The organism is Pseudoclavibacter sp. JAI123 (genome assembly GCF_013409665.1).
Classification (GTDB): domain Bacteria; phylum Actinomycetota; class Actinomycetes; order Actinomycetales; family Microbacteriaceae; genus Pseudoclavibacter.
Map to the genome: position 1 here is coordinate 57,083 of NZ_JACCCM010000003.1, position 111,376 is coordinate 168,458.

The window sequence follows — 111,376 nt, forward strand, 5'->3', positions numbered from 1 at the left end:
ACCCTGCCGCGGCCCGTGCGCCCACCTTCCTGCGCGTAGTCCCACGACGCCTGGATGTCGTCAGGTTCGCGGATCACCGACTGGCCCTTCCCCGACGACGACATGACCGGCTTCACGACACAGGGCAAGCCGACCGCTTCGATGGCGTCCGCGAACTCGGCGAACGTGTCCGCGAAACGGTACGGCGACGTCGCGAGGTCCACCTCCTCGGCGGCCAGCCTGCGGATGCCCTCGCGGTCCATCGTGAGCTGCGTCGCCCGCGCTGTCGGCACGACGCGTGTGCGCCCCTCAGCCTCGATCTCGGCGAGCACCTGCGTCGCGATCGCCTCCACCTCGGGGATCACGATGTCCGGATGCTCGAGCGCGAGCACAGCGCGCAGCGCCACCGGGTCGAGCATGTCGACGACGTGGCTGCGGTGCGCGACCTGCATCGCGGGGGCGTTCGCGTATCGGTCCACCGCGATGACCTCGACGCCGAGGCGCTGCAGCTCGAGCGCGACCTCCTTGCCGAGCTCGCCGGCGCCGAGCAGCAGCGCGCGCGTCGAAGCGGGGGTGAGCGGGGTGCCGAGGGTGCCATCCGTCATGCACGCATTCTCCCACCCCCGTGTTTCCGGCGGGCGAGTCGCGCTCTCCGAACGCGTGAGACGAGCGTCTAACCGGCCGGCGAGGCGCGCTGCCACGCGGCCCACAGTCGGGCGTATTCACCGCCACGGCGAACCAGCTCGTCGTGAGCGCCCTCCTCGACCACCTTCCCGGCCCGGAGGACCACGATCCTGTCGGCGACGCGTGCCTGCGACAGGCGGTGCGCAACGACAACCGAGGTGCGGCCGCGGGTCGCCGCCGTGAGCGCGGCGTCGAGGCCAAGCGGGTCGTCGCCTCCGCCCTCCGCGGTCGCCTCGTCGAGCACCAGGATCGCAGGATCGCGCAGCAGCACTCGGGCGAGAGCGAGCTGCTGGGCGGCGGCACCGTCGAGCGCGAGGCCGGATGCGCCCACGCGGGTCTCGAGGCCCTCGTCGAGCTCGAGGAGCCACTCGGCCCCGACAGTGCGCACCGCGTCCGCGAGCTGCTGGCCGCTCGCCGCCGGTGCGCTGAAGCGCAGGTTCTCGGCGATCGTCGCCGCGAACACGTGGATCTCCTGCGTCACGAGCATCACGCTCGCGTCGCGCTCGCGGGCCGCCGCGGGCCGCCCACCCACGAGGACCGAACCGCCCGTCGGGTCGAACGCGCCGACGATGAGCTGCGCGAGCGTGCTCTTGCCCGACCCGCTCTCACCGACGAGCGCGACCCGCTCACCCGGCGCGACAGTCAGGGTGACGTCAGAGAGCTGCATCCGCTCGCCGTCGTAGCTGAAATCGACCGCATCGACTGCGATGGCGGGCATCGCAGGTAGCGGCGACTGCGTTGCTGGTGCCAGTTCGACGAAGGGTGCAGGCGCCACGTCACCCTGACTGTCGCTCCCACGGTGCCGGCCGGCCCCGACGACTCCCACGAGCCGCGCGAGACCGACACCGGCGAGCTGCAGCTCGTCGATGCTCGACAGCAGCGACCCGATGGGGCCAAAGAGCGCGAGGAAGTAGAGGGCAGCAGCGGTCGCGCCGCCGATCGAGACGGCACCCGCCTGCACGAGCCAGAAGCTGACGATCAGGATCGCCGCGACGCCCAGGTACTCGCCCACGTTCAGGCGCCCGAAGAAGGTCGTGCGGATGCGCGCCGCCTCGTACTGGAGGTCGATCGACCGCAGGCTGCGCGCATCCACCTCGGCGAGCTGAAGCGCTTGGCGGCGGTGCGCGCGAATCGTGTCGGCCCCGCTGACGCCCTCGATGATGACCTGTCCGCGCTCGGCCTCAGCGACCCGCATCTCCGCATACACGGGCCGGGAACGACGGATGAAGGACCACGTCGCGAGCACCTGCACGGGCACGGCCACCAGCGCGGCGAACCCGAGCCACGGGTTGATGGCGGCGATGCCAGCCAGCGACAGCACGATCATGAACGACGACTGCGTGACCGCAGGCAGCACGCCGGATGCGGCCTCGGTCACGGACTCGACGTCGCCGGTCACGCGCGACACGATGTCCGACGAGTCGGAGCTCTCGGCCTGGCTCGCGCGCATCCCGAGCACGACGCTTAGGGCGTCCTCGCGGAGGGAGCTCACGAGCTCCTGCACCACCGCGACGAGCAGGCGGATGCCCGCGTAGGCGAGCAGCGCTGAGACCGCCGTGACGACGAGCAGCAGCACGCCGGGCGTGACGAGCGCGGCCACGCCGGCGCCTCCTGTGACGAGGTCGACGAGCCAGCCCAGGAGACGCGGAACGAGCAGCGTCGACGATGACCCGCCGAGGAGCAGCAGCACGACAGCGGCGATCCGCGTCCGGGATGCGCGCAGCAGGGCGGCGACGGCGTGCGCCGTCTCGCGGCCCGTCGCGATGGGCAGGAGGGCAGGCGTGCGCACTGTTGGCGCCGTCTTCGTGGTCATCGGCGGGCCAGTTCCTCGTCGGCGTGCGCTTCGTGGGCTGCGTTCCCCGCCCCGCCGCCAACTTCGCCGCCAACCTCGACAACCCGGTCGCAGGCGGCGAGCAGCAGGGGGCTGCGGGTGACGAGCAGCGTCGTGACCGGATGCGCGCGGAGCGATTCGGCGACACGCGCCTCGGTCGCCGGGTCCAGCGCGGAGGCGGGTTCGTCGAGCACCAGAATGCGAGCGTCACTCGCGAAGGCGCGGGCGAGCAGGACTCGCTGGCGCTGCCCGCCCGAGAGGCGACGGCCGCGTTCGCCGAGCTGCCGGTTCCACCCGAGGGCGGAGACCTCCGTGAGAGCCGCGCGCTCTGCCGCTGCTTCTCGGCGTGAGCTGGAGTTCGTCGCACGCTCGCCCGCCGCCGCGAATGCCCCAGCCGTGGTCCCTCGCGCTGGCACTTCTGCCAATCTCTCCGTCTCCTCCGCTCCAAGAAGCAGGTTCTCTTCGAGCGTCGCCGAGAAGACGGTGGCGTCGTGGGGTGGCGCGAAGACGAGGCGGCGGTAGGCGTCGGGGCCGATCGTGCGGGCGTCCAATCCCGCGACCGTCACCTCGCCGGCCTCGAGCGGAACCCGGAAGGCGAGTGTCGCCGCGAGGTCGCGTGCGGCCGCTGGCGTGGAGGGCTTGATGCCGACGAGCGCCCCTGGGGCCACGTCGATGACGCCCCCGTCCGGTGCTTGCCACGAGAACGACGCGGGGGAGTCGGCGCTCGCGCGCACCGCATCCACGAGCCCGGCCCCGCCGGAGTGCGTGTCTTCGATCGGCACAGCGTGCTCCTCGCCGAGCACCGCGACGACTCGGACCGCCGACGCGCGCTTGTGCAGCCAGTTGGAGGCGAAGGTGCCCACGTGCGCGAGCGAGCCCTGCAAGTACTGGCCGAGCCCGACGACGGCGACGAGCTCGCCGAGCGTGATCTGCCCCATCGAGGCGAGTGCCGCCGCCGAGAACGCCAGGACCGCCAGGAACGCGCCGGACGCGACGCCGCTGACCGCGAGGTACCGCTGGATGCCGCGGTTCGCGGCGATCGCGCCGGTCTTCGCCTCCGCGCTCGCGTCCAGGTACCGACGTGTGGCCTCCGGCTGGGCGCGGATGCCGCGGATGATGCGGAGCCCCGCGACGAGGTCCGTCGCGACGTCGCTGGCGGCGCTCGCCGATGCCTGCTCTCGGGCGCCCCGCGCCTCGATGGGCTTCGACGCCGCGTGCATGCCGACGAGGATCAGCAGCGACGCGATGAGCACCCCGACGCCGAGCGGCACCGAGATGGCGAGGAGCGCGGCGGAAGATACGAGGATGGCCGCCGCGCTTGCCCCCTGCTGCACAACCGACCACGAGACGCCCGCGACTCTGTAGCTGTCGGAGGTCGTGATCTGCAGCAGCTCACCGGGGCTGCGGCGGCTCGTGACGCCGTTCGGATGCAGGACCCGCGTCAGCAGCGACCGCCGGAGCTCCAGCTCGCCGTGGCCGTAGATGCGCACCATGAGACGCGCCGCCCAGCGGTAGGAGAAGGAGAGCACGAGGAAGTTCGCGAGCAGCACGCCGAGCCACAGCGCGAGCTGGGCGGCGTCGTCGGTGACGATGGCGCGGTCGATGATGACGCCGACGATGACCGGCACCAGCGCCTCGGCGGCTTCGTGCACGACGTAGCCGAGCGTTGCGAGCGTGAGTCGCCAGCTGCGCCCCGACGCGAACAGCGCGTCTCGCATGACGGATGCGGGGGTCGGGGCTCGGGGGTTCTCACGGGGCACCCGTCGATAGTAAGGCTCACCTAAGTCCAGCTAGCGATGCGTTCGGCCAACTTCTGTTGCGTTTCGGACAACCAGGAGATCCACCGTGTTCCAGGCGCTCGAATTCAGCCAAGGGCCTGCGACCGTCGAGGTCAGGCCCGTTGGCATCCCCGCACCGTTCCTCCTCACGACGGCCGTGCTCACCGGCCCGAACCTCGGGGACCGGGAGCCGCACGTGCATCCCGAGGGCATGATCATGTGGCCGTCGCGCGGCAGCGTCGTGGTGCTCGTCGAGGGCGCCCTGCGCACGCTCGCCGTCGGGCAGGGCATCTGGGTGCCACCCTTCACGCCGCACACGATGGAGGTCGACGCCTCATCCACCGGATGCTGCACCTACTTTACGAACGACGTCGCCCCGGACTGGCCGTCGGTCGGCACCGTGCAGCTGAGCGCCGCCTTCCGGGAGCTGCTGCTGCACCTCGCCGAGTCGCCCATGGAGACCGACCAGCGCCTGCGCGCGCAGACCGTCGTCATCGAACTGCTCCCAGAAGCGACGAGCTACGTCGAGACGGTTCCCGTGCCCCGCGACGAGCGCCTCGCCCCGCTCGTGCGCCGCGTGCTGAGCGACCCCGCCGACGACCGTGGCGTCGAGGCGTGGGCGTGGCAGCTGTCGCTCAGCGTCCGCACGATCGCCCGCATCTTCGCGTCGGAGGTCGGCATGACCTTCTCGCACTGGCGCACCATGGTGCGAATGGCCGCGGCCGCGCGGATGCTCGCCGACGACGTCCCCGTCGGCACCGTCGCGGGGCGGGTCGGGTACGCCACAACGAGCGCCTTCAGTGCCGCCTTCCGTCGCGCCATGGGCTCGAAGCCAAGCGACTGGCGGCCGTAGCCCCGCGGCCAGCAAGGTGAGGCGTGAGGCGTGAGGCGTGAGGCGTGAGGCGTGAGGCGTGAGGCTTCAGGCTTCAGGCGTCAGGCGTCAGCGTCAGGCGTCAGCGTCAGCGTCAGGCGCGCGGCGCTCGGGGCCGGGCAGGAAGTGCATCTGCTCGAAGCGCCCGTACTTCACGACGAGGGCCTCGACGAGGTCGCGCTGGTCCTCGTCGTCGATGCGGATCTGCGTGTGCCCGTTGTAGAGGAGCAGGTCGTGGGCGTTGGAGAAGATGAGCCGCTCCCAGCGGCTCGACCAGAGTCGTCGCCCGCGTTCGTCGAACGCGACGATGTCATCGTCGGTGAGCGTCATCATGGCGACGCCGTCGCTGCCGCGCACGATGAGGCCGACCGGGAACTCGGTCTTCTCGTACTCCTCGAAGTACACGTTGAAGCCCACGAGGGCGAGCGGATACACCGAGCGCAGCTCCCGAGAGACGCGGGAGACGCGCACCTGCCGCACCTCCGGGATCTTCTCGGCGGCTTCAGTCGGAGCGTTGTCCCCGCTGGCAGCTGCGCCTGCGGTGTCGGCGTCTTCCGGCTGGGTGCGGTTGCCGTTGTCGGTGTCGTCCGCGGCTGGCTTCGGCGCGACCGGTTCCGGCTCGACCGGAATGGCGACGATGCTGCCGGGGGTGTGGCTTTCGCACCAGAGCTCCCACAGGCGCTGCTCGCTTGCCGGGAACGAACCCGTTGAGGTCGCGTAGGGCTGGTCTTTGCCGATGACGCGGTGCGTGTACTGCCAGACGGGCAGGCGGCGCGGCCGGGGGCGGATGCTGAGGTCCCCGAACACCACGATCGTGGCGATCGCGATCACGGCGAGCACGAAGATGACGAGCAGCCCCCCGACCAGCTCACCTTGATTCACTCTCGAAGCGTAGCGCGGCGCGCGGGTGGCCCGCGGCCAGATGCGGTGGCAGGAACGCGACGCCGAGTGACCGCGGAACGATACGCCACGTCCGTAGGCTCGGTGTGTTCTGAGGTAACCCTTACTTCTCGCGTCTGCACTCTGTCGAATGGAGCCACCTTGACCTCGACTGTCACCCGCCGCTCGTCCGCCCCGACCCGACCCTCGACGCACCGTTCCGTGCACCGTCGCTGGACCGGGGCTCTCGCCGCCGCCACCGTCGGGGTGCTCGCGCTCGCGGGATGCGCATCCGGCGACGCTGCGGTAGCCGACGGAGTGATGGCGACGCCAGCGGAGGAGGGCGCCCTGCCAGTGACGATGACCCACGCCTTCGGCGAGACGACGATCACGGAGGCCCCCGAGCGCGTCGTGACCGTCGGCTGGGCGACGCAGGATGTCGTCGCCGCCTTCGGCACTGTCCCCGTCGGGATCCCCGAGACCTGGGGCGGCGATGAAGAGGGCTACTCGCCGTGGTTCCGCGCCGAGGTCGAAGAGCTCGGCGGCACGATGCCCGAGATCCTCAACTACAGCGACGCCGGGGACCTCGACTTCGAACAGGTGCTCGCGCTCGAACCCGATGTCATCCTCGCCCCGCACTCCGGCCTCACCGAGGTCGAGTACAACCGCCTCACCGAGATCGCCCCCACCGTCGCGTACCCCGAGAAGCCGTGGGCTTCCGAGTCGTGGCAGTCGCTTGTCGAGATCGTCGGCGACAGCCTCGGGCAGCCCGCGAAAGCCGACGAGATCATTGCGGAGACCCAGGGTCAGCTCGACGCCGTGAAGGAGGAGAACCCCAAGTTCGCGGACACGACCTTCGCGTACGGCCTCACCCTCAGCGACGGTGGGACGGAAGCCGGTATCTACATTCCGACCGACCTGCGCGTGCAGTTCCTCACCGACCTCGGCCTGCAGAACACGCCAGCCATGGACACCGTCCTCGGCACCGTCGAGGGCGACAACTGGTACGGCGCCGTCAGCCTCGAAGAGCTCGACACCATCCCCGCCGACCTCTTCGTCGCCTGGTCCAACAGCCCGGAAGAGCTCGAGTACACGCTGAACCACCCCACGTTCAGCTGTGGGAGCCCATCGCCACCGGCCACTACCTGTTCCTTGAGAGCGAGCCGCTTGCCATGGCCACCAACGCGCCGACGCCCCTCTCCATCCCGTGGGCCCTCGACGAGTTCGTCCCCATGCTCAACTCGGCGATCGACGGCAACGGAGTGGGCGGCGCAGAATGACCTATCGCACCGCGTCCGAAACCGAGGCGAGCGACTACGTCGAGCGCATCCACCGTGCTGTCGTCACCGGTGTCAGGCAGCTCGGACCCGGGATGATCCGGGTCACGCTCGGCGGCGACGACCTGCACGACTACCCCACGACGGGGATCGGCGACGAGTACGTGCGCCTCTTCTTCCCGGACGAGGCGCACCTCGAACCTCGCCTGCCGTTCGTCTCCGGCCGCGGCTGGGACTACGAAGAGGGCGTCGAGCCAGCGCAGATGCGCACGTACACGATCCGCGACCACCGGCCGGGCGAGATCGACATCGACTTCGTGATCCACGAGGGTGGCATCGCGAGCACGTGGGTGCTCGGCGCGAAGCCGGGCTACGTGCTCGGCATCAACCCGCCGCGCGACCTCTACGCGCTTCCAGAGGGCGTCACGAAGCAGGTGCTGATCTGCGACGAGCCCGCCCTCCCCGCCGCCTTGCGGGTGGCGGAGCTGACGCCGGACGTCGAGACGGAGATCGTCTGCGAGATCCGGGATGCGGGCTACGAGCTGTTCCCGTCGGTCGACCTCAAGGCGGCGAACTGGGTGCGCGGCTCCGGCAACGGCCACCGCCCGAGCCGCCTCGTCGAGACCGTCAAGCGCCTCGACATCCCGAACGGCGGCAGCGTCTACGTGTGGGTCGCGGGTGAGACGCGCGTGACCCGCGAGGTGCGCAGCCACCTCCGCCACACGCTTGGCCTGCCCGGCTCCTCGTACAAGGTCGTCGGCTACTGGACCTACGAGGTCGAAGCCTGGACGGCGAAGTGGGAGGCGCTCGACGAGTCGATCAAGCAGCAGATCATGGACCTCTACGGAGAGAACGAGGACGGCAAGCCCGAGATGGACGAGGAAGCCCGCATCGACGAGGTCTTCCGCATCTACGCCTCGGTTGGGCTCTAGCCGCGTCGTGGTCGCAGTCAGCACTGCAGGGCCGCGGGCAGCAGGGCCTCGTCCAAGCTCGGGCGCCCGCGGCAGCCGCCCGGATTCCCGCGGTAGCGGCCTGGATGCTCGCGGCAGCGGCCTGGCGAGCAGTAACGCGAAGCGCACCCTGGCCCTGGTCATCGCCCTCGTGGTGCTGGCCGGAACGGTCGCGCTGAGCATCTTCGTGGGCGCCCGCGCCATCTCGCCCGAGGTCGTCTGGGAGAGCATCCTCGGTTCGCGGGCGACGGAGGAGCACATCATGGTGCTCGACCTGCGCATCCCCCGCACCGTCGTGGGGCTCGTCGTTGGTCCCGCGCTCGGCCTGTGCGGCGCCCTCATCCAGGCGTTCACCCGCAACCCGCTCGCCGACCCCGGCATCCTCGGCGTCAACGCCGGGGCGAGCTTCGTCGTGACGCTCGCGGTCGGCATCTTCGGCTTCACCGCGCCCGGCCAGTACGTGTGGTTCGCCCTCCTCGGCGCGTTCCTCGCGACCATGCTCGTCTACGCCATGGGATCCGTCGGCGGCGGCACGGCGACACCCTTGACCCTCACCCTGGCGGGGGTCGCGATCAGCGCCGTGCTGGGCGGTTTCACCACGGCGATCGTGCTGAAGAACATCGACGCCCTCAACGTGACCCGCTTCTGGGGCGTCGGGTCGATCGGCGGCAGGTCCATGGACGTGCTCCTCACCTGCCTGCCCCTCATCCTCATCGGCGTGGTGCTCGCGCTGTTCTGCGCGCGCTCCCTCAACGCCCTGTCTCTCGGCGACGAGCTCGCCGCCTCGCTCGGGGTGCGCATCCGCTCGACCAGGGTGCTCGTCGTCATCGCCGTGACGCTGCTCGCCGGCACGGCCGTCGCCATCGCGGGCCCCATCGGCTTCGTCGGCCTCATGGTGCCGCACGTCGTGCGCTGGTTCGTCGGCCCCGACCAGCGCTGGATCCTCGTCATGTCGATCGTCATATCCCCGATCCTGCTGCTGGCCGCCGACATTCTCGGTCGCATCGTGCTGCCCTCCGGCGAACTGCGGGTCGGGCTCGTGACGGCCATCATCGGCGCGCCCGTGCTCATCGGGCTCGTGCGCCGCAAGAAGGTGAGCGGGCTGTGACCGCGACGCGCGAGGAGAAGCCAGGAACCGCATCCGCGCCGAACCCCACAAGCGCTGCGCTCGGCGGAGCCCGCCGACCGACGAGTGGCCCAGCCACTGGTGGCATCAACTTCGGCGGCCGCACCTACGCCCTCCGCTTCGGCCCGTTCTCGAACCTGCACCGCCGCCGCGCCGTCATCGTGTGCGGCGCGATCGTCGTCGCCATCCTGGCCCTCGGCGTCGTCTCGCTCGGCTACGGCACGCTGGCCCTCTCGCCCGGCGAGGTGCTGGCGGCGCTCTTCGACGCGGACGCAGCGCGCGCGCACCGGCTCGTCGTGTTCGAGTGGCGCCTCCCGCGGTTCCTGTTCGCCGTGCTCGCGGGCCTCGCGCTCGGCGCGAGCGGCGCGATCTTCCAGTCGATCACCCGCAACCCGCTCGGCTCGCCCGACATCATCGGCTTCTCGACTGGCTCCTACACGGGCGCCATCATCGTGATGCTGTGGATCGGCTCGACCTCCTACTACGCGATCGGGGCGGGCGCTCTGCTGGGCGGGGCCGCCGTCGCGTTGGCTGTCTACCTGCTCGCGTATAGGAAGGGACTGCGGCCGTTCCGCCTCATCATCGTGGGCATCGGGGCGAGCGCCATGCTCGCCTCCGTGAACTCGCTCATGATGATGAGGGTCAGCCAGGAGGAGGCGATGCTCGCCGCCGTCTGGGGGTCCGGGTCGCTCAGCGCGCTCGGCTACGCGCAGCTGCTGCCAGCCACGCTCATCTTCGTTGCGCTGATCATCGGATGCGCGTTTCTCGGCCGCCCGCTCGCGGCCCTCGAGGTGGGTGACGACGCGGCGCTCTCGCTCGGGGTGCACGCGAACCGGACGCGAGCGTTCTCGACGCTCATCGGCGTCGCCCTCACGGCGCTGGTCACCGCCGCGGCCGGCCCCATCGCGTTCATCTCCCTCGCCGCGCCGCAGATCGCGCGGCGCCTCACGAACGGCGCGAGCCTGCAGCTCCTCCCGTCCGCGCTGGTCGGCGCGCTCCTCCTGGTGGCAGCCGACCTGGTCGCGCAGATGGTCGACCTCCCCGTCGGCGTGCTCACCGTGTGCGTCGGCGGCATCTACCTCGCCTGGCTGCTCGTCCACGAGCAGACCACGAAGAAGGGACGTCAGTGATGACGATCAAAGCTCACACCGTTCCGGACACCACCCAGGCGAAGCCGGCCGCATCCGCTGCGAGCACAGTCGGTGCTGCCAGCGCTGCGGGTGTCTCCAGTGCTGCCGGCACCGCCGACCTGCGGGCCCGTTCCGTGCATGTCGGCTATGACGACCAGCCCATCATCGAGGGCCTCGACTTCGAGGTGCCCGCGCACTCGTTCACGGTCATCATCGGCCCGAACGCATGCGGCAAGTCGACGCTGCTGAAGGCCCTCGCGCGCTTGCTCAAGCCGAGCGACGGCAGCGTGCTGCTCGACGGCGCCGACATCTTCACCCTCAAGACGAAGGACGTCGCCAAACGCCTCGGGCTGCTGCCGCAGACGTCGCTCGCTCCGGAGGGCATCCGCGTCGCCGACCTCGTCGCGCGCGGCCGGTTCCCGCACCAGGGCATGTTCGACCGCTGGTCGGCGGCCGACGAGCGAGCCGTGACCGAGGCGATGGCCGCGACGAGGGTGGATGCGCTGTCGTCGAGCTTCGTCGACGAGCTGTCCGGTGGACAGCGGCAGCGCGTGTGGGTTGCCATGGCGCTCGCGCAGGAGGCGCCCGTGCTGCTGCTCGACGAGCCGACGACGTTCCTCGACATCTCCCACCAGTACGAGCTGCTCGAGCTGTTCCGCCGGCTCCGCGGCGAGGGGCGCACGATCGTCGCCGTGCTGCACGACCTCAACCAGGCGGCCCGCTTCGCGACGCACCTCGTGGTCATGCGCGACGGCGAGATCGTCGCGCAGGGCAAACCAGGCGAGGTGCTCACGGCGGAGCTCGTCGAGGACGTCTTCTCGCTGCCCTGCCGCATCATCGACGACCCCGAGACGGGCACGCCGCTCGTGATTCCCCGCGAAGGGGTGTGGGCGGAGTAGGGGCAGGTCTGTCTGCTCTCCTTCTCCCGTTCTCCTCTGCCGTTCTCATCTGTTCCGCTGTTGCTCTGCGCCTAGCCTGCGCAGTGCCGCCCTCTGCAGACCTGGGCCTCACGCATCCACTCCGCGCAAGTTGGCTGCAGAAGCCCCAGGTCTGAGCCCGGCCCTCTGCAGAACTTGGGGTTGCGCATCCGCGTGGTGGGGAGTGGATGCGTAAGCCCCAGGTCTGTCATGCGCGGGAGAGCGCGGTGGCGCGGAAAGGCGGCGGGAGAGAGGGGAGGGGGTGCCACGGGGTGGCGCCGTTGGCCCTCTCCGAAGAAGAGTGGCGCCACCACGTGGTCATCGTGTGGTTGCCGCCGCCACAAGGAGGCGCAGCGGCGGCAACCCGATCAGGGGATCGAGGCCTGCTTACAGCCCCTGCGCGAGGCGGTAGTAGGCCTGGTTCCAGCGCACTTCCTTGCTGAACTCGCGCAGGGTGGTGTCGGCGTCGATGCGCAGCAGCTCGGTCTTCGCGATGGTCGCGAAGTCCTCGAACACGTCGATGCCGACGGCCGTCGACATGACCGTGTGGTGCGCGGCGCCTGCCGTCAGCCAGGCCGCGGCCGACACCTCGAACGACGGCTCCGGCTTCCACACGGCGCGGCCGACGGGCAGCTTCGGCAGGGGAGCGGTGGGCTCCACGACCTCGACGACGTTCGCAACGAGGCGGAACCGGTCGCGCATGTCGCTGAGCGCCACGACCACCGCGGGGCCGGGGTCGGCCGTGAAGACGAGGCGCACAGGGTCGTCCTTGCCGCCGATGCCAAGCGGATGCACCTCGAGGGTCGGCTTGGCCGTCGTCAGCGAGGGGCTCACCTCGAGCATGTGCGCGCCCAGGATGAGCTCGCTGCCCTCCGTGAGGTCGTACGTGTAGTCCTCCATGAGGCTCGCGCCACCGGGCAGGCCGGCGCCCATGACGTTCGCGGCCCGCACGAGGATGGCCGTCTTCCAGTCGCCCTCGGCACCGAAGCCGTAGCCCTCCGCCATGAGTCGCTGAACGGCGAGGCCCGGGAGCTGCTTGAGCTCGCCGAGGTCCTCGAAGCTCGTCGTGAACGCGCTGAAGCCGCCAGCCTCGAGGAACGAGCGCAGGCCAAGCTCGATGGCCGCGCCGTCGCGCAGCGACTGGTGGCGCTCCGCGCCGAGACGCAGCTCGGGGGCGACGTCGTACAGCTCCTCGTACTCGGCGACCAGCGCATCCACCGCCGCGTCATCAACCGTGGCGACGGCGTCGGCGAGCTCGTTGACGCCCCACGTGTTGACCTGCACGCCGAAGCGCAGCTCGGCCTCCGTCTTGTCGCCCTCCGTGACGGCGACGAAGCGCATGTTGTCGCCGAAGCGGGCGAGCTTCATGGTGCGCACCGCCTGCCAGGCCGCCGCGGCGCGGGACCAGCTGTCGATCTGCCGCGTCACGCTGGCGCTCGACGCGTGGCCGACGACCGTCTTGCGGGGGATGCCGAGGCGCGTCTGGATGTACCCGAACTCGCGGTCGCCGTGCGCCGCCTGGTTGAGGTTCATGAAGTCGAAGTCGATGTCGGCCCATGGCAGCTCCACGTTGGCCTGCGTGTGCAGGTGCAGGAGGGGTTTCGCGAGCGCGTCGAGGCCCTGGATCCACATCTTCGCGGGGCTGAAGGTGTGCATCCACGCGACGATGCCGATGACGTTGTCGTTCGAGTTGACCTCGAGGGCCGCGCGGCGGATGGCGTCGGAGTCGGTGAGCACCGGCTTCCAGACGATCTTCACGGGCGTGTTCGACGACTCGTTGAGAGTCTCGACGATGGCCTGCGACTGCTCGGCGACCTGACGCAGCGTCTCCTCGCCGTAGAGGCCCTGGCTGCCGGTGAAGAACCAGATCTCAGCCGTGTCGAAGGAAGTGGTGAGTGCGCTCAACTGAGGGCTCCTGTCGGGTCTTGTCCGTAGACGTTCTGGTAGCGGTCGAAGAGCGAGTCGACGGCCTGCTGGGGGATGGGGTGCGGGCTGCCGAGCTGGCGGGAGATGTGCACGGTGCGAGCGACGTCCTCCACCATGACGGCGGCCTTCACGGCGTCGCGGGCGTCCTTGCCGATCGTGAACGGGCCGTGGTTCTTCATGAGCACGGCCCGCGAGCGGTGCCCGCGCAGCGTCTCGACGATGCCCCGCCCGATCGAGTCGTCGCCGATGATCGCGAACGGGCCGACGGGGATCTCCCCGCCGAACTCATCCGCCATGGCCGTGATGACGCAGGGGATGGGCTCGCCGCGTGCCGCCCACGCGACCGCGTAGTCAGAATGCGTGTGCACGACCCCGCCCACCTCAGGCATGTTGCGGTACACGTACGCGTGCGCCGCCGTGTCGCTCGAGGGGGAGCGCTCCGAGCCTGGCGTGCCCGGGACGACCTGCCCGTCGAGGGTGCAGAGGATCATGTTGTCGGCGGCCAGGTCGTCGTAGCTGACGCCGGACGGCTTGATGACGAACAGGTCCGTGCCCGGCACCCGGCCGGAGATGTTGCCGCCCGTCCAGACGACGAGCCCGTAGCGCACGAGCTCGTCGTGCAGGGCGGCGACCTCGGCGCGGATGGTGTCGATGCTCGCCTGCACCTCGGCTGTGATGGTCTGGGTCTGGATGCTCACGCGCTGACCTCCTCGTGGATCGCGAGAGCGGATGCGGGCGCCGCTTCGGGCGACGCGGGAGCGGATGCCGGGGCAGCGGATGCGTCGGCGAGCGCCTCGCGGCGGCGTCGCTTGAGGCGCTTCATGACCTGGTTCGCGCCCCGCCCGAAGTGGTCGTGCAGCAGGTCGTACTCGGCGTACAGCTCGTTGTAGGCGGCCACGGCGTCGGGGTTGGGCGTGTACCTGGCGCGCGTCACCCGGCCCATGGCGGCCGCCGCTGCGCGCGCATCCGGGTACGCACCCGCGGCGATCGCGGCGTGGATGGCTGAGCCGAGTGCCGGGCCCTGCGCGCTGTCGATCGTGGAGATCGGCATGCCGAGGATGTCGCTGTAGGTCTGCATGAGGAACGCGTTCTTGAGCAGGCCGCCTGCCGCGATGAACTCGGTGACGGGTACTCCGGAGGCGTTGAAGGTCTCGACGATCTTGCGCGTCCCGAACGCGGTCGACTCGAGCAGCGCACGGTAGACGTCCTCCGCCTTCGTCGCGAGGGTCGCGCCGACGAGCAGGCCGGAGAGCTCGTGGTCGACGAGCACGGAGCGGTTGCCGCTGTGCCAGTCGAGGGCGACGAGGCCGTGCGCGCCAACCGGCTGCGTGGCCGCGAGGTTCGTGAGGTGCTCGTGCACCGAGATGCCGAGTTCGGCCGCTGCCCGCTCGTAGCGCGCGGGCACCTGATTCTCGACGTACCAGGCGAAGATGTCGCCGACGCCCGATTGGCCAGCTTCGTAGCCGTAGAACCCCGCGACGATGCCGCCGTCCACGACCCCGCACATCCCTGGCACCTCGGCGAGGGTGTCCGAGCTCATGACGTGGCAGGTGGAGGTGCCCATGATGGCGACCATCTGGCCGGGCTCGGTCGCCGCGGCGGCGGGGGCGGTGACGTGGGCGTCGACGTTGCCGACCGCGACCGCGATGCCCTCTGGCAGGCCGGTCCAGGCTGCGGCCTCCGCCGAGAGCGTGCCGGCGGCGTCGCCGAGCTGGCCGATCTCGTGCGCGAGCTTGTCGTCCGCGAAGCCCGCGAAGTCGGGGTTGAGGGCGGTGAGGAACTCGCGGCTCGGGTACTCGCCGTCCTGCAGGATGCCCTTGTAGCCGGCGGTGCAGGCGTTGCGGATGTAGGTGCCCGTCAGCTGCCAGACGATCCAGTCGGCCGCCTCGACCCAGTAATCCATGGCGGCGTACACCTCGGGGTCCTCCTCGAGGAGCTGGAGGCCCTTCGCGAACTCCCACTCGCTCGAGATGAGGCCGCCGTACCGGGCGAGCCACGTCTCACCACGGAGTGCGGCGAGCTCGTTGATGCGGTCGGCGTGGGGCTGCGCGGCGTGGTGCTTCCACAGCTTCACGTAGGCGTGGGGGCGCGTCTCGAAGCCAGCGACCTCGTTGAGGGGCGTGCCGTCGGCGAGTGTCGGCACCATCGTGCAGGCCGTGAAGTCGGTGCCGATGCCGATGACATCCGCCGGGTTGATGCCCGCGTCGGAGATGGCGGCGGGCACGGCGACCTTGAGCACGTCGACGTAGTCGCTCGGCACCTGCAGCGCCCACTCGGGAGGGAGCTTCTCCCCGGTTGCCGGCAGCTGCTCATCGACCACGGCATGCGGGTAGGGCAGCTCGCCGACGCCGAGCTCGGCGCCGTCCCGCACACGAACGACGACGGCACGGCCCGAGAGGGTGCCGTAGTCGACGCCGATGACGTAGGTGTCGTGCTCGCCTGGCCCTGCGTGGGCTGTGTCGTTGGCGCGCGATTCCGAGTTCGTCGCATGGCTCATCCTGGCGGTCTCCTTTGGCTCGACCGGACGTAATGTGATCGATCACACCACGGAGGAGCCGGGATGCGCAAGCCCGAGCCTGTCGGCGAGGCCCGAGCGTGGGTGCGCTGAATCCGGAGTTATACCCGGCGCGTGGAGGCGCGCACGATGAGCTCAGGCAGCACGTCCGCAGCCCCCTGTGCGCCGTCGAGGAGGCGCGCGACGCATTGGGCTCCCGTCGCGGCGAAGTGCTGGCGCACGGTGGTCAGCGGGGGCCAGAAGTGCGCGGCCTCGGGGATGTCGTCGAACCCCACGACGCTGAGCTGCTCCGGCACGGAGACTCCGGCGTCATGCGCGGCGTGGAGCACTCCGAGGGCAGTCTGGTCGTTTGCGCAGAAGACGGCCGTCGCGTTCGACTCGAAGATGGTGGCGGCAGCGGCGTAGCCGGCTTCCGGGGACCAGTCCCGAGCGTCGACGTGCCGGGGCGTCAGTCCGCGAGACTCCATCTCGAGGCGGAAGCCCCGGAGGCGGGACGTGGCATCGATCCAGTCGCCGGGGCCGGCCAGGTGCACCACGTCGACGTGGCCCAGGTCGAGCAGGTGCGCGGTCGCGACCCGCGCGCCTTCGAGCTGATCCTCGGCCAGATCGACGCCCCCATCGCTCGTCCAGGTCTGCAGGGTCACGAACGGGATGCCCGAGGTCATGTTGCCGAGCACCTCGAGCAAGGGGGTCTGCGGCGCGACGGCGACGATGCCCTCGACGTTGAGGCTCGCCAGGTTTCCCAGCGCCTCCTCGATCGACGCGACATCGAGGCCGTCCGTCTGCTCGACGATCGTCGTGTATCCGCGCGTTCGTGCGGCCTCGGTGATGGCGATGATGCTCGAGGACGGGCCGTACTCGCCGCTGGCGGTCGAGAGGACGCCGAGTGTCCGGCTCCGCTTCGAGGAAAGTGCCCTCGCGGCGAGGTTGGGGCGGTAGTTGAGCTCGCCCATCGCGGTGAGAACTTTCTGCCTGGTCGCGGGCCGCACGCTCGAGTGGTCGTTCAGCACTCTCGAGACGGTCTGGTGCGAGACTCCCGCCGCCCGGGCCACGTCGAACACGCTGGCAGCCCGCTTCGGTTTCGTCGCATCCACAGGTCCGCTCGTCATTCGGCAATTATGCCCGCACGCGCGACGCTGCGCCGCCCGAATAACAATTCAGGTTGACGGTTGCGTCCGCTGGATGTGATCGATAACATTCCCGACAGATGCGAGGAAGCATTCAACTGCGCAGCGTCACGACCGGCCACGGCACGAGTGAACTGCTCTCAACGAGGAGAGACCAGCGTGAACAAGACAACCATCAGGACCATCGCCGGAATCGCGATGGCAGGGGCACTCACCCTGAGCATGGCGGCCTGCTCCGGCGGATCGGGTGACGCCCCCGCCGGGAGCGACGGCGAGCTCATCACCGTCGGCTTCGTCGCCGTCGGACCGGAAGGCGGATGGCGCACAGCGAACGAGCAGAACATCCAGGACTCGTTCTCGACCGAGAACGGCTTCGAGCTCAAATACGCCCCCGCCACCAACGGAGACCAGAACTCCCAGATCACCGCCTTCACCTCCTTCATCGACGAAGGCGTCGACGCCATCCTGCTCTCGGCAACCGAAGCAACAGGCTGGGAGAGCGTCCTCGAACGGGCCCAGGAAGCCGAGATCCCCGTCGTGCTCCTGGACCGCGGAATCGAGCCGAACGACGAGGCGCTCTACACGAGCCACATCGCCCCGGACAACGTGGGAATCAGCTCGGCTGCCGCCGAATGGGCGAACGGCCAGTTCGCGGACGGCGGCAACTACGTCGTGCTCGAGGGCCCTCCCGGCCTCTCCGTGGTCAACGACCGCAACAAGGGCTGGGACGAGAGCATCGACTCGAACCTGACGAAGCTCGAGAGCCAGTCGGCCAACTGGTCGACGGAAGAGGCGAAGAGCGTCTTCGAGACGATCCTCAAGTCGAACAGCAATGACGTGCAGCTCGTCTTCGCCCAGAACGACGAGATGGGCCTCGGCGCCGCCCTCGCCGTCGAGGAAGCCGGCCTCAAGCCGGGCACCGACGTCAAGATCATCACGATCGACGGCACCAAGGCTGCACTGGAAGCGCTTGCCGCCGGCCGCCTCTCGTTCGTCGCCGAGTACAACCCGCTCTTCGGAGACGTCGCCGTCGACGTCGTCAAGGCCGCAGTCGCCGGAGAGACCGTCGAGAAGAACATCGTCGTCGAGAGCGTCACCTTCGACTCCCCGGACGCAGCCACGGCCGCGCTCCCAGACCGCAAGTACTGACTCGAATCACGTTCATCGGTGCGCCACCGCTCTCTCGGCGGCGCACCGATGAACCCCACCCCCGACACTCGACGCCGGCCACCGGCAGAACGCTAGGCGATCATGGCAGCGAATCAGCCAATCGTTGAGATGAGCGGCATCTCAATCGAGTTCCCAGGAGTCAAAGCACTCCAAGACGTCAACTTCCGGCTCTACCCCGGCGAAGTGCACACGCTCATGGGCGAGAACGGCGCAGGCAAGTCCACGCTCATCAAGGCCCTCACCGGCGTCTACAAGATCGACGCCGGCACCATCCGCATCGCCGGTGACGAGCGGCAGCTCAAGGGCACGGCGGACGCGCAGGCCGCGGGCATCTCCACCGTCTATCAGGAAGTCAATCTCTGCGACAACCTCTCCATCGGCGAGAACGTGATGCTCGGACACGAGATCCGAGGGCCCCTCGGGATCAACTGGCGCAAGACGAACGCCGCGGCCCGAGAGGCACTCGGCGCGCTCGGCCTCGACCACCTCGACCCGAAGCGGTCACTCTCCAGCATCTCGCTCGCGATGCAACAGCTCGTCGCGATCAGCCGGGCCATGGTCATCAAGTCGAAGGTGCTGATCCTCGACGAACCCACGTCCAGCCTCGACGCACAGGAGGTCGAGGGCCTGTTCGCCGTCATCCGCCAGCTTCGCGAGCAGGGGGTCGCGATTCTGTTCGTCTCCCACTTCCTCGACCAGGTCTACGCGATCAGCGACCGGCTGACCGTGCTCCGCAACGGCCAGTTCGTGGGCGAGTACGCCACCGCCGAGCTCAGCAGAGGCGACCTCATCTCCAAGATGATCGGCAAGGAGTTCTCCACCCTCGAGTCGCTCGGGGCGAACCGACGCGTCGACGCTCGAGATTCCGCAGACATTCCCCTCTACCGGGCGCAGGGCGTCGGCAGGAAGGGATCGATCGACCCCGTCGACATCGAAGTGCACCGCGGTGAAGTCGTCGGCTTCGCGGGGCTCCTCGGCTCCGGACGCACCGAGCTCGGGCGCCTGATCTATGGTGCCGACAAGCCGGACTCCGGATCAGCGCAGCTCAACGGGAATGACGTCGAGGTGCACTCTCCTTCTGCAGCGCTGCGGAAGCACATCGCCTTCTCCACCGAGAACCGGCGGGATGAAGGCATCGTCGGCGACCTCACGGTGCGCGAGAACCTGATCCTCGCCGTCCAAGCGCGGCGAGGCTGGGCACGGCCCCTCTCCCGCCGCGAGCAGAACGAGCTCTGCGCGAAGTACCTCACCGAACTCAACGTGCGCCCCGCTGACCCGGAGCGCGCCATCCGCAACCTCTCCGGTGGCAACCAGCAGAAGGTGCTCCTCGGGCGCTGGCTCGCCACGAAGCCCGAGCTGCTCATCCTGGACGAGCCGACCCGCGGCATCGACGTGGGAGCCAAAGCCGAGATTCAGGAGACCATCGCGCAACTCGCCGAAGACGGCATGTCGGTCATCTTCATCTCGTCGGAGCTCGACGAGGTGGTCAGGCTCAGCGAGCGGATCGTCGTCCTCAAAGACCACCGGAAGATCGCGGAAATCGCGAACGGGCCGGACGTCACCGCCGACCTCATCGTCCAGACCATCGCCGCCGACGGAGTGGAGGGCATCGACCCGGTCATTCCAGACACGCCTGACGCCCCGACCACACCACCCGCATCCGCCAACGCCGAGGGAGCACGCGCATGAGCCAGTCCACGGCCCCGCACACCACGTCGCCCGCGGGCCCCTCGCCCCAGGATCCTCGGCGGGCACCGGACGCCATCCAGGCGGCACGAGGCGCATTCCGGCAGCCCTACATCTGGGCCGTCGTCGCACTCGTCCTCCTCATCGTCATCAACCTGATCAAGGACCCGGGCTACCTCGGCGTCTCCGTCAATCAGGCCACCGGTGACCTCAACGGCAACCTCATCGACATCCTCCGCGCCAGTGCCCCGGTCATGATGATCGCCGTCGGCATGACCCTCGTGATCGCCACTCGCGGCATCGATCTCTCCGTCGGCTCTGTCATGGCCGTGGCCGGCGCCGTCTCGATGGAGTTCATGGCATCCGCCCAGAACTCGTTCGGCTCGGCGCTCACCGCCATCGCCCTCGCGCTGCTCATCAGCGCACTCCTCGGCACCGTCAACGGACTGCTCGTCTCGGTGGTCGGCCTGCAGCCCTTCATCACGACGCTCATCATGATGCTCGCGGGGCGCGGGCTCGCCAAGGTCATCACGGCCGGCCAGAACACGTCAGCCACCAACGACTCGTTCCGCTGGATCGCGAACGGCACCATCGCCGGATTCCCCGTGATTTTCCTGCTCGCCGTCGGCATCGTCGTCCTCGTCGCACTGCTCGTGCGACGCACCGCGCTCGGCCTCATGATCGAGTCCATCGGCATCAACCCGAAGGCGTCCCGCATGGCGGGCATCCGCCCAATCGGACTCCTGTTCTTCGTCTACATCTCGAGCGCAATCCTCGCGGGAGTCGCGGGCATCCTCAGCACGGCCACCGTCATGACGGTCGAGGTCGCCAAGACCGGATCCGCGTCGGAAATGGATGCGATCCTCGCCGTCGTCATCGGCGGGACCTCGCTGGCCGGCGGCAAGTTCTCCCTCACCGGCAGCGTCATCGGCGCGCTCCTCATCGCCACGCTCGACAAGACCGTCGTCTTCCTCTCGATCCCATCCTCGGCGACACCGGCCTTCAAGGCCATCGTCATCGTCATCGTCTGCCTGCTGCAGTCGCAGCGCGTCCGCGACTTCTTCAAGCGACGACGAGCGCAGACCCCCACCGGGCCCGCGAGTCCCGCACCAGCACCAGAGGCGGTTGCCGCATGACCACCATCGTCGAACAGACCACCGAAGTCACCCGGCTCGCGAAGTTCAAGCCGAACCTCGACTCCCTCCCGACACTCGCCGCCGTCGTCATCTTCGTCGGCATGCTCGCCTACGGGGAGCTCGCCTACGGCGGCATCCTGCAGTTCAGCACGCTCTCCAACCTCCTCATCAACAACGCCTACCTGATCGTGCTCGCCATCGGCCTGACGTTCGTCATCCTGACCGGCGGCATCGACCTGTCCGTCGGCGCGGTCATCGCCGTCAGCAGCCTCATCGGGGTCATGCTCTCGAGCGCTGGACTGCCCGCGATCCTCGTGATCGTGCTGATGATCGGCATCGGCTCCCTCTTCGGCCTCGCCTCCGGAATCCTCATCCACTACTTCCGAGTGCAACCGTTCATCGCGACGCTCGCCATGATGTTCCTCGCCAGAGGACTCGCCTCGATGCTCAGCACCGAACCACAGCGACTCGCCGACGACTCGCCCATCCGCGGCCTCTCCGCCGAGATCAAGATCATCGATGGCCCGAAGATCAACGACCTCGTCGTCACCCCGGCCGTCATCATCGCGGTCGCCATCATCGCGGTCGCCTTCTTCGTCCTGCACCGCACCCGCTTCGGGAGGACCGTCTACGCCATGGGAGGCTCGGAGCAGTCCGCGCTCCTCATGGGCCTCCCGGTCGCACGAACGAAGGTCGCGATCTACGTCATCAGCGGAACCCTCGCGGGCATCGCCGCCGTGCTCTACACGTCGAAGCTCGGCATCGCGCAGAACATCACGGGCGTCGGCTGGGAGCTGGACGCGATCGCCGCAGTCATCATCGGCGGCACGCTGCTGACCGGTGGCGGCGGGTTCGTGCTCGGCTCGGTCGTCGGCGCCCTCGTGCTCGGGCTCATGAACGTCCTCATCACTCGCGACGGCAGCATTCCCCCGGAAGCGACGACCATCATCACGGGTGGCATCCTGCTCGTGTTCGTGCTGCTGCAGCGGGCCGTGACCTCCAGGAAACGCAGATCTCAGTAGGGGGTCGCCCGTCCAGCCTGGGTACTGCCGAACCGGGGCGCATGCGGCCTGGCGGGCCTCCATCCGCGGGCCTAAGCTCAAGCCATGAACGGCATCACGGCGGGGAACGCGCGCGTCTTCGCGGCCGCCGTCGCCGTCGCGGGCCTCCTCGCTCTGAGCGCCTGCTCGGCGAGCCCGGCCCTCACCATCGGGGCGGATGCACCCCCGTCCGTCAGCGAGACGGCGCCGGTCGAGACGGGCCCTGGCGTCATCGGCGAGCAGTTCACCCCTGTGGTCGTCTCCGCGCTCGCCGACCCGATCCCCGTGCTCGGAACCGACGAGCGCATCCACCTCGCCTACGAGCTGCAGCTCACCAACGGGTCGCCGTCCAAGGTCAAGATCACGGGAGTCGAGGCGAGCGCGAGCGGCACAGCGCTGCAGGAGCTCGAGGGCGACGACCTCGACGATGTGATGCGCGTCGCCGGCACCACCGACGGCGGCGGGCTCGAGCTCGGCCCCGGCCAGAACGCGACCGTGTGGATGGACGCCACCGTCGCATCCGACGCCGACGTCCCCGACCGCATCGAGCACACCGTCACCGTCGAGATGCCCAAAGCCCAGCCGCCCCTCTACGAGAAGACCATTCAGCAGACCACGCAGGCCGTGAGCGTCGACAAGCGCGACCTCGCCGTCATCGGCCCACCCCTCACCGGCGACAACTGGCTCGACGCCAACGGCTGCTGCGGACTCACCGCGCACCGCGGCGCCGTCAGCCCCATCAACGGCACCTACTGGGCGCCAGAACGGTGGGCCATCGACTACGTCAAGCTCACCCCCACCATGAAGCTCTCCGACGACGGCGCCCGCGACAACGCACGCAGCTACCCCGGCTACGGGCAGAACGTCATCGCCGTCGCCGACGGCCCCATCGTCGCCATCACCACCGACCGTCCCGAACAGGAACCCGGCACCGCGCCCGGCCCAACCCTCACCCTCGACGAATACGGCGGCAACTACGTCGTGCAGGACATCGGCGGGGGCACCTACGCCTTCTACGCGCACCTCAAGACCGGGAACCCCTTCGACCTCCAAGTCGGGCAGCAGCTCACCCGCGGCGACCGCCTCGGCCTGCTCGGCAACACCGGCAACACCGACGCCCCGCACCTCCACTTCCACCTCATGGACTCCCCGAACCCACTCGCCTCCAACGGGCTGCCGTTCGTCTTCGACACGTTCACGCTCGACGGGCAGGTCACCTCGCAGGCCGCCCTCGACGCCGGCGAGCAGGGCAAGGCCTACAAGGTCGACGAAGCGAACGCGGGAGATCGAAGCGGCCAGGTGCCGCTCACCGGGGACCTCATGACCTACCCCGGCGGGTAGCGCGGGCGAGGGGGCGCTTCCTCTCTGACGGCTTCCTCCGTCCGTGATCGCTGCCAGTCGATGTGCCCCTATGGGCTGGCGAAAAGGGCCATCTCTCTGGCAGCGATCGTGCTGGCTCGCGCCGCCGCGCCTCGCGGATGCTCCCAGGATGCGAGGCGTACCGTCGTTGCGTGAGCGTGCACATCCGCAGCATCGGCACCGCAGTGCCCCCGACCGAGCTGCCGCAGACCCAGGCCCGTGACCTGTTCGCAGGTCAGCCGGGCATCAACCGCCTCGGTGCCCGCCTCATCGGCGCAGCCTTCGACGGCTCGGCGATCGACCGCAGGCACACGGTCGTGGATGCGCTCGCGGGCGGAGAGGACTCGGCGCTCGTCGCCGACGGCCAGGTCCTCGACGCGTCCACCGGCGCTCGCAACCAGCTCTACGCGGAGCGTGTCCCCGATCTGCTGCTCGGCGCCGCCCGCGCCGCACTCGACGGCAGCGGCCTCGACGCGGGCGACATCACGCATGTCGTCACCGTCTCCTGCACCGGCTTCTACGCGCCCGGCCCCGACTACGAGATCGTGCGCGGCCTCGGCCTGTCTCCTCGCGTGCAGCGCTTCCACCTCGGCTTCATGGGCTGCTACGGCGCCTTCCCGGCACTCCGGGCAGCGGATGCATTCGCCCGCGCCGACCCGAACGCGGTTGTGCTCATCGTGTGCGTCGAGTTGTGCACCATCCACCTGACGAGCTCCAACGACCCCGAGCAGATCGTCGCGACCTCCGTCTTCGCCGACGGGGCCGCTGCCGCGCTCGTGACCGCGCGTCCCGCGCCGGCCGGCGCGAGCATCCTGACCATCGACGCCCTCGAGAGCACCATCACCGACGAGGGCGAGTCGGAGATGGCGTGGACCATCGGCGACAGCGGGTTCCGCATGCGCCTCTCCGGGTACGTGCCAAGCATCATCGGCGCCTCCATCGGCGACGTCGTCGAGCCGCTTCTCGCGCCGACCGTGCCGTCGGAGACGCCGCTGTGGGCGATCCACCCCGGCGGGCGGAGCATCCTCGACAAGGTCGAGCAGTCGCTCGGGCTCACCGAGGCGCAGCTCGCCCCGTCGCGCGGCGTGCTGCGCGACTACGGCAACATGTCGAGCGCGACCGTGCTGTTCATCCTCGAGCGACTCCTCGCCGACGGTGCCGACGACACCTACCTCGAAGGGGCCGGCGAGGCGCTCTGCGCGATGGCGTTCGGACCCGGTCTGACGGTCGAGGTCGGGCGGTTCACGCGGATGCGCGCGTGAGCGTCGCGACCTGGGCAGCGGCCGGCCGCGGTGCGATCCGCGACGTTTCCTTCGCCGCAGTCGCGCAGACCGGGCCTGGGCTGTGAGGCCTCCCACGCTCCCGTCGCTTCGTCCCCTGCCGCGCGACACGACCTCGCTCGAGCTCATGGACGACCCCGACTGCGACCGGGACCGCCTCTTCGCGACATATGCCCAGTTCCGCGCAGTGAACGCGCTCGTCGCAGGGTGGCGGCGCGTGTACCTGCGGGACGTGCGGCCCGTGCTCGACCGGCGGCGCGCATCCAGGCTGCTGGACATCGGCTTCGGGGGCGGCGATATCCCGCTCGCCCTCGCCCGGTGGGCGGCGCGCGACGGGCTCCGGCTCGAGGTCACCGCCATCGACCCGGACGAGCGGGCGCACGAGTTCGTCGAGACGCGCGGGCTCACGCGGCGCGGCGTCGACTTCCGGGCGGCGTCGAGCGGCGAGCTCGTGGCGGCGGGGGAGCGGTTCGACATCGTCACGTCCAACCACCTGCTGCACCACCTCGACTCGGACACGCTCAACAGCCTGCTCGCCGACAGCGCGGCCCTCGCCCCGCTCGCCCTGCACAGCGACATCGAGCGCGGGCGCCTCGCGCTCGCGGCGTTCGACGTCGCGACGAAACCCCTCGACCGCGGGTCGTTTGTGCACTACGACGGGACGCTGTCCATCCGCCGCAGCTACACGGCCCCCGAGCTGCGAGACGCCGTCCCGGAAGGCTGGCTCGTGCGACGCCAGTTCCCGTACCGGCTGCTCCTGACCCGAGACGAGACGCTCACGCCGCAACGGTGAGCGGATGCTCGTCCCGCGCTGAGCTCCTGGTTCCGGCTTCTTGCACCGGCTCCAGCCTTCGCTTCAGGCCGCCGGTGTAGTTTCGGCGTCGTGAATGTGCCCCCGCTGCTGGTCGCTGCGACGACGAGCTACGCCGCCAACTGCGCGCTCGGCGCCGGGGTGGCGACCGGGGTCGTGCGGACTGGACGCTCGCACTGGATCCACCACGCTCTCTACATCTGCACGTCCGCGCTGACACTCGCCGCAGGCGTCGCGCTGCTCACGAGCCGCGACGAGAGCCGCCGCCGCGCCGGAAAGCTGCTGCTGCCGACCGCGGTGCCGCTCGCCGCGATCCCCTTCGCTGGCACCCACTCGCGGCGCCACCCGTCGCTCGCCCTCACCGCCGCACCCTTCTACGCGCTCGCGGTGCGCGCATCCACGCGCCGCTGACACCTGCAAGCCAGACAACCCTTCTTGGCCTTGTCCTGGCGATCGCTGCCAGCCGAATCGCCCTTCAAGGCGAGTGCTCGAGGGCCATTTCCCTGGCAGTGATCGCTCGGAATACGTTTCAGGCGGATACGACAGACTCAGCGCATGGAATTCCTCGACGTTCTGCGACGCCGCAAAACCACGAACGGCCCCTTCCTTCCCGATCCCGTCAGCGAGGAGCACCAGCGCCTCCTCATGGAGGTCGCCGGACGCGCACCCTCGCAGCTCAACAGCCAGCCATGGCGGTTCGTCGTCGTCGAGGCGCGCGAGACGATCGAGGCGATCGCGAGCATCAGTGGCGAGAGCATGACGACCGCCATGAGCAACGGCACCTTCTTCGAGCGCTACAAGCCGTACTTCCGCTTCAGCAAGGAGGAGATGGAGCAGCGGCGCGACGGGATGCTGTTCGACAAGCTCCCCGCACCGCTGCGGCCGTTCACGAGCCAGGTCTTCACGAAGCGCGGGCAGTTCCTCATGAACTCCCTGCGCGTGCCCAACACGCTCGGCGAGGAGAACCGGAAGCTCGTCGCCGGATCCCCACTCCTCCTCGGCGTCATGCTCGACCGTTCCGAGTACCGGCCGGGGGAGCTGTCGTCGTTCTACTCGGTGTTCAGCATGGGCGCGGCCATGGAGAACATCTGGCTCACCACCGGCGAGATCGGCATGGGCATCCAGTTCGTGTCGTTCCCCATGGAAGTGCCCGGCCAGTGGGACAAGATCGTCGACCTCCTGAAGGTGCCGGACGAGTTCGAGCTCATGGCCGTCTACCGCCTCGGCTACCTCCCCAAAGAGCAGCGCCGCCCCGCCATCGACTGGTCGTCGCACCAGCGCAAGCTGCCCTCGCAGTACGTCTTCCGCGACACCTGCGAGACCCCACAGCAGGGATGGGACGAGGCCGAGCCTCCATCTGGCAGGTAGCTCGGCCAGGCCACGAACCCGCCGCAACTCCGTTTCGGGATGGGAACCTCGCTTCGTTGTGGGGAACTTCCCGCAACGAAGTGAGGTTCCCATCCTGAAATCGGGGGCTGAGCGTGAGCGAGCGGATGCGCGGGGTCAGGCCAGCGCGTCTGTCACCTCGCGGAGTCAGTCCGCGCTTGAGTGCTCGAGCGCGGTCCGGGCGACTTCGCCGGAGAGCACGAGCTCGGCCACAGCTTCCATCTCGGGGCTGAGGAAGCGGTCGGGGCCAGCGCCGGCGGAGACGGTGGCGACGAGATCACGGACGGCTGCGGTCGCGCGGCCGGGCTCGAGCGGGGCTCGCAGCTCCAGTGCCCTCGCGCCGGTGAGCACCTCGATGGCGAGCACCCGCCCGAGTCCGTCGACGGCGCGGCGCAGCTTCCGCGCCGCGGCCCACCCCATCGACACGTGGTCCTCCTGCATCGCCGACGACGGGATCGAGTCGACGGATGCCGGCACCGCCAGCCGCTTCAGCTCAGACACGATGCCTGCAGCCGCGTACTGCGCGATCATGAGGCCGGAGTCGACGCCGACTTCGTGTGCGAGGAACGGCGGCAGCCCGCGGTTGCGGGCCGGGTCGAGGGCGCGGTCGGTGCGCCGCTCGGAGATGCTCGCCACGTCGGCGACCGCGATCGCGAGGAAGTCGAGCACGTACGCGACCGGCGCCCCGTGGAAGTTGCCGTTCGACGCGACCCGACCATCCACCGTCACGACGGGGTTGTCGACGGCGGATGCGAGCTCACGCGAGGCGATCAGCGCCGCGTGTGCGACCGTGTCGCGGGCCGCGCCGTGCACCTGCGGGGAGCAGCGCAGTGAGTAGGCGTCCTGCACTCGGCCGTCGTCCGCGCCGCGGTGGCTCACGATGATGGGGGAGCCAGCGAGGAAACGCCGCAGATTCACGGCCGAGTCGCCCTGCCCGAGCTGAGGGCGCAGGGCCTGCAGATCAGCGGCGAAGACGGCGTCGGTCGCGAACTGGCTCTCGACCGACATCGCCGCCGCGACGTCCGCCGTCGTGAGCAGCATCTCGATGTCGTGGATGGCGAGCAGCAGCATCCCGAGCATCCCGTCCGTGCCGTTGATGAGCGCGAGCCCCTCCTTCTCGCGGAGCACGAGCGGTTCGATGCCCGCCGCGAGGAGCGCATCCCGGGCATACACCTCGGTGCCGGATGCGTCACGCACCGTCCCCTCGCCCGTCGCGGCGAGCGCCAGGTGAGAGAGCGGGGCAAGGTCGCCGGAGCAGCCAAGCGAGCCGTACTCGCGCACGATCGGCGTGATGCCAGCGTTGAGCATCGCCGCATACGTCTCGACCACGACGGGCCGCACGCCGGTCCGCCCCGTCGCGAGGGTCTGCAGGCGGAGCAGCTGCAGCGCGCGGATCACCTCGCGCTCCACCTCAGGGCCGGTGCCGGCCGCGTGCGACCGCACGAGGCTCGCCTGCAGCTGCACGCGCCGCTCGGGCGCGATGAACGTCGTCGCCAGCGCGCCGAAGCCCGTCGAGATGCCGTAGTGCGGGTTCGGATCGTCGGCGAGGCGCTCGATGAGCTCGCGAGAGTGGGCGACCTCGGCAAGCGCCGACGGTGCAACCTCGACGCGAGCGCCGTGACGCGCGACCGCGACGACCTCGGCAGGCTCGAGCGGGCGCACGCCGAGGACGACGGTCTCGGAGCTGACCGTGCTGCCGACGTCGTCGCGCGGCTCCTTGTGACCGGTGGCGGGTGCTGCTGTGCTCATGTGTCGATTCCACTCCACCCGTTGCGCAATGTCTGCGCGGAGAGGACACTCAGTGTCTGTGATCTCAGACGATTGGCTCGGCGGCGGCGGCGACCGGAGACCTGCCGCGCAGTTGGCGGTCGGCTCGGTGTCCAACATGAGTGCAATATCCGCCATCTGGGGGCTCTTCGCGCTGTTCTGGCCGCTTTCTGCACTGATGTTGGACAGGTCTGCAGCGACGGCCACCGCGACGGGCGCCCCCAGGCCGATGTCCCGTCGTCGCCTGGCAGAGGCAACCGCGTGACCGAGGCCAGCGGCGAAGCATCCGCCCGCGTCCAGGTGCCGGCGGCCGATCAGACCCTCGCGATCCTCAGCTTCCTGAGCCACCAGCGTGGCCCCGTCGCGGCGAGCACCATCGCGACGCAGCTCGGCATTCCGCGTTCGACCGTCTACCACCTGCTGACGACGCTCCTCGAGCGGCGCTTCGTCGTGCACCTCCGCGGTGAGCGCCGTTGGGGTCTCGGCACGGCCGCGTTCGAGCTCGCCGGCGGATACGCACGGCAGGAGCCCCTCGCCCGAGTCGGCCATCCGGTGGTCGCGGACCTCGTCGACCAGGTGGGGGAGAGCGCGCACCTCGCCGTGATGAGCGGCCGCGACGTGCTCTACATCGTCGACGAGCGTGCGCCGCGCCGCCCGGTGCTCGTCGCCGACGTCGGCGTACGGCTGCCGGCGCACCTCACCGCATCCGGTCGCGCGATGCTGGCCGCGATGCCGCAGAAGCAGGTGCGAGCGCTGTACCCGGATGCTGCGTCGTTCGCAGACCGCACGGGCCGCGGCCCGAGAACCCCCCGTGAGCTGCGGGTGATCCTGGACGGCATCCGCAGCGGGGCGTTCGCGTCAGAGAACGGCGAGGTGTCCGTTGGGATGCGCTCTGTCGGGATGCCCGTGCTCGACCACGCGGGTTGGCCCGCAGCGGCGCTCGCCGTCACGTGGTCCGAGGAGCGCCCGCAGGACGAGGCCCGCCTGCGGGCGCTGCTCGAGGGAGCCGCGGGAGAGATCAGGCGCCGTATCCATGGCTGATAGGCGGCCCGACAGTTCAGCTCAGCTGAGGTGCGGCGGGTTGCTGGTGTCGGGTTCGTAGTCGGTGGTTCCGAGCGGATGCCGTCTGCGCTGCCTGGCGCCCTTGATCATCGTGACGGCGCCGTAGCCGCCGGCGAATCCTCCCACCCAGGTGAGCGCGTGCAGGTAGGCGGGGCCGCCCATGAGGTCGGCGACGAGGGCGATCACGCCGAGCGCGAGCCCCGCGACGAGGTATCCGAGGGCAAGGCCTTCTTGTCGAGTCATGTCCTTCTCCTTATGACAGGCAAGCGAATGGGCTCACGGTGACGGTGTCGACCGCGTCGGTTGCGAGCGAGTATCCCTGCGGGAGCGTGAAGGTCGCCCCAAGCGTGCTGACGTCGCTGTCGTTGACGGTGAAGGTGACGACGACGTCATCCCCCACGGCGACGGGGGCGGGGAGCGTGACCGTGCCGAATCCCTGGAGCGGGTAGACCTGGCGGTTGGCGCGCACCTCGATCGACGTCGACGGTGCGCCGCCGTCGACAGCGAAGACGGTGCCGGTTGGGAAGCCCGCCGTGCCGGTCGTGGAGAAGCGAGCCGCCGGCGTGATCGTCTCGATCTGGCATTCGGCCTCGCCAGTGGAGGCGATCTGGGTTGTCGCGGATGCGCTCGCGGAAGGTGTCAGCGCGGCAACTGCGATGACGGGGGTCGTCCAGGCGGCGGCGAGGATGGAGCGCCGTTCGATGGCAGGCATGGGGGTCCTTTGAGAGGGGTGGGGGAGGTTGCCTGCGTTGGCTGGTGGCCAGCAGCGAACGGGAATGCTGGAGCCGAGTGCGAACGTCGGTGTCGCTGAGAGTAGGGCTCTTTTTTCGGGACGCCGCGACCCTTGTGCGGTGCTTCTCTTTTGCGCTAGGCGCACCCAGGAAGGCCGGCGCGTTCTGCGGGGGTGTGAGGATGGGCGCATGGCTCGCATCCTCATCACCGGTTCCACTGACGGTCTTGGCCGCGCGACGGCCGAGGCGCTGCTCGACCAGGGGCACGAGGTGATCGTGCACGCGCGCAACCCGGGGCGAGCAGACGCGGTCGCTGCGCTGGTTCGGCGAGGCGCGGACGTCGTCGTCGCTGACCTCGCCGACCGCGAGGCGGTGCTGGATGCCACGCGCGAGCTGAACGACGGCGCGGCCATCGACGCGGTCATTCACAATGCCGGAGTCCTCTCGGGCCCAAGCCTCCTACCGGTCAACGTGGTCGCGCCCTACCTCTTCACCGCGCTGCTGAGCACCCCGACCCGGCACGTCTACCTGAGTAGCAGCATGCACCGAGACGGCAGAGCGACGCTCGACGGGCTCGACTGGACGGGTGAATCAGTGTCTGCCAGCTACTCCGACACGAAGCTGCTCGTCGCGGCCTTCTCAGCCGCGGTCGCGGAGCGATGGGCTCCTCGCGTGCTCGCGAACTCCGTCGACCCCGGCTGGGTGGCGACGAAGATGGGCGGTGCCGGGGCGCCAGACGACTTCGACCTGGGGCATGAGACGCAGGAGCGCCTCGCGGTCGACCCCGATCTGCAGGTCACGGGCGGCTACTGGCATCACGGCGCGCAGCAGCAGCCCGCGAGCGGGGTGCGCGACCCGGAGTTCCGTGCATGCCTCCTCGAGGAGCTCGCATCCGTCACCGGCGTCGCGCTCACTGAACGCTGACGCGCACCCCGGCCTGACGGGCACTCTGCCTGCCGCGCACGCGCGCACGAACGCGGGCCCCGCGCATCCACCAGGAAAGGAGGACCTGGTGGATGCGCGGGGCCCGCGCAGATCTCGGTCGTGCGGATCTCACGTCGCCGCTGGAGACACGGCGACGTCGCTCGGTGCGCTCTAGCCGCGGCCCTGCACGGCGTACGGGTTGAGGATGGCCTCTTCCGTGCCGGGGAGGATGCCTTCTTCGGTGGCGGTGGGGTGGCCAGCGTCTGGCGGGAACGACTCGGTCATGGAGAGCGGCATGGCGCCGTTGCGGTAGAGGTTGTTGGAACCTGTGGACGGCTTCCAGTCGTTGGGCTCCCAGTCGGGCACGTAGTTGCGGTAGCCGCCGGTGTTGACCTCGATGCGCATGCCGCTGGGGTCGCGGAGGTAGAGGAAGCTCTGCTCGCCGATGCCGTGGATGGAGGGACCGTACTCGATGGGGACGTTGTTCTCCATGAGCACGTCGGCGCCCTGGAGGAGCTCCTCGCGGGTGTCGACCCAGTACGCGTAGTGGTTGATGCGGCCGGGGCGCGACGAGCTGTCGAGGACAACCCCGAGGTCGTGCGACTTCTCGTTCGTGGTGAGCACGGAGAAGACGGTGACGGGGTGGTCGTCGAGCACCGTGTAGGCCATGATGCGGAAGCCGAGGACCTCGTTGTACCACTTCGCGAAGCCGCGCACGTCGGAGGCGGCGACGGTGACGTGGTCGAGCTGGCGGGGGCCGACGGCGTGCTTCGAGCGCTTCTCGGGGCGGTCGGGGAAGACGGAGGCGTGCTCGGCGTCTGCCTGGTACTTCTCGACGTCCCAGTAGAGCTCCATGGTGTGGCCGTATGGCCCGGTGAAGGTGTACGACTTGCCGTGGCCGACGCTGCGCTCAGCCCACTGGCCCTGCACGCCCGCTGCTTCGACGCGCTTGGCGGCCTCGTCGAGTGCTTCGGCGCTGGAGGTGCGCCATCCCATGATGTTGAGGGCGGCTTCGGGGCCCTCGGCGATGACGAGGCTGTACGTGTAGTAGTCGCCCCACGAGCGCAGGTAGACCTTGCCGTCTTCGCGTGCGACGACGCGCAGGCCGAACTCTTCTTCGTAGAACTTCACCGAGGCCGCGACGTCTGGCGTTGCGATCTCGATGTGCGAGAGGTGGGAGAGCAGTTTGATCATCGTCGATCCTTTTCGTCTGGTGCAGTGTGTCTGTGGCGGTTCTCGGCCGCGGTGTGCGCGTGCCGTCTTGGGCACATGACAACTTTCGTCTCGAACCCACATATCAGGGAAGCTGAACTTCATGATGCCGAGCATCATCGATGTGGATGTTCTGCTCGCGGCTACCATTGCGGCATGTCCGGTGGCGGTGGTGACGAGCGCAGTGTCGCGCAGAAGCTGTTCGCGATCGCCGAGGCGTTCTCCGCGCGGGAGGAGCTGACGCTCACGCAGATCGCGGCGGCGGCGAACCTGCCGGTGTCGACGGCGCACCGCATGCTCGCATCCTGGACCGAGTGGGGTGGCCTCGAGCGCACGGATGCCGGCGCCTACCGCGTGGGCATCAAGCTGTGGCGCCTCGGCGCGCGGCGCACGACTGCGGAGCGGCTCCGCGCGATCGCCCGGCCATACTTGGAGGACCTCCTCGAGTCAACGGAGGAGAACGTGCACATCGCGGTGCGGGATGGTCTCGGTGCGGTGTACCTCGAACGCATCTCGAGCCCGAACGCGGTGCGCGTCATCTCCGACGTCGGCGCGCGTCTGCCCCTGCACGCCACGGGGGTCGGGCTCGTGCTGCTCGCTCACGCGCCCATCGAGCTCTTCGACGAGGTGGTCGCGTCGAAGCCGCGCCAGTACCTGCCGAACACGATGACCGACCCGAAGGCGCTGCGACGTCGGCTCGCGGAGATCCGCGCGACGGGTCTGTCGAGGTCGGTCGAGGAGATGACGCCGGGGGCTTTCTCGATGGCCGCCCCGGTGGTGGATGCGCACGGCGAGGTCGTCGCGGCGGTCTCGATCATCGCGCACGTCGAGCGCCTCGCGGAGCCGCAGTTCGCGCTCGGGGTGCGGATGGCGGCGCGCGGGATCTCGGGTGCACTGGGGCGTTGATCGTCCCGCCGCTGGGTGCCGGTGATTGAGGGAGGGGAGGAGTCCCCTTGAGCGACGCGGTAAATGTAGCTAGGCTAACTACATGACTTCCGCGACCCCCACCACCACGCCCGAGAAGTCCACCGCGCTGTCGTCCTCGGACACGTACTGGGACTCCTACAAGCAGCGGACGCTACCCAAGGAGTTCCTCGCCCTCTGCGCGATCGGGGCGACGCTCAGCGTCGGCTTCCTCGCCGCGGTCTCCGCCTTCCTCTGAGCCCGGACTGGTTCCGCGCCGATGACTGACGTCTCGAACAACCGCGAAAACCGCTCGACGACGCGCGAGCATCCGTCACCCACTCCAGGCGATGACGCCTCGGAAGCCGTCGACGAACTGCGTCGCGCGGAAGCGCGCCTCGGCCGCCGGCGCCAGGCCACCGGCGAGCTGAGTGAAACCCACCGGTCTGCGATGAGGTTCATTCTCGAGCGCACCAGCGACGGCATCACGACCAGCCCCAGCGCCCTGGCGGAGTACCTTGACGTCACGAGTGCGTCGGCCACGATGCTCGTCCAGCGCCTCACTGAAGCTGGCCTCATCCGCACCATGCCTGACCCGGATGACCGTCGACGCAAGATGATCGTCCCGGTCGACACCGACCTCGATGCCGATGAGATCGACCCGGTCACCGGCCAGATCCGTCACCTCTCAGAAGACCTCTCGCCGCAGGAGGCGAAGCTCGTCTCGCTGTATCTCGACCGGGTCACCGCGGTCGTGGATGGGGAATCCTCGAACGGCTGACGGCGACCTGCTCGAGATGGGCAACCATCGCGCTCGTCCGGTGCCCGCCGTCGAGAGAAGCCGACGGCGGGCATCCGGGCTAGCTGGGCCCCTGGACGAGCTCGCGGCTAGCTCGTCGCAGCCGCGTCTTCGAGCACCCAGCCAGGGCGCACGTAGTGGCACGTGTAGCCGCCCGGGTGCTTGCGGAGGTAGTCCTGGTGTTCTTCCTCCGCATCCCAGAATTCGCCGGCCGCTTCGACCTTCGTGACGACCTTGCCGGGCCAGCGACCCGATGCGTCGATGTCAGCGATCGTCTCGCGCGCCACTCGCTCCTGCTCGGGGGTGAGCGTCAAGATCACCGAGCGATAGCTCGCGCCACGGTCGTTGCCCTGCCGGTTCTTCGTGGTCGGGTCGTGTACCTGGAAGAAGAACTCGAGCAGATCACGGTATGAGGTCTTCGACGGGTCGAACTCGACCTCGACGGCCTCGGCATGGTCGCCGTGGTGCCGGTAGGTGGCGTTCGGGGTGGTGCCGCCGGCGTAGCCAACCCGCGTGCTGAACACCCCAGGCAGGTCGCGGATGAGTTCCTCGAGCCCCCAGAAGCATCCGCCGGCAAGGATCGCGCGCTCGTCAGCCATCAGAGGCCCGCCTTGTCCTCGAACAGTCCGATGTACTGCCCGTAGCCGTCCGTCTCGAGGTCCTCGAGCGGAACGAAGCGCAACGCAGCCGAGTTGATGCAGTAGCGCAGCCCTCCCTGGTCGACGGGGCCATCGTCGAAGACATGACCGAGGTGGCTGTCAGCGGCCGCCGATCGCACCTCCGTGCGCCGCATGCCGAGCGACGTGTCGGAGTTCTCGACGATGTTCTCCGCGCTCAGTGGCTTCGTGAAGCTGGGCCACCCGCATCCGCTGTCGTACTTGGTGGTCGAGGCGAACAGGGGCTCGCCGGAGACGATGTCGACGTAGAGGCCCCGGTCGTCGTTGTGCCAGAACTCGTTGTCGAAGGGGCGCTCGGTCGCCGACTGCTGTGTCACGGCGTACTGCTCAGGCGTGAGGCGAGCGATGGCGTCTTGGTCTTTCGTGTACTGCGTCATGGGTATTTCCTCTCCAACATCAGGTCAACACGCGGGCGGGCGAAAGCGTTCCGACATTGGCTGCACGTCTTCGCGCTTGTCGGCGGACGCTCAGGTAGGCGCACAGGAAAAGCCCGCGGGGTCCGGCCAGGACGTCCAGATCGAAGCCGATCCCCGCGGGCGGGTCGGCCGCTCGCAGAAGCGGCCGAGTCTTGAATTCTGTGGTGTCTAGCGGCTCTTGCCGAGCACGTGGATGGCTCCCGTCGTGACGCCGACCTCGAGCTTCTCGAGGGTCACGCCACGCGTCTCGGGGACCTGCGTGATCGTGAAGATGAGCGCGAGGGCCCCGATTCCGGCGAAGAGGAAGAACACGCCGCTGATGCCCATCCCGGCGATGAGGCTCGGGAAGTAGAGGGCGAGGAATCCGTTGGTCATCCAGCCGAAGAACACGGAGACGCCGATGCCGAGGCCGCGCATGTGCAGCGGGAAGATCTCGGCGAGGTACACCCAGACGGCGACGTTGAGGAACGTCTGCATGGAGGCGACGAACGCGACGACGAGGATGAGGATCACGAACGGGCGCGCGGGGTTGCCGACGGGCAGCAGCAGCGACGAGGCGCCGATGAGCAGATGGCACGTGGTCGTGAGCGTGAGGCCGATCGCGAACGTCTTCCGACGGTCGACGCGGTCCATCATGTACAACGCGATGAAGCCACCGATGACGGCGACGACGCCCGGCGCGATGTTCGCGATGAGGGCCGCGCTGGCCTCGAAGCCCGACTCGATGAGCACGACCTGGCCGTAGTACATGATCGAGTTGATGCCCGTGAGCTGCTGCATCATCGAGACGCCGATGCCGATGAGCAGGATGCGGATGAGCCACTTGTTGGTGAGCACGGCCGCGAGCCCGACCTTCGACTCCTTCTGCTCCTCCTCCGCCACCTGCTCGACCTCGCCGAGCTCCGCGATCGCGCGCTCCTCGGAGCGCACCGTCTTCAGCACGGCCAGCGCGTCGGCGTGACGACCCTTCTCGACGAGCCAGCGAGGCGACTCCGGCATGCGCAGCATCCCGAAGAACAGGCAGATGGCGGGGATCGCGCACACCGCGAACATGATGCGCCAGACCCCGTCGATGTGGCTGAGCGTGTTGCCGAGGATCGCATTGATCACGAACGCGGAGAGCTGGCCCGTGACGATCGCGACCTCGTTGCGGCCCGTGATGGAACCGCGGATCTCGAACGGCGCGAGCTCCGCCAGGTAGACCGGCACCACTGTGGATGCGCCGCCGACGGCGAGGCCCAGCATGATGCGGCCCACGACCAGCAGTGCGAAGTTCGGCGACGCCACGACGATGACCGTGCCGACGAAGAACAGGACGGCGAGGATGATGATCGTACGGCGCCGGCCGATGGCGTCGGAGATGCGCCCGCCGAAGAGTGCGCCGAAGGCGGCGGCGAACACGAGCGAGCTCGTGACGACGCCCTCGGTGAAGGCGTCGAGGCCGATCTCGGCGGCCATCGGGCGCAGTGCGCCGTTGATGACGCCCGTGTCGTAGCCGAACAGCAGGCCGCCGAAGCAGGCGACGATCGAGATGAGCCCGAGCCGCTTGCGGTACGGGCCTGGCGTGAGTTTGGGGAGGGCCGTCTCTGACGCTGATGCCCCGTGCGTGGAAGTGATGAGAACTCCTTTGTCCGCGATCTGGGCCGGGTCGACCGGCCGATTGCAGGCAACCTTATACGTACTAGACGCCGAGCGCTAGTACGTAATAGTCTTTGCGTGCTGGGCGCACCCAGCAGCACAGTGTCGTGTCGGCACCGCCGTCCCCAGGAGAAACACCATGACCACGAACCCCCTCATCCGCGTCGCCCTGATCGGTGCCGGCCGCATCGGCAGCAACCACGCAGCGCTCATCGCCCGCGACATCCCGAACGCCGAGCTCATCGCCATCGCCGACCCGGTCGAGGGTGCAGCGGCGAAGCTCGCCGAGACGCTCGGCGTCGAGCAGTCGTACACCGACATCGCCGAGCTGCTGGCCCGCCCCGACCTCGACGCGGTCGTCATCACGGCCCCGCCGCGCTTCCACACCGCCCTTGTCGAGCAGGCGGCCGCCGCCGGAAAGGCCATCTTCTGCGAGAAGCCGACCGGCGTCTCGCTCGAGGAGCTGCGCCGCGTCGAGGCCGCCGTCGAGCGCCACGGCGTCGTCTTCCAGGTGGGCTTCAACCGCCGCTACGCCAACGGCTTCCCCGAGCTGCGCTCCGCCCTCGACGCGGGAACTCTCGGCACCCCGCAGCTGCTGCGCTCCGTGACCCGCGACCCGGGCCTCGCGAACCCCGCCGCGATCCCGCCGTTCACGATCTTCCTCGAGACCCTCATCCACGACTTCGACACCCTCAACTTCCTCAACCCTGGAGCCCGCGCGACCTCGGTCTACGCCGTCGCGGATGCGCTCGTCGCCCCTGACTTCAAGGACAAGGGCCTCCTCGACACCTCCGTCGTCACGATCCGCTACGACAACGGCGCCATCGCAACGGCCGAGGCGAACTTCTCGGCCGCCTACGGCTACGACACCCGCGCCGAGGTCTTCGGCAGCGCCGGCATGGCGACTGCTGGCGAGCTCGCCGCGTCCAGCCTCCGCCTCTACGGCGCGGCCGGCGCATCCTTCGACACCGTGCGTGCCGACACGCAGCTCATGCGCGCCGCCTACACGGGCGAACTGCAGGCCTTTGTCAACGCCGTCGCCGGCGTCGAGAGCCCTCGCCCGGGCACGGAAGCCGCGCTCGAGGCGATGGTCATCGCGCTCGCCTGCATCGAGTCGGTCAAGACCGGTGCACCGGTCGAGGTCGTCCGATGAGCGGGGCTGCTGCGGCTAGTCAAGGTGACGTGAGCCGCGGAGCAGGCGCAAACGCGGATGCCGGCACCGCCACGTCACCGTTTGTGCTCGCCGCCTGCGCGGAGATGCTGTTCCTCGACCTGCCGTTCGAGGAGCGCGTTCGCCGCATCGACGAGGCCGGGTTCGAGGTCGAGATCTGGCGCTGGTGGGAGAAGGACCTCGATGCGCTGGTCGCGACCGGCGCGACGTTCGGCTCCATGTCGGGCTACGTCCGCGGCGAGCTCATCGATCCGGATGGGGCCGACGCGATCGTAGAGACGGCGCGCGAGTCCCTCGAGGCGGCACAGGCGCTGAACGTGCCGCGCCTCGTCATCCACGGCACGGGCCTCGACGACAACGGCCTGCCTGTACGCCCGAGCGCGCACACGACCCCGGCCGACTGGCTCGCCGCGCTGCGCACGCTCGAGCGGCTCGCGAAGCTCGGCGAGGAGTACGGCAAGGTCTTCACGCTCGAGAACCTGAACCACGCCGTTGACCATCCCGGGGTGCCATTCAACCGTGCGAGCGACACGATCGCGCTGGTCGCGGCCGTCGACAGCCCGCACCTCCGGCTCAACCTCGACCTGTACCACGCGCAGATCGGCGAGGGCGATCTCGTCGACCTGTGCGGGCGCGCGCTGCCGTATATCGGCGAGATCCAGGTGGCGGATGTGCCCGGCCGCTGCGAGCCGGGGACGGGCGAGATCCACTACCCGCGGGTCGCGCGTGCGCTCGACGAGCTCGGCTACACGGGGGTCGTCGCGATGGAGGCGTTTGCGTCCGCGGACTCCGACCTCGCGCTGCGTCGGTTCCGGGAGGCCTTTAGCATCGAGGTATGAGCGACGCCGACGCACGAGACGCCCGCCGCCCGGCACGACCGGGCGGCGGCAGGCGCGTCACGATGCGCGACGTCGCCGATGCGGCGGGCGTCTCGCAGCCGCTCGTGTCGATCGTCATGCGGGATGTGCCGGGCGCGAGCCCCGAGTCGCGGGCGCACGTCCTCGAGGTCGCGGCCCGGCTCGGCTACCGGCGCGACGAGCGGGCGCGGATGCTCAAGCAGGGCCGGTCGCGCCTCATTGGCATCGTCTTCCATGCGGCGCAGCCGTTCCACGGTCAGCTCATCGATGAGCTGCAGCTCGCTGCGCGGACAGCTGGGTACAACGTGTCGCTCGCCGCGGTCACCAAGCGGCGGGGTGAGGCGGATGCGGTCGAGGCGCTGCTGGGGGAGCGGGTCGAGGGGCTCGTGCTGCTCGGCGCGTCGCTGGACGAGCAGCAGCTGAACCGGATCGCCGACGAGGTCCCCGTCGTGACGGTGGCCAGTCAGTACTCGTCCGAGCGCTTCGACAGCGTCTCCATGGACGACGCGCGCGGCACCGAGCTCGCCGTCCAGCACCTGCACGAGCGCGGGCACTCGCGCATCCTGTACCTCGGGGCGCCGGGCGTCTCGGGGGATGAGGTGCGCACTGCGACGTTCCTTGAAGCCACGGCCGAGGCCGGGCTCGGAGACGAGGTCGCGATCGTCGCTGGGGGAGCGTCCGAAGCCGCGGGCGCGGAAGCCATCGAGGATGCGCTGCGGCGTTACCCCGACACGACCGCCGTGATCGCGTTCAACGACCGCAGTGCGCAGGGGGTTGTCGCGCAGGCGCGCCTCCTCGGCAAGCGCGTCCCCGAGGATCTCGCCGTCGTCGGCTTCGACAACTCGGAGCAGGCCGAGCTGCCCTACCTGCAGCTCACGAGCCTCGCGCAGGACCCCGCGCAGCTCGCTTCCGCCGCCGTCGAGATGGTCGTGGGTCGGGTGGATGCGAACGCGGAAGGCGAGTCGCCGCGGATCGGAGAGCACCGCATCCTGCCGACCGAGCTCGTGGTGCGGAGCAGCAGCGGGGGCAGGGGCAACCCTGTTGAGCGCTCGCGGTGACGGACCGCCGGCAGCCACCCTCCGACGGAGCGCGGCCGTCTCGACCGAGCGGTTCGCGGCCTCGCACTCGACATGACGCGCGCCGCCAATACCTGTCACTCGGTGCCGGCGAGCTGACGTCAGTTGCGACGTTCACGATGCTGGGGGTGTGGGCCGTGCCGACCATCCTGACGACGGGCATGGACCTCGCGGCGTTCTGGTTGGCGCTCGCCCCACTGCTCTTCGTGCTGCTGCAGGGCGGCGCCTACTGGCTCCTGGCGCGGAACTGGGTCGGGGCTTCGAGGATGCCCGTCGGGCTCGCCCGCGTGTTCGGGGCTCTGAAGTGGCTGGACCTCGCGGTGTTTGGTGGCGCGCTCGTCGGCATCGTGCTCTGGTGGCCCAGTTCGTGGCCGATCGCGGCTCTGATCGTACTCACGTGGGTGTTCGGCGTCGTCGAGTACATCAACTACTACGTCGTGCGACTGAGCTACCCGGCCAGAACTTGGCTGCTCGAGGTTCGACGTAGGCGAGCTCCCCGTCTGATCAAAGACTTGAATCAAGTCGTTCCGCCTAGCGGCTGATCTGCTCACCCGCACCTGAACGCTCGGTACGCTCGCGCTGGCGGCGACCCAATGCGTTGCCAAGTGCCCGAATCGCGGTCGCCAGGACAACGAAGGCCGCGAGGAGCGCGACGCAGTACAGGGCGACGCCTCCGTAGCCGCCGACTGCTGCGGGGTTAAAGAACGGGTAGCAGTAGAACCCAACCACGGCTCCCCGAGCGACGGAGTAGACGGGTGTAGGCCACAGGCACCACCACCCAGATGAACCGGAGCCTCGTCCTGCCGGCCGCCAGTGACGCTCCAGCTCATTACCTCGGGCCCCGGCCGTTTCAGTTGGGTCCTGGACGCCACCCGATTCGATGACGTTCAGGCGCCCGTCGCATAGACGTTCTGTGACACTTGCGTTGCGCCGCGGCGGGGCTCCTCGCCGTCGGGCACGACCGCGTAGCGGAGGCCGTTCCCGATTCCAGTGCTGCTGATGCCGCCACCCCCGCTGCACGCCCCGCCCCACTCCTGCGCTTCGGTGTAGTAGAGCAGACACACTTCGTACTCGTCGACGCCCGGGCCGAGCCAGAGCTGAGCTCCGCCATACTCTCCGACCCATCGCGTCGCATCGACGTCGAATCCCTCGAGGGCGTGGTCGTCCAGGTCAGTCGGCAAGGGTTTTTCGACCACCGGGGCGTTCTCGAGGTCAGCGTAGGTGGATGCGCTCGTCGAGCACCCGGCGGTCGCCGCGAGCAGGAGGGTGGCTCCGGAGAGGAGAAGCGCCTTCGGTGTGCGTGCCATGTGTCCATGGTTTCACGACGTTCCTCGCGGCGGTCAGCGGTCAGCGGTTCGCGATCATGCGCGCCCGCCGCCTCGCCCACGAGGAAGGAGCACCCCGACGCAGCGCGTCGAGATGCCCCTCGGACCGACCCCAGTACTTACGGGAACAGCTGGTTGACCTGCTCCGCTGCCTGCTTGAGCGTGTTCTCATCGCCCTGGCCAAGGAGGACGGCCTCGACGGCTGGCTCCATGATGGCGAGGATCGAGCTCCAGTTGTTGGCGATCGGGGCCTCGACGTATTCGCCCGCCTCGAACGCGTCGTAGTAGACCGAGACGTCGATGCCGGCAGCATCGAACGCCTCACGGGCCTTCTCGCTTGAGGTCTCGACGGCCGGGAAGACGACAGCTGCTTCAGCCACGATGTCCTGGCAGTCGGCGGTCGCCAGGTAGGCCACCAGCTTCTTCGACGCCTCCGGGTTCTCCGTGCTTGCGATGACGGAGTCCGCCAGGCCGTTCATGACACCCGCGCGATCGCCGCTCGGGCCGACCGGCAGTGGTGCGATGCCGGTCTCGACGCCGGTCATGCCGAAGTACGCCTTGGCGTTCCAGCTGCCGTCGGTGACGAGCGCGTAGCGTCCGGCGCCGTAGGCCTCCTGGATGCTGGTGCCGGAGATCGCCGACTCGTACCCGGGCATGTAGCCCTTGTCGATCAGGCCAGACCACCATTCGATGGTCTCGATGTACTTCTCGTCGGCGTAGTTGAACTCGGTGCCGAACGGGTTCTGGTCGGCGTAGGTCCAGTTGTTCGTCAGCGCGTACGGGCTCCACTGGGTCTGACCGAAGGCGCCGATGCCGGACTTGGCTTTGAGGCCGAGGCCGTAGACGGCCACGTTGTTCTTATCGAAGCCGGCTTCGTCGCCGCGCACGCCGTTCGCGTCGACGGTGAGGTGGGCGATGGTCTTCTCCCAGGTGCCGCCGTCATCCGGGTTCCAGTCGAGAGTGTTGAGGTCCTCTGGCGTGTATCCGGCTTCGGTGAGGTAGTCGGTGTTGAAGAGCGTCGCGACCGTGTCCCAGTCCTTCGGGAGGCCGTAGCGCTTGCCGTCTTCGCCGATCCATCGTTCCGCGAGGCCGTCGCGGAACGACTCGAGGTCGACCTCCACGTCGTCGAGGTCGAGCAGCGACCCGGAGGTCGCGAGCTCTGGGTAGAACGACGCGTGGTTGGTGATGACGTCTGGTGCGTCGCCGCCCACGAGGCTGGTCGTCAGCGTCTCGAAGTAGTCGTTCCAGCCGACCTGCTCGATCTGTACGGAGATCTCTGGGTTGGCTTCGGTGAAGTCGGCGATGCACTGCTCGTAGCTGGGGAGCTGGTTGGAGTCCCACAGCCAGTAGCGCAGCGACGCGGCTTCGGAGCCGCCGTCGCCGCCGGCGCTGGCACCGGAGCAGGCGGTGGCTGCGAACAGCGTGCCGGTCACGACCGCGGCGATGGCGATCTTCTTGGCGTTCTTCATTGAGTGCCTTTCGATTCGTGTGGTGCGAGGGGAGGTGCGGGTCATTTTGTGCCCGAGTACCCGATGGAGTTGATGATGCGCTTGCCGAGGAGGAGGAAGAGGATGATCACGGGGAGGGCCGCGATGAGCGTCGCGGCCATGAGGCCGGCCCAGTCGGGTCCGCCCTGTGGGGTCTGCGATCGGAACACGCCGAGTGCCACGGTGAGCACGCGCACGTCTTCTGCGCGCCCGACGACCAGCGGCCAGAAGTACTCGTTCCAGCTGTTGATGTAGGTGAGGATGGCGAGCGTCGCGATCGGCGAGCCCGTGAGCGGCAGCGCGATCGACGTGAAACGGCGGATGTGGCCGGCGCCGTCGAGGATGGCGGCCTCCTCAACCTCGCGGTTGATGCCGAGGAAGAACTGCCGGAGGAAGAAGATCGCGAAGGGTGTCATGAGCATCGTCGGTAGAGCGATGCCGAGGTGCGTGTTCAGGAGCCCGAGGTCGCGGATGGTGATGAAGTTCGGGATTGTCGTGAAGATGACCGGCACCATGAGGGCGCACAGCAGGATGCCGAAGACCAGGTCGCGGCCAGTCCACTTCAGCCGAGCGAAGGCGTAGGCCGCCATCGAGCAGAACACCACCTGGCCAACGGTGATGAGCGTGGCGACGATCACCGAGTTGCGAAGGTAGAGCCAGAAGTCGATCGAGGCGCCTGACCCGCCCTCTGCCATCGATTCCTCGGTGGTGGCCAGCCCAAGGACCCGCTTGTACGCGCCGAGAGTGAAGTCGACGGGGAACGGGTTCCCCGGGTTGCCAGCGAGCGAGAGGTTGTTCGACAGCGAGGTGCGGAGCATCCAGTAGAACGGGAACAGGGTGATCAGCAGCAGGACCCAGAGCAGCACCCACGCCGCGATGCGACCGATCGACGCTTTCTGACGTGGCTTCTTGCCCGTCACTTCGGACTCCGCGGGCTGCTCCGACGGGGGCGTCGGACTTGCGTTCTTGCTTGTGCGTGAACTCTTCGTCATGGTCATGGTGTCATCCCAGGTCGGTCTGGTTGGCGCGGGTCGCCCGCAGCTGGATATAGGTGAATACCGCGAGCAGAACGAACAGGGCGACGGCCAGGGCCGAGCCGTATCCGAAGTCGCCACGAGTGAAGGCCACGTCGTAGATGTAGTAGTTGATGACTCGCGTGGCGTTGACCGGTCCGCCGCCCGTCGTGACCGCGACGGTGTCGAACACCTGGAAGGCGCCGGTGACCGTGATCACCAGGACCATCGCGAGGATGGGACGCAGCAGGGGAAGCGTGATGCTGCGGAACATGCGCAGCTCCCCAGCGCCGTCGATCGCACCGGCCTCGTAGACATCGCGCGGGATCATCTGAAGACCGGCGAAGATAAGCAGCGCTGTGTAGCCGAGGTGACGCCACACGTTGATGAACGCGATGGTCGGTATCGCCCAGGCCTGATCGCCGAGGAAGGCGATTCGGTCGAGCCCCAGCCAGGCGATGAGCTCGTTGATCGGCCCGATCTGGTAGTCGAACAGGTAGAACCAGACGAGCGCGGCGATCACGTTCGCGATCATGTACGGCAGCAGGGCGATGCCGCGGATCACCAGCGACTGCGTGAGTCGATGCAGCAAGACCGCGACGCCGAGCGCGAGCAGCGTCTGGAAGCCGATGTTGAGCAGCACGTAGTAGACCGTGACGCCGAGCGCATTCCAGAAGACCTCATCCGCGAACATGCGGGTGTAGTTGTCGAGTCCGACCCACTCTGGGTCGGTGAGCAGGTTGTACTTCGTGAAGCTGAAGTACGCGCCGCGCAGCGCAGGCCAGACGAAGAAGGCCGCGAAGCCGATGATCGCTGGTGCGGCGAACAGCCAGCCGGCCAGGTTCTCCCGGCCGAGCGGGCGGGGCCGGCGCTGGCGCTTGCGGCCCTTGGCCGGGATCGCCAGGGTTTCGGTTGCCATCAGTCCTCCTCGCCCACCTGCGTTGCGCGGATGAGCAGTGCGTGGTCGGGCGCCAGAGCTGGCACCTGGATACCGGCGTGGCCGAGGGCCTCACCTGTGGTTCGGACACCGGTGCTCCACCAGGCCGGGAGCGGGTGGCCGTTGTACTGCAGCACTCCGTCGGCGGGGGCTGCGGCGCTCACGTCGTAGGTCGCGGCGGGGTCGAGTCCGGGAAGCGTCACCGCGCCAGGAGGCGCCCCGACACCGGTCGCGACAGCGGCGACCGAGAACAGCGCATCCGAGCGCTCCTGCCCGACGACACCGCGGATGCTGAGGGCCGGATCGGGGTGATCACTGCGCACCACCTCACCGGTGTGCAGGAGGGGGCGGAGCTGCTTGTAGAGCTGGACCCAGCCGCTGAGAGCCTCCAGCTCGTTGGCGGTGGCCTCGCGCAGGTCCCACTCGATTCCGAGGTTCGAGAGCAGCGCCGTCATCGCGCGATAGGACAGTGCGTGGCGTCGCTTCGTGGCGTGGGCGATGCTCGACCCGATGTGTGAGCCGAGGAGCTCCGGCGGCACGGTCACGCTGGTCCAGAGATCGATGCGCTGACGTTCGTTCGCATCGATGCAGTCGCTGGCCCAGATGCGGTCCGAGCGCTCGAGAACCTCGAGGTCGGCCCGGGCGCCGCCTGAGGAGCATGACTCGATCTCGAGGTCTGGGAACTCGGAGTGGAGCTCGTCGAGGAGGCGGTAGAACGCCAGCGTCTGACCGTGCACCGCAGCGCGTCCGCCGTCGTGGGCCGCGTCGGTGAGGTCGCGGTTGTGGTCCCACTTGATGAAGGCGAGGTCGAGCTCGCGCACGAGACCGGCGATGGAGTCCCGAACGTGTGCGTAGGCCGCAGGGTTCTGCAAGTCCAGCACCTGCTGGTATCGCGAGGTCGGCGGCTGCCGGTGCCCGGGGGAGAGGATCCAGTCCGGGTTCGCGCGTGCGGCGTCGCTGTCGGGGTTGATCATCTCGGGTTCGAACCACAGCCCGAACTCCATGCCGAGGCCGCGCACGTGCTTGGCGAGCGGGAGCAGTCCATCCGGCCAGATCGCCCGATCGACGGTCCAGTCGCCCAGGCCAGATTGCTTGCTCCGGCGACCGAGGAACCAGCCGTCGTCGAGCACGAAGCGCTCGACGCCGACCTCGGCTGCCTTCGTCGCGAGATCGAAGACCGCGGCGGGCTGGTGGTCGAAGTAGACCGCTTCCCAGGTGTTGAGGACAACCGGGCGTGGGGTCGTGCGATTGCGCTCGCGCGCCCGCAGGTGGTGGTGGAAGCGGCGGCCGACGCCGTCGATGCCTTCACCATAGGAGCCGTAGATCCATGGAGTCGAGTATTCCTCGCCCGTGGTGAGGGCCACTTCTCCGGGGAGCAGGATCTCCTCGCCGCCGAGAATCGTGCGCCCGTTGGTCTGGCGCTCGACGAACGTGCGGTGATTTCCGCTCCACGCGGTCTGCGCAGCCCACACCTCGCCGTGGCGGAAGCCGAAACCTTGAGTTCCTACCGCGTACAGAAGGCTCGCGTCGTGGCCGGTGCGACCGTGGCGTCCCTCGCGGGCGTGGGTGCCGACGGTGAGGGAGTGCCGCTGTGCTTGCGCTTCGCGCATGTGGCGTCCCGCGAAGTCGAGCACTTCACCGGCGCGAGTCGGTACGGGGAGCCCGAGACGCACGGCGTCGACGGCGTACGTTTCGGCGCCCGTGTTGCGCACCGTGAGGCGGGAGCGCACGAGACCGGATGTCAGCAGCTCGAGCACCAGGTCGGCTTCGATCTCGAGGGCGTCGTCCGCGAGGGCCGCGACGAACCGATTCTCGACTCGCGCGTCGGCCGACGTCTCGAGGCTGACGTTGCGGGTGGACAGCTGCAAGGCGAAATCGCGGCCGCCGCGGTGTCCCTCGACGCCGGGGGCACCGACCCACCCGCGGCTGGCATCCGGAACGATGCTGAAGGGGACGGGGCTGTCGATGCTGTTTGAGGCGATCTGCGGCCTGCTCGCGTCGGCGAACGATTCGAGGCCCGCGGCGTTGAGTCCGAGGGGGCGACCCCAATGGATGATGCGCGGGACCTGCTCCGACCGCGCATCCACGATCACCTATACGTCTGCGCCGTTCAGTTCGAGAACGCGTCGCTCCATGGATTCCATCAGCACCATTGCCTTTCAGGGGGTAGCCATGATTATTGCAACAATAAATACTCTGGTCAATCTGCTCCTCGAAACCCTGGTTTGGCGTCCACTCCGTGCGGATGGGGCTGCTTTACCTACTGCAGCGGTAGCAATGTCGAGGTTTAGTGTTTCGGCTTGGAATGGTGGAGCGGTACGATGAACGTCATGGCGATCATTGAGACCGGGACGCAGACCATCGACACGGCGCGGGCCGTTGCCCGCGCGGTTGTCCTGCATGGGCCGATCTCCCGGAGCGACGTGGCTCGCCGCCTTGGGCTCTCGCCGGCGAGCATGACCCGCCTGGCAAGGCCACTCATCGAGCAGGGCCTCCTCGTCGAGGCTGACGCCGTTGCCGATCCAGTGCATGGCCGCCTCGTGCGCCCACTCGATGTGTCCCCGACGTTGCGGTTCATCGGCGTGAAGGTGGCGGTCGACGCTGTCCACGGCGTGCTGACGGACGCCCGGGCGTCCATCCTTGCTCGAGTGGATCAACCCCTGCCCTCGTCGACCCCGGACGACGTCATCCGCGTCGCGGCCGCCGTGATCGCTCGTCTGGCCCAGGGGGAGCCGGTGCACAGCGTCGGCGTCTCGCTCGGCGGCCACACCGACGACCACTCGAGCGTGGTGCTCTCGCGCAGTCTCGGCTGGCGCAGCGTGCCGCTGGGGCAGCGGCTCTCCGGAGAATCTGGACTCCCGGTGATCGTCGAAAACGACGTGACCGCTCTGACCGTCGCCCAGCATCTCTTCTCGTCCGATCGCGACAGTGAGCGCTTCGCGCTGGTCACTGTGGGCGTGGGGGTGGGATGCGGGCTTGTCATCAATGGTGACGTCGTCAGGCAGCTCGACGCGGCATCGCCGTCACCCAGCATGCTGATCCTGAATCCGTCGGGACCGACGGTTCCGGAGGGCCCGCGAGGAAGCGCGCTCGCGTACCTGGCTTCGACCAACGTCGCCATCGCCGCCTCCGCGGCGTGCGGGCGACTGCTCTCCTTCGACGAGGCCATCGAGCTGGCGCAAGCCGGTGATCAGGGAGCGCTCCTCGTAGTGACGGAGGCGGCTTCCTACCTCGGCCGGTTCATCGCCAGCATCGCCACGATGTCGTACGTCACGCGCTTCATCCTCTCTGGCGAGGGCATCGCGATCGCCAAGGTCGGAGCGGCGGCGATGCACGAGGCCATAGCCGAGTCGCGGCCATCGTGGAGCACGGAACTCGACACGGAGATCGTGCCAACCACTATGAGCGATTGGGCGCGCGGCGCCGCATCCGTCGCGATCTGGGAGATGATCGAGCGCTACTCCGCGGACGACCGCTGGTAAGAGATTCCCCGCACGGCCTCCATGAGGCCATCGTCGTCTCCGATGTTTCCCGGCACGAGCGCGAAGGGCGCACGGGCATTCTCGCCGACGGGTTGCCACACGATGCCGGCGCCGACGCGACCGCGAATGATCGCCCGCTCGATGTGCAGCGCTCGTGTGGCGATGTCGCTCGAGGTGATGCCGCCCTTCGCCACCACGAAGGTAACGGTGAATTGCTGTGTCGTGCGCCGGGTCACCGCCACCAGGGCGTCTGACACGCGGCGCGCGAACGCGAGGCTGCGGTCGGGGTCGCTGAACGTGCGCACGGCGCGGCCGGTTGCGATCGCGACGTGCGAAGTCGCGAGCGCAACCACAGCCTGCGTGGTGAGCTGCTCGACGACCTCCTCGAAGGCGGCGTCGTCTGCGTCGATGAGGCGGTCGACGTCGAGCCCAAGCAGGGCGACGTCGGTCTGCTCGAGCAGTCGATTGAGCTGGCGGGTCCTCTGGGCGACGTGAGAGCCGACAACGATCAGGCCTCAGGCCTCAGGCCTCAGGCCTCCGGCCTCCGGGGCGGTGCCGAGCTGGGGGAGCTCGGAGCTCACAGGGAGGTTCAGAAGCGCGGGCAGGATGCCGGGGCTCGCATGTACCAATACCTGCTCCGCGCACGGGTCGGCCTCAAGCAGTGCGCCGGCAATGGTCCCGAGATCCGCGTCGTCCTCGACATCGCAGGCAACCCAGGCGGCCCGGCCCTCGCGCACCGCCGAAGCTACGCCGTCGGGGGCCACGACGGCGACGTCGTCGCTCGTCAGGTCGCCCCCGGATCGTTCCGCCACAAGCGCGGGGAGGAACGAGGTCGTGTACCCGAAGGTCGCATCACCGGCGTACTGCGACTCGTGCGCCAAGCCCAGACCGTCGACACCCTCGACGAGATGCATGCCGTTGCGGGTGATACGGCCTGCCCGGGGGAAGGCGGGAATGAACACGGTCGTTGCCGGGACGGGCGCATCGATATCGCGGAGGGCGCTGCGGATGGCCTCCGGTTCAGCCACGACGTGCCCGCGCAGGGTCGAATCGCTGCGGCTCACGAACCGGACCGTTTGCGATCCTGCCGCGCGCATCACGTCAGTGACGACTGACTTCGTCAGTGACGACTGACTTCGTCAGTGTGACCATCACCGGCTCGTCGAGGCTCCGCGAGTTAGTGAGTATGAAGAAGCCCCGTGGGGAGGTTTCGAAAGCCCACGCGAGATTCTCCCGAGTTGGCGCCGTGACCACCGGGATGCCCGCGACGGCCTGGGTGCCCGTGGGGTCGTCGTCCAGGATGACGACCGTCGGCCGCGTCACGAGGCGTCGGTCAGGCGGCCGGCGATGTCGAGGGCGTTGAACATCGAGGCGGTGTCAGCCTGCCCCGTGCCCACGATGTCGAACGCCGTGCCGTGTGCAGGGGTGGCGATCGCGATGCCGAGCCCTGCTTCCACCGTCACACCTCCCGCGAACCCCATCGCTTTGAGCGCCAGCTGGCCTTGGTCGTGGAACATCGTCACGATGCCCTGGTAGCCCCGTCGCTTCGCCGTCACAAAGAGGGTGTCCGCAGGGAATGGACCTTCGACGTTCAGGCCCTGTGCCGCGGCCGCTTTCACGGCGGGCGCGATGATGTCGATCTCCTCGGTGCCGAAGCTCCCGTTCTCACCGCCGTGCGGATTTAACGCGCAGACGGCGAGCTTTGGGTTCGTGAAGCCCGCAGCGCTCATCTGCTCGGAGAGCAGGCGGGTGACTGCGATGATTCGTTCTTCGGTGATCAGGTCCGCGACCGCGCGCAGCGGCACGTGTGAGGTCACCCGAGATGTCCACAACCCTGCGGAGGCGTTCAGTTCGGAGACCTCGCTCTCGGCCTGCATCTGACCCTCGAACCAACGCATTTCGTCGTACTCCTGCATGCCGGAGGCGTGGAGGGAGGCCTTGTTGAGCGGACCGAAGACGAGGGCATCGGCGTCCTGGGACTCGATCGCGTCGAGAGCAGCACGGAGTGCGGTCAGCGCCCAGCGGCCGGAGTCGCCATGCACCTCGCCGACGGGAGTCGACGGGAAGTCGGAGAGCGGACGGACCTCCACGCCATCGGCCGCCAGGAACTCGTCCATCGAATCGCGGAGGTCGGCTTGCTCGAAGCCGCGACGGAGTTCATCTTCCGCTGCAAAAACAATGAGGTTGTCACCCTCCCCGCTGGCTCGTCGTGCAATTGCGCGGGCGAGCAGCTCGGGGCCAACTCCCGCGGGGTCCCCGGCTGTGATTGCGATGCGCTTGCGCGCCAGAGGGGTGTCGATCGTCATTGATCCGCCTTTCGATATGTATTCCGCTTCGGAAAGCATATCAGTGTGTCTATCGAGGGACGGAGTTCGAGGCACCTCGAGTCGACGAGTTGCGTCCGCAGCCGAGGAGGCCCCCGCGGGGCCCCGCTCGCTTCGCGCCCCTTCATTGCACGGTGTCGATCCCGCGGCGCCCCGGGTCGTCACCGTGATTGCCAATGGCATTTTATGGTGACATAATACCGAAACGGCAGAGGTGCCTGGCACCCGATTCGCCCAACGGACCGATGAAGATTCGAGAGGCTCTGGTCAACGATGAAGTTGAAAACGAAAGGGATCGCGCTCATAGCGGCCGTCTTGGTGACGGTGCCCATTGCGCTGTTCGACGCGGGGCAGGGCGGCGGTACGGGCGGCCCGACAAGCAGCCTGAGTATCCTGGTACCTGGATCCGCTGGTGGCGGCTACGACTCGCTCGCACGTGAGTCGCAGCAGTCGCTCCGTGCAAATGGCATCTCCGGGAACGTGCAGGTCATCAACATCCCCGGCGCATCCGGAACGGTCGGCCTGCAGACGCTGATCGAGATGAACGACCGCGACGACACGATGCTCGTCGTCGGCTCCGCCATGGTCGGCGGAGTCGAGATCACCGGCAGCGACGTGGGGCTCGACGACGTCACCCCGATCATGGCAGTCACGACCGACTACCCCGTCATCGTGCTGCCCGAGAGCTCGCCGTACGGCGACGCCACCGAGTTCCTGTCGGCGTGGAAGGCCGACCCCGAAGGGCACCCGATCGGCGGCGGGGCGCTCGGCAACGCCGACCACCTCGCAGTGATCGCGCTCGCCGAAGCGTCGGGCATCGCCGCGGAAGACGTCAACTACATCGCCTACTCAGGCGGTGGTGAAGTCCTGGGCTCCCTGCTGTCCGGCACCGTCGCGGCCGGCGTCTCCGGCTACTCGGAGATCAGCGACCAGATCGAGACCAACCGGGTCCGGGGCATCGGCATCACGGCCCCAGAACGCATCGAGGGCATCGACCTGCCGACGTTCGCAGAAGCCGGCGTCGACGTCGTCATGCCGAACTGGCGAGGCTTCGTCGCCCCTCCGAACATCACCGATGAGGAACGAGACGCGCTCGTCACCATCGTCGAGGAGATGCTCCAGACCGAAGAGTGGAAAGCGGCCGTCGTGCGCAACGACTGGGAAGAGCGCGTCCTCGTCGGCGACGAGTTCGTCGCGTTCATCGAAGACCAGGTGGACATCACGCAGCAGCTGCTCGAAGGAGTCGAGAAATGACCACGATGTCGCACAGCACCCAGCACTCCACACCAGAGGGCAGCGGGGTCGGGGCCAAGTACGGGGAGCTCTCCGTCTCGATCATCCTCTTCGCGATGGGGGCCTTCATGGCTTACAACACGGCGACGATGGACGTCATCGGCGACTCGGAACCCGGGCCGCAGTTCTTCCCCTCGATCGTGGCGTTCCTGCTCTTCGTCAGCAGCATCGCGCTTGCCATCCGCGTCGTCAGAGCGGCCCGCCGTGCGGAAGTCGACGGCGAGGTTGATGAGGAAGCCGTGATCGGCATCGACTGGAAGACCCTCTCGATCGTCGTCGCCGCATTCGTCGCCTTCCTGCTCATCCTGCAACCGCTCGGCTGGCTGATCAGCGCCGCGGCACTGTTCTTCCTGGTCAGCTTCGCGCTCGGCACGAAAGAGCACCTCACGAACCTCGGCATCGCGGCGGTCTTCTCCGCCGCCGTGCAGATCGCCTTCTCAATCGGCCTCGGGTTGAACCTCCCGGCCGGCATCCTCGGAGGAATCTTCTGATGGAACAGCTCAACGACCTGATGGGCGGCTTCGCCGCCGCCCTCACCCCGATGAACCTCCTCTGGCTGTTCATCGGCGCCATCCTCGGCACCGCCGTCGGGGTGCTCCCCGGGCTCGGCTCAGCAATGGCCGTCGCGCTCCTGCTGCCGGTGACGTTCTCGCTCGACCCCACCGGGGCGCTCATCATGTTCGCGGGTGTCTACTACGGCGGACTCTTCGGCGACTCCATCGCGGGCATCCTGCTGAACACGCCGGGAAATGCCGCCGCCATCGCCGGGTCCTTCGAAGGGCACCGGATGGCGCTCGACGGAAGGGCCGCGAAAGCCCTCGCGACGTCCGCCCTCGGCGCCTTCTCCGGCGGCCTGATCGCGACAACGCTCGTCGTCTTCTTCTCGCCATACATCGTGCAGCTCGCATCGATGTTCGGGCCGGCCGAGTACTTCGCTCTCGCGCTGTTCGCGTTCGTCGCGATCTCCTGGGTCGTCGCGGAGTCGTTCATCAAGGGCATCGCGTCCCTCGCGATCGGGCTCTTCATCGCGCTCATCGGCATCGACGACGTGTCGGGCACCTCCCGCTTCACCGTGGGCATGCCGCACCTCTTCGACGGCATCTCGATCGTCGTCGTCACCGTGGGGCTGCTCGCCCTCGGCGAGGTCTTCTTCATCGCCTCCCGCATCCGCCGCCACCCATCCCGCGCCCGCATCATCGAGTCGGGGCGTCCGTGGCTGAACGGCAAGGAGATCAAGCAGGCGCTGCCCGCCTGGCTCCGCGGCACCGCGATCGGCGTCCCGTTCGGCGCGATCCCCGCCGGCGGCGCCGAGGTGCCGTCATTCCTCGCCTACACGATCGAGAAGCGTCTCGCGAAGCGACGCAACGACCCCGACTTCGGCGGCCGCGGCTCGATCCGCGGTGTCGCGGGGCCAGAAGCCGCGGGTAACGCGACCGCCGGCAGCGCGATGGGCGCGCTCCTCGCGATCGGTCTGCCCACGTCGGCGACCGCCGCGATCATGCTCGCTGCATTCCGTCAGTACGGGATGCAGCCAGGACCGCTCCTCTTCGACCGCAGCGCCGACATCGTGTGGGCGCTGCTCGCGAGCCTCTTCCTCGGGCTCATCGTGCTCCTCGCACTCAACCTGCCCTTCGCGCCGCTCTGGGCGAAGCTCCTGAAGGTGCCAGCGCCCTACCTGTACTCCGGTATCGGCGTGCTCGCGGTGCTCGGCGTCTACTCGATCAGCTCGTCCGTGCTGGACATCGCGCTGCTGATCGTGCTCGGCCTGCTTGGCTTCGTCATGCGCCGCTACGATCTCCCGCTCGCGCCCGTGCTGATCGGCGTGATCCTCGGACCGCTCGCGGAGACCGAGTTCCGGCGGTCGGTCAGCGTCGGCCAGGGTGACTTCTGGTTTTTCGTCAACAGCCCGCTCACGATCATCCTCTACAGCATCCTCGTGGCCGGGGCCGTGATCATCTCGATCATGGCGTTCCGCGGACGCCGGGCGAAGTCGGTCGAGGAGCAGCGGGTCGACGAGGCGGCGACGCCGGCAAAGGTCAACCAGGGTCGGTGACAGCCTCGGCTGCGGCTCCTCGGTCGGCGCAGGGTCTGTCAAGATGACAGGGCCCCTGACTGCCCGACCGAGGAGCCGCATGCCGAAGCAGGCGACCAACGGCGCGACGCCACTCGTCGCCCAGCTCACCAGCCAGATTCTCGCCTTCGTCCGGGAATCGAACGCCGAACCCGGCAGTCGGCTTGCGGAGCGGGCGCTCGCCGAGCGGTTCAACGTCTCCCGTTCGCCCGTCCGGCGGGCACTCCAGGAGCTCGTGGAGCAGCAGCTCATCGCCGTCGCCGACAGCGGAGGCTTCGTCGTCACCGAAGCCTCCTTCGACGCTCCGCCCCCCGAACGCGTCCCAGAATTCGACGAGCTCTACCTGCGCATCGCGCAGGAGCGGCTCGACGGCCTGCTCCCCGAGCGCGTCACCGAGAATGCCCTCATGCGCCGCTACGACGTGACCCGCGCGCAGCTCGCGCAGGTGCTCCGACGCATCTCCAACGAGGGTTGGATCCTTGATCTCCCGGGATACGGGTGGCAGTTCCAGGAGACCCTTACCTCGATCAAGTCGTACGCGGACAGCTACCGATTCCGTCAGCTGGTCGAGCCTGCCGCGATCCTCCAGCCCGGGTACGCCGTCGACGTCGATGCGCTCCGGGCGCGACGGGACGAGCAGCAGGCGCTCATCGACGGACGTATCCACGAGGTGACCGGAAGCGAGCTCTTCGAGCTCAACTCCGCCTTCCATGAAGTCGTCACCGCTGGCACGGGCAACGAGTTCTTCATGGAGAGCCTTTCCCGCATCAATCGCCTGCGCCGCCTCATCGAGTACCGGCAGGCGCTTGTGCCCGAGCGTGCGGCGGTCCGCTGCGCCGAGCACGTGCGGCTCGCCGACCTGCTGCTCGACGGGAATCTCGAGGAGGCATCCTCGTTCCTCGCGCAGCACCTGAGCACTGTCGGCGAGGAGAAGACGGGGTCTGCCTGACGGGCGCATCCGTCGGACAGAGCAGGCACGCACTCTCGAACGCAGAAAGGCTGGGCGGACCCTGGAGGGTTCCGCCCAGCCTTTTCTGGGCCTTCTTGCCTAGAAGGCGGTCAGCACCTGCCGGAAGTGCTCGGCCCTCGGCGGCGTCGACAGGTGCTCGATGATGAGCTCCCGCCACTTCGTGAAGGCCTCGGAGGATCGGAAGGATTCCGTGTGGTCTTCGACCGTCTCCCATCGCACGAGGAGCCGATAGTGCGTGCTGTCCTCGACCGAGCGCTCCAGCGTGAAGCTGCGCGCACCGACCGCCTGCTGGAAGAGCGGTGCTGCCGCGGCGACCGCCGCTTCCAAGGCGGCGCCGTCGGCGTCGGCCGCGAAGAGATCCACGACCTCGACCGCCGCCTCGCTCGCAGACCGGTCGGACGATGACCCGAGTCCCTCCCCGTCGATGCGGCCATGCTCGCCGCTCTCCAGGAGCGTGCGGGTCGCATCCACCGAGGCGTAGACCCAGAGGATGCGCATCGGCTCGCTCTCGGAGGCGTTCTCGAAGTGGTGGGGCACGTTCGCCGGCACCACCGTCGTGTCGAAGGTGTCGAGCAGCGTGCGCTCGCCGTCGATGTCCACGATGGCCGTGCCTTCGATGACGGCGACCGACTCGAGCACGTTGTGCACGTGGTGTCCGATGGCGGCGCCGGGGTCGAAGATCGTCGTCCCGCTCAGGAACGACGTCGCTCCACGCTCGTAGGTGACGAGCGGCACGGTCTTCGCGCCGCCCCCGCGGTTCTTGGATGGCAGCGCCGACGGTCGGAGCACGTGGCAGGTCTGGGAGGTCGCGCTCTGCGAATCGCTCACGCGCTGACCGGCCCGACCCAGATGGTCTTGATGTTCACGAACTCCCGGATGCCGTACCCGGACAGCTCGCGACCGTATCCGGAGCGTTTGATGCCCCCGAACGGGAGCCGAGCATCCGACGCCACCTGGCCGTTGATGAACACCGCGCCCGAGTCGACGCGGCGCGCAAGTGCACGGGCGCGATCGACGTCGGCGGAGAAGATTGTGGCGCCGAGCCCGTACTCGCTGGAGTTCGCAAGGCGCACGGCCTCGTCGGCGTCCACGACTCGCGTGACGCTTGCGACCGGCCCGAACGTCTCCTCCGTGAAGGCTGCCGCGTCGGTGCCCACGTGGTCGAGGATGGTCGGGGGATAGAAGAAGCCCTGACCGTCCGGCAGCTCCGCGCCGAGTCGCACGGTCGCGCCCGCCGCGATGGTGCGCTCGACCTGCTCGTGCAATGTGACGCGCAGATTGCCGCGCGCAAGCGGCCCGACCTGTGTTGCATCCTGCGATGGGTCTCCGACGACGAGCTCGCTGGCCTTCGCGACGAAGAGCTCCACGAACGCATCGGCGACTGCCTCGACGACGAGGAACCGCTTCGCGTTGACACAGCTCTGGCCTGCCGTGTTGAAGCGCGACTTGACGGCGACTGTGGCCGCCTGCTCGAGGTCTGCGTCTTCGAGCACGATGAACGGGTCAGAACCGCCCAGCTCGAGCACCTGCTTCTTGAGCACCGACCCCGCTTGGGCGGCGACGATCGCGCCGACCTCGGTCGAGCCGGTGAGGGTGACGGCCGCGATCCGGTCATCGGCGATGATCTTCGACACCTCGGACGAGTCGATGATGAGCGTGGAGAACAACCCCTTCGGGGCGCCAGCCTTCTCGACGATCTCCTGGATCAGGAGCGCCGATCCCGGCACGTTGTTGGCGTGCTTCAGGATCGCGCCGTTTCCTGCGACGAGCGCGGGCCCGGCGAAGCGGAAGAACTGCCAGAACGGGTAGTTCCACGGCATGATCGCGAGCACGACGCCGAGGGGATCGAACTCGACTCCGCTGAGCGTGGCGTTCGACTCGATCTCTTCGAAGGAGAGGAAGCGTTCGGCATTCGCGGCGTAGTAGTCGAGGGTGACCGCCGACTTCTCCACCTCGCCCCTCGCTTCCGTGATGGGCTTGCCCATCTCCTCGGTGATGAGGCTCGCGAACCGTTCCTTGCCGGCGCGGAGCTCCACGGCGATCGCCGTGAGCAGCGCGCTGCGCTCGGTGATGCTGGTCTCGCGCCACGCCCGCTGGGCGACGGCGGCGGCTTCCAGCGCCGCATCGACTTCGGCGGGGGTGTGGACGGGGTAGTCGGAGATCTGCTGGCCCGTAGTGGGATTGATGGAGGTAGGCATTCGAGGTTCCTTCCTGGTCAGACGGTGCGAGCGGGCGCGGGGAGCTGGGCGAGCACGTGGTCCGCGAACTGTCGGGTGTTGAGGGTGCCGCCGAGGTCTCCCGTGCGCGTCTCTGGGTTGTCGAGCACGCGTTCGATCGCGCCTTCGATGTCGGCGGCCGCGTCGATGAGGCGCTGGTCGCCGTCGCGTCGTCCGCGCCAATCCAGCAGCATCGCCGCGGAGAGGATGAGGGAGGTCGGGTTCGCGATCCCCTTGCCGGCGATGTCGGGTGCGGAACCGTGCTGGGCCTGTCCGACGCCGATGTCCGTGCCGGCGTTGAGCGAGCCGCCCAGGCCGAGGCTGCCCGAGAGTTCGGAGGCCTCGTCGGAGAGGATGTCGCCGAACATGTTGGTCGTCACGATCACGTCGAACGACTCCGGGCGACGGATGAGCAGTGCGGCCGCGGCGTCGACGATGAGCTCTTCCATCTCCACGTTCGGGAACTCTGCAGCCACCTTCCTGGCCTCGCGGAGGAAGAGCCCGTCCGAGAGCTTCACGACGTTGGCCTTGTGCACGACGGTGACCTTCTTGCGGCGCGCCTGCGCGAGCTCGAAGGCGACGCGCACGACGCGTTCGGAGGCCGCGGCCGTGATCTTGCGGATGCTGAACGCCGAGTCTGCGTCGGGCATGAACTCGCCGGAGCCGGCGTACATGTTGCGGTCGGAGTAGAACCCCTCGGTGTTCTCGCGCACGATGATCAGGTCCATGGGGGTGCGAAGAATGCTGAGGTCCTTGTGCGAGCGGCAGGGACGGATGTTCGCGAAGAGCTCGAACTTGGTGCGCAGCTCCGCAGAGGGGTTGAGCCCGCCGCTGGCCTTGTCGGGGTAGTCGAAGTGCTGGACGGGGCCGAGCACGACCCCGTCGACCTCCGGGATGCGGCGCATGACGGCCTCGGGCAAGGTGGTGCCCTGCGTCTCGAGCGATGCGAACCCGATCTCCGCCGTCTCGATCTCGAGTCCGAGACCGTGTGCCGCGTCGACGGCGTTCAGGACCTCGATCGTGGGCCCGGTGATTTCCGGGCCGATGCCGTCCCCGGGGAGTACAAGGATCTTCATTGCGCGCCTTTCTCTGGTGGGGGCACCGTCGCCCCGCGCAGCGGCCCAGAACAGTGAGGGCAACCGCAGTGGTATTTGCTAGCAACAAAATACCATCAACGGGAACGCGCGGCAACACCTGTCGCTCACGGGCCGCTTAGGTCGAAGGGCTCTTTGATCCGCCACTGCCGCCAGCGGAGGTCCCAGTTACGACGGCGGCCCCACCGAGCAGCACGGCTGAGGCGGTCATGCTGCCTGCCGCACCGAACGAGCCTGCGGTGAGGCCGATGGCCAGCGGCAGCGCCACCTGGACGAGCCTGTTCGAGGCGACGCGGAGACCCAGGGCAGAGCCTCGGAGCTTCTCTCCCGCGAGGTCGACGACCCAGGCGAGCGTGAGCGGTTGGGGCACGCCGAGGGCGACGCCGAGCAGGATCATCGCGATGACGGCCGCAGCAAAGCCCCCGACCGCCAGAAGGCCGAAGCCGGCCACGCCGAGCCACAGCGCAGCCGTCAGGACCGTGCGGCGCCCGAAGCGAGCGATCAGGCGTGCGATTCTGAGGCGGCTGGCGACCGTGACCGTTCCACGCAGGGCCAAGAGCCATCCAACCGTGACCAGGTCGACCTCTCGATCGATGGCCCACGCCGGCAGGAGGACGAACAGCAGGTCCACACTCGCGAGCACGATCCCGCCCACGACAAGTGCGCGCCAGATTCCCTCGGTGCGCAGGATGGAGAGAGCGGCCCTGTGCATGCGAGGGCGGGGTGCGCGGACCGCGGGCGTCTTCAGTCGATCGCGGGCGAGCAAGACCGTGCAGGGGGCGGCAGCGAGGACGAAGGCGGCGCAGAGGATCATTCCGTTCCCCCAGTCGGGCACATCGCCGATGATGGACCATGCTGTGGCAGCAGTCGGAACCAGCGCGGGACCGGTCACTTGCCCGACGGACATCGCGGAGGTCAGGTTGCCGAGCGCTCCGACCATGTTCGGTCCCGTTGCGCGCTCGACGACGTACCCCTGCTGTCCAATCATGCAGAGCAGCTGACCCAAGCCCAGCACGGCGTTTCCGATGACCAGTACCGCGAGCGATGGCGCGAACGCCGAGCCGACGCAGGCGACGACGCCGAGGCAGGTGCCGACCGCGAGGAGCCACCCGGCTCCGAACCGATCCATGATGTTCCCCGCGGGAATCGCGAACGGGATCGCTGGGGCAGCGAAGCTCGCCGCGACGAGGCCGAGCTCGAAGGGGCTCGCGGCGAAGTCCACGGCGGCGAACCCCACCATGAGGCGCGCCCCCGACCAGGCTGTGTGCAGAAGTATGGCCCGGACGACGACGAGCGACATGAGGTGACGGCTCACCGGGGATCACCTCACTGTTCGGGGGCGCAGCTCGGACTGAAGGCACTGAGCCGCCAACTGCCTACGCGCCTGCGTGGCGGTGGCGGACCCAGGTCACACTGCGTCCTGGGCTCAGTGGCCGCGGCGGCCTCAGACGGCGACGGCGCCGCGCATGAGCACGCGCGCGGTCCGCAGAAGCGAGACGCTCGCGAGTTCCGGCGCGCCAAACTCCTCGTCCGTCAGCGCTGCACGCGCGGCGACGACTCCCGACGGCGTGCCCATGCGAAGCGTTCCACCCTGGCTGGGGGTGGAGCAGGTGAGCTCCTGGACTATCGTGCCCTGGGTGAGGGCGGCCGCGGCGAGGCACATGGCCCCGGTTCCCGGGATGGCTTTGTGGGCGCGGCCCATCGAGATCATTCGAACGGTGATGTCGGCCTCGTCGAGGGGGACGCCGATGCCGTCCAGCGTGTCCGAGTTGGCAGACTCCGAGATGATGGCGACCTTCGGCACCACAAGTGGCGCGTCTTCCAGCGACTGAGCGAGCCCCATTGCGACCGCTGCGCTGCGCCTGAGCTTCTCCAGGAGCCCGGAAACCCCCACGTTCGCATCGAGGTCGTCTGGCAGCTCTGTGCCAGTGAGTCCGAGGTCGTCGGCGTGCACGATCACGAGAGGAACTGCCGCATCCATCAGCGAGACACGGACGTCGCGGCCATCTACGTCCAGCACCTCGACGGGACGTCCTGTTGGCAGTAGGGCACCGGTGCGGCTGCCTGCCGGGTCGGGGTAGACGAGTTCGATCGGGGCGCCGGGCTGGGTCACGCCCGGCAGCGAGAACGTTCCCTCGGTCATTGCCTGGCCGGCCTGCACCGCTGCGTTGACGACCACGACCTTCCCGGTGTTCGTGTTCAACAGACGAAACGAGCGGTCGCCGTCGTCCGCTGCGAGGATTCCTTCCAAGAGCGCGAAGGGCACGACGCCAGCCGAGAGGTTGCCGCAGTTCCCCGAGTAGTCGACGACGGGTGTGGCGACATCGACCTGGCCGAACGTGTACTCGAGGTCGATGTCCGGGTCGGTTGATGGTGCGACGACCATGACCTTCGACAGTGAGGATATTCCGCCGCCCATGCCATCGAGCTGGCGGCCGAACCGGTCGGGGGATCCCAGTGCGACGGTGAAGACGCGATCGCGCCCTGCTCGGTCGCGGGGCAGCTTCGCGTCGTTGAAGAAGAGTCCCTTGCTTGTGCCACCCCGAACGAACGCCGCGTCGATCCATGTTGCTGTCATAGTGCTGCCACCCAACTTTGGTACTAAGAGCGAATTCGTGCCAACTATAGATGGGGTGGTCGGAGATGGATACCCTTGACCGGCAGGACAAGTGGTGGTGACACCAGAAGGGGGTCGCAATGGAGCACCGCGAAGAAGCTGGGCCCGAGGGTAATCTCGCCGCACAGCTTGCGCCCCAGGTGCTCGCCGTCATCCGAGATGACGGGTTGTCCGTGGGGGACCGCATCACCGAGCGGGCTATGGCTGAGCGTCTCCGGGTGTCGCGGTCACCTGTTCGCAAGGCGTTCACGCAGCTCTGCGGGTCCGGGGCGCTTCGCAAGACCGAGACGGGGCGGTACGAGGTCGCTCCCTTGGCGCTTCAAGCCCCTGCCGAGTCTGCTGCATCTCCGCACTCGGTCGAGGCGGCCTATCTGCGCATCGCTGAGGACCGCCTTGATGAAGCGCTCCCAGAGCGAGTCACGGAAGCGCTGCTCATGCGTCGGTATGCGCTCACCCGCCCCCAGGTCGCCGAAGTTCTCCTGCGCATCACGGCCGAGGGGTGGATTGCGCCGCTCCCCGGTCGCGGCTGGGAGTTCCTCCCGGTCTTCACCACCATGCAGTCGTATGTCGACAGCTTCCGGTTCCGGCTCCTGGTCGAGCCGGATGCGATCATGGAGCCCACGTTCTCGGTCGACCGGGACCTCCTGCTTGCCCGCCGCGATGAGCAGGTTGGCCTGCGGAGCGGCGGGCTCGCGACCATCTCGGCACCGGAGCTCTTCGACCTCAACTCGAAGGTGCACGAGGCGGTCGCCAGGTGCAGCAACAATGCGCTCATCATCGACAGCGTCGTCCGAGTGAACAAGCTGCGCCGACTCGTCGAGTACCGGCAGGCCGTCAATCGTGAGCGGGCGTTCGAGCTCTGCGGTGAGCACATCGAGCTCATCGATCTTCTGCTCATGGGCGAGCAGGAAGCTGCGCAGACGTACCTCCGACAGCACCTGACGACGGTGCGGCGGGCGAAGACCCGCGACAGCGATCGCCTGCTCGATCGCGGCCGCACTCTCTCCTGAAGGGGGGGGGGTCGGCACTCGCGCCCAATCGGGCGACGTGGGAGCTCAATGCGCTCGTGTCTCGGTTTTCGGCGTTGCGCGATTCGGTGACCTCAGCGTAGAGTTCTCATCGCCTCGCAAGTTGGTATCAAAGCAATGGTTAGTACCAAAGTTCCGAGGTTCGAACCACCAATGACGATGGGATGAGACGTGGAACTGGACTTCGTACAATTGGGCACTGCTCCCTTGTTGCTGATCTGTGCGGGAGCGGTGGCAGTCCTCCTGCTCCTGATCCTTGTGGGCAAGATGCACGCGCTGCTCGCCCTGGTGATCGTGAGCGTCGGCACGGCCATCGCGACCAGGATCCCCGTCGGCGACATCATGGATGTCATCCTCGGCGGCTTCGGTGAGACGCTGGGTGAGATCGCGCTGCTCATCGCCTTCGGCGTCATGTTCGCTCGAATGATCGAGGCGAGCGGTGGCACGCAGAAGCTCTCCGACGCTCTCATCGCCAGGCTCGGAGAGAAGCGGGCCCCGCTCGCGCTTGGCATCGCCTGCCTCTTCTTCGGGTTCCCGATCTTCTTCGATGCGGCCTTCATGGTGATGCTGCCCATCTTCTTCGCGGTCGCACGACGCCTCGGTGGCAGCATGCTCCTTTATGTCCTGCCCCCAGCCGCGGCCCTCTCGGTCATGCATGTCCTCATGCCGCCGCACCCCGGGGTCGTCGCGGCCGGTGTGCTGCTCGGTGCTGACATCGGTCTCGTCACGCTCCTCGGTCTGGTCATCGCGATCCCCACCTGGTACCTCAGTGGGTATCTCTACGGCAGCTGGATCGGCAAGCGCCTCGTTCTGCCCATCCCGGACTTCATCGCTGGCGGCCCGCAGGTCGACCTTCCCGCGCAAGGCTCCGATGAGGACCCCAGGGGAGGCGGAACGCTCTCGAGCACCGCGACCGGCACTGTGCAGACGCAGCTCGTGACTCGCGTCAAGACCGGACCGAGCATCCCCGCCCTGATCGGGCTCCTGCTCCTGCCGCTTGTCCTCATCCTCGCCAACACGCTCAGCACCACCCTGGTCCGCACCGGCGCGCTCGACGGCGACGCGACCTGGGTGCAGGCGATGCAGCTCATCGGCTCCATCCCGATTGCACTGCTCCTGACCGTCCTCGCGTCCTGCTACGTTCTCGGAACCCGTCTGGGCCGCACGCGAGTCCTCATCGAGGACATGCTCGACAAGGCGCTCAAGCCGATCTCCTCCGTGCTGCTCGTCACGGGCGCCGGCGGCATGTTCGGTGCGGTCATCCTGGCCAGTGGTATCGGTGAGGCACTCGCGGAGTCGCTGCAGAACACCGGGCTTCCACTTGTCGTCGCTGTGTTCTTCATCACCGCCATCATGCGCATCGCCCTCGGCGGCACCACCATCGCCATCACGACCGCGGCCGGTATCCTCGGCGCCTCCATCGCGACAGCGGGGCTCAACCCGATCCAGTCTGCAGCGCTGGTGCTCGTCATGGCCGGTGGTTCGGCTGTCCTGCCGCTGGTGAATGACGCCAGCTTCTGGCTTATCGGCAGGATGCTCGGCATGACCGTGCCGCAGACCCTCGCGACGTGGACCGTGCTCAAGACGCTCCTCGGCACCATTGCCGCGATCCTCGCGTCCATCGTCTTCGCGCTCGCCTCGTGACCGCCTATGCAGAGCCGGGGCCGCTCCCCTTCTCTCAAGTGCGGTTCGACCAGGCGCTGTCCGGCACCTGCGACCTCGCCGATCTCTACGGTGACGACGTCCGCTCGTGCGACGCCCCTATGCGCGACTTCGGTGGACGCGCCAGGTTCCGCGGTCCGATACGCACCGTGCGCTGCTACGAAGACAACTCATCCGTACGGGCCGCGCTCTCGAACAGAAGTGACGGTGAAGTGCTCGTGGTCGACGGTGCCGGCTCGCTCCATGTCGCCCTGCTCGGCGACATGATCGCGGAGCTCGCACTGTCGAACGGGTGGAGCGGGGTGATCGTCAACGGATGCGTGCGTGACGTTCGCCAGCTCGCGGCCCTCGACCTCGGCGTTAAAGCAATCGGGTCGAATCCGCGCAAGAGCCGGAAGGAAGGCGTGGGCGTCGTCGACGTCACGCTGAACTTCGGGGGAGTGGTGTTCAAGCCGGGCGAGCACGTCTACGCAGACGAGGACGGGATCGTTGTCACCGCGAACAGGGAGTAGTAGGTTCCAGGCGGTTGGGGTTGGTTGGGGTTGTTCCGCGGCGTCTGGGTGGGGGATCGACGCCTTGGGGCGGTACTGCTGGGTGGCAGGCCTATGAGTGGTGCTGCTCGCGCCAGGCAGGGGCGGCGATGCCGGTCAGAACGCTGAGCACCGTGCGCTCGGCGAGCTTCGCGTCAATCGGCTGGTGGCCGAAGAACGCTCGGTAGTAGAGCGGGGCCGCCAGTAGGTCGAGGGTGAGCTCCATATCGAGGTCTGCTCTCAGGTCTCCTCGCTCGATGGCGTGCTCCAGGACTGTCCTGGTGGTGGCACGGCGAGCCTCGAAGTACTCGCGGAGGAACAGCTCGCGGAGCTCTGGGTCTGCCTCGAGGTCGGCGAGGAGCCCGGGGAGCGCACGAGTGATGGGGGAGTTGCCGAACCCGTCGGCGATGTTCGAGATGCCGCTGACGAGGTCGCAGTGCACGCAGCCGGTATCCGGGGTCGGCGTCGTTCCGAGCACCGAGATGAGCGTGTGCACGACGATGCCCGGCAGGCTCTTCCAGCGCCGCCGAAGCGCCGGCTTGCTCGTGCCGGCTGCGGCCGCGACGTTCTCCATGGTGAGTGCGCGGTACTGACCGGTGTCGAGCAGACTGATGACCGCCTCGGTCGCACGGGCGTCGATCGTCGTGTCGCGGGGACGCCCATGCGGCGTCGATCGGGCCCGGGGTTCGGCGTGCGGCTCTGGTTGCGGCATGACCTCACCGTACCCTACATTCATTACGTTCCGGAGTGGAATGTAATGAAGAGGAGTCGGCATGCAACACGAAGGATCGGGCTCGACGGCACGAGCAGGAGTGCGCGCGGAAGGCGAAGCCGGAGGCGTCTTCTCGCCCCGGCTGCGGGGGTTCACGATCGGGATACTCGTGAGCGTCGGCGCGGTCGCGTTCGAGTCCCTCGGGGTCGCGACCGTCCTCCCGGCCGTCGCCGAAGAGCTGGGTGGCCTGAGCGGGTACGGCTGGGGACTCTCAGCGCTCATGCTCGCGAGCATCGTCGGCACCGTCGTCGCCGGGAGGGACATCGATCAAAGAGGCCCGGCGCGGTCGGTCGTGGCCGGCAGCCTGGTCTTCGCACTCGGCTGTCTGCTCGCTGGCCTCGCCCCCGGGTGGGGCATGTTCGTAGCCGCCCGAGCGCTTCAGGGGTTCGGGGTCGGCGCCATCATGGCCTACGCGTACAGCCTGGTCGGACTCGCGTATCCGCCCCGGCTCCAGGCCGTCATGTTCGCGTTCCTGTCGTCGGCGTGGACGATCCCCTCGCTTCTCGGGCCCGTCTTCGCGGGCGTGCTCACGGCGGTGCTCGACTGGAGGGTCGTGTTCTGGACGATCGCGCCGATCACGCTCCTCCTGCTTCCCCTCGTCCTGCCGGGTGCGCGTCGAGTTTCTGCGCGTCCGAGAGAAAAGGGCGGAACGTTGTTCTCCGCGCCCGTCTGGTTCTCCGTCCTCCTTGCGGCCGGGACAGGAGCTGCGCTCTTCGGCCTCGAGGTCGACGCGCTCCCGCTGATGCTCGCGCTCATCGTCGTGGGGGCCGTGGGCGCCGGGGTGGGCTTGCACCGCACCCTTCCCAAGGGCTCCTTCCGCGCGCGCCGTGGCGCGCCAGCCGGAGTCGTCGTGCGGTTCATCCTGTGCGGCGTGTACTTCGGGTCCGAGGCGTTCCTGCCGCTCGGCCTCACGCGCATCCACGGCCTCGATGTCACGATCGCAGGCCTCGGGCTGGCCGCAGGCGCGCTCGCCTGGACCGTCGGTTCGTTTGTGCAGGCGCGGATCGACGCCGCCCGACCTGGGCGACGCTCGCGCTCGACAAGGCTCGGGATGCTCGTGCTGCTCGGCGGCCAGCTGCTCATGGGGGCGGCCGTCGCGCTCCCCGCGGTCTGGCCCGGGTGGGCGGTCATCGGCTGGGCCATCGCGGGCGTCGGGATGGGCATCGCCTTCAACGCGTCGACGGCGGCGACCATGTCGGCCACGCCGACCTCGGCCGCGGGGAGCATCAGCGCGAGCCTGCAGCTCGCGCAGACCCTCGCGACGGCCGTCATCGCCGGCCTCGGCGGGGCAGTGGTCGCGCGGCTCGGCGCCACGACGCCCGCGTTCCTCGCGGTGTTCGGGGCCACCGCCGCGCTCGCCCTGCTGAGTGTGTGGATCGCTGGTCGTCTCGCGGAGCGGGCGGACGAGGCGAAGCCGGAGATGGAGTAGCGACAGGCGACGGTGTCGAGCCCCGCGCGAGATCGGCCCGCGTGGCCTCCCTACCGCCGCCGGAAGTCGCCAGCGACGGGGCAGTCGAACGGGTCGCGAGCCTGCAGCCCGACTCGGTTGAGGTACTCGATCACGATGCGGTACGACTCCAGCAGCGAGGTCTCGGTGTACGGCACGTCCTGCGCTTCGCAGTAGTCGCGGATTATCTCGCGGGCGCGCGCAAGGTGCGGTCTGGGCATGCTCGGGAAGAGATGGTGCTCGATCTGGTAGTTGAGCCCGCCCATGAGCGCGCTGGCCCACCAGCCGCCTCGGATGTTGCGCGAGGTGAGCACCTGCCTGCTGAAGAAGTCGAGCTTCACGTCGGCGGGGATGAGCGGCATGCCCTTGTGGTTGGGGGCGAACGACGCCCCCATGTAGACGCCGAAGACCGCCATCTGCACCGCGATGAACGCGACCGCCAAACCGAGCGGGAGCATCCAGAAGATCGCGCCGAGGTAGATCGCGAAACGGACCGCGATCATCGTCAACTCCACCCACCGGCCGGTGATCTTCTCGCGCGCGAACAGCGACCTGATCGACCGATAGTGGAGGTTGTACCCCTCGAACGTCAGCAGCGGGAAGAACAGGTACCCCTGCTTGCGAGTGATCATCGCCAGCAGGCCACGCTGCTCGCGAGCCGACTCCTCCGTGAACGAGATCGTGTCGAAGTCGATGTCCGGGTCCTTCCCCTTCTTGTTGGGGTTGGCGTGGTGACGCGTGTGCTTCGTCATCCACCAGCTGTAGCTCATGCCGACGATGCCGGCGGCGAGGAACCGGCCGAGACGGTCGTTCGCCCTGCCCGAGGTGAGGACCTGACGGTGGGATGCTTCGTGCGCGAGGAACGCGAACTGGGTGAAGATGACCCCGAGCGCCGCCGCGATGAACAGCTGGAACCAGCTGTCACCGAGCAGAAGGAACCCGGCGATCGCGGCAGCGAGGGCGACGAGGAGACCCGCGGCGAGTGCACCGTAGAACCCGAGCGTGCGATCGAGGAGCCCCTGCTGGCGGATCGCCTTCGACACGGTGCTATAGCTCTGCGTGACCCGAGGAGGCTTGTCTCCCTTGCTCGTCCGGCGGACCGCGCCGTAGCTGCTCGGGGTGAGTTTCGATTCGGGCGACTGCACGGCCGGCTCCTTGCTCGGTCGGCACGAGGCGTCAGGCGACCCCGTGGCAGGGCTTGCAATTCCGAGCAAGGATCTTAGTTGAACGGCGGTGGCGGAGCTAAACGGGGCGGGCTCGGCCGGTGACGGCCTGGGCCTCCGGCGAGAGCGCTCGGGCCGCGGTTCGAGGCGCGCCCTACGGCAGGGGGCAGGGGCTTCGTGTGCCGGAGCTCGACGAGCGCGCGTGCGCCGCCCTCATCCGCGACCTTGCTGGCGCCGTCCGCGAGCCAACCCTGACGCTCGTAGAAGCCGATCGCGCGCTGCTTGCCCGACAGGACCCACGCGTAGGCATCCGTGTGCCCGGCCGCGCGGAGTTCCGTCTCGGCGTGACCGATGAGCGATGCGCCGACCCCCGTCGACCAATGGTCCGGATGCACGTACAAGCCGCCGAGCTCACCGCGGTGACCCTCACCGGCGTCTCTCCCGGGTCCGAACGCGACCCAGCCGACGATGCGCTCACCTTCCTCGGCAACGAGCAGTCGGTGCGGCTGCGCGGCGCCGAGGTCCGTGGTCTCCCCGCGCGACGATGCGGCGATCCAGCGCTTCCAGCCTTCTGAGCGTTGCTCGACGCTCAGGCCAGCCAGCACCTCCGCGGGGATGAGGCCCGCGTACGCGGCCCGCCACGAGTCGACATGCACGACCGCGACACTGCGCGCATCCGCTTCGGTCGCCCATCGCAAGGTGCTGCCTGTCATGCGGGCAGGCTATCGCGCGGTCGACACCAGGTCCTGGCCGGGCAGCGCCCACCGGCGGCGGAGGTAGTCGGCGACGAAGATGTTGCCGAGGAACGGCAGCACGCTGAAGATGATGACGCCGGCGAGCCACGCGTCTGTCCCTCGGAACGCGAAAAGCCCGATCGTCGAGACGACGATGACGGCCACGGACGCGAGGATGCCGTTCCTGCGCACGCGCGACGACCAGTGCTGGCTCGCGCCGACCATGATGAGGCCGGCCACCCAGCCGAGGACCGGCACCAGGTACCAGCCGACAATGAGGGCGACGGACGTGATGATCGGGTACGCGCGGCTCGGCCCGGTGTCTTCGAGCGACGCCGTCTCCGCCATGGCGTCGGCGGCGATCGTGCCTGGCGCCCCGAGCTCCCGGATGCGAACTCGGGTCTCGTGGACGTCGAGTCCGCGGAGCGTGTCCGCGATGTCGTTGAGCACTTCGTCCCTGACCTGGGGTGCCCCGTCGCGGAGCGCGGTCTGGAGTTCCTTCAGATAGCTGCCTGCGACTTCGTTCTGCGATTCGAAGGGCTTCATTGGTCTCCTGCTTCCGTCTGATCGCGCGAGCCGATGCTGTCGGTCGTGGTCGTGGTCGTGGTCGTGCGTGGTTGGGTGACTTCCTCCACGGCGGAGGCGAACGGTGCCCACTGGGATCGGAACTGCTCCAGCTCGGCATGCCCTTGGCTGGTGAGCGCGTAGTACTTCCGTGGGCGCGCCGAGTCGGAGTCGTCGGCGTGCGCGGCGATCAGCCCACGCTCCCGCAGGCGAGTCATCAACGGGTAGAGCGTTCCGATGCTGCCGATGAGCCCGAGGGAGACCAGTCGTTCTGAGATCAGCCACCCGTACATGGGCCCCTGTTGGAGGAGCCCGAGGGCGCAGTACTCGACGACACCCTTGCGAAGTTGCGCACCGACTGAGGTTGTCATGCATTGCACTTTACTTTGCAATGCAAGGTATTGCAATGCATGGTGTGTGGCGCGAGCCGGGGTCAGCGCAGTTCGCGCGCTCGGTAGAACCGCACAGCGAGGCCCGTGCCGACGGTGATGCCGATGACGCCGATGGCGGCACACGCGGCGACGACACCCTCGAGGGGCAGTGCGGAGAACGTCTGGTCGCCGAGGATGCCGGCGGCCTGGCCCACCCACGCTCCACCCGCGATGACGATCACCGGCGCGTAGACCATGAAGCGTCCGCGGGTGTAGCCGACGCGGAAGAGCACGGGGAGCTGCACGCCGACCGCCAGGCCGACGATCGCGAACGCCGCCGCGTAGCTCACGATGAGGAGCTCTGGCGCGAGCTCGCGGTTGCGCACCAACGCCATGACGAAGGTCACGACGGTCGCGACGGCGACGGCGGCGAGGCCGTACAGGAGCACTGCGACCGCGCGGCCGACGACGACTGAGCTCCGCGAGATCGGGAGCACTCCGTAGAGCGTGTCGAGTCGATCGCGTTCATCGCCCAGGAATGGGGCGGACAGGATGAGTGAGGTGACGAGCGCGGATGCGGCGATCGCCATTCCCGGTACCGGGAGCACGATGCCGACGAGGGCGATGAACGCGAGCAGCAGGAGTGTCTGCTTCTTGACGGCCCATGACATCAGGTCGAAGCGAGTGAATGCGAGCGTCATGCTGTTGCCTCCTCGTGCGCGGCGTTCAGGTGGATGATGATGTCGTCGATGGTCGCCTCGTCGATCACGACCTCAGGTCCGTACAGCGGGGAGTCGTCCACGCGGATGAGCGCGGACCATCCCTGGCCGGTGTGCTGGGGGCCGAGGGCGCTCGCGGGTACCGTTCCCGTGCCGCGCGCGATGGCGAAGCTCTCCTTGACGTCGGGGAGCGGGCCGCGGTGCGCGATGCGCCCGCCCACGAGCACGATGAGGTCGTCGGCGAGCTCGTCGAGGTCGGTCGTGATGTGCGTCGAGAACAGCACCGCGTGCTGCGGGTCGACCATGAACTCGCGGATCACGTCGGTGATCTCTCGGCGTGATGCCGGGTCGAGGCCGCTCGAGGGCTCGTCGAGGATGAGGAGTTCGGGTCGCTGGGCCAGCGCGCACGAGAGTGCGAGCTTCACGCCCTGGCCTCGCGAGAGCTCACCGACTCGTCGCTTCTGCGGGATGCTGAACTGCTCGAGCAGCTGCGCGAAGCGGGTGTGGTCCCACCTCGGGTAGAACGGCGCGAGCCTGCGGCCGAGCGAGGTAACGCGCCAGTCTTCGGCAGCCGTCGGTCGGTCCAGCACGATGCCCGTCTTCGCGAGGGCTGCGCTCGCGCCGGCGGGGCCGCCAAGCACCTCGATGTGTCCCGCATCGGGGGTGATCAGGCCCAGCAGGGAGCGGATGATCGTGGTTTTTCCGGCGCCGTTCGGGCCGACGAGTCCGACCACCGAGCCGCGTGGGATGGTGAATGAGATGTCCTCGACCGTGAAGTCGGGGCGGGTGATGCGCAGGTCCGTGATCTGCGCTGCGTCGTCAGTCATTGTTCCTCCAAGCCTCATCGAGGCGTCGGTGCATGTCGTCGATGTCGAGGTGGGCGCTTCGGGCCGCGATGAGCAGCTCCTGCAGTGCGGCGGCCACTCGCTGCTCCAGGGCTCCGGAGGCGATCGTGGGGTCGACCTCCAGCACGACGAATCCGCGGCCGTGCTCGTTGCGGACCAGGCCCTCGTGGACGAGGTCGTTGTAGGCGCGTGTCACCGTGATGACACTCACTCGGAGATCTGCAGCAAGCTGGCGCAATGACGGCAACGTCTCGCCTGCCGCCACGTCTCCGGACAGGATCGCCGACCGTACCTGCGTCTTGATCTGTTCGTAGATGGGCGCCGAGGCGCTTGTTGAGATCAGTACTTTCCGCATGCGAACTCCACTGTACATAAACACCATAACACCAGAACAGTTCTCATTCTAGACCCGTCGCCTACGGCACGATGGTCCGTCACCTCGAGCTCGGACTTGCAGCTTCCGTAGCGTCATGTGGTGCAGTGGATGCACTCCCGCCCGCCCAGAGGAAGGCCGCACATGTTCTCGTCGTTCATCCCGCCGCGCCAGGTCACGATCGGCGGCGCCGCCGAGTTCGTCGGCACCACGCCGCGCGCGATTCGCCACTACCACCAGATCGGCCTGCTCCCGGAGCCCGAGCGGGGGAGCGACGACCGCCGCCGCTACGGCTACGACGAGATGATTCAACTGCTGTGGATCCGCCGGATGGCTGAGGCCGGCATCGCCCTCGATGACATCCGGGACGCCTTCGCGGGCGCGGGCGCGGCCGACTCCGCCGACGCCGACGCCGACGCCGACGGCGACGGCGGCGGCGGCGGCGACGGCGATGACGTCGCGCGCATCCTGGAGCGGCTGGAGGAGTCCCTCGTCGTCCGGCAGGCCGATCTCGAGCGGCAGCGGATGGCCGTGCAGCGCATGCGCGCGCAGGGCAGCAGGTTGGGGCTGCTCTCCGATGTCGTGAGCGACCGCTTCGCTGACCTACCGGACGGGGCTCTGCGGCAGGACGACCTGGACGCCTTGCTCGTGACCGAGCGGATCTTCGGCGAGCTCGGCGCATCCGTCCAGGCGTCGCGATTCATCGCCCTCGCCACCCACCCGGATCTGCGGGAATCGTCCGACCGGGTCGACGCCGCCGAAGAGGCGCTCGACGACACGGTCGCCGTCGACGACCCCCGCGTGGCAGAGGTGGCCGCCGAACGGGCCGCTTTCGAGGCCAAGCTCAACGGGGTCATCGAGAGTTCCGGCCTGGCGCAGGCCGACAACGACAGGTTCGACGCCTGGGAGGAGTTGCATCCAGCTCCCGTCGCCGTCGCCGTCGCCGACGCCGACGCCGACGCCACGGCCGAGGTCGGTGCGACGCGCGGGTCGACGAGTCTCGTCGAGGCCGTGCAGATGATGCCGTACGACTTCTCGCCTGCGCGCTGGCGGAGCATGGAGCTCGCGCAGGAACTCGCTCTCGAGCTGTACTGATCCGCCGCGACTCCAGCGCTGTCGCCCGCTTCAGTGGCTCTCGCACGACTGTCTTGCCCCCCGCGATATCTGGTGCGGAGCGGGACAGCGTCCTACGATGCAGGGAGATCGTTTCGAGGAAGAGGCCATCGATGGCGCAGCACACGCTCGAGCTCCCGGATGTCGACCTTGTCTACGACGTCCACGGGCCGCTGCCGACGGCGGACGGCCGCCCGCCGCTCGTCATGATCGGCCAGCCGATGGACGCGAGCGGGTTCCAGGCGCAGGTGCCGCTGTTCGACGATCGCACGGTCGTGACGTACGACCCGCGCGGGCTCGGCCGCAGCATCCGCAAAGACGGTCTGGTCGAGAATGACCCGCACACGCAGGCGCAAGATCTGCACGCTCTCATCGGGGCGCTCGGGACCGGCCCCGTGGACATGCTCGCGAGCAGCGGAGGCGCGGTGAGTGCCCTCGAGCTGGTCGCCGCGTTCCCGCACGACGTCGCGACCCTGGTCGCGCACGAGCCCCCGAGCGACTGCGTGCTCGCGGATGCGGAGGCCGTGCACCGCGCGCGGATCGCGTACACGCGCACCTACGACGAGCGGGGATGGGGCGCCGGCATGGCCGGGTTCGTCGCCCTGACCTCCTGGGAGGGAGAGATCACCGAGGAGTACCTCGCGCGCCCAGCCCCTGACCCTGCCGCGTTCGGCATGCCGAGCGAGGACGACGGCGAGCGGGGCGACCCCCTGCTCTCCGACCGCTCCTGGGCCGTGCCCCTCTACGAGCCCGACTTCGAGGCGCTCCGCGCATCCCCGACCCGCATCGTCATCGCCGTCGGCAAAGAGTCGCTCAAGGTGTACACGGGCCGCACCGCGATCGGGGTCGCGGAGCGACTCGGACAGGAAGCGACGGTCTTCCCCAGTCACCACGGTGGGTTCATGGGTGGCGAATTCGGATACGCGGGCCAGCCGGAAGCGTTCGCAGCCAAGCTGCGGGAAGTGCTCGACTCAGCTAGCTAGCTGCCTCGATGAGGCCGAGGCGCACGAACGCTGCGTGCAGGCCGTCGTCACCGACGGACGAGGTGACGAAGTCCGCGGCTTCCTTGGCAGCGGGCGTCGCGTTCCCCATTGCCACGCCGACACCGCAGGCGAGCAGCATCTCGAGGTCGTTGCCACTGTCGCCGACGGCGATCGCATCCTCGATGCCGAGGCCGACTGAGGGCAGCAGCGCCTCGATGGCCGCAGCCTTGTGCACCCCGAGCATGGAGATCTCGCCGCCGCCCGTGCCGAGGCCGGGCATGGTGCCGCCGACGATCGCGTACTCGGTGCCGAGTCGAGCCTGAACCCGGTCGAACGTCGTCAGGTCGTCGCTGCTGAACGCGACCTTCGCGGTCCGGTCGAGCTCCAGTGGGCCGGAGTCGATGACGTGATGCCTGAGCCCCGACTCCTCCAGATCCGTGAGCCCGAACTGGGTCAGGATGCGCCGCATCCGCGACCGGTGCCCGACCGTGGTGTGCATGGCGTGCCGACCCTGCAGGCTGTAGTCGACGCCGAGCTCGTCGAGGGCGCGCGTGAGGGCGGTCGCCTCCGCCTCGCTGAGATGCTTGTCGACGATCCACGACCCCTCGTAGAGGACGTACGCGCCGGCGCCCGCCACCATGCCGTCGAAGCCGACCGCCTCGACCCGCGGGTCGATCTCCAGCGGGCTGCGCCCCGTCGCGAGGAACACGAGATGCCCGTTGGCCTGCGCCTCCTTGATGGCGGCGTGCGCCGACTCCGGCACCTCGCCGAGGTCCGTCGTCAGGGTGCCGTCGATGTCGAGGAACACCGCCCGCCGTGAGGTCGTCCTGGGTGCATGCACCACCGAAATCTACCCGCGCGCGGCGAGCTCTGCGCCGAACATCGCCGATGAAGGGAGGTTGTCCTTCGCGAGCGGCTGGCCGTCGGCGAGTGCCTGCGTCCAGTCGTGGGTGGTCGCGACAGCCGCGAAGTTCGACTGCAGCAGAGTCATGAGCGTGGTGTGCACCGTCTTGGCTGGGGCGAAGCCGGCGCTGTTCGCGATGTTGATGGCGCCGGTCGCATCCGAGAGCACCTCGACGACGATCCCGTGCGCCTCCGCTTCGACGGCCGAGGCGATGATGCAGTTGTTGGTCATGTAGCCGACGAGGGTGATCGTGTCGATGTCCTGCTCTCGCAGCCAGGGGAGCAGGTCCGTGTCGGCGAAGACCGAGCCGTACTGCTTGACGACGCTCTTCCACTCGGGCCGCCGACGCAGCTCCACCTCTGGGTGCAGGGCGAACTCGGGCGTCGTGGGGTTGAAGACGGGCGCCTGCTCACCGGCCGTGTGCTGGACCGCCACGACCGGGACTCCAGAATCGACCACCGCGTCGATGGCGGCGGCGATGTTGGGCAGGGACTCGGCCAGCGGTGGGAACTGGATCTCGAGGGGGCCCGAGAAGTACTGCTGCTGCACGTCGACGAGGACGAGGGCTCTGCGAGGGGAGGTCATGATCTTCTGCTCCAGACGTTGGTGACGGCACGCGCCGTGCCTCCATGTTCTGCCGCCGCGACTCGTGGTGCCACTGGCAGGAATGCACGCTTACGATGAGTTCACGCCAAGCAAAGGGGAACGCATGAAGATCGCGGTCTACGCCTTCGATGGGGCCTCGATGTTCCACCTCTCGGTGCCGCATCTGGTGTTCGACGAGGTCGCGCGCAGTGGGGCGGCGCCGTGGCAGACGTCCCTCTTCTCCGAGGATGCAGGCTCGGTGACGACGTCGGAGGGCTACACGCTCGGTGGCATCGAGGGGCTCGACAGTGCTCGCGACGCTGATCTCATCGTGGTGCCCTCCTGGATTCAGGATGGAGTCGCGCCGAGCCCCGCGCTCGCGGAGCTGCTCCAAGAACGTCACACGAGAGCGGTGCCGATCGTGGGCCTCTGCCTTGGCGCGAACGCGCTCGCGGATGCGGGCCTGCTGGCCGGGCGCAGCGCCGTGACGCACTGGAAGAGCACCGAGGAGCTCGCGCGGCGCCACCCGGAGATCTCGGTGGAGCTGTCCGCGCTGTACCTCGACCATGGGGACGTCATGACCTCGGCCGGCACCGCATCCGGTATCGACGCCTGCCTCCACATCGTGCGCACCCGGCTCGGGTCGGCGGTCGCGAACCGCGTCGCGCGCCACCTGGTCGTCGCGCCTCATCGCGAAGGTGGGCAGGCGCAGTACATCGAGCGGCCCGTGCCCGCCGACTCGAGTGGGGGAGCGATCGCGGTCGCCTGCGCGTTCGTGCTCGAGCACCTCACCGAGGAGCTCAGCGTGGCGCGCCTCGCGGAAGCGGCGCACCTCAGCGAGCGGTCCTTCGTGCGTGCCTTCCGCGAGGAGACGGGTTCGACGCCGGCCGCGTGGGTGCGTTCGCGGCGTCTCGACGAGGCGCGAACCCTCCTGGAGACCAGCGAGCTGTCCGTCGACCAGATCGCCGCGGCCTGCGGATTCGGGAGCCCCGTCACCCTGCGGCAGAACTTCGCGGCCGCATTCGGGAGCACCCCGTCGAGCTACCGGAGGCGGTTCGGTGAGACCCGCGCGGCGTCCTCTCCGACAAAAAAATCCAGCCCACACCGGCGGACCGGGCGGGCTGAACGATTGGGACCAACGTAGCGGGGGTCTGCGGGGACTTGCATGGATGCGGTTTGCGACCAGCTGCGTCGATAGGGTCGTTGCATGTGGGAGGCGTACACGGAGGACTTCGCGGACATCAAGAACGCTGAACTCGCGCTGCTCTCTTCGGCCGTTCGGGCGGACTCCGCCGAGACGTCCTCACTCCTCGCTGAAGACTTCGCAGAGATCGGGCGCTCGGGCCGTCGGTGGACCTACGCGGATTCGGTGGTGGCCCTCGCTGGCGAGGAGCGCCGCCCGGTCCCACGCACATCCGAGTGGCTCTTCAATCGTGTGAGCGCGGAGCTCGTGCTGGTGAACTACGTGATCCACGAGCCCGACCAGAACAGTCGGCACGCGTCGCTCTGGGACACACGAGGCCCAACCCTGCGATACCACCATGGGACGGTCGTTCCCCGCTAACCTCGGCGTCGATCGACTCAGCGAGCTGCTGAATCTCAGAGCCCGACGTGATCGTGCACTGGTTGCTCGAGAAAAACTCTGCACGGAACTTCGCATGCCACGTTAAGGAGGAGGCGCATCCGGACATGTTCACAGTGAAGGGCAACCACTGAGGAGGACCGACATGGACGACATCGACGGCTTGGTGCGCCGAGCTGCGCCGCCGGCGCTTGGATCTGACACCACGAACGCGGCAGAGGCGCGCGCCCTCGCGCAGGCTGTCGCGGCCGAGCGGCGGCCGGGACGCTCCCGGTTGCGCGCGGGTCTCGGAGTCGCATTCCTGAGCGTCGGGCTATTGGGCGTCGGGACGACGGCGGCGGTCGCCGGACCGGGCCTGCTGAGTTGGGTCGGGTGGGTCCCGGATGCCGCCGCGCAGCGCACGTTCGAGCTCGACGCGGGCAGTGATCTCGGTCTCTGCACGGTTGTCGCGCGCGTCGTCCCCGAGTACGGAGGCGGGCTGCCAGACGCCGAAGTGGATGAGCGCACCGAGACGGCGCGCGAGTTCCTGGCCGACTATGACTGGGGTCCGGTTGTCGCGTCGATCGCTCCAGAAGACGTCGAAGCCGCGCTTGTAGCGGAGCAGGACGAACGCCAAGCCTCGGAGGAGCGAATCGGAGCCGGGGGAGGAGAGTCGGCGGACGTCCCAGACGTGGACCGCGGCGTCGTCGCGAGCTCGCTCATGGGCGATGAGATGCTGCGCGTGTTCGAGGATGCCGGCTACCTCGATGGTGGAGTGTCGCTCGAGATGGCGGGTCAGTGCGAGGCCAGCACGCCCGGGAGTGGCGAGTGATCCGCAGGCGGGGGCGCGATAGCCGGGAGGCGACGCTCGAGGCGCTCCATGATGCGAACGCGGCTGATCTGCTCAGCTACTTCGGGAGGCGGGTGAGTGTCCCGGCCGACGCCGCTGATCTGCTGAGCGAGACGTTCGTCGTCGCGTGGCGACGCATCGACCGCATGCCCTCAGACCCCGAGCAGGCGCGGATGTGGCTCTTCGGGGTCGCGCGGCGACTCCTGGCGAACGCGGCCCGCGGGTCGGTCCGGCGCACGGATCTGAACCTGAGGCTGCGCCAGCAACTCGAGGCGCAACCCGAGGCCGCCGACCCTGCAGCGATCGAAGTGCGTGAGGCGCTCGACCGTCTGCCGGCCAATCAAGGTGAGCTCGTGCGCCTGATCCTCTGGGACGGATTCACGCTGCCGCAGGCCGCTGAGATCCTCGGAGTCAAGGAATCGACCGCCCGAGGTCGATATCAGCGCGCTCGCATCCGGCTCCGGGAGCTGCTGCGCCCGGACGAGCCTCAGGCCGATGCGCCCGGCTTGCGGAGGGCTCGGGCGGCTCGGACCTGAGCAGGGCGCGCGGTTCAGGTCAGAAACGGGTGCCCGTCGGGGCCTTCCAACGCCTGGAACTCCCGCGGTCCGGCCCGCAGCCTCGGGCACAGGCCTCCACTTGGCCGAATGCGACCTGGATGCTGAAGTGCCCTACGGGCTCGACCTGAGACCGAGACCTCCGAAACCGCATCGAGGGTGCGGCTGTGGGTCTGCACAGACCATGCTCCGCTCGCGGCCATCGACGTTTGGCTGGTCCAGCACGCACTCCCTGATGCTGCCTGGGGCACTGATTCGTCTGCGACATGGCGGGCTGCCCGTCGGCTTCACGAGTTCGACTGTCCTCCGGGGAGCCCGGCGAAGGTGCCACTGTTTGACGATCGCAGTGCGGCTGAAGGTAGCCGACGGGCGCCGCGCGATCGCTCGCGCGCGCAGTCGCTTGACCCTCACGCGACGTCAGGCTTTACGGTGGCGCCCATGACTCTCACGATCGTCGATACCGATGCCGCCCTCGAAGCCGTGCTGCGAGCGCCCGAAGCGCAGCGCGAAGCGAAGCTGCGGGACTTGCTCGCTCCGATGGCCGACCAGTTCCGCTACTTCCCGGGCGAGGTGGACCTCGTGCAGATGCACCTCCTGAGCTTCGGATGCGCGCTCGATCGGCACGTCGCCGAGACGCGATCGGCGCTGGCCCTCTTCCGGGAGCACGACGCGTGGCGGCGCATCGGGGAGGCGCTCAGCCGCGCGATCGAGGTGCAGGCGGCCGCGACCCCGAGCATCCTGATCCCGGACCTCACGGTGCTCCTCGTTCCCGGCGACGTCGGCGACGCCCACTTCATGGGCCCCCTTCGCGGCTTCAGCGGCAACGGCAGTGCGACCGGCTTCATCTGGCTCACCGTCTGGCCGACCGACGAGAACCTCGCGAGGCTGGAGGCGGCCGCCGTCCACGAGCTCAACCACAATCTGCGCTATGCGCCCGGCGGGGTGGTGTGGGATCCGAGCTCCGTGACGGTGGGGGAGCAGGTCGTCTCGGAGGGGCTCGCGGATGCGTTCGCTCGGCAGCTGTACGGTGAGCCCGGATACACGCCCATCGGCGTCCCGCACCTGCAGGACGAAGCGGTGCTGCGGAAGGTCGTGTCCGGCCTCGGGGTGCAAGGCATGCAGAGCTTCACCGCGTGGGTACACGGGGATGCGTCTGCCGAGCGGTTCGGCGTCGCACCGGTCGGGCTGCCGACGGGGGCGGGATACGCGGCGGGCAACCGACTCGTCGACTCGTATCTGCAGGCGAGTGGCCTGAGCGCCGCCGAAGCCCTGCACGTGGCCAGCGCCGACATCATCGGGGTCGGTGCTCTCAGCCTTGGTGTCGCCAGGGCGGAGGCCGATCTGTAGCCGGCGTCACTCCCACCGGGCGGCGTCCGGGTCGATGCCTGACCGCCGCGCGACTTCATCGATGGCGTCGCGCATCCACGCCGCCAAGCCCGCCTCCACGCCGTCATAGAACGCGCGGCGGTCTGGCTCGTTCGCGATCATGCGGCCCAGCACGACGTGCATCGACAGCGTGCAGTGGAAGAACTCGCCGAACACCTGTCGGTGGCGCTCCACGAGCTTCGCGGCCTCGGGACTGTGGGGTGCGACGCCGCCGCGCTTCGCCGCGCCCATCTCGGAGGCGACCCCGCGCACCGCATTCGTCACTTCCTGCCAATCCTGGGGTGTCCGGCGAGCCGAACGCTCCGCGTACTCCGCCCACTGGGCCGTGTCTCCCCAGCGTTCCTGCGCCTGGCGGGCCCAGTCCGGGTTCCAATCCGGGCCGAAGGCCACGGCCGACTCGGTGTCGTCGAGCAGTGGCCCGTTCTGGTCCGCCTCGACGAGGGCGTCGACCTCGCGGGCAAGCTGCTTGAGGTGCGTGATCTTCGTCACCAACTTCGATCGCCGAGCCTCGAGCTCCAGGCGTCGGTCGGCGCCGGTGCCATCGAGGAGAGCGGGAATCTCCGAGAGGGGGACCCCGAGGTCGCGGAACATGAGCACCCGGCGGAGCCGCGCGACGTCACGGTCGTCGTAGGTTCGGTAGCCACCCGGGGTGCGGCCGGAGGGATGCGCGAGGCCGACCTCCTCCCAATGGTGCAGGGTGCGCACGCTCACCCCGAGCTCCTTCGACACCGATCCGACCGTTCGCGCGTTCGCCTCCATCCACTCAGCCTCGCAGAAGCGGGCCCGACTCACTCGCTGGTGTGGCGTGTGTGTGAAGGCGTCGCGGATGTCGTCGCTCCCGCGCTCGGGCTCCGGAAGCAGGCCGATCTGGTGGTAGCGGAGGATCGCGCGTGGCGTCGTGCCGACGAAGGCGGCAGTCGACCCCGTGATCCTCTCGCGAGGGCCCGCTGGGGCGCGGGGAGTTCTGACCTGGTGGATGCGCGAGCGGTTGCGCATACTCGAAACGACCCAGCTGAAGGAGCCCCCGATGAAGAAGCTGCTCACCATTGTCGCGAGTCTTGCCCTTGCCGTCGGTGTCGGCGCCGGTGCCAATGTGGCCGCCGCCCCGTCTGCGGAAGCGGCGAGCGCATCCCAGTACGTGTGGGGTTCCAACCCGAGCTCGTGCACGCAGGCGGCGAAGTCGTACATCCGCAACTGGTCGTTCGGCTACCGGTCGGCGCTCTACACGCCGTGTAAATACGACGCTGCGCGGGGACAGTACTGGTCCAAGGTCACGCTCTACACCTGATGGCGGCCTCGGCCGTGGCGCAAGCTGCCACCCGTCGCGTGGAGTTCGGCCGTGCGGGGATCGGGGCCATGGCCGTTACCGCGATCGCCTCCGCAGTGGTCGTCGGCCTCGGCGCCGGGGTACTGCTCTTCGACCCTGCAGTGCCTCTGAAGTCGCTCGCGATCGGCGCCAGTCCGATACTCGTAATCGTGATGGTGGTCCTGATCCGGTTCTTTGGCCCGGGGCGCGCAACCGTCGACCTGACGCAGAGAATGCTGCACACGCGGCGCCGTACGGTGCCGTTTCGCGCCATCCGACGGATGGTCATGTTCAGCGTGCCTCGCGGCGGCGACTGGCTCGCGATGTTCGATGATTCCGGGCGAGCGATTGCTCGGTTCAGCGTGACCTGGAGTGTGCGGCGGGAGATGGGGGCAGCAGAGTGGCGGGCGCTGTACGAGCTGTTCTGGTACTCGTCGGCCCCGGGGCTCGAGCGGGCGAAGGATGCGCGGCGCACGCCCTCGAGCGAGGGAGTCAATCGCCAGGCCGCGCTGGCGCTCATCGCCGCCCACATCGCCTGGCTCGAGCAGGGCGGAGCGCCTGACGCGCGCCGGGCGCCGATGCACCGGTTCGTCCGCGGTCGGTGAAGCAGCGGCGCATCCCCTGCGAAACGCCCCGCCCTCGCTCAGCGTGCAGCGACCGATGCACTCGCGAACTTCGTGCGGCTACACCCCGAAGAGCTTGGACCAGAAGCCAGACTTCCGCTCGGTCCAGCCGTGCTGCGCGAGCACGTCCCGAGCTGGCCGTTCGATCTCGTCGCTATCGAACTTCCACCCGAAGGTGTGCCCGAGCTGGCCGTGGTCGGATGCGATCGGTGCCGCGCTGCTGTTGAAGCTCTTCGACCGGATCTTGCCTTGAAGGTCGTGTGGCTGAACCCGGCGGAGCCGGGGCCGATGCTCGCCGAGGAACTCTGCGTCTGATTCGTGATCGTGAAGGTGCCGTCTTCGTGCAACTCGATGAGCGCTTCGAAGGTGCGGTCAACGGCGCCGGCAGCGAAGACGCCGGCCCACTTGGCGTCGGCGTAGTTCCAGGTGCCCGTGAAGCCGGTCGGCGTCGCGTGGAACACGTAGGGCACGTTCGCGCCATTGAGCGCGAGGAGCGCGCCGGTCACCTGCTGGGGATGGGCATGCATGACGTTCCTTACGAGTTGAAAGTGCGGTGGTCAGAAGCTGCGCTGCGCACGGGGCCTTCGAGTGCATCCACTCGTCGACTCCGCACGATGCCCGCGATGGCGACCCCCACGGCCAGCAGCCAACCCGCGGCAGCGACCGCGCCGAGGCCAATCGTGACGACCGTGGTCGCGTCGGGGCCGATGCCGGTGAGCATCTGCAACGGCGAGAGGTACGGGCGAATGTCGCCGCTGTCCGGGGCGGTGAGCGCGATCGCGAACAGCGCCACCCAGCTGGCGGCAGTACCCCAGACGTACGCGCTGCGCACGCTGCGCCGACGCGTCGCTTCGCGGTCGAAGCGCGTCAGGATGGGCGGCACGAGCAGAAGTACCGCCGCGATCGGGCTGAAGACGATGCCGAAGAGTCCAAGCCAGCCGAGCTCGCCGGTGAACAGCACCCGCCCGAACACGGCGAAGAACGGCATGACCACCGCGAGGAACCACTGGAGCACAGCGACGACCCGACCCGACCGCGCGAAACCCATGCCACGACGCTAGTCGAAGCAGCTGCAGGGACTGCTGACACCCACGCAAGCGCGAAGGCCGGGTGCTCTGGTGCCCGAGTCGCGTTAGAAGCCGCTCCGCCAGTCGAGGATGATGTCGACCACCTCGTCGAGGTGAGACTCGAGGAGGAAGTGTCCGCCGTTGAGCAACTCGACGCGGGCCTGTGGGGCCTGGCGCTTGAACGCATCCGCACCGGCCGCACCGAAGATCTCGTCGTTGCGGCCCCAGACCGCGAGGATCGGCACCTCGGAGTCTCGGAACCACGCCTGCACCGCGGGGTAGAGCGGGCGATTCGATGCGTAGTCGCCGAAGAGCGCGAGCTGCGCGCGGTCCACGCCGGGCCTGGCGAGCAGGGTGAGATCGTGTTCCCAGGCATCCGGGTCGACCGTGGACGCGTCTGGCACGCCGTGCAGGTACTGCCACTCGACCGCGTCCCGCTCGAGCGCTGGTCGAAGCGCGCGCTCGTTCTCGATCGAGGGGTTGGCGGCGTAGTCCCAGATGGGCGCCCAGAATTCGGGGACGAATCCCTCCTGGAAGGCGTTCCCGTTCTGAGAGATGACGCCCTCGACGCTGCTGGGGTCTGCGAGGGCGAGGCGCCACGCGATCGGGGCGCCGTAGTCCTGCACGTAGACCGTGTATCGGGTGATGTCGAGGAGGTCCAGGATGCCGCGAGTGACGTCGGTGAGCGCGTCGAAGGTGTAGTCGAACTCGTCGACGGCGGGAGCTGCGGAGCGACCGAAGCCGATGTGGTCTGGTGCGATGACCCGGTACCGGTTCGCGAGCGCGGGGATGAGGTGTCGGAACATGTGCGAGCTCGTCGGGTAGCCGTGCAGGAGCAGCAGGACAGGGGCGTCGGAGGGTCCGGCTTCGCGGTAGAAGACCTCGAGTCCGTCGACGGTGGCAGTGCGGTGGTGGACAACAGGCACGATCTAACTCCTTAAAGTTGCTTTAGTGGTTACGCTGAACGTAGCATGGAGTGAACCGAGGAGGGTAGGCATGCTGGAACTGAGAAGCGATGACGAGCAGCTGTTGCTGACCGTGCTGAACAGTGCGCCAATCGAGCGGGGGAAGCAGCTGGACCTGCTTGACGGCGAACTCGCGACCCAACTCGCGCAGCGCTATGTCGGCAGCGGTTCGTCGAGCGAGCGCAGTCACCTCCGTCGCATGAGAGAGGTGCTGCACGACCTCGTTCGGGAGGTTCCCGGAGCGCACCTGCAGCTGCAGTCGTTGCTGGAGGGGGTCGAGCTCGTGCCCGAGGTGACGGATGGGGGCATCCGCTGGCTTCCGCGGGCCCCGAAAGACCAGATGCTGGCCGTTCGGGCGGCACTCGCGTGGGCTGAGATCGCTGAGCTGCTGCCTGGGCGTCTCCGTGCCTGCGCGAACACGGAATGCAACCTGTTTCTCCTCGATCGCAGCCGTCCCGGTTCCGCGAAATGGTGCTCGATGGCGACCTGCGGCAACCGCATGAAGGCGCGCAAGCACGCTCAGGCGCGCCCTGCCGGTCGAGCCTGAGCGACGCGACCCCGCGCGTTCCCAGCTAGAGCTCCTGGAAGCCAGATCACAGACTGAGGTGAGGTATCGATCGCATGCACGAGGCACCTGAAACGCAGCCAGGCTGGCACGGGGGAGAGCTGGAGATGCAGCGCAGGCTCGGCGTCCCGACCGTCGAGAATCCGACGGTGCGCGGCCTCCCAGATCCCTACGTGGCGAGGATCGAGCGAAGCCCACTCCTTGCGCTGGGGACGAGCGATCGGCAGGGGCGAGTCTGGACCTCAGTGCTCGGCGGCTCCGTGGGTGCTGCGAGACGGGTGGCTGACGGAGTGCTCGGCCTCACCACATCCGCTCACCTTGAGCGCCGTCCGTTCGACGGGGCTCAGCGATGGGTAGGTCTCGACCCGGTGCTGGAAACGCTGCTCTCTGAGCCAGAGCCGCAGTCGGTACACGGCGAGAGCGCCGATCAGGGACGTCTCGTCTCAGGCCTCGCCATCGATCTCGAGCACCGCGACCGGGTCAAGATCGCCGGGAGGCTCACGGGTGCTGGGGTTGTCGTTGCTCCCGCGGGTGAGGAGCGGACGCCCCGTGCCGATGTGCGCTTGGTGGTCGCCGTCGAGGAATCGCTCGGGAACTGCCCGAAGTACCTCAACAAGAGGATCATCACTCCACGTCTGGCCTCGCCCGAGCTGGTCAGCGCATCGATTCCGCTGCCCGCCCCAGCGCTCGAGCTCATCGCCAAGGCCGACCTGTTCTTCCTCACGAGTCGACACGGCGACGTGAGCATGGATACGAACAATCGCGGCGGGGCGCCCGGGTTCGTCCGCGTCGCCACCAACTCGAAAGAGGCTGGGGTGGAGCTGGTGTACCCCGAGTACTCCGGCAACCGCCTCATGCAGAGCCTCGGCAACCTCGCCGAAGACCCCGCCGTCGGCATGACCTTCCCCGATTTCGAGACGGGCGACGTGCTGTACCTCTCGGGGCGAGCCGAGGTGCTGGTCGGGGATGAGGCCGAGTCGGTCCTGCCGCGCAGCGCTCTCGTCGTGCGCATCCACGTGGAACACGCGCGCTTCCTGGCTGACGCGCTCCCGTTTCGAGGTCAGCCGCTCGAGCGCTCCCCGTACAACCCTCCCGTGCGGATGCTGCGGGCCGAGCTTCCGACCGACGGGGCGAGCGTTCTCGTTCCCTCCCACTCGGGCGAGCCCCGCAGCATCGCGAGGGCGCGCGTCATCGACAGGATCCGGCTCACGCCAACGGTCTCGAAGTACCTCCTCCGGCTCTCCCCAGACGGGGACTCCTCCGACGCAAGACGAGTCTTCCGCGAGTTCGCGACCTGGCGACCGGGACAGCACGTCACCCTGAGCTTCGCCGGCGAGCTCTCGCAGGGGTGGTCCCACATGCGAGATCACGACCCGTCGTCGCTCAACGATGACTTCATCAGATCGTTCACGGTGTCGAGCCGGCTGAACCCGGCTATGTGTCGTGCTCGATCCGACGCCGAGTGCGCTGAGGACAGCGCTGAACTCGAGATCACGGTCCGGGAAGGCGGCCCCGTCACGCGTCACCTTGCGAAATGGGTGCCTGGCGACGATCTGGAAGTGCCCGTCCTCGCTTTCGGCGGCGTCGCGCATCCCGACTCGACGGATCCGGGTGCCCAGGGCGACGAAGGCGATCTCGTCATCATCGCTGGCGGAGTCGGCATCACCCCGACGCTGACTCTCGGACCGGCTGCGCTGCAGTCTGGACGGATCAGAATCCTCTGGGCGCTGCGGGCTGAGGATCTCGCCCTCGCGGCCGACGTGTTCGACCGGATCGAAGGGTTGGCCGATGCCACCGACCTTTTCATCACGGGCGCGGTCACCTCGGCGTGCAGTCCAACCATCTCAGCGCTCGCGCACCGCGGTGTCGCAGTGCATTCGCGGCGCCTACGCGCTTCCGATCTTCACCTCGGGCGAGGTTCGGCCCCACGGATCGAGGTCTGCGCTGGACGCAGCCTGACCGCATCGGTCCTGGGCTGGGCCGCCGGTGAAGAGGTGCACCTCAGGAGCTTCGACTTCTAGATAGGCGGGATCAACAGGCCTCGAGAAGCCAGCAGTCGTGACGGCGTTCAGAATGGGATGTCGATGCGCTAACCTTCCCGCAGAGGGAAAAATCCCGTCCTGCCGATGCAGGCGGAAACGCACAAGCGGTCTCATGGGAGTCGCCACTTCTTCATCGAAGGAGTGCGACCATGTCCGAATCATCCCTGCCTGCCACCCAGGCTCCACCGCCACGACTCCGTGACGCGTGGGTTGCGCTGACCGGTCTCTCGGCAGTGTTCCTGTTCGAGATGCTCGACAACTCCGTCCTGAACGTTGCGCTCCCCTCCCTTGGGCGCGAGCTCGCCGCACCCACCGCATCGCTGCAGTGGGTGTCGGGGGCGTACTCGGTCGCCTTCGGCGGCCTCATGCTGCTGTTCGGTGCGATCGCTGACCGGTTCGGTCGCCGACGGATCATGCTCGTCGGCCTGGTGCTGCTCGCGATCGTGAGCGTGCTGACCGTGTTCGTCACGTCGGTTGAGCAACTCATCGCCGTGCGCGCACTGATGGGAGTCGCCGCGGCGATGACAACGCCGGGATCGATGGCGTTGGCCTTCCGACTTTTTGATCGTGACGAGCTGCGCGTGCGAGCGTTGACGGTCATCTCGACCGCTGGCTTGGTCGGACTCGCCGCGGGGCCCACGATCGGCGGGTTCGTCCTCGCCGTGGCACCTTGGCAGGTGCTGATGGTGGCCAATGCTCCGATCGCAGCGATCGCCTTCCTTGGGATCCGCAGCGGGGTCGTCGCTGACCGGCGAGCGGATCTTCACCACGACCGGATCGACGTGATCGGCGCGCTTCTCGGCACTGCCGCCGTCGTCGGAGTACTCGTCACCCCGACCCTGTTCGTGGTCGGCACCGACACCGCCGTGGCGTGGGGTGCGGCAGCGGCCACGGTGGCCGCGGCCGCCGCCTTCGTGGTCCGGGCACGCACGGCGCGCCATCCGCTGCTCGATTTCCGTCTCGTCGCACAACCTCGGGTCGCGAGCGGCCTGGCGTACAAGGCCGCCGCCGGACTCGCGATGGCCGCGCTGTCCTACATGGTCACGCTGCAGCTGCAGTTCGCGTGGGGGTGGACGCCCGCCATGGCCGCGCTCGGCACGCTGCCGCAGATCGTGGTGCTTCTCGCGAGCGGCCGCTTCGTCGGCCCTGTCGTGCAACGGCTGGGTCTTGACCGGGCTGCCTGGATGAGCGCGGCAGCTGTCGTCGGAGGCCTCGCCGTGTTCGCGCTCCTGGGCCGCTTCGGCTACCCCTGGATCCTGGTCGCGCTTGTGCTCGTCGCCACTGGGATGCGAGTGGTCGGCGTCGTCGCAGGCACCAACGTCCTGCGCGGACTCCCCGAGGACCGCACCTCCATCGGGGCCGCGCTCGTCGACACGGCGAGCGAGATCGCCACCGCGGTCGGGATCACGGCGACTGGCACGATCCTCGCCGCTCTCGTCGCCGACAGCATCACGACAACGACGTGGACCCCTGACCGGCTCGCGTCGTTCCAAGACGCGATGCTCATCGCCGGCCTGACCGTCACCGCCCTCGCCGCGGCGCTCGTCGCCGTCGGCATCCGACGTTCACGTCGCATCCTCATCACACCCATCACCACACAGGAGCCCTCCGATGTCTGACCTCATGCCTCGCCCGAAGTTCGATCCCGAGCTCGCTACCTTCCTCACCGCCCTCGAAGCGCGCGGACCATTCACGCTCACGACCGAGATGCTGCCGCACATGCGCAGCCTCGACATCACGGAAGAAGAACTCGACGAGCGGCTGCAGTCGCACGGATACGAACGACGCACCTTCACGGTGCCCGGCCACCTCGGAGCCCCGATCGCACTCGCGGTCATCCAACGAATCGGCCGCACGGGCACCACGAGCGCGTTCTACACGATCCACGGGGGCGGCATGGTGTTCGGCCACTACTTGGGCAACCTGGACTCGTACGACGACTGGCTCCTGAACGACCACGACGTGGTGCTCATCAGTATCGACTATCGCCTCGCCCCCGAGCATCCCGACCCGTACCCGGTCGAGGATTGCTACGCGGGTCTGACGTGGGTCGCAGCCCACGCCGATGAGCTCGGCATCGACCCGGAGCGCATCGTCATCGTCGGGCAGAGCGCAGGCGGTGGGCTCGCCGCCGGCACGGCCCTGCTTGCCCGGGACAGGAAAGGGCCGGCCCTGTTGGCTCAGATCCTGGTCTCCCCGATGCTCGACGACCGAGACTCCACGGTGTCGACCAAGCAGATCGACGGCATCGGGGTCGCGGATCGCCAGATGACCCGTTTCGGATGGGACGCCTATCTCGGATCCCGCCGCGCCGGAGAGGATGTCTCCGCGTTCGCCGCCCCCGCCCGAGCGACCGACCTCTCCGACCTTCCGCGCACCTACATCGACTGCGGGAGCGCTGAGGTCTTCCGCGACGAGACGGTCGCGTACGCGAGCGGCTTGTGGGCCGCGGGCGGTGACGCCGAGCTCCACGTGTGGCCAGGCGCGTTCCACGGCTTCACGAGCATCATGCCGAACGCCGTCATCTCGAGGTGCGCGACCGCAGCGCTGGCTGACTGGACCCGGCGACTCCTCGCTCACGGACCGATCGCATCGCCTCGAACATTCGAAGCTTGAGCGTTGCGGCTTCCAGACCAGAGCCCGAGCTCCGCTGGGCGAGGCGCTGGCGCTTTCTAGCACTACGTTGGGTGCGTGCCATCATCTCGGAACCGGTCCGCGCGACTTCGCTGGGCCAGTGGGCTCCTGATCACGCAAGGCGTGTTCATGGAGATGTCAGTTCTGATTGGACTCGTCGTCCTGCTGGCACTCGGGGTGCCGCAGGTGGCGATCACAGAGCGAGTCGACATCTTCGCCCTGCCCTACCTCAACGAGAACCTCTACTTGATGATGGCGATGAGCGGCATCTTCGGTGCGCTGAGGGTTACAGGCGCCGTCGCGATGGCTCGCGGTCGTCTGTGGGGCCTGGTGTTGTCGCTGTTCAACTGCGGGGTGACGCTCGTGCTGATGATCTTCCTTCTCCCTCCAGGGCTCATCGATGGCCTCCTGACCGGGGCCGCGCTCGTCTTGATCCTCTCCGGATGGCTGCAAGGACGGCCGATCATCGACGCTCGGCGCCCTCACTCTGAGGAAACAGTCACGGAGCATAAAATTTCCTGGTGGCAGTAGCGATCCGAAATGCAACTCATGCAGACCTAGCTCAGGCGGCAGCTGCGCTTGCTGCCGCCTTCGAGTCGTACCCATGGACGCGCTGGAGCATTCCAAGCGACGACTACTCCGCTCGACTCGAGCAACTCCAGGCCATCTACCTGACGCATGCCGTACAACACGGCGTGGTCGTAGTCAGCGATGATCTCGCCGGCGTCGCCGCCATGCTGCCACCCGGGGCGCCAGACCCTGCTGAGTCTCTCCAGTTAGAAATCGCCGAGCTCATGGGCGATCGTCTCGGCCCTGTATTCGGGGTCGAATTGCCGCCCAGGATCGAGAAGTCATGGGACCTCGCGACGATAGGCGTGCGTCCCGAGCGAGCCGGCCAGGGCTTGGGCTCTCGACTCCTCGACGAATGCATGCGTCAGGTAGCTGCATCCCCATTTCCACGCATCTCCCTCGAAACCTCTGCAGAGCGGAACGTCTCCCTCTACAAGCGACACGGCTTCGAGGTCGGTCACCGGACACAGATCGCGGACGGACCACTCGTCTACACGATGAGTATCGAGCTCTAGCCACGGACCCACAACGAGCTTCGCGGCGCTCTCTCCGGCCCTGCGTCGTCGCGAAAGCTATGGGTTTCGGGATGTTCTGCCGGGCCAGACCGGGGGGCGAGACACTCCGAACCTGTCTCCATCATTCCGGGCTGCGCCCGAGGTCGATCAGCCGGCCGTGCGCGAACAGCACGCGCGTCGTTCGGCCTAGGGTCGTCAGATGAGTCCGTTTCTCCCTGGTGCCCGCGGATTGCAGCCCTGCCCGAACTGCGGCACCCACGTCGTCCAGTCCGATCGGTACCCCGAATACTTGTGCCTCGAATGCGAGGCTCGCGCAGTAGATGCTGACGGTGCACGCGTGACTGGATCGAACGCGTCGTTCAGCGGCGGGTTCGTGTTGCACTGGCCGAACGGCGAGCACGAACCGCTGCCCTGCATTTCGGCGCGGGTGTGGGTTGACGGACGCGAGTGGGACTACTCCGAGGCGCGATTCGGCGGAGTCCTGATCACGCCGGTGCGAGAGCGCTGACCAACGTCACGCGAAACTTCCCGCTGCGAGCACTTGACCGGATCGCGGTCGCTCACCACCCCAAGTCCCGCAAGCGGACCTGTCTACGTCATGCACTGGTCGCCGCTTCACTCGCCGATGCACGCGCGCATATCGGCCCAGACCGACGTCACGTATTCCTCCAGCGGGTGATCGGCGGGCCCCTCGAGCCATTGGTCCATCGCGAGGTCGAAGCAGGTCACGGCAAGAGCTGCCAGCGTGCGCGACCAGCGAGGGGTGGCGCCACGTTGATCCAGTGAATCCTTGATCGCGTGGGCGAGGTGGTGGCTCTGCAGGAGCTCGCGCTCGTGCAGAGCCGGCTCGCTGCGGACGATCAGGCGCCGCCGCGCGATCGACTCTCGCCAGTCCTGAATTCCTCGGGATGCCGAAAGGAGGCCCGCGCGCACCGCGGCGGCACCGTCGGCTTCGGCCGGGACCGAGCTCATGAAGTCGCTGACAGCTTGGGGGAACTCGCGATCTCGGAGGAAGAGGACATCGCGCTTGTCGGCGAAGTGCCGGAAGAACGTCCGAGTGGTCAGATTCGCCGTTGCGGCGATCTGAGGCACCGTCGTTCCGGCGAAACCCTGTCGTTCGAAGAGGAGTACCGCCGCACTTTCGAGCCGAAGTGCAGCGTCGGGGGACCATCGAGGCATGTGAACATGATGTCACGGAGTGTCATCACGTGTACAGTGACGACACGAGATGTCATCACCTGTGGAGAGCGAACGGCCTTGAGAGAGAACACTGCGGCGTGGATCGATTCCCCCTACGCCGACCTGACGATTCGAGACGCACCCGCCCCCAAGCCGGGCCCGGGGCAGCTGCTGGTTGCCGTGCGCGCGCTGGCGGTGAATCCGTTGGATGCGATCATCCAGTCCAATGGACGGCTGATGTACGGGTGGCTGCAGTACCCGGTGATCCTCGGCGAGGATGTCGCGGGTGTCGTCGTCGAGGTCGGAGAGGACGTGGGTGCCTTCGAGGTCGGCGATCGCGTCACGGCGTACGCGATCGGTCTGGAGAAGGGCCGCGATGCTGTCTCCGAGAGTGGTTTCCAGGCATACGTCACCGTCGACGCGAATCTTGCCGCCGCTCTGCCGGACACCATGGCATTCGAGGAGGGCGCCGTCCTCCCGCTCGCGCTGTCCACGGCGGCAGCCGGGCTCTTCGAAACCGAGCAGCTGGGGTTGGACTACTCCAGCCTCGGGGACTCAGGATCTCGCGACGAGGTCGTCGTGGTGTGGGGTGGCGCGACGGCCGTGGGAGGCAACGCGATTCAACTCGCCCGAGCGGCCGGCTATCGAGTCATCACGACTGCCTCGGCCCGCAACCACGAACAGATGAAGGGGTTGGGAGCCGAGGCGGCATTCGACTACCGCGACGCGGACGTTGTCGACCGGATCATCGACGCTGTCAGCGGGTCCGTCGTCGCGGGTGTCCTGGCCATCGCGGTGGGGTCAGCCGAACCGTGCCTGAAGGTCGCGCGAGCGACCGGGGCGACGAAGATCGCGATGGCGAGCCCGCCCGTGTCGTTCTATGAGCAGCCCCGTCGAGGTGGCCTCTCCCTCACCCGGACCCGTCTGCTCCTGCGCTTGGGAACACGGAGCGCGCTCCTGCAAGTACGCAGCCGTGCCCGCAACATCAGGGCCTCGTTCATCTGGGGAAGCGCCATTTCGAGCTCCCCCGTTGGTGCGGCCATCTGGGGGAGCTACCTCCCCGAAGCTCTCGCATCGGGCCGGCATCGCGCCTACCCGGATGCTCACGTTGTCGGAGACGGCCTTTCTGCCCTCCAGGGGGCGATCGACACGCTCCGCGGTGGCGTGTCCGCTCAGAAGCTGGTCGTCACCATGAACGACGCTGCGTCGGGGGACTCCTGATCACCCGGAGAGCACGAGCCCGCCGGACCTCACGCGGCATTGCGCGCTGCTTCGTCCGCTGCGCACGGGAGGGGAGCACGCGGACGCTCGGTAGCGTCTGCCCAAGGCGTCCTTCAATCCTCACGGGGGTCGTCCTGCCCGCAGCATGGCGAGTGAATCGCCCCGGGTTTGATGGAGGTTCCTGACTCCCTGGAGAGGGGACGGAACCATGACGACAAGCAAGCGGAGATACCCGCCGGAGCTGAAGGAACGAGCGGTGCGGCTCGTGCTGGATGCTCGGGATGAGAATGGCGGGCGTCGAGGCGCGTGCACGAGGGTCGGGCAGCAGCTCGGGATCCCGTCTGACACGTTGCGGGGGTGGGTGCAGCGCGCTGAAGTTGATACCGGGGTGAGACCTGGTGTCACGACCGATGACCAGGCCAGGCTCGCGGATCTCGAGCGTGAGGTGCGTGAGTTGCGGCGGGCGAACGCGATCTTGAAATCAGCGTCGGCTTTCTTCGCGGCGGAGCTCGACCGCCCACAGCGCTGATGGTCGATTTCATTGACCAGAACAAGGACGAGTTCGGGGTCGAGCCGATCTGCACGCAACTGCAGTTCGCCCCGTCGACGTACTACGCGGCGAAGGCGAGGCCTGTCTCGAAGCGAGCGGTCAGTGACGAGCAAACGGTCGCGAAGATCCGCGACGTTCACGCGTCGAACTACGGCGTTTACGGGGCTAGGAAAGTCCACGCTCAATTGCGACGCGACGGGGAATCCGTCGCTCGTTGCACGGTCGAGCGGCTCATGCGTCGCGAAGGGTTGCGCGGCATCTCGCGGCGCAAAGGACCCAAGACCACGATTCCGGGCCCGTTCTCCGGGCGGCCGGAGGATCTCGTTGATCGGCGCTTCACCGCTCCCGCGCCCGATTGTCTCTGGGTCGCGGACATCACCTACGTCCGCACCTTCCAGGGTTGGGTGTACGCGGCGTTCGTGCTCGACGTGTTCCCGAGGCGCATCGTTGGCTGGCAGCTCTCCACGAGCCTCCACACGGACCTCGCGCTCGACGCGCTCGAGATGGGGATCTGGACACGGCAACGCGCGGGCCGCGACCTCTCACAGTTGATCCATCACTCGGATCGGGGCGTTCAATACCGCGCGATCCGTTACACCGACCGTCTCGAGGAAGCCGAGGCTGTCGCCTCGGTTGGCTCCAAAGGCGACTCGTATGACAATGCCCTGGCCGAGGCGTTCAACTCGCTCTTCAAGGCAGAACTCGTCCGTAACCACGGCCCCTGGCGGGGCATCAATCACCTCGAGATCGCGGTCGCGGAATACATCGACTGGTATAACCACCGGCGACTGCATGGCGAGCTCGGACACCGGCCACCAATCGAGGCCGAAGAGCAATTCCTCGCCTCACGAACGCCCACCATCAGAGAGATGGAACGGGTCTAACCGAGCCTCCACCAAACCCGGGGCTTGACACTACCGCGGATTCAAGAGCAGCGCGACCTGCGAAGTGGTCGGCAACTACTGCTACCTCCCCGTCGCGATCAACCGTCAGCAGCGGCGCGATGTCGCTACTGGCTCGTGTGCGGCCGTCGGGCAATGACTCTCGTCAGCCAGTGCTTCGTGGAGAGGGATCTGAGGCAAGAGATGACCGGCACCACCCACAAAAGAACAGAGAACACGCACGGCCCCACAGCTAGAACGCTGCTCATAAACCCATGGGCTTGGGACATGCCTTCTGCCGGAACCGGCCCCGGAGTCGATCTCACAGACACGATTGAAGCGAAGCGCGCATGGTGGGTGGAGGCTGCCCTGAAGCCGACCGGTGGTAGAGACGAACAGGTGTCCAGTACCTGTGCGATGTTCGGCGACTGGCAGCTGCTGCGGAATGTGCCGGGGCGGTCGGCATTGCAGTCCCGCATCAACGAGTAAGTCGGCGCGCTGCACTTATGCTGGGCGATGGCCTGTTGGAAGGATGCTCCCGTGACTGATCTGCTCTCCGAGATAGACAGACGAATCGTCGGCGCTCTCCAGTTCGATGGTCGTGCTCCTTGGAGTGCGGTGGCCAAGGCGCTCGGGGAGCCGCTCCGCACAGTGGCGCGACGTGGTCGTGACCTGCTCGAGACCGGGACGGTCAGAGTAGTCGGGCTCGCCAACTTGGGTCCAACCTGCGTCATCGAGATCACTTGCGCGCCGAACCGTATCGAAGCACTCGCAAGAGAGCTCGCGGAGCACCCAGGGGTCGTCTACCTCCTGGTGCTCGCGAACCCCTCGAGCCTGCTGGTGGAGGTGCATGAGAAGTCCTTCGATCTCGCGACGATGACTCTGCACGTGATCCCCTCGTTCGAGGGTGTTCAGGAGATCTCGGCCACACCGGTCTTGCGATACTTCAAGACAAACGCACAATGGCGCCCTGGCCTGCTCGAGGAGCAGGAGTCGAAGCGCTTGGCCGGCCCTCAGGCCCCGGAGGAGTCCACGGCTGAATCCGAACAGCTTGGAGCGCCGGACCAAGCTATCGTCGATGCGCTCGAAGTTGACGGGCGAGCGTCGGTCGCGGAGCTCGCTGCTCGGGCTGGTATCACGGAGCCGACTGCGCGGCGCCGCCTGAACGAGCTTCAGTCACGCGGGGCGGTCGCGATTCGCGCGCTCGTGGACCCGCGGTGTCTCGGCTTCCCAGTCGAGGCTTGCCTGCGCATCGCGTGCTCACCAATTCATGCCGACGACATCGGCGCGAAGCTGGCCGCCGTCCCGGAGGTTCGCTACGTGGCGCAAGTGCTCGGAGAGTACTCGCTGGTCGCCCACGTGAACTCGGGGGATCTGCCGAGGCTTCGAGCGATGCTCACCGGGTCGTGGACCGCCGACGTTCGTTCGCTTCGCGCGTCGCTGGTGACGCGCGTCTACAAGCGAAGCGGGCACAGCGTTCCAGTCATCTAGGCCGAAAGTGTAAAAGTCTGCATAACTCTTGGCAGATATAACAATCTGTGGTTGACTCCCTGACATTCAGGGAAAATCTCACCGATTGGAAATCATGGACGCCTTAGTCGACCTCTCCGCCGTCGAACTCCGCGCCGCGCTCGAACGGCGAGAAGCTTCAGCGGTGGACGCGGTGTCCGCGTGCCTGGCGCAGATCGAACGATCGTCGGTCGTCAACGCCGTGGTCACCGTCGATGCTGAGGGCGCACTCGCCCGAGCCCGTGAGCTCGATGCTCACGGGCCTAGTGCAGACCTTCCCCTCTTCGGCCTCCCCGTTGGGATCAAGGACACCCACACGACAAGCGGGCTCCGCACCACGTACGGGTCCGTCAGGCACTCCGAGCATGTCCCTGACCACGACGCCCTCCACGTGGAGCGGATGCGCGCAGCAGGTGCCATCGTCATCGGCAAGACGAACGTGCCGGAGTACGCCGCCGGTTCACACAGCGTCAACCGAGTCTTCGGCGCGACACGGAACCCCTACGCGATTGACCGCTCAGCTGGCGGGAGCAGCGGCGGGGCGGCCGCCGCGCTCGCAGCAAGGCAGGTTGCGCTTGCGGACGGCAGTGACATGGGTGGGTCGCTACGGAATCCAGCATCGTTCTGCAATGTCGTCGGATTGCGCCCATCTCCAGGCTTGGTACCCCCAAGCGAGGCCTCGAACTTCCTCACGCCCCTGACCACGGTGGGACCGATGGGGCGAACGGTCGACGACGTCGAACTCCTGCTTTCTGTCATCGCCCGTCCTCATGGTCGTACTCCCGTCGCTGCCCCTCACCTGGGCGAGCCCGGACGGCACGTGCCTTTGGCGGGCTTGCGAGTCGCGTGGGCGCCGGATCTCGGGGGACGTATCCCCGTCGAACCTGAGGTGTTAGGCGTGCTCGAATCGATGGTCGCCCTGCTCGACGACAACGGAGCCCACGTGTCGCTGGCGAGCCCCGAGCTCGACGGTGCAGCGGAGGCATTCATGAAGCTGCGCGCCGCCGAGTTCGAGTCAGAGTGGGGCGAGGCCGCCGATGCCGATCCGGAGGATTTCAACGAACTCCTCACCTGGAACATTCGTCTTGGTCGCACACTCAGCGGACGAGACATCATGCGGGCCCAAGAACGCCAGAGTCAGCTCATGCGTGAAGCCACTCGATTCCTCGCCGAGTACGACGTCCTGCTCGCACCGGCTGCGACCACGGCACCGTTCCCGATCGACTGGGACTATCCGCGGTCAGTTGCCGGCGAGGCCCAGGACACCTACCTCGACTGGATGCGAGCCGCCACCATGATCACGATGCTCGGGACCCCCGCGCTTTCTCTGCCCGCCGGCTTCACCGACGACGGTCTCCCGATCGGCGTGCAGATGGTGAGCGCATTCGGTTCCGACGCGCGATTGCTCGGAACTGCCAGGACCTTCGAGTCGCTCACCGGTTACTCGTCCCACAGACCGACCCTCTAAACGCATCACCGAGGCTGCAAGGAGCATCGTGACCCCAAGACTCTTCACTCCCGGGAGGTTCGCGATCGTCAGCGTTCCAGCCCTCGGGTTCTTCGCAATACCCTTCCTTCCATTCGCCGTCGAGCCGACCCTGTGGTTCGGGCTGCCTGCTGTGCTCGTCTGGAGTGCGCTGATGGTGCTCCTCTCGGTTGCAGCCCTGCAGATCGTAGAAGTGCTGTACAAGCGGGCTGGCGGAGCGGAAGCGGATGCCCAAGAAGCAGACCGCTTCGCCACCCAGCAGATCGAACAGATTCGAGCCACCCGCATCGCCGCCGAGGAAGCGGAGGGGGTCCGATGATCGTCACCGTCATGATCATCGGTGGGATCATCGCCATCGGCGGCCTCGGCCTCGCCAGCCGTCGCCGTCAGAAGAGCATGAGCAATTGGACGGTCGGCGAGCGAAGCAACCCGAAGTGGACATCGTGGTTCCTTCAAGCCGGGGAGTCGCTGACGACCTTCAGCTACCTGGGCTTGGCGGGGATCGCCTTCGCGGGTGGAGTCAGTTCGACGTTCGCGATCGCGTACCTGACCATCTCCTGGCTCGGTCTTTACTTCGTCACGCCCAGAATTCGTGAGCTCGGTCAGCGCCGCGGCTACCTCACCATGGGTGATTTCTTCGAGGATCGATTCCGGAGCCGCTGGCTTGGCCGGGTTGTCGCGCTCATCGGAGCACTAGCCCTCATCCCCTACCTGCAACTGCAGATCACCGGTCTCGGCCTCATCGTCGAGCTCGCAACCGGAAGCACGAGTGCGCGCGGGCTCAGCATGGTGATCGCGAGCATCCTCGTCGCCATCTTCGTCGCCTGGTCAGGGATCAAGGGCATCGCTCGCGTCGCAATCCTGAAGGACATCCTGATGGTCGTGGCTATGATCGTCATCGCGACGGGCCTCGCGATCTCCTTCAACGGGATCCCGGGTATCTTCGCGAGAATTGCTACAGAAGCCCCAACTCTCCTCGCGATGCAGGTGGACGGGTACGACCCGGTGTTCTTCGTCACCGCGACGCTTGTCACGGTGATCGGATCCAGCTTCAACACGCTTCCTCACCTGTGGCCGCCCGTTCTCGCTGCCAAGAGCGGGGAGGTTCTGCGCAGCAACGCGAAATGGCTGCCGATCTACCAGCTCGTCCTGTTCCTGCCGATCACCGTCGGGCTCGCAGCAGTCCTCGTGCTGCCAGAGGGGACGACCGGAAACACTGTGCTGCTGACGATGTCCGGCGAGATCCTTCCTGACTGGCTTGTCGGTGTCGTCGCGATCGCAGGTGCATCAGCCGCCATGGTTCCCGCTTCCGCGATCGTCATGGGCATATCCACGCTCATCACCCGCAACGTCATCGGCACGCTGCGCCCAGCGCGACAGATGACAGTGAACTACCTGGTGATCGTCGTCGCGATTGGCTTGGCGCTGGCCTTCGGTCTCGTTCGTTCTGACATCGGCGCCCTCCTCCTGCTGACCTACGGTTGCACGACGCAGTTCGCCCCGGCGGTCGCCATCGCGTTGGCGAGGCGCGTGAGAGTTGGTGCGTGGCCCGTCGGGCTCAGCATCATCACCGGCTCCCTCACGGTCGCGGTGATCACCTTCGCGGAGATTCCCCTCGGAAGCTGGGACTCTGGTCTCATCGCCCTTGCTCCGAACCTGCTCGTGCTCGTAATTGCCGAGGCCGTCAGGCGTGCCCGCGGTGGCGGAGACGTGACACAGGTTGCCATCGAACCCGCTGCGCACCTGCGGGCGACAACCCACTAGTTCGACGAGGTTGCAGCCGCGGATGGGGAAACCGCCGCGGCTGCGGCCCGACCGCCGCCTCTTGGCAGGAAGGCGATACCTCCGTCATGTCCCATGAGCCACGACCGGGCATCCTCATCTTGTGCTGCCTCGGTCTCCTCACCGGGGTGCTTTCGGGCACCTTCGGCGTCGGAGGGGGGATCATTCTCGTACCCGCACTTGTCGCCCTCCTGCACTTTGATCAACGCCGCGCAGCGGGCACATCGGTGGCAGCCATCTTGCCAACGGCCGTGGTCGGGAGCGTGAGCTACGCAGCTCAAGGGCAACTCGACGTAGGCATGGCGCTCTGCCTCGCTGTCGGCGCTGCGGTGGGCGCGCAACTCGGAAGCTACCTGCTCAGCAGGATTCCGACGCGGGCCCTCACCTGGTCGTTCATCGTTTTCCTTGCTGTCGTATCAGCGAGCTTGTGGTTCGTCATCCCAAATCGCGGCACCGAGATCCACCTCGACCTCCTGACTGTGGTGCTGCTCATAGTTACCGGCGCCTTCGCCGGCGTTCTCTCTGGCCTGCTGGGCGTCGGCGGCGGGGTAGTTGTCGTCCCGACCCTGATGCTCGCTTTCGCGGCCAGCGATCTCGCCGCGAAAGGCGCTTCATTGTTCATGATGATCCCGGGCGCTGTCTCCGGCACGATCGCGAACACGATGCGCAAGAACGTCGATCTACGGGCGGCGGCGGCACTTGGCATCGCTGCCAGCGCCGCGTCGCCCTTCGGAGCGATCCTGGCCGCGACACTCTCACCCTTCATCGCAAACATCGCCTTCTCTGTGCTACTCGCCGTCATCTGCGTGCAGATGGCCTGGAGCGGACTTCGACGTGAAAAGCGAGGAGACGACCGCCCCCAGGCCCAATGACCACAATCCGCAGAAAGCACTTGCCTGCCCCAAGCGGGCCATCCGAAAACCCATGGATTTGAGACGTCTCACTCCGGGTTGGTGGAGCAGATTCCAGCCCTCTGGCTGTAGGTGCGGAAGATGCATTCCGTGGAGCATCTGTCGTCGCGGTCGGGACACGCAGCAAGGCCGTGATTGGCCGCAGTGAGCCGTGCTCTGAGCTCGTCCAGCCGTGCCCGCTTCTCGTCGATCTGCCGCACCCGCTCAGCGAGGAGCGGCCGCAGTTGCTCGCGCACGTCGGTGCAGGAGTCGACCTCCAGGGAAGCGAGGTGCCTGCTGGTGTCAGCGAGGGGGAGTCCGAGCTCTTTGCTCGCCTCGATGAGATCGAGTCGGTGCAGGGTGGCGGCGTCGTAGTCCCGGTAGCCGTTGCTGGAGCGGTGGGGTGTGACGAGGCCGATGCTCTCGTAATAGCGCAACGCGGTCGCGCTGATCCCGCTCCGCCTGCTGACCTCAGAGATACGCATGCCGGGAGCTTACGAGCGCGGAGCGGGCTTGACCTTCGAGCGCGTCGAAGGTTTAGCGTCGGGTCGTGCCCATCAACTTCACCTCGAACCCCGTCTCGTGACGCGCCTCGTCGCAGTCCTGGAGCGCCACCAGATCGCCTTGTACCTCGCGGCGATTGCAGCTGGCGGCGCGCTCGGCCTCCTCGCTCCCGGGGCGCACCACCTCGAACTCGCGATTGAGCCGGTGCTCGCGCTGCTGCTGTTCGCGACGTTCCTGGGCGTCCCGTTCGCGGCCATCGGCAGGTCACTTCGCGATGGTCGCTTCCTCGGGGCCGTGGGAGTCGTGAACTTCGTGATCGTGCCTCTCGTCGCATACGGACTCTCGAGGTTCGTGGCGGATGAGCCGGCCTTGCTGTTCGGGGTGCTGCTGGTGCTCCTCACGCCGTGCATCGACTACGTGATCGTGTTCGCCGGCCTCGCGGGCGGCGCATCCGACCGACTGCTGGCAGCCGCCCCGCTGCTGATGCTCGCGCAGATGCTGCTCCTGCCGATCTACCTGCTGATCTTCCTCGGCCCGGATGGGGTGGCCGTGGTGGAGGTCGGCCCGTTCGTGCGCGCCTTCCTGCTGCTGATCGTGGTGCCACTCAGTGCCGCCGCACTCGTCCAGTTCCTCGCGAAACGACGCCGCAGCGGTCGGGTGATCGAGCGCAGCATGCTGAACCTGATGGTGCCGCTCATGATGGCGACCCTCTTCACGGTCGTCGCATCCCAAGCCGGAGCGGTTGGTGCTGCCGGGCCGCAGCTGCTCATGCTCGTGCCGATCTACGTCGCGTTCCTCGTGATCATGGTGTTCGTCGGCCTCCTGGTCGGACGAGTCTTCCGCCTCGACGTTCCCGCGACCCGAGCTCTGGCGTTCAGCGGTGCCACTCGCAACTCCCTCGTCGTGCTGCCACTCGCGCTCGCCCTGCCACCAGCGCTCGCGCTGGCTCCGGTGGTCGTCGTGACGCAGACGCTCGTCGAACTCGTGGGCATGGTCGCCCTCGTGCGCATCCTCCCCAGGATCACGCGAGAACGATTGGGGGAGCAGACACCGCTGGGCTCGTTCGGCAGCTGACCGGCGCGCTCAGGCAGCAGGCTCGCAGACCTGGGATGCTGGGGTGTGGCTCTCTACGACGCGACGTCTTCGCGGACTCCTGGCTTCGTCTCTCGGCGTTCCCTGCCACGCACGATCGTGATGACGGGTGCGCTCCTGCTGTGCGGAGCAGCGGTGGTGTTCGCGGTGGTGAACTTCGCCGGATTGATGGAGTACTCGAAGGAGAGCGCTGAGGAAGCGTCGCGCCCGCGATATCAGGCGATGCGGGGGCTGGGGATTCTTCCCATCGCGATCATCATCCTCGCCGTGACCTTCGGAGTCTTCGCTGTCGGGGCGATCACTGGGTCCTGGTCGCGCGCGTGGGTTCGCGAGCAGACCGGCACGCCAGTCCGAAAGCGTTTCGAGGGGTACCACGCGCTCAGCACGGACGCGTTCGAGCGGCTCCACGCGGCGTTCGCCTCCGGTGACCCGAACCGGTACGTGCCGCTGCCGGAGCAGACCCGCGGAGGTGACGGCGTCGTCTTCATCTGGACCGCCGACGCCGACCAACTGGCGTTCGTCGGAATGACCTGGGGGAGCAGACGGAAGACCACCCGCAACGCGCCCCTCATCATGCTCAGCGGTTGCGCGTTCGACGACCTCGATCGTGCCCTCCGCGCGGGGCTCACGGCTCCGGCGGGTCGCCGGCCAAGGAGCTGACGAGTCGAACGGGCTCACCAATCCGGTTGACCGGGAGTCGCATGCGGATGCGGATGCGGTCGAGCTGAGCCGTCGGCGATCAGTGCCAGGCCTGTGAGCTGTGCACGGCACCGACGGTGAACGGGCGATCCGGGACGATCGCCGACCATCGCAGTGCGCGGTGGATGCTGTGCCAGAGGATCGAATCGTGACCAGCCCCGAGAGGCCGCCCCGCCGTATCCACCGTGCTCGCGACGTATCCCTGCGGTCGACGTTCACCAGGCCACAGGCGCGCAACGCGACCACCCATGACGACCGCGCGCTTCTCGAGCAGCGTCAGGCTGGTGTACCCCATGGGCACGCTCTCGAACAGGACGTCCTGACCGAAGTCGTCGGCCGTTCCGCACCGGGAGACCCCGCGTCCGGTCTCCGCGAACAGGAGCGTCTCGTCGTGGTCTGTGTCGAAGACCGATGGATGGTCCCACAGCCAGCCCGCGGGTCCGGCAGGTTCGTGATCGATATTGGGCACTTCGACGGCCTCGTCCCACCACGAGCTGGAACCGACGAGCACCGGAACGTTCAGGCTCTTCACGAGGCGTGATCATACGGGCTCAGCTACTGCACGAATAGAGGAGAGTCGACTCCTGGCATCCGCAGTGAGTTGCGCACGGCGAGGCCGTCGCCGTGATGCTCCGACTAGGCAATCACTCGCGGAAGGCGGCCGTGCCGACTGCGATAGTCCTCGACGAGCTCCTCTTCGGTGACTCGCCCGCCAGCGTGCAGTCGTCGAAGATATGGGACCAGCCAGCTCCCTTCGGCCTTCACGATGTGCGCCAGTGAGTGCGTTTGGAGGGCTTCTTCGGCGCTGACGACACGTCCGGCAGCCCCGTGGCCCACCCCCTCGCTGAGCCCGACAGTCCACGACTGGCCTTCGCTCAGCACGAAGTCGACGTCGTAGGGCCAGGCCGGCGAGCCGGCATCTCCTTGCCCCAGCGAGCTGGAGGCCAGCCGCAGAATGCGCTTCTTCAGTCCATTGCCCACCATCACAACATCATGACCGAGAAAACCCGCCATCACCCCGTTTCGCGAAACCCATGGGTTTTGAGATGTCTCACTGATGCCCAAGATGCCTCCCGACTGATGCTCCGCCTTGGGCGGTCTAAATTGACGCAACGAGAGCGCCGGCAATGATGACTGCCGTCCCAAGCCAGGCGCGACGACTCGGGCGCTCTCGGAGCAGCGCAACACCCACGAGGACGCCGAAAACGATGTTGAGGTTCCTCGTTGTGGCCACCATCTCCGGCGGGGCGTATCGCATGGCGACAAACACCAAGCCGTAGCTCAACGGCGCGAGAACCGTGATGGGAAGTGCTGTCTTCCACTCGCGCCTGACGGCATTCGGCATCTCTCGCACGCGTCGACCCATCGCGAACGTCAGCAGGAGAACCTGCGCCAGGCTCGATACCGCAACGTAGGGCACGGCATCGACCGCAAGAATCCGGGCCGCGTAGGAGTCCCAAAGCGTGTAAGCGGCAGTGCAACCCGCAATCAGCAGCCCGTACCGCACACCGATTCCCCTTCCGGTGCGCATGGGATGAAGGTCTGATGTAAGCACTACTCCGACAAGAACAATCGGAAGCGCAACCCAAACAGCCACGTTCGGCTGCGCCGCACCAAGTGCGACCGCCGCCACCGTCACGAGGATCGGTGCCAAACCTCGCGACGCTGGATAGACCACACTCAAGTCTGCGGCCCGGTATGCGCGCTGGAGGACGAGTGCATAGATGGTGTGCAGGACCGTGCTGACCAGCGCGGCCCACCAGTTCGAGCCGAGACCGCCGCCTAGCAACACCCACCACGCCAGTAGTGCGCAGAAGACAGGCGCGCCCAGTGCGCTCGTCACCCACACAAACAGCGGATCAGATGAGTCCGCTCGCTTCACCAGTGCGTTCCAGGTCGCGTGCAACGCGGCAGCGAGCGTTAAGAGAATGAGGGGAAGGCCGTCAGCAATCACGTAGACACTGTCTACCACTTGTGTAGATGCTGTCTACCCATGGGAGGCTCTCCATATGGAACTTCTAAGCGACCGACTAGTGATGGCTGGGCGTGAACTGCTCGATGAGCAAGGAATTGCTGCGGTCACAATCCGGGAGGTTGCCCGCAAATGCGGAGTCTCCCATGGGGCACCCCGCCGCCACTTCGCCAGCCGGGCGGCCCTGCTGGCGGCGGTGGCGGAGACCTGCCTGACAGCACTGGCGCAGCACATCGATGCAGCCGGAAGGGGAGCTCGCGGGGGAGCAGAGGCCTACATTGAGTTCGCCCGGTCGCACCCAAACTCGTTTGAACTCATCTCCCGCCACGACCTCCTCGACGCCTCCGGCCGCAACTTCCGCCAACTGTCATTGCCCGTACTGATGCGCTGGTTAGTGCAGTACCGCAGTGAGCACCCGCAGGCCGACGAGGCCGACGCGTTAGCGGCCTGGGTGGCAGTCCACGGCATCGCAGCATTGGAGTCCCGGCGCGCCTTCGAGGTCATCCATGCAGACCCCCTGCGACTACTCGACCGCGTTCTAACCTAACCGCGCCACGCGGAGACACGATCGGACCCAAGGCCTCAAAACCCATGGGTTTTGAGATGTCTCACGCAGGTGCGCCTGATCAACCAGTGCAGGCAGCCCGAGACCGCAGCCGCGGCAGACCTCCCACCAACCCCTGTTGCAACTCGGTGGCCTAGGTCGTATGCGCGTGGCTCACCAAGTCGCCCGGCCGAATGTCACTTCCCGCGATGGAGAACTGCAACGGGTCCTCGCCGCTCATGGAAGGTAACGGCAGCTCATCAGTGACGATTTCGCCGAGCAGAATGCACCCCTCGTCTGACGCGGACGCCTTCTCGTAGTTCACGCGGATGGACGACGGGCCGATGACATCGAGGCTGGCCGGGACAGAAGCGCAGGTCTCGGCCAGACTGTCGAGGCGAACAACCCTGAACGTATTCTCGTCCCCGTCCACGATGGCGACACCAGGTGCGCCGCTCCCGCTCATCGCGGCCCTCCACGCTTCACCTTCCTCCTGAGTCGCAATCCGAGCGGTTTGCAGGGGTAGTGCTGAAGTGATGACATCTTGGGCGGCGAAGAGCGACGGGGTTGCCTCCGTGGACTTGCCTGCTTCGTTTGAACACCCGAGAAGCAAGAGCGTGCTCGCGCCTACAGCCAGGACCCACCTTGCTCACCTGCGTGTCTGAGGGGTGCGTTACTGTCGCCGCATGGAGACGACACCGGAGAAGTCCAAGCAGGGGCGATTGATGTCGAAGAAGTCCGCACTTGCCTTTGCGGCATCCTTGGCACCGATCCCAGTCTTCGCAATTCTGGTGACGTGCAGCGTTCAGTACTGGGGAGTACCGCACGGTTGGATCATTCTCGGTAGCTTCATCTGCTTCCCGCTGTACATCAGCTACGGAGCATTCATCATGCTGAAGATGCGCAAGTGGTCCGAGGAGAACGACACAGATCGCGTCTGGTGGATGGACGGGCACGCCCTGCTTGAACGCCTCCGCCACCCCGCACCGAACGAGCGAGGGCACGCAGAGCAGCAGACTGACAGCGAGGGCCGGCAGAACGAGAGAACGCCTCCAGCTGGGCACTAGCCAACACAACACAGCAGGTGAGGCAACGCCAAAAACCGTGGGTCTTGCGCTGGGTGAACTGTGCTCGCCCCGATCCAGAGTGTCGGTCCGCGAGCTCGAAAGGAAAAGCATGAAACCACGTAACGGTCGTGCGACGGTCTTCGCGATGGCAGCATTGATTCTGGCCCTGGTTCTGGGCTTCCTCGCATCTGGAGTGTTGCAGCTCACAACTGGACAGGCTCTGTTCATCCTCGTCCCGTTGGTGCTCGTCGCGGTCACTGGATATCTGATCCTTCAGCGACCCAAGCGCTAGCTGAGTACGGACACCTGGGGGATTCGTCGAGTGCGCACTACGTCTCGCCCTTGACCGTCTGCGTTCCGCAGGTGTGACGTGTCGAAACCCATGGGTTTCGAGACGAAGGAGGTTCTGAGACAGATGCACCGCCTACAAGGAGCTGCATCGACCACATTGCTTCACGCGGCCGAGTAAACCCCAGCGATGAGCATCGACTGCAGGCACTCGAGGCATGGTGGGGTCGGGTAGACCCGGCAGGGTTCCCTCGGCCCGGGCACGCTACCGTCGCTTGCGTGACGCTTCTCAACGCACTCGGTCCCTCATCGATGTTCGCCGAGTTCATCGGGCTGGCTGGGTACGCGGTCGGCAGCGACGATGAGGACGTCGAAGTGTGGAGCAGGGGTGGCGAGGAGCGCCACCGAGTCCGATCAAGCGATGCCGGCTATCTGGTGGCCGGAGCGTCGCGATCGGGAAGCTATGTCACGGAGTTTCAGGCGTCACGGCTCGAGGACGTCGAGCGCTACCTGACCTTCCTCATCGGCAACGCGTCAGTCCGGGGGACGCGTGGATTCGGGCTGCTGGCGACAAGCACTCAGCCAGCGCTCGCCGCTGGCACCGAGTCGGCGACCGACGGCAAGGGAAACGTTCGTCTCTGGAACGTGGCCGATCCGAGCCGAACAGTGATCTTCCTTCGCGGGGTTCCCTGGGAGCCCCGAACGTTCAGTCACCTCATGGCCGTGCCCCTCGGGACCCTTCGACGAGCACTGCTGGACCCACACGGATCTCCCGTCTTCGACGTCGGTCAACCCCAGGTGAACCCGCCCGTCGTTCTGTCGTGGTCGCCCGAGTGGCTGTTCTCGACGGCCTTCCGGGAGTTCGTCGCGCTCGGCGGCGCCGAGGTGACCGCACGTGGCGACACGGTGCTCGTCGGTGACTTCGAGACCGGCTATGAAGTCTCGGACACTGACGGATGGTGGTGCGTCCGCCGGTACTCCCGTGGCCTACATGACACGAGGATGCGAGCTCGCGGCGCCGAAGACGTTGAGCGCTATCTGCTGCTGCAGTTCGGTCCGGCTGCCCGGCACGCTCCCCAGCTCAGGCTCCCCCTCCTCGTCGAGCCCGCTCCTCCCGTCGAGATCGCGGAAGGCCTGCGGTTTGAGCCCGTCGCACCCGGGTGGGTGTCCGTGCGCGGGACAGACGGCTCCGAACGGGGCATCGAGATCGCCGATGCTGGAATCACCGCAGCAAGGGATGCCCGCGACTTCACCCACCTGCTGCGCTCGACGCCGCAGGAGATCCGCGAGTCGTACCTCGACGCGGCGGGATCACCGGCCCTATCGCCCATCCTCGTTCCCGTCAGCCGTGGGGATGCCGTGCCACCCTCGGTCGATTGGGGACGGCTCTCGGCCTCGGACCGCCGACTCGCGGACTCGGGATTTCGTCTCTTCTGCTCCCTCAACGAGAAGCGGGGGAAGGTCTTTGAAGATCCCGTGTCCGCGGCCCCGTTCGATGGGGGAGTCGCGGTGTTCCGATCGATTCGCGGCGGCGGCATGATCCTCGTCGCGCACGATGGATCCGTGCTCTACCGGTCCTCGTCGTACTCCTTCGAGCGGGCCCTAGACGAGTTTCGAGAAGGGCAGCGGACACCGCTGGACTCGTTCGGCGGCTGATCGGCTCGCTCAGTCTGCTGGTCGAGTGCCGGGGCGCAGCAGTGGATTGTGCTCGTCGGGCAGCGGCTTGTACAGCTTGTTCCGGAGCGCGGCGTCGAGTGCCTGATAGCGCGGGCCAGTGTGCGAGATGAGTGGCAGATTGTGCGTGCGTCGCCGATTCTGGTCCCAGGAGATGCCGACGAACGCGGTCTGGTCGGCGTCGGCTGTCCAGATCATCACGACCGTCTGCCCGCCATCTACTTGGTGAGGAAAGGGCGCGAACACTGACGGATCACCGGTCGCGAATCGCCGGTGCGCCTCGTGAAAGAAGGTCTGATCGCTGAGATGGAAGCCGTAGTAGCGCTTGCACAGCCGGGTCCCGGTCGCAGCGACATGCCACGGGCGAGCGCCGACGATGAGGAGGTACACCCCCCAAGCGATGCCAACGAGTTCGATCGCGATCATGACAAGCGGCGTGATGCCCGCCATGCGATTGCGAACCAGTGCCGAGTCCTCGCCTCCCTCGCGGGCCCACTCGGCGAGAGGGATGAAGTTCTGCGCAGTGAACACGATGCAGACGAAGCCCGCCAGGATGAGCGCGATCCCGAACCAGGTGAGACCTGCGACTCGTTTGCGCGCAAACCGCGGATCGGCCCGGAACGTTTTGTCGAAATGGGTGCTCACCGCCCCATACTCTCCCTCGAGCTGGCCTAGGGCGGACACGGTCCGGCGGTGTGTTCACGACGACTAGCGGGAGGTCGTGCGGAAACACGTACTCGTGGGGATCACCCTCGTTCTCGCAACCCATGGGTTTCGCGATGCCTCAGCGGGCCAGGCTGGGGGAGCGGGACACTCCGAACCCATCTCCACCATTCCGGGCCGTGCCCGATCTCGGTCAGCAGGCCGTACGCGAACAGCACGCGCGCCGTTCGACCTACGCTCGTCAGATGACCCCGTTCCTTCCTGGTGCACGCGGAACGCAGCCCTGCCCCAACTGCGGCACCCAAGTCGTCCAATCCGATCGGTACCCCGAGTACTTGTGCCTCGAATGCGAAGCTCGCGCCGTAGATGCGAATGGTGCACGCGTGGCTGGATCGAACGCGTCGTTCGGCGGCGGGTTCGTGTTGCACTGGCCGAACGGCGAGCACGAATCGCTGCCCTGCATCTCGGCGCGGGTTTGGGTTGATGGACGCGAGTGGGACTACTCCGAGGCGCGATTCGGCGGAGTCCTGATCACGCCAGTGCGAGAGCGCTGACCAACGTCACGCCTGCGAGTCCCTCCCGCTACGAGCAATTGACCGCACGTCTTCCGACCGGCCTGCTCAGGCAGCAGGCCCGCAGACCTGGGATGCTGGGGTGTGGCTCTCTACGACGCGACGTTTTCGCGGACTCCTGGCTTCGTCTCTCGGCGTTCCCTGCCACGCACGATCGTGGCGACGGGTGCGCTCCTGCTGTGCGGAGCAGCGGTGATGTTCGCCGTAGTGAACTTCGCCGGGTTGATGGAGTACTCGAAGGAGAGCGCTGAGGAAGCGTCGCGCCCGCGATATCAGGCGATGCGGGGGCTGGGGATTCTTCCCATCGCGATCATCATCCTCGCCGTGACCTTCGGAGTCTTCGCTGTCGGGGCGATCACTGGGTCCTGGACGCGCGCGTGGGTTCGCGAGCAGACCGGCACGCCACTCCGAAAGCGTTTCGAGGGGTACCACGCGCTCAGCCCGGACGCGTTCGAGCGGCTCCACGCTGCGTTCGCCTCCGGCGACCCGACCCGGTACGTGCCGCTGCCGGAGCAGACCCGCGGAGGTGACGGCGTCGTCTTCATCTGGACCGCCGACGCCGACCAACTGGCGTTCGTCGGAATGACCTGGGGGAGCAGACGGAAGACCACCCGCAACGCGCCCCTCATCATGCTCAGCGGTTGCGCGTTCAGCGACCTCGATCGTGCCCTCCGCGCTGGTCTCACCGTGGATCGCCGACAAGGAAACTGAGGCAGATGCTTCTTCCAGCCCGAGCCGCTCGAGGATGAGCGCCTCCGTCGCGCGACGAAGCCGACGAGCTAGCGGCCTGGGTGGCAGTCCACGGCATCGCAACCCTTGAGTCCCGGCGTGCCTTCGAGGTCATCTCTGCAGACCCCATGCGACTGCTCGACCGCGTTCTCAGCTAGCCGGGCGACGCGTAGTCACGATTCGACGCAGGTCTCACGATCCATGGTCTTCGAGGCCTCCCACGCGTCAACGCCTGCCGCGTGTGACGGATAGCCTCGTTCCATGAGTTCGAAGCCAGCGCTGAACAGGCCACTCTCCTGGGCGGCGACCATCATTGCCGTCGTGGTACTCATCGCCGGGGTGGGCAACGTGTTCCTGAACGGTCCTCACGTGACCGCGTGGCTGACGCTCGCGGCGATCACGATCGGTTGCTGTGCCGCAATCTGGAACCTGCGAAGGCGCTACAGATGAAATCAGACGATGCTCCAGTGCCCGTGGGGTGCTGAGCCCACGAACGGGGACGCCCTATGCGTCGTCGCAAAAACCCATGGGTTATGACATAACTCAGGGCTTCACGGGATGGCGAGCACGTTAACGGTCACCTCCGGCGAATACCAGTGCCGGGGGCAGGGTCAGGCAGTAGCTGTCCTGAGCCCTGGACGGCGCGTATCCGTGATTCACGCGCTCCTACCGATTGTGAAGGAAAGGGTGAGTGTCGACACGACAGACGAAGTTCACTTCACTCGCAACAAGCGCTTCCTTCATCCTCGTTCTCGCGGGATGCGCAATGACTCTGCCCGCGCCAACTTCAAGCGTCGATTTCGAGCAACATGTCGCGCGCGACTTGCCCGCCTCAGACGTCCTCGGGCCCATCGCGTCCCTGTCCGCGGACGGCAGTGAGCTGAGAGTCGAGCGGTGGGACTCGCCTGCATGCTGGTCAGTGCCTGTGGAAGTCACGCAGGAAGGGATCGACGCTCTCTCCGTTCAGTTCGAGGTCGAGCCTTCAACAGAGGAGAGCTCGTGCCCAAACTCAGCAGCCTGGGTGGTCAGTGACATCCAACTGGCCGAACCCGTGTCGGTCGAGAGCGTCACCGTGCATCTCAGCGGTCCGAGCATGCTGCTCGACGAGGCGCCGGTGATCGCCACGCGTCGATCCTCCTAGGCGTCCACGCGGACGGCGCGAACACAGGAGTTCGCATGTCCCTTGAGTTCCAAGAGGCCGAGGTTCTGAGACACCCGGCGTGGGGGAGGGACGTCGGCCCCATGCCTAGATCCCGAAGCTCCACCAACCTCGCCGTGCGATCACCGACGCCCGCGCGGGAAGGCGTGTCTGCGGCCGAAGCTGATGGCCACGAGCGCGACCGTGGAGAGGGTGATCAGGGCGACGGGGAGTGCTGCTGGTCCGCTGCCGTCCACGAGGATCGCGCCGATCACTCCTCCGCCGAAGATGGCGAGGTTGAATGCCGTCGTGAGCATCGCGTTCGCGACGTCGACGCTCTCGCCGGCCGCGTCGCCGATGGCCGTCTGGAGCTGGGTTGCGGAACCGCCGAATGCGACACCCCACAGGATGACCGCAACCACCGTCACCGGCAGGGATGTCGAGGCAACCAGTAGCAGCGTGCCCGCTAGCACAAAGGCCGCGGTGCTCGCGATGGCCAGCCGACGCAACGATCGGTCGACAAGGATGCCCGTGATCCAGATACCCACGAGTGCGGCGACGCCGAAGACGAAGAGCACGGCATCGGGGCGCAGCCCCACTCCCGCACCCCCGAGGTAGGGGGCGATGTAGGTGTAGAGCAGGTTGTGGGCGAGCATCCAGGTGAACACCACACCAAGGACCACGGCAACACCTGGGATCAACAGCACTCGGCCTAGCGGGATGCGGGTGCCGGACCGCTGCCCCGGAGCGTTCGGGACGCACGCGACGACGAGTAGCACGACGACCACCGTGAGCACGGAGACACTGGCGAAGGACCACCGCCACCCGACGGTCGAACCGAGCCAGGCCCCGAGGGGGGTCCCGATCGAGAGTGCGAGCGGCGTTCCCGCCATCGCGATCGCGAGGGCGCGGCCGGCCTGCCCGGGAGTCACGATGCGACGGGCGTAGCCGGCGAGCATGCCCCAGATGAGCCCCGAGAACGCTCCGGCGACGAAGCGGACGACGAGCGCGATGACCAGTGTTGGCGCAAAGGCCATGAGGGTGTTCGCGACGAAGAAGCCGAATAGCCCGACGACGAGCAGCGGCTTGCGGGACACGCCGCGCGTCAGCGCGATCGTGGGAATCGCGGCGACAACGGTACCGAGCGCGTACGCCGTCACAAGCTGGCCTGCGCTGCCATCGCTGACCTGGAACTCTGCCGCCAGTAGCGGCAGCAGACCCGCTGGAAGTGTCTCGGTCATGATGATGATGAACCCACTGAAAGCCATGAGGACCAAGGCCACGACCGGCAGCTGCCGCTTGTCCTCCTGGGGGATTGCAGCGGTGGATCTGGTTACGGGGACGGTCATTGCGGCTCTTCTCTATTTACGGAATGATCGTTCCTATAGTCGATGTGCAGTGCCGCTATGTCAAACTGGAACAAGCGATCCGGAAGGGGTGAGATGGCACAACAAGGACGGCCGAGGACCTTCGTCGAGCACGAGGTTCTCGATGCTGCTATGCAGGTGTTCTGGCGTCACGGATACGAGGCGTCCACTGTCTCGCAGCTGCGCGAGGCGACCGGCCTCTCGTCTGCCAGCCTGTA

Annotated in this window: 115 protein-coding genes, 2 pseudogenes and 1 other annotated feature (2 of these 118 cut by a window edge); of the genes and pseudogenes, 66 read left to right on the plus strand and 51 right to left on the minus strand. The window is 67.7% G+C overall.

What is annotated here, in order from left to right; all coding sequences use genetic code 11:
• The 3 genes from purT to HDC34_RS15345 all read right to left on the minus strand — a co-directional run.
• A protein-coding gene (purT, locus tag HDC34_RS15335; RefSeq protein ID WP_179557661.1) for a formate-dependent phosphoribosylglycinamide formyltransferase crosses the window boundary here: on the minus strand, positions 1-584 show its beginning. 625 nt of this gene lie to the left of the window's left edge; 584 of the gene's 1,209 nt are visible here — the first part of the coding sequence; it begins with the start codon at positions 582-584; its stop codon lies off the left edge, out of view.
• A gap of 68 nt (positions 585-652) precedes the next feature.
• Positions 653-2,476, minus strand: coding sequence for an ABC transporter ATP-binding protein (locus HDC34_RS15340; RefSeq protein WP_179557662.1), 1,824 nt, complete (start codon positions 2,474-2,476; stop codon positions 653-655).
• Positions 2,473-4,254: an ABC transporter ATP-binding protein gene (locus HDC34_RS15345; RefSeq protein WP_218855313.1), complete on the minus strand. Its 1,782-nt coding sequence runs from the start codon at positions 4,252-4,254 to the stop codon at positions 2,473-2,475. The genes HDC34_RS15340 and HDC34_RS15345 overlap by 4 nt, the downstream gene beginning before the upstream one ends.
• 85 nt (positions 4,255-4,339) lie before the next feature.
• On the opposite strand from HDC34_RS15345, the gene HDC34_RS18255 reads away from it, so the two are divergent.
• The 6 genes and pseudogenes from HDC34_RS18255 (at position 4,340) to HDC34_RS15375 (ending at position 11,404) form a co-directional block, all read left to right on the plus strand.
• Positions 4,340-5,125 (plus strand): AraC family transcriptional regulator, encoded by a 786-nt coding sequence (locus HDC34_RS18255; RefSeq protein ID WP_179557663.1) that lies wholly within the window; start codon positions 4,340-4,342, stop codon positions 5,123-5,125.
• 1,257 nt (positions 5,126-6,382) lie between these two features.
• Positions 6,383-7,075 (plus strand): annotated as a pseudogene (locus HDC34_RS18290) (ABC transporter substrate-binding protein); the annotation flags it as partial.
• Positions 7,076-7,298: 223 nt separating this feature from the next.
• On the plus strand, positions 7,299-8,231 hold the full coding sequence (locus HDC34_RS15360) for a siderophore-interacting protein (protein WP_179557664.1): 933 nt from the start codon (positions 7,299-7,301) through the stop codon (positions 8,229-8,231).
• Between the two features lie 7 nt (positions 8,232-8,238).
• Positions 8,239-9,357 carry an iron chelate uptake ABC transporter family permease subunit gene (locus tag HDC34_RS15365; RefSeq protein ID WP_308807368.1) on the plus strand — a complete coding sequence of 373 codons (1,119 nt, stop codon included), beginning with the start codon at positions 8,239-8,241 and terminating at the stop codon, positions 9,355-9,357.
• Complete coding sequence (locus HDC34_RS15370; RefSeq protein ID WP_308807369.1) at positions 9,354-10,505, plus strand: iron chelate uptake ABC transporter family permease subunit; 1,152 nt, start codon at positions 9,354-9,356, stop codon at positions 10,503-10,505. Before HDC34_RS15365 ends, HDC34_RS15370 begins: the two co-directional genes overlap by 4 nt.
• Positions 10,505-11,404, plus strand: coding sequence for an ABC transporter ATP-binding protein (locus HDC34_RS15375; protein ID WP_179557665.1), 900 nt, complete (start codon positions 10,505-10,507; stop codon positions 11,402-11,404). The genes HDC34_RS15370 and HDC34_RS15375 overlap by 1 nt, the downstream gene beginning before the upstream one ends.
• Positions 11,405-11,809: 405 nt before the next feature.
• On the opposite strand, the gene araA is transcribed toward HDC34_RS15375, so the two are convergent.
• The 4 genes from araA to HDC34_RS15395 all read right to left on the minus strand — a co-directional run bounded on the left by araA (position 11,810) and on the right by HDC34_RS15395 (position 16,972).
• Positions 11,810-13,327 carry an L-arabinose isomerase gene (gene araA / locus HDC34_RS15380; RefSeq protein WP_179557666.1) on the minus strand — a complete coding sequence of 506 codons (1,518 nt, stop codon included), beginning with the start codon at positions 13,325-13,327 and terminating at the stop codon, positions 11,810-11,812.
• Positions 13,324-14,046, minus strand: a complete 723-nt coding sequence (locus HDC34_RS15385) for an L-ribulose-5-phosphate 4-epimerase (RefSeq protein WP_374757244.1) — start codon at positions 14,044-14,046, stop codon at positions 13,324-13,326. The genes araA and HDC34_RS15385 overlap by 4 nt, the downstream gene beginning before the upstream one ends.
• Positions 14,043-15,845 (minus strand): ribulokinase, encoded by a 1,803-nt coding sequence (gene araB, locus HDC34_RS15390; protein WP_179557667.1) that lies wholly within the window; start codon positions 15,843-15,845, stop codon positions 14,043-14,045. Before araB ends, HDC34_RS15385 begins: the two co-directional genes overlap by 4 nt.
• Before the next feature lie 119 nt (positions 15,846-15,964).
• Positions 15,965-16,972, minus strand: coding sequence for a LacI family DNA-binding transcriptional regulator (locus HDC34_RS15395; protein WP_179557668.1), 1,008 nt, complete (start codon positions 16,970-16,972; stop codon positions 15,965-15,967).
• 177 nt (positions 16,973-17,149) lie between these two features.
• Between HDC34_RS15395 and HDC34_RS15400 the strand changes: the two genes are divergently transcribed.
• The 9 genes from HDC34_RS15400 (at position 17,150) to HDC34_RS15440 (ending at position 26,840) form a co-directional block, all read left to right on the plus strand.
• Positions 17,150-18,139 carry an ABC transporter substrate-binding protein gene (locus HDC34_RS15400; protein ID WP_307852801.1) on the plus strand — a complete coding sequence of 330 codons (990 nt, stop codon included), beginning with the start codon at positions 17,150-17,152 and terminating at the stop codon, positions 18,137-18,139.
• A gap of 129 nt (positions 18,140-18,268) precedes the next feature.
• The gene (locus tag HDC34_RS15405; protein WP_374757245.1) at positions 18,269-19,849 is read left to right on the plus strand and encodes a sugar ABC transporter ATP-binding protein; all 1,581 of its coding nucleotides are present in this window, start codon (positions 18,269-18,271) and stop codon (positions 19,847-19,849) included.
• Positions 19,846-20,982 (plus strand): ABC transporter permease, encoded by a 1,137-nt coding sequence (locus tag HDC34_RS15410; protein ID WP_179557670.1) that lies wholly within the window; start codon positions 19,846-19,848, stop codon positions 20,980-20,982. Before HDC34_RS15405 ends, HDC34_RS15410 begins: the two co-directional genes overlap by 4 nt.
• Positions 20,979-22,004 (plus strand): ABC transporter permease, encoded by a 1,026-nt coding sequence (locus tag HDC34_RS15415; protein ID WP_104310665.1) that lies wholly within the window; start codon positions 20,979-20,981, stop codon positions 22,002-22,004. Before HDC34_RS15410 ends, HDC34_RS15415 begins: the two co-directional genes overlap by 4 nt.
• 84 nt (positions 22,005-22,088) lie before the next feature.
• Complete coding sequence (locus HDC34_RS15420; RefSeq protein ID WP_179557671.1) at positions 22,089-23,363, plus strand: M23 family metallopeptidase; 1,275 nt, start codon at positions 22,089-22,091, stop codon at positions 23,361-23,363.
• Between the two features lie 170 nt (positions 23,364-23,533).
• Entirely contained in the window at positions 23,534-24,643 is a 1,110-nt protein-coding gene (locus tag HDC34_RS15425) for a type III polyketide synthase (protein WP_179557672.1), read from the plus strand.
• An 82-nt stretch (positions 24,644-24,725) separates the two neighbouring features.
• Positions 24,726-25,454 (plus strand): class I SAM-dependent methyltransferase, encoded by a 729-nt coding sequence (locus HDC34_RS15430; RefSeq protein ID WP_308807370.1) that lies wholly within the window; start codon positions 24,726-24,728, stop codon positions 25,452-25,454.
• A 90-nt stretch (positions 25,455-25,544) separates the two neighbouring features.
• Positions 25,545-25,883 carry a hypothetical protein gene (locus HDC34_RS15435; protein ID WP_179557673.1) on the plus strand — a complete coding sequence of 113 codons (339 nt, stop codon included), beginning with the start codon at positions 25,545-25,547 and terminating at the stop codon, positions 25,881-25,883.
• Positions 25,884-26,027: 144 nt separating this feature from the next.
• Positions 26,028-26,840 carry a nitroreductase family protein gene (locus tag HDC34_RS15440; protein ID WP_104310660.1) on the plus strand — a complete coding sequence of 271 codons (813 nt, stop codon included), beginning with the start codon at positions 26,028-26,030 and terminating at the stop codon, positions 26,838-26,840.
• 165 nt (positions 26,841-27,005) lie between these two features.
• On the opposite strand, the gene hutH is transcribed toward HDC34_RS15440, so the two are convergent.
• Entirely contained in the window at positions 27,006-28,607 is a 1,602-nt protein-coding gene (gene hutH / locus HDC34_RS15445; RefSeq protein ID WP_179557674.1) for a histidine ammonia-lyase, read from the minus strand.
• A gap of 279 nt (positions 28,608-28,886) precedes the next feature.
• Between hutH and HDC34_RS15450 the strand changes: the two genes are divergently transcribed.
• A complete protein-coding gene (locus HDC34_RS15450) occupies positions 28,887-29,666 on the plus strand; it encodes an IclR family transcriptional regulator (protein WP_308807371.1) in 780 nt (259 codons plus the stop codon).
• Positions 29,667-29,687: 21 nt separating this feature from the next.
• Here HDC34_RS15450 and HDC34_RS15455 read toward each other — a convergent pair whose 3' ends face one another.
• Together HDC34_RS15455 and HDC34_RS15460 are read right to left on the minus strand one after the other, a co-directional pair.
• Positions 29,688-29,930 (minus strand): hypothetical protein, encoded by a 243-nt coding sequence (locus HDC34_RS15455; RefSeq protein WP_104310657.1) that lies wholly within the window; start codon positions 29,928-29,930, stop codon positions 29,688-29,690.
• A gap of 10 nt (positions 29,931-29,940) precedes the next feature.
• Positions 29,941-30,399: a hypothetical protein gene (locus tag HDC34_RS15460; RefSeq protein WP_179557675.1), complete on the minus strand. Its 459-nt coding sequence runs from the start codon at positions 30,397-30,399 to the stop codon at positions 29,941-29,943.
• A 208-nt stretch (positions 30,400-30,607) separates the two neighbouring features.
• Between HDC34_RS15460 and HDC34_RS15465 the strand changes: the two genes are divergently transcribed.
• Complete coding sequence (locus HDC34_RS15465) at positions 30,608-31,342, plus strand: SDR family NAD(P)-dependent oxidoreductase (protein WP_179557676.1); 735 nt, start codon at positions 30,608-30,610, stop codon at positions 31,340-31,342.
• A 171-nt stretch (positions 31,343-31,513) separates the two neighbouring features.
• Here HDC34_RS15465 and HDC34_RS15470 read toward each other — a convergent pair whose 3' ends face one another.
• On the minus strand, positions 31,514-32,536 hold the full coding sequence (locus HDC34_RS15470) for a VOC family protein (RefSeq protein ID WP_104310655.1): 1,023 nt from the start codon (positions 32,534-32,536) through the stop codon (positions 31,514-31,516).
• A 174-nt stretch (positions 32,537-32,710) separates the two neighbouring features.
• Here HDC34_RS15470 and HDC34_RS15475 point away from each other — a divergent pair, with 174 nt between their 5' ends.
• From HDC34_RS15475 to HDC34_RS15485, 3 genes are all read left to right on the plus strand, one after another.
• On the plus strand, positions 32,711-33,460 hold the full coding sequence (locus tag HDC34_RS15475) for an IclR family transcriptional regulator (protein WP_179557677.1): 750 nt from the start codon (positions 32,711-32,713) through the stop codon (positions 33,458-33,460).
• An 82-nt stretch (positions 33,461-33,542) separates the two neighbouring features.
• On the plus strand, positions 33,543-33,716 hold the full coding sequence (locus HDC34_RS15480) for a hypothetical protein (RefSeq protein ID WP_179557678.1): 174 nt from the start codon (positions 33,543-33,545) through the stop codon (positions 33,714-33,716).
• A gap of 21 nt (positions 33,717-33,737) precedes the next feature.
• A complete protein-coding gene (locus HDC34_RS15485) occupies positions 33,738-34,238 on the plus strand; it encodes a MarR family winged helix-turn-helix transcriptional regulator (RefSeq protein WP_179557679.1) in 501 nt (166 codons plus the stop codon).
• Between the two features lie 107 nt (positions 34,239-34,345).
• Here HDC34_RS15485 and msrA read toward each other — a convergent pair whose 3' ends face one another.
• The 3 genes from msrA to HDC34_RS15500 form a co-directional block, all read right to left on the minus strand.
• Positions 34,346-34,855, minus strand: coding sequence for a peptide-methionine (S)-S-oxide reductase MsrA (msrA, locus tag HDC34_RS15490; RefSeq protein ID WP_179557680.1), 510 nt, complete (start codon positions 34,853-34,855; stop codon positions 34,346-34,348).
• A complete protein-coding gene (gene msrB, locus HDC34_RS15495; RefSeq protein ID WP_179557681.1) occupies positions 34,855-35,310 on the minus strand; it encodes a peptide-methionine (R)-S-oxide reductase MsrB in 456 nt (151 codons plus the stop codon). The genes msrA and msrB overlap by 1 nt, the downstream gene beginning before the upstream one ends.
• Positions 35,311-35,517: 207 nt before the next feature.
• Entirely contained in the window at positions 35,518-36,987 is a 1,470-nt protein-coding gene (locus HDC34_RS15500; RefSeq protein ID WP_151424299.1) for a sugar porter family MFS transporter, read from the minus strand.
• A 139-nt stretch (positions 36,988-37,126) separates the two neighbouring features.
• On the opposite strand from HDC34_RS15500, the gene HDC34_RS15505 reads away from it, so the two are divergent.
• From HDC34_RS15505 to HDC34_RS15520, 4 genes are all read left to right on the plus strand, one after another.
• Positions 37,127-38,140 (plus strand): Gfo/Idh/MocA family oxidoreductase, encoded by a 1,014-nt coding sequence (locus HDC34_RS15505; RefSeq protein WP_179557682.1) that lies wholly within the window; start codon positions 37,127-37,129, stop codon positions 38,138-38,140.
• Between the two features lie 104 nt (positions 38,141-38,244).
• On the plus strand, positions 38,245-38,997 hold the full coding sequence (locus HDC34_RS15510) for a TIM barrel protein (RefSeq protein ID WP_218855332.1): 753 nt from the start codon (positions 38,245-38,247) through the stop codon (positions 38,995-38,997).
• Entirely contained in the window at positions 38,994-40,073 is a 1,080-nt protein-coding gene (locus tag HDC34_RS15515; RefSeq protein ID WP_179557684.1) for a LacI family DNA-binding transcriptional regulator, read from the plus strand. Before HDC34_RS15510 ends, HDC34_RS15515 begins: the two co-directional genes overlap by 4 nt.
• Before the next feature lie 155 nt (positions 40,074-40,228).
• Positions 40,229-40,633, plus strand: coding sequence for a hypothetical protein (locus tag HDC34_RS15520; RefSeq protein ID WP_257023354.1), 405 nt, complete (start codon positions 40,229-40,231; stop codon positions 40,631-40,633).
• A 345-nt stretch (positions 40,634-40,978) separates the two neighbouring features.
• Here the strand turns inward: HDC34_RS15520 and HDC34_RS15525 are convergent, their stop codons facing one another.
• The 5 genes from HDC34_RS15525 to HDC34_RS17935 form a co-directional block, all read right to left on the minus strand.
• Positions 40,979-41,398 carry a hypothetical protein gene (locus tag HDC34_RS15525; RefSeq protein ID WP_104310644.1) on the minus strand — a complete coding sequence of 140 codons (420 nt, stop codon included), beginning with the start codon at positions 41,396-41,398 and terminating at the stop codon, positions 40,979-40,981.
• Between the two features lie 137 nt (positions 41,399-41,535).
• Positions 41,536-42,885: a sugar ABC transporter substrate-binding protein gene (locus HDC34_RS15530; RefSeq protein ID WP_104310643.1), complete on the minus strand. Its 1,350-nt coding sequence runs from the start codon at positions 42,883-42,885 to the stop codon at positions 41,536-41,538.
• 41 nt (positions 42,886-42,926) lie between these two features.
• Positions 42,927-43,901, minus strand: a complete 975-nt coding sequence (locus tag HDC34_RS15535; RefSeq protein ID WP_374757246.1) for a carbohydrate ABC transporter permease — start codon at positions 43,899-43,901, stop codon at positions 42,927-42,929.
• 4 nt (positions 43,902-43,905) lie between these two features.
• Entirely contained in the window at positions 43,906-44,835 is a 930-nt protein-coding gene (locus HDC34_RS15540; RefSeq protein ID WP_104310642.1) for a carbohydrate ABC transporter permease, read from the minus strand.
• The gene (locus tag HDC34_RS17935; protein ID WP_308807372.1) at positions 44,835-46,940 is read right to left on the minus strand and encodes an alpha-galactosidase; all 2,106 of its coding nucleotides are present in this window, start codon (positions 46,938-46,940) and stop codon (positions 44,835-44,837) included. Before HDC34_RS17935 ends, HDC34_RS15540 begins: the two co-directional genes overlap by 1 nt.
• 243 nt (positions 46,941-47,183) lie before the next feature.
• On the opposite strand from HDC34_RS17935, the gene HDC34_RS15550 reads away from it, so the two are divergent.
• Positions 47,184-48,335, plus strand: a complete 1,152-nt coding sequence (locus tag HDC34_RS15550; protein WP_179557686.1) for an ROK family transcriptional regulator — start codon at positions 47,184-47,186, stop codon at positions 48,333-48,335.
• On the opposite strand, the gene HDC34_RS15555 is transcribed toward HDC34_RS15550, so the two are convergent.
• The 4 genes from HDC34_RS15555 to HDC34_RS15570 are packed head-to-tail and all read right to left on the minus strand — an operon-like array spanning position 48,311 to position 50,641.
• On the minus strand, positions 48,311-48,847 hold the full coding sequence (locus HDC34_RS15555) for a nucleotide-binding domain containing protein (protein ID WP_179557975.1): 537 nt from the start codon (positions 48,845-48,847) through the stop codon (positions 48,311-48,313). The two genes, HDC34_RS15550 and HDC34_RS15555, sit on opposite strands and share 25 nt — an antisense overlap.
• A 3-nt stretch (positions 48,848-48,850) precedes the next feature.
• Positions 48,851-49,432, minus strand: a complete 582-nt coding sequence (locus tag HDC34_RS15560) for a four-carbon acid sugar kinase family protein (RefSeq protein ID WP_179557687.1) — start codon at positions 49,430-49,432, stop codon at positions 48,851-48,853.
• Between the two features lie 4 nt (positions 49,433-49,436).
• The gene (locus HDC34_RS18295) at positions 49,437-49,658 is read right to left on the minus strand and encodes a four-carbon acid sugar kinase family protein (protein WP_179557688.1); all 222 of its coding nucleotides are present in this window, start codon (positions 49,656-49,658) and stop codon (positions 49,437-49,439) included.
• Complete coding sequence (locus tag HDC34_RS15570; RefSeq protein WP_179557689.1) at positions 49,655-50,641, minus strand: 4-hydroxythreonine-4-phosphate dehydrogenase PdxA; 987 nt, start codon at positions 50,639-50,641, stop codon at positions 49,655-49,657. Before HDC34_RS15570 ends, HDC34_RS18295 begins: the two co-directional genes overlap by 4 nt.
• 297 nt (positions 50,642-50,938) lie before the next feature.
• On the opposite strand from HDC34_RS15570, the gene HDC34_RS15575 reads away from it, so the two are divergent.
• The 4 genes from HDC34_RS15575 (at position 50,939) to HDC34_RS15590 (ending at position 54,972) form a co-directional block, all read left to right on the plus strand.
• On the plus strand, positions 50,939-51,913 hold the full coding sequence (locus HDC34_RS15575) for a tripartite tricarboxylate transporter substrate binding protein (RefSeq protein ID WP_179557690.1): 975 nt from the start codon (positions 50,939-50,941) through the stop codon (positions 51,911-51,913).
• Positions 51,910-52,443 (plus strand): tripartite tricarboxylate transporter TctB family protein, encoded by a 534-nt coding sequence (locus tag HDC34_RS15580; RefSeq protein WP_179557691.1) that lies wholly within the window; start codon positions 51,910-51,912, stop codon positions 52,441-52,443. Before HDC34_RS15575 ends, HDC34_RS15580 begins: the two co-directional genes overlap by 4 nt.
• Complete coding sequence (locus HDC34_RS15585; RefSeq protein ID WP_179557692.1) at positions 52,443-54,005, plus strand: tripartite tricarboxylate transporter permease; 1,563 nt, start codon at positions 52,443-52,445, stop codon at positions 54,003-54,005. Before HDC34_RS15580 ends, HDC34_RS15585 begins: the two co-directional genes overlap by 1 nt.
• Before the next feature lie 79 nt (positions 54,006-54,084).
• Positions 54,085-54,972, plus strand: coding sequence for a GntR family transcriptional regulator (locus HDC34_RS15590; protein ID WP_179557693.1), 888 nt, complete (start codon positions 54,085-54,087; stop codon positions 54,970-54,972).
• Positions 54,973-55,071: 99 nt separating this feature from the next.
• Here the strand turns inward: HDC34_RS15590 and HDC34_RS17945 are convergent, their stop codons facing one another.
• From HDC34_RS17945 to HDC34_RS15620, 5 genes are all read right to left on the minus strand, one after another.
• Entirely contained in the window at positions 55,072-55,821 is a 750-nt protein-coding gene (locus tag HDC34_RS17945; protein WP_308807373.1) for a cupin domain-containing protein, read from the minus strand.
• Complete coding sequence (locus HDC34_RS15605; RefSeq protein ID WP_179557694.1) at positions 55,818-57,191, minus strand: NAD-dependent succinate-semialdehyde dehydrogenase; 1,374 nt, start codon at positions 57,189-57,191, stop codon at positions 55,818-55,820. Before HDC34_RS15605 ends, HDC34_RS17945 begins: the two co-directional genes overlap by 4 nt.
• Positions 57,192-57,208: 17 nt before the next feature.
• The gene (locus HDC34_RS15610; RefSeq protein ID WP_179557695.1) at positions 57,209-58,285 is read right to left on the minus strand and encodes an isocitrate/isopropylmalate dehydrogenase family protein; all 1,077 of its coding nucleotides are present in this window, start codon (positions 58,283-58,285) and stop codon (positions 57,209-57,211) included.
• Between the two features lie 136 nt (positions 58,286-58,421).
• Positions 58,422-59,618, minus strand: coding sequence for an MFS transporter (locus HDC34_RS15615; protein ID WP_179557696.1), 1,197 nt, complete (start codon positions 59,616-59,618; stop codon positions 58,422-58,424).
• 129 nt (positions 59,619-59,747) lie between these two features.
• Positions 59,748-60,881, minus strand: a complete 1,134-nt coding sequence (locus tag HDC34_RS15620; protein WP_179557697.1) for a PrpF domain-containing protein — start codon at positions 60,879-60,881, stop codon at positions 59,748-59,750.
• A 119-nt stretch (positions 60,882-61,000) separates the two neighbouring features.
• On the opposite strand from HDC34_RS15620, the gene HDC34_RS15625 reads away from it, so the two are divergent.
• From HDC34_RS15625 to rraA, 3 genes are all read left to right on the plus strand, one after another.
• The gene (locus HDC34_RS15625) at positions 61,001-61,930 is read left to right on the plus strand and encodes a GntR family transcriptional regulator (RefSeq protein WP_179557698.1); all 930 of its coding nucleotides are present in this window, start codon (positions 61,001-61,003) and stop codon (positions 61,928-61,930) included.
• A gap of 189 nt (positions 61,931-62,119) precedes the next feature.
• Complete coding sequence (locus tag HDC34_RS15630) at positions 62,120-63,592, plus strand: GntP family permease (RefSeq protein ID WP_179557699.1); 1,473 nt, start codon at positions 62,120-62,122, stop codon at positions 63,590-63,592.
• A complete protein-coding gene (rraA, locus tag HDC34_RS15635; RefSeq protein ID WP_374757247.1) occupies positions 63,589-64,122 on the plus strand; it encodes a ribonuclease E activity regulator RraA in 534 nt (177 codons plus the stop codon). Before HDC34_RS15630 ends, rraA begins: the two co-directional genes overlap by 4 nt.
• 91 nt (positions 64,123-64,213) lie before the next feature.
• Here the strand turns inward: rraA and HDC34_RS15640 are convergent, their stop codons facing one another.
• On the minus strand, positions 64,214-64,852 hold the full coding sequence (locus HDC34_RS15640; protein ID WP_179557700.1) for a TetR/AcrR family transcriptional regulator: 639 nt from the start codon (positions 64,850-64,852) through the stop codon (positions 64,214-64,216).
• Between the two features lie 61 nt (positions 64,853-64,913).
• On the opposite strand from HDC34_RS15640, the gene HDC34_RS15645 reads away from it, so the two are divergent.
• The gene (locus HDC34_RS15645) at positions 64,914-66,341 is read left to right on the plus strand and encodes an MFS transporter (RefSeq protein WP_179557701.1); all 1,428 of its coding nucleotides are present in this window, start codon (positions 64,914-64,916) and stop codon (positions 66,339-66,341) included.
• 50 nt (positions 66,342-66,391) lie between these two features.
• Here HDC34_RS15645 and HDC34_RS15650 read toward each other — a convergent pair whose 3' ends face one another.
• The 7 genes from HDC34_RS15650 to HDC34_RS15680 form a co-directional block, all read right to left on the minus strand.
• The gene (locus HDC34_RS15650; protein ID WP_179557702.1) at positions 66,392-67,504 is read right to left on the minus strand and encodes an acyl-CoA desaturase; all 1,113 of its coding nucleotides are present in this window, start codon (positions 67,502-67,504) and stop codon (positions 66,392-66,394) included.
• A 74-nt stretch (positions 67,505-67,578) separates the two neighbouring features.
• Positions 67,579-68,235 (minus strand): GNAT family N-acetyltransferase, encoded by a 657-nt coding sequence (locus HDC34_RS15655; RefSeq protein ID WP_179557703.1) that lies wholly within the window; start codon positions 68,233-68,235, stop codon positions 67,579-67,581.
• 9 nt (positions 68,236-68,244) lie between these two features.
• Positions 68,245-68,802: a hypothetical protein gene (locus HDC34_RS15660; RefSeq protein WP_179557704.1), complete on the minus strand. Its 558-nt coding sequence runs from the start codon at positions 68,800-68,802 to the stop codon at positions 68,245-68,247.
• Positions 68,799-69,191 (minus strand): PadR family transcriptional regulator, encoded by a 393-nt coding sequence (locus tag HDC34_RS15665; protein WP_179557705.1) that lies wholly within the window; start codon positions 69,189-69,191, stop codon positions 68,799-68,801. Before HDC34_RS15665 ends, HDC34_RS15660 begins: the two co-directional genes overlap by 4 nt.
• A gap of 62 nt (positions 69,192-69,253) precedes the next feature.
• Positions 69,254-69,892: an ABC-2 transporter permease gene (locus HDC34_RS15670; protein WP_104310635.1), complete on the minus strand. Its 639-nt coding sequence runs from the start codon at positions 69,890-69,892 to the stop codon at positions 69,254-69,256.
• Positions 69,889-70,737 carry an ABC transporter ATP-binding protein gene (locus HDC34_RS15675; RefSeq protein ID WP_179557706.1) on the minus strand — a complete coding sequence of 283 codons (849 nt, stop codon included), beginning with the start codon at positions 70,735-70,737 and terminating at the stop codon, positions 69,889-69,891. Before HDC34_RS15675 ends, HDC34_RS15670 begins: the two co-directional genes overlap by 4 nt.
• Positions 70,730-71,110: a GntR family transcriptional regulator gene (locus HDC34_RS15680; RefSeq protein WP_179557707.1), complete on the minus strand. Its 381-nt coding sequence runs from the start codon at positions 71,108-71,110 to the stop codon at positions 70,730-70,732. The genes HDC34_RS15675 and HDC34_RS15680 overlap by 8 nt, the downstream gene beginning before the upstream one ends.
• 162 nt (positions 71,111-71,272) lie before the next feature.
• Here HDC34_RS15680 and HDC34_RS15685 point away from each other — a divergent pair, with 162 nt between their 5' ends.
• Positions 71,273-72,223, plus strand: a complete 951-nt coding sequence (locus HDC34_RS15685; protein ID WP_179557708.1) for a MerR family transcriptional regulator — start codon at positions 71,273-71,275, stop codon at positions 72,221-72,223.
• A 131-nt stretch (positions 72,224-72,354) separates the two neighbouring features.
• Positions 72,355-73,224, plus strand: coding sequence for an alpha/beta fold hydrolase (locus HDC34_RS15690; protein ID WP_179557709.1), 870 nt, complete (start codon positions 72,355-72,357; stop codon positions 73,222-73,224).
• On the opposite strand, the gene HDC34_RS15695 is transcribed toward HDC34_RS15690, so the two are convergent.
• On the minus strand, positions 73,217-74,065 hold the full coding sequence (locus tag HDC34_RS15695) for an HAD family hydrolase (RefSeq protein WP_179557710.1): 849 nt from the start codon (positions 74,063-74,065) through the stop codon (positions 73,217-73,219). The two genes, HDC34_RS15690 and HDC34_RS15695, sit on opposite strands and share 8 nt — an antisense overlap.
• Before the next feature lie 9 nt (positions 74,066-74,074).
• Positions 74,075-74,713: an isochorismatase family protein gene (locus HDC34_RS15700; RefSeq protein WP_179557711.1), complete on the minus strand. Its 639-nt coding sequence runs from the start codon at positions 74,711-74,713 to the stop codon at positions 74,075-74,077.
• Positions 74,714-74,837: 124 nt separating this feature from the next.
• On the opposite strand from HDC34_RS15700, the gene HDC34_RS15705 reads away from it, so the two are divergent.
• The 5 genes from HDC34_RS15705 (at position 74,838) to HDC34_RS15725 (ending at position 79,025) form a co-directional block, all read left to right on the plus strand.
• The gene (locus HDC34_RS15705; protein WP_179557712.1) at positions 74,838-75,857 is read left to right on the plus strand and encodes a GlxA family transcriptional regulator; all 1,020 of its coding nucleotides are present in this window, start codon (positions 74,838-74,840) and stop codon (positions 75,855-75,857) included.
• A 63-nt stretch (positions 75,858-75,920) separates the two neighbouring features.
• The gene (locus HDC34_RS15710) at positions 75,921-76,277 is read left to right on the plus strand and encodes a nuclear transport factor 2 family protein (RefSeq protein ID WP_179557713.1); all 357 of its coding nucleotides are present in this window, start codon (positions 75,921-75,923) and stop codon (positions 76,275-76,277) included.
• A gap of 163 nt (positions 76,278-76,440) precedes the next feature.
• Positions 76,441-77,106 carry a hypothetical protein gene (locus HDC34_RS15715; RefSeq protein WP_179557714.1) on the plus strand — a complete coding sequence of 222 codons (666 nt, stop codon included), beginning with the start codon at positions 76,441-76,443 and terminating at the stop codon, positions 77,104-77,106.
• Positions 77,103-77,660: a sigma-70 family RNA polymerase sigma factor gene (locus HDC34_RS15720; protein WP_308807374.1), complete on the plus strand. Its 558-nt coding sequence runs from the start codon at positions 77,103-77,105 to the stop codon at positions 77,658-77,660. The genes HDC34_RS15715 and HDC34_RS15720 overlap by 4 nt, the downstream gene beginning before the upstream one ends.
• A 456-nt stretch (positions 77,661-78,116) precedes the next feature.
• On the plus strand, positions 78,117-79,025 hold the full coding sequence (locus HDC34_RS15725) for a DUF2268 domain-containing protein (protein ID WP_179557715.1): 909 nt from the start codon (positions 78,117-78,119) through the stop codon (positions 79,023-79,025).
• A gap of 6 nt (positions 79,026-79,031) precedes the next feature.
• On the opposite strand, the gene HDC34_RS15730 is transcribed toward HDC34_RS15725, so the two are convergent.
• Positions 79,032-80,111, minus strand: a complete 1,080-nt coding sequence (locus HDC34_RS15730; protein WP_218855316.1) for a TipAS antibiotic-recognition domain-containing protein — start codon at positions 80,109-80,111, stop codon at positions 79,032-79,034.
• Here HDC34_RS15730 and HDC34_RS15735 point away from each other — a divergent pair.
• Both HDC34_RS15735 and HDC34_RS15740 read left to right on the plus strand, forming a co-directional pair.
• Entirely contained in the window at positions 80,092-80,352 is a 261-nt protein-coding gene (locus tag HDC34_RS15735) for a hypothetical protein (RefSeq protein WP_104251978.1), read from the plus strand. The genes HDC34_RS15730 and HDC34_RS15735 overlap by 20 nt on opposite strands.
• Entirely contained in the window at positions 80,352-80,975 is a 624-nt protein-coding gene (locus HDC34_RS15740; protein WP_179557716.1) for a hypothetical protein, read from the plus strand. Before HDC34_RS15735 ends, HDC34_RS15740 begins: the two co-directional genes overlap by 1 nt.
• 38 nt (positions 80,976-81,013) lie before the next feature.
• Here the strand turns inward: HDC34_RS15740 and HDC34_RS15745 are convergent, their stop codons facing one another.
• The 3 genes from HDC34_RS15745 to HDC34_RS15755 all read right to left on the minus strand — a co-directional run bounded on the left by HDC34_RS15745 (position 81,014) and on the right by HDC34_RS15755 (position 82,986).
• Complete coding sequence (locus tag HDC34_RS15745) at positions 81,014-81,520, minus strand: hypothetical protein (protein ID WP_179557717.1); 507 nt, start codon at positions 81,518-81,520, stop codon at positions 81,014-81,016.
• Between the two features lie 8 nt (positions 81,521-81,528).
• Positions 81,529-82,041 carry a hypothetical protein gene (locus HDC34_RS15750; RefSeq protein ID WP_179557718.1) on the minus strand — a complete coding sequence of 171 codons (513 nt, stop codon included), beginning with the start codon at positions 82,039-82,041 and terminating at the stop codon, positions 81,529-81,531.
• A gap of 84 nt (positions 82,042-82,125) precedes the next feature.
• The gene (locus HDC34_RS15755; protein WP_179557719.1) at positions 82,126-82,986 is read right to left on the minus strand and encodes an alpha/beta fold hydrolase; all 861 of its coding nucleotides are present in this window, start codon (positions 82,984-82,986) and stop codon (positions 82,126-82,128) included.
• Positions 82,987-83,056: 70 nt separating this feature from the next.
• Here HDC34_RS15755 and HDC34_RS15760 point away from each other — a divergent pair, with 70 nt between their 5' ends.
• The 7 genes from HDC34_RS15760 (at position 83,057) to HDC34_RS15790 (ending at position 89,859) form a co-directional block, all read left to right on the plus strand.
• Complete coding sequence (locus HDC34_RS15760; protein WP_179557720.1) at positions 83,057-83,572, plus strand: CGNR zinc finger domain-containing protein; 516 nt, start codon at positions 83,057-83,059, stop codon at positions 83,570-83,572.
• 74 nt (positions 83,573-83,646) lie between these two features.
• Positions 83,647-85,611, plus strand: coding sequence for a pyridoxamine 5'-phosphate oxidase family protein (locus HDC34_RS15765; protein WP_179557721.1), 1,965 nt, complete (start codon positions 83,647-83,649; stop codon positions 85,609-85,611).
• Positions 85,612-85,781: 170 nt separating this feature from the next.
• Positions 85,782-87,251, plus strand: coding sequence for an MFS transporter (locus HDC34_RS15770; RefSeq protein WP_179557722.1), 1,470 nt, complete (start codon positions 85,782-85,784; stop codon positions 87,249-87,251).
• Positions 87,244-88,248: an alpha/beta hydrolase gene (locus HDC34_RS15775; protein WP_179557723.1), complete on the plus strand. Its 1,005-nt coding sequence runs from the start codon at positions 87,244-87,246 to the stop codon at positions 88,246-88,248. Before HDC34_RS15770 ends, HDC34_RS15775 begins: the two co-directional genes overlap by 8 nt.
• Before the next feature lie 153 nt (positions 88,249-88,401).
• Positions 88,402-88,797, plus strand: coding sequence for a hypothetical protein (locus HDC34_RS15780; protein ID WP_179557724.1), 396 nt, complete (start codon positions 88,402-88,404; stop codon positions 88,795-88,797).
• A complete protein-coding gene (locus HDC34_RS15785; protein ID WP_308807375.1) occupies positions 88,788-89,351 on the plus strand; it encodes a GNAT family N-acetyltransferase in 564 nt (187 codons plus the stop codon). Before HDC34_RS15780 ends, HDC34_RS15785 begins: the two co-directional genes overlap by 10 nt.
• Before the next feature lie 337 nt (positions 89,352-89,688).
• Complete coding sequence (locus HDC34_RS15790) at positions 89,689-89,859, plus strand: hypothetical protein (protein WP_179557725.1); 171 nt, start codon at positions 89,689-89,691, stop codon at positions 89,857-89,859.
• Positions 89,860-89,966: 107 nt separating this feature from the next.
• Here HDC34_RS15790 and HDC34_RS17950 read toward each other — a convergent pair whose 3' ends face one another.
• Positions 89,967-90,323: a hypothetical protein gene (locus HDC34_RS17950; RefSeq protein ID WP_257023405.1), complete on the minus strand. Its 357-nt coding sequence runs from the start codon at positions 90,321-90,323 to the stop codon at positions 89,967-89,969.
• Between the two features lie 54 nt (positions 90,324-90,377).
• Positions 90,378-90,530: pseudogene (locus HDC34_RS17955) on the minus strand (helix-turn-helix domain-containing protein); the annotation flags it as partial.
• 78 nt (positions 90,531-90,608) lie between these two features.
• On the opposite strand from HDC34_RS17955, the gene HDC34_RS15800 reads away from it, so the two are divergent.
• From HDC34_RS15800 to HDC34_RS15830, 7 genes are all read left to right on the plus strand, one after another.
• A complete protein-coding gene (locus HDC34_RS15800; RefSeq protein ID WP_179557727.1) occupies positions 90,609-91,751 on the plus strand; it encodes a zinc-binding alcohol dehydrogenase family protein in 1,143 nt (380 codons plus the stop codon).
• Positions 91,752-91,959: 208 nt separating this feature from the next.
• Positions 91,960-93,185, plus strand: a protein-coding gene (locus HDC34_RS15805; protein ID WP_257023355.1) for an IS3 family transposase whose coding sequence is annotated in 2 segments (ribosomal slippage) — positions 91,960-92,242 and positions 92,242-93,185 — 1,227 coding nt in all. Because the reading frame shifts where the segments join, the coding sequence is not laid out codon by codon here.
• Positions 92,241-92,354 (plus strand) — a sequence feature (AL1L pseudoknot). It overlaps the preceding gene by 114 nt.
• A gap of 537 nt (positions 93,186-93,722) precedes the next feature.
• Positions 93,723-94,673 (plus strand): Lrp/AsnC family transcriptional regulator, encoded by a 951-nt coding sequence (locus HDC34_RS15810; RefSeq protein WP_179557728.1) that lies wholly within the window; start codon positions 93,723-93,725, stop codon positions 94,671-94,673.
• Positions 94,674-94,767: 94 nt separating this feature from the next.
• Entirely contained in the window at positions 94,768-96,159 is a 1,392-nt protein-coding gene (locus tag HDC34_RS15815; RefSeq protein ID WP_179557729.1) for an amidase, read from the plus strand.
• 28 nt (positions 96,160-96,187) lie between these two features.
• A complete protein-coding gene (locus HDC34_RS15820; RefSeq protein WP_179557730.1) occupies positions 96,188-96,496 on the plus strand; it encodes a hypothetical protein in 309 nt (102 codons plus the stop codon).
• Positions 96,493-97,941, plus strand: a complete 1,449-nt coding sequence (locus HDC34_RS15825) for a sodium:solute symporter (RefSeq protein WP_179557731.1) — start codon at positions 96,493-96,495, stop codon at positions 97,939-97,941. Before HDC34_RS15820 ends, HDC34_RS15825 begins: the two co-directional genes overlap by 4 nt.
• 86 nt (positions 97,942-98,027) lie before the next feature.
• Positions 98,028-98,831, plus strand: a complete 804-nt coding sequence (locus tag HDC34_RS15830; protein ID WP_179557732.1) for a sulfite exporter TauE/SafE family protein — start codon at positions 98,028-98,030, stop codon at positions 98,829-98,831.
• Positions 98,832-98,899: 68 nt separating this feature from the next.
• On the opposite strand, the gene HDC34_RS15835 is transcribed toward HDC34_RS15830, so the two are convergent.
• Complete coding sequence (locus tag HDC34_RS15835) at positions 98,900-99,334, minus strand: MerR family transcriptional regulator (protein WP_179557733.1); 435 nt, start codon at positions 99,332-99,334, stop codon at positions 98,900-98,902.
• A 97-nt stretch (positions 99,335-99,431) separates the two neighbouring features.
• Here HDC34_RS15835 and HDC34_RS15840 point away from each other — a divergent pair, with 97 nt between their 5' ends.
• Both HDC34_RS15840 and HDC34_RS15845 read left to right on the plus strand, forming a co-directional pair.
• Positions 99,432-100,427 (plus strand): bile acid:sodium symporter, encoded by a 996-nt coding sequence (locus HDC34_RS15840; protein ID WP_308807376.1) that lies wholly within the window; start codon positions 99,432-99,434, stop codon positions 100,425-100,427.
• A 120-nt stretch (positions 100,428-100,547) separates the two neighbouring features.
• The gene (locus HDC34_RS15845) at positions 100,548-101,105 is read left to right on the plus strand and encodes a hypothetical protein (protein WP_179557735.1); all 558 of its coding nucleotides are present in this window, start codon (positions 100,548-100,550) and stop codon (positions 101,103-101,105) included.
• A 79-nt stretch (positions 101,106-101,184) separates the two neighbouring features.
• On the opposite strand, the gene HDC34_RS15850 is transcribed toward HDC34_RS15845, so the two are convergent.
• The 3 genes from HDC34_RS15850 to HDC34_RS18260 all read right to left on the minus strand — a co-directional run bounded on the left by HDC34_RS15850 (position 101,185) and on the right by HDC34_RS18260 (position 103,098).
• Positions 101,185-101,676, minus strand: coding sequence for a hypothetical protein (locus HDC34_RS15850; RefSeq protein WP_179557736.1), 492 nt, complete (start codon positions 101,674-101,676; stop codon positions 101,185-101,187).
• Positions 101,677-101,780: 104 nt separating this feature from the next.
• Entirely contained in the window at positions 101,781-102,209 is a 429-nt protein-coding gene (locus HDC34_RS15855) for a hypothetical protein (protein ID WP_179557737.1), read from the minus strand.
• 34 nt (positions 102,210-102,243) lie between these two features.
• On the minus strand, positions 102,244-103,098 hold the full coding sequence (locus HDC34_RS18260; RefSeq protein WP_218855317.1) for a DMT family transporter: 855 nt from the start codon (positions 103,096-103,098) through the stop codon (positions 102,244-102,246).
• A gap of 55 nt (positions 103,099-103,153) precedes the next feature.
• Here HDC34_RS18260 and HDC34_RS15865 point away from each other — a divergent pair, with 55 nt between their 5' ends.
• Entirely contained in the window at positions 103,154-103,663 is a 510-nt protein-coding gene (locus HDC34_RS15865; RefSeq protein ID WP_179557739.1) for a TetR/AcrR family transcriptional regulator, read from the plus strand.
• A 151-nt stretch (positions 103,664-103,814) separates the two neighbouring features.
• Here the strand turns inward: HDC34_RS15865 and HDC34_RS15870 are convergent, their stop codons facing one another.
• The gene (locus HDC34_RS15870; protein ID WP_179557740.1) at positions 103,815-104,126 is read right to left on the minus strand and encodes a hypothetical protein; all 312 of its coding nucleotides are present in this window, start codon (positions 104,124-104,126) and stop codon (positions 103,815-103,817) included.
• Between the two features lie 220 nt (positions 104,127-104,346).
• Between HDC34_RS15870 and HDC34_RS15875 the strand changes: the two genes are divergently transcribed.
• The 3 genes from HDC34_RS15875 (at position 104,347) to HDC34_RS15885 (ending at position 106,671) form a co-directional block, all read left to right on the plus strand.
• Complete coding sequence (locus HDC34_RS15875) at positions 104,347-104,727, plus strand: hypothetical protein (protein WP_179557741.1); 381 nt, start codon at positions 104,347-104,349, stop codon at positions 104,725-104,727.
• A gap of 109 nt (positions 104,728-104,836) precedes the next feature.
• A complete protein-coding gene (locus tag HDC34_RS15880; protein ID WP_179557742.1) occupies positions 104,837-105,019 on the plus strand; it encodes a hypothetical protein in 183 nt (60 codons plus the stop codon).
• 275 nt (positions 105,020-105,294) lie between these two features.
• Entirely contained in the window at positions 105,295-106,671 is a 1,377-nt protein-coding gene (locus tag HDC34_RS15885) for an Imm61 family immunity protein (protein ID WP_179557743.1), read from the plus strand.
• A 9-nt stretch (positions 106,672-106,680) separates the two neighbouring features.
• Here the strand turns inward: HDC34_RS15885 and HDC34_RS15890 are convergent, their stop codons facing one another.
• On the minus strand, positions 106,681-107,334 hold the full coding sequence (locus HDC34_RS15890) for a hypothetical protein (RefSeq protein ID WP_179557744.1): 654 nt from the start codon (positions 107,332-107,334) through the stop codon (positions 106,681-106,683).
• Positions 107,335-108,119: 785 nt separating this feature from the next.
• On the opposite strand from HDC34_RS15890, the gene HDC34_RS15895 reads away from it, so the two are divergent.
• The 3 genes from HDC34_RS15895 (at position 108,120) to HDC34_RS15905 (ending at position 109,794) form a co-directional block, all read left to right on the plus strand.
• The gene (locus HDC34_RS15895; protein WP_179557745.1) at positions 108,120-108,635 is read left to right on the plus strand and encodes a hypothetical protein; all 516 of its coding nucleotides are present in this window, start codon (positions 108,120-108,122) and stop codon (positions 108,633-108,635) included.
• A 279-nt stretch (positions 108,636-108,914) separates the two neighbouring features.
• A complete protein-coding gene (locus HDC34_RS15900) occupies positions 108,915-109,103 on the plus strand; it encodes a hypothetical protein (protein WP_179557746.1) in 189 nt (62 codons plus the stop codon).
• A gap of 241 nt (positions 109,104-109,344) precedes the next feature.
• Complete coding sequence (locus tag HDC34_RS15905; protein ID WP_179557747.1) at positions 109,345-109,794, plus strand: hypothetical protein; 450 nt, start codon at positions 109,345-109,347, stop codon at positions 109,792-109,794.
• Positions 109,795-109,934: 140 nt separating this feature from the next.
• Here HDC34_RS15905 and HDC34_RS15910 read toward each other — a convergent pair whose 3' ends face one another.
• Positions 109,935-111,140, minus strand: coding sequence for an MFS transporter (locus tag HDC34_RS15910; protein WP_257023356.1), 1,206 nt, complete (start codon positions 111,138-111,140; stop codon positions 109,935-109,937).
• A 93-nt stretch (positions 111,141-111,233) separates the two neighbouring features.
• On the opposite strand from HDC34_RS15910, the gene HDC34_RS15915 reads away from it, so the two are divergent.
• Positions 111,234-111,376 carry the start of a TetR/AcrR family transcriptional regulator gene (locus tag HDC34_RS15915; protein WP_179557748.1) on the plus strand. It continues 454 nt past the right edge of the window, so only the first 143 of its 597 coding nucleotides appear in the window; the start codon lies at positions 111,234-111,236; its stop codon lies off the right edge, out of view.

Coding starts and splice junctions, on each gene's coding strand:
- HDC34_RS15620 (WP_179557697.1), bottom strand. CDS start 60,881: ATGACAGCAACATGGATCGACGCGGCGTTCGTTCGGGGTGGCACAAGC.
- HDC34_RS15700 (WP_179557711.1), bottom strand. CDS start 74,713: ATGACCTCCCCTCGCAGAGCCCTCGTCCTCGTCGACGTGCAGCAGCAG.
- HDC34_RS15550 (WP_179557686.1), top strand. CDS start 47,184: ATGGCGATCATTGAGACCGGGACGCAGACCATCGACACGGCGCGGGCC.
- HDC34_RS15750 (WP_179557718.1), bottom strand. CDS start 82,041: ATGGGTTTCGCGCGGTCGGGTCGGGTCGTCGCTGTGCTCCAGTGGTTC.
- HDC34_RS15770 (WP_179557722.1), top strand. CDS start 85,782: ATGTCCGAATCATCCCTGCCTGCCACCCAGGCTCCACCGCCACGACTC.
- HDC34_RS15585 (WP_179557692.1), top strand. CDS start 52,443: ATGGAACAGCTCAACGACCTGATGGGCGGCTTCGCCGCCGCCCTCACC.
- HDC34_RS15710 (WP_179557713.1), top strand. CDS start 75,921: ATGTGGGAGGCGTACACGGAGGACTTCGCGGACATCAAGAACGCTGAA.
- araB (WP_179557667.1), bottom strand. CDS start 15,845: ATGAGCCATGCGACGAACTCGGAATCGCGCGCCAACGACACAGCCCAC.
- HDC34_RS15875 (WP_179557741.1), top strand. CDS start 104,347: ATGGAGACGACACCGGAGAAGTCCAAGCAGGGGCGATTGATGTCGAAG.
- HDC34_RS15625 (WP_179557698.1), top strand. CDS start 61,001: ATGGAGCACCGCGAAGAAGCTGGGCCCGAGGGTAATCTCGCCGCACAG.
- HDC34_RS15420 (WP_179557671.1), top strand. CDS start 22,089: ATGAACGGCATCACGGCGGGGAACGCGCGCGTCTTCGCGGCCGCCGTC.
- HDC34_RS15845 (WP_179557735.1), top strand. CDS start 100,548: ATGACGGGTGCGCTCCTGCTGTGCGGAGCAGCGGTGGTGTTCGCGGTG.
- HDC34_RS15760 (WP_179557720.1), top strand. CDS start 83,057: ATGCTGGAACTGAGAAGCGATGACGAGCAGCTGTTGCTGACCGTGCTG.
- HDC34_RS15715 (WP_179557714.1), top strand. CDS start 76,441: ATGGACGACATCGACGGCTTGGTGCGCCGAGCTGCGCCGCCGGCGCTT.
- HDC34_RS15340 (WP_179557662.1), bottom strand. CDS start 2,476: ATGACCACGAAGACGGCGCCAACAGTGCGCACGCCTGCCCTCCTGCCC.
- HDC34_RS15410 (WP_179557670.1), top strand. CDS start 19,846: ATGAGCCAGTCCACGGCCCCGCACACCACGTCGCCCGCGGGCCCCTCG.
- HDC34_RS15455 (WP_104310657.1), bottom strand. CDS start 29,930: ATGACTCGACAAGAAGGCCTTGCCCTCGGATACCTCGTCGCGGGGCTC.
- HDC34_RS15655 (WP_179557703.1), bottom strand. CDS start 68,235: ATGACAGGCAGCACCTTGCGATGGGCGACCGAAGCGGATGCGCGCAGT.
- HDC34_RS15505 (WP_179557682.1), top strand. CDS start 37,127: ATGACCACGAACCCCCTCATCCGCGTCGCCCTGATCGGTGCCGGCCGC.
- HDC34_RS15510 (WP_218855332.1), top strand. CDS start 38,245: ATGCTGTTCCTCGACCTGCCGTTCGAGGAGCGCGTTCGCCGCATCGAC.
- HDC34_RS15660 (WP_179557704.1), bottom strand. CDS start 68,802: ATGAAGCCCTTCGAATCGCAGAACGAAGTCGCAGGCAGCTATCTGAAG.
- HDC34_RS15865 (WP_179557739.1), top strand. CDS start 103,154: ATGGAACTTCTAAGCGACCGACTAGTGATGGCTGGGCGTGAACTGCTC.
- HDC34_RS15525 (WP_104310644.1), bottom strand. CDS start 41,398: ATGGCACGCACACCGAAGGCGCTTCTCCTCTCCGGAGCCACCCTCCTG.
- HDC34_RS15580 (WP_179557691.1), top strand. CDS start 51,910: ATGACCACGATGTCGCACAGCACCCAGCACTCCACACCAGAGGGCAGC.
- HDC34_RS15690 (WP_179557709.1), top strand. CDS start 72,355: ATGGCGCAGCACACGCTCGAGCTCCCGGATGTCGACCTTGTCTACGAC.
- HDC34_RS15560 (WP_179557687.1), bottom strand. CDS start 49,432: ATGCGCGCGGCAGGATCGCAAACGGTCCGGTTCGTGAGCCGCAGCGAT.
- HDC34_RS15740 (WP_179557716.1), top strand. CDS start 80,352: ATGGCGGCCTCGGCCGTGGCGCAAGCTGCCACCCGTCGCGTGGAGTTC.
- HDC34_RS15360 (WP_179557664.1), top strand. CDS start 7,299: ATGACCTATCGCACCGCGTCCGAAACCGAGGCGAGCGACTACGTCGAG.
- HDC34_RS15825 (WP_179557731.1), top strand. CDS start 96,493: ATGATCGTCACCGTCATGATCATCGGTGGGATCATCGCCATCGGCGGC.
- HDC34_RS15780 (WP_179557724.1), top strand. CDS start 88,402: ATGTCAGTTCTGATTGGACTCGTCGTCCTGCTGGCACTCGGGGTGCCG.
- HDC34_RS15590 (WP_179557693.1), top strand. CDS start 54,085: ATGCCGAAGCAGGCGACCAACGGCGCGACGCCACTCGTCGCCCAGCTC.
- HDC34_RS15835 (WP_179557733.1), bottom strand. CDS start 99,334: ATGCGTATCTCTGAGGTCAGCAGGCGGAGCGGGATCAGCGCGACCGCG.
- HDC34_RS15395 (WP_179557668.1), bottom strand. CDS start 16,972: ATGACGAGCGGACCTGTGGATGCGACGAAACCGAAGCGGGCTGCCAGC.
- hutH (WP_179557674.1), bottom strand. CDS start 28,607: ATGAGCACAGCAGCACCCGCCACCGGTCACAAGGAGCCGCGCGACGAC.
- HDC34_RS15745 (WP_179557717.1), bottom strand. CDS start 81,520: ATGCATGCCCATCCCCAGCAGGTGACCGGCGCGCTCCTCGCGCTCAAT.
- HDC34_RS15680 (WP_179557707.1), bottom strand. CDS start 71,110: ATGCGGAAAGTACTGATCTCAACAAGCGCCTCGGCGCCCATCTACGAA.
- HDC34_RS15895 (WP_179557745.1), top strand. CDS start 108,120: ATGTTCGCCGTAGTGAACTTCGCCGGGTTGATGGAGTACTCGAAGGAG.
- HDC34_RS15830 (WP_179557732.1), top strand. CDS start 98,028: ATGTCCCATGAGCCACGACCGGGCATCCTCATCTTGTGCTGCCTCGGT.
- HDC34_RS15640 (WP_179557700.1), bottom strand. CDS start 64,852: ATGCCGCAACCAGAGCCGCACGCCGAACCCCGGGCCCGATCGACGCCG.
- HDC34_RS15540 (WP_104310642.1), bottom strand. CDS start 44,835: ATGGCAACCGAAACCCTGGCGATCCCGGCCAAGGGCCGCAAGCGCCAG.
- msrB (WP_179557681.1), bottom strand. CDS start 35,310: ATGACGCAGTACACGAAAGACCAAGACGCCATCGCTCGCCTCACGCCT.
- HDC34_RS15880 (WP_179557742.1), top strand. CDS start 104,837: ATGAAACCACGTAACGGTCGTGCGACGGTCTTCGCGATGGCAGCATTG.
- HDC34_RS15415 (WP_104310665.1), top strand. CDS start 20,979: ATGACCACCATCGTCGAACAGACCACCGAAGTCACCCGGCTCGCGAAG.
- HDC34_RS15675 (WP_179557706.1), bottom strand. CDS start 70,737: ATGACTGACGACGCAGCGCAGATCACGGACCTGCGCATCACCCGCCCC.
- HDC34_RS17950 (WP_257023405.1), bottom strand. CDS start 90,323: ATGAGCTCGGTCCCGGCCGAAGCCGACGGTGCCGCCGCGGTGCGCGCG.
- HDC34_RS15815 (WP_179557729.1), top strand. CDS start 94,768: ATGGACGCCTTAGTCGACCTCTCCGCCGTCGAACTCCGCGCCGCGCTC.
- HDC34_RS15645 (WP_179557701.1), top strand. CDS start 64,914: ATGCAACACGAAGGATCGGGCTCGACGGCACGAGCAGGAGTGCGCGCG.
- HDC34_RS15670 (WP_104310635.1), bottom strand. CDS start 69,892: ATGACGCTCGCATTCACTCGCTTCGACCTGATGTCATGGGCCGTCAAG.
- HDC34_RS15605 (WP_179557694.1), bottom strand. CDS start 57,191: ATGCCTACCTCCATCAATCCCACTACGGGCCAGCAGATCTCCGACTAC.
- HDC34_RS15470 (WP_104310655.1), bottom strand. CDS start 32,536: ATGATCAAACTGCTCTCCCACCTCTCGCACATCGAGATCGCAACGCCA.
- HDC34_RS15775 (WP_179557723.1), top strand. CDS start 87,244: ATGTCTGACCTCATGCCTCGCCCGAAGTTCGATCCCGAGCTCGCTACC.
- HDC34_RS15730 (WP_218855316.1), bottom strand. CDS start 80,111: ATGGTGAGCAGCTTCTTCATCGGGGGCTCCTTCAGCTGGGTCGTTTCG.
- HDC34_RS15665 (WP_179557705.1), bottom strand. CDS start 69,191: ATGACAACCTCAGTCGGTGCGCAACTTCGCAAGGGTGTCGTCGAGTAC.
- HDC34_RS15515 (WP_179557684.1), top strand. CDS start 38,994: ATGAGCGACGCCGACGCACGAGACGCCCGCCGCCCGGCACGACCGGGC.
- HDC34_RS15765 (WP_179557721.1), top strand. CDS start 83,647: ATGCACGAGGCACCTGAAACGCAGCCAGGCTGGCACGGGGGAGAGCTG.
- HDC34_RS15475 (WP_179557677.1), top strand. CDS start 32,711: ATGTCCGGTGGCGGTGGTGACGAGCGCAGTGTCGCGCAGAAGCTGTTC.
- HDC34_RS15535 (WP_374757246.1), bottom strand. CDS start 43,901: ATGACCATGACGAAGAGTTCACGCACAAGCAAGAACGCAAGTCCGACG.
- HDC34_RS15460 (WP_179557675.1), bottom strand. CDS start 30,399: ATGCCTGCCATCGAACGGCGCTCCATCCTCGCCGCCGCCTGGACGACC.
- HDC34_RS15735 (WP_104251978.1), top strand. CDS start 80,092: ATGAAGAAGCTGCTCACCATTGTCGCGAGTCTTGCCCTTGCCGTCGGT.
- msrA (WP_179557680.1), bottom strand. CDS start 34,855: ATGGCTGACGAGCGCGCGATCCTTGCCGGCGGATGCTTCTGGGGGCTC.
- HDC34_RS15465 (WP_179557676.1), top strand. CDS start 30,608: ATGGCTCGCATCCTCATCACCGGTTCCACTGACGGTCTTGGCCGCGCG.
- HDC34_RS15570 (WP_179557689.1), bottom strand. CDS start 50,641: ATGACGATCGACACCCCTCTGGCGCGCAAGCGCATCGCAATCACAGCC.
- HDC34_RS15485 (WP_179557679.1), top strand. CDS start 33,738: ATGACTGACGTCTCGAACAACCGCGAAAACCGCTCGACGACGCGCGAG.
- HDC34_RS15900 (WP_179557746.1), top strand. CDS start 108,915: ATGAGTTCGAAGCCAGCGCTGAACAGGCCACTCTCCTGGGCGGCGACC.
- HDC34_RS15705 (WP_179557712.1), top strand. CDS start 74,838: ATGAAGATCGCGGTCTACGCCTTCGATGGGGCCTCGATGTTCCACCTC.
- HDC34_RS15375 (WP_179557665.1), top strand. CDS start 10,505: ATGACGATCAAAGCTCACACCGTTCCGGACACCACCCAGGCGAAGCCG.
- HDC34_RS15610 (WP_179557695.1), bottom strand. CDS start 58,285: ATGAAGATCCTTGTACTCCCCGGGGACGGCATCGGCCCGGAAATCACC.
- HDC34_RS15725 (WP_179557715.1), top strand. CDS start 78,117: ATGACTCTCACGATCGTCGATACCGATGCCGCCCTCGAAGCCGTGCTG.
- HDC34_RS15685 (WP_179557708.1), top strand. CDS start 71,273: ATGTTCTCGTCGTTCATCCCGCCGCGCCAGGTCACGATCGGCGGCGCC.
- HDC34_RS15405 (WP_374757245.1), top strand. CDS start 18,269: ATGAGCGGCATCTCAATCGAGTTCCCAGGAGTCAAAGCACTCCAAGAC.
- HDC34_RS15530 (WP_104310643.1), bottom strand. CDS start 42,885: ATGAAGAACGCCAAGAAGATCGCCATCGCCGCGGTCGTGACCGGCACG.
- HDC34_RS15910 (WP_257023356.1), bottom strand. CDS start 111,140: ATGACCGTCCCCGTAACCAGATCCACCGCTGCAATCCCCCAGGAGGAC.
- HDC34_RS15870 (WP_179557740.1), bottom strand. CDS start 104,126: ATGAGCGGGAGCGGCGCACCTGGTGTCGCCATCGTGGACGGGGACGAG.
- HDC34_RS15480 (WP_179557678.1), top strand. CDS start 33,543: ATGACTTCCGCGACCCCCACCACCACGCCCGAGAAGTCCACCGCGCTG.
- HDC34_RS15440 (WP_104310660.1), top strand. CDS start 26,028: ATGGAATTCCTCGACGTTCTGCGACGCCGCAAAACCACGAACGGCCCC.